Source organism: Sphingomonas sp. HF-S4 (assembly GCF_032911445.1).
In the GTDB taxonomy this organism is placed as follows: domain Bacteria; phylum Pseudomonadota; class Alphaproteobacteria; order Sphingomonadales; family Sphingomonadaceae; genus Sphingomonas; species Sphingomonas agrestis.
In genome coordinates this window covers 1,998,789-2,114,131 of sequence record NZ_JAWJEJ010000001.1, presented here as the reverse complement: position 1 = coordinate 2,114,131, position 115,343 = coordinate 1,998,789, and the positions used below count along the sequence as shown (strand labels likewise).

Here is a 115,343-nt window from a genome sequence, read left to right as displayed (position 1 = left end):
GCCCGGATAGGATGGGACCACCTGCGGGCCGAGCGCCACGCGATAGCGGCGGGGTTGAGGAGTCTCGTCCTGCGCGGCCGCACCGGTCGCGAGGAGGAGGGCGGGGAGGGCGGCAGTCGCCAGGAGCGCTTTGATCATGGGGCGCGAAACGCGCTTGTTTGACTTTTGTTGCGCTTGCGAAGCGATTTGTTTCTGCAGGTGCAAAAAAGTCGCAAATTCAGCGGGTGACCGGCACGCACGGCTTGATGCTGGCGCAGGCCGAAGCCGCCGCCGCGCGCGAAGCATAGGGGCCGACCAGCAGCTTGGTCAGCGCGCCTGCCTTGACGTAGGAAGGCTGGCGGCCGGGGAAGCGCCCGCTTACCTGGCTCCACAGCTTCCGCGCATTGCCGGGCTCGCCGAACGCGCCGAGCTGGACGCGCCAGCCGCCGTCGCGTGCGGGTGCTGCGGCGACGGGCGCGGGTGCCGGCGGGGTCGGGCGGGGTGTAGGCCGAGTGACCGCGGGGGGCGGCGGCGTCGGACGGCTGGTGGTCGGCGCCGGCGTGGCCCGCGTGTCCGCCGCGACTTCGACCGGCGGCAGCGGGCGGCCGCCGCGGCCGAATTCCTCGTCATATTTCCGCGAGAGCGCCAGCCCCTGCTGGCGGTCGTCCATCGGCATATATTGGTCCATCTGCGCGCGCGCCTTGACCGCGGCGTCGAGCCCCGAGCCTGACGAACGCACCATCAGCGCATAGGCGCGGACCCAGTCCTTCTTCACCCCGTCGCCGTTGAACAGCATGATGCCGAGGATGTACTGCGCCCGCGCATCGTCGCGGCTGACTGCGCGCTGGAGCCACGGCGCGGCCTCGGCCTTCTTGCCATTCTCGAACAGCGCCAGGCCGTAATAGCCCTCGGCCTGCTCATGGCCCTGGAGCGCGGCCTTGCGATACCATATTTCGGCCTGCTTCAAGTCGGCGGGGACGCCGCGGCCGAGCTTGTAGGCCTGGCCCATGTTGAACTGCGCGTCGGCATTGCCCTTGTCGGCCGGGCCGCGCCACTGCGCGACGGCGGTGCGATAGTCGCCGCGCTCATAGGCTTCGACGCCGGCTTTGACGGGATCGCCCTGCGCGCAGGCCGGCGCGGCGATCAGGAGGGCGCCTGCAAGGGCAATCGGAAACTTCATTAAACACGCTCCACCGCGCTGCGATCAAACCATAGGGCTCTTAAGCCTTGGACTACGAACATATCCTTACTGCCGCGGAAACCAAAATCGGTGCCCCCACGAAACGCGTTAACTCCTTCTTATCTACCCCCATGCCATCTGGAAGCCTGCACTTATCGAGCATCCGAGGGGGTTCATGCGCGTTCTGGCGATGGCATCGCAGAAAGGTGGGTCTGGCAAGACCACGCTGTCCGGTCACCTTGCGGTGCAGGCACAGCTGGCTGGCCACGGGCCCGTCGTTCTCATCGACATAGACCCTCAGGGTTCGCTCTCCGACTGGTGGAACGAGCGCGACACCGAATATCCGGCGTTCGCGCAGACCACGGTCGCGCGGCTCCAGGCGGATCTCGAGGTCCTTCGCCAGCAGGGCTTCCGCCTGGCGGTGATCGACACGCCGCCGGCCATCACCATGGCGATCCAGAGCGTGATCCAGGTCGCCGAGCTGATCGTCATCCCGACGCGCCCGTCGCCGCACGATCTGCGCGCCGTCGGCGCCACCGTGGATCTGTGCGAACGCGCCGGCAAGCCGCTGATCTTCGTGGTCAACGCCGCGACGCCCAAGGCGCGGATCACTTCGGAAGCCGCGGTCGCGCTGTCGCAGCACGGCACCGTCGCGCCGATCACGCTCCACCACCGCACCGATTTCGCCGCGTCGATGATCGACGGCCGCACCGTCATGGAAACCGATCCGCGCGGCAAGTCCGCCGGCGAGGTCGCCGGGCTCTGGGCCTATATCTACGACCGGCTCGAGAAGAATTTCCGCCGCACCGTGTTCGCGGCGCCGGCGCAGCCGAGCCAGTTCGGCCAGGCACCTCGCGCAGGTGGCTTCGGCCGCCGCGTGGTCGGCTGAGGGGGGGCGCAATGTTCGGCCACCCCAAGCCTACCGCTTCGCTCTCCTCAAGCTTGCTCGCCCGCAAGGGCCAGGCGCGTCCGGCGATGCGTCCGCAGGGCTTCCTGCAGATGAGCGCCGGTGCCCAGGAGGATCTCGGCTGGAACGACATGGGCGAGGATTTCCGTTCCGCGCCAGCGCCTTATGTGGCGCCGGTCGAGCATGCCTATGAGGCGCCCAAGCCCGAAGTGCTTCGCCAGATCGAAGCGCTCGACGAGCAACTGGCCGTGCCGCACCCCGAACCCGAACCCGAACTCGCGCCCGAGCCGGTGCTCCAGCCCCGGAAGATGAAGCGCGAGCCGGTGCTCAAGCATGCGCCGGTGGTCCCGGAAGCCATGCTCGCCCGCGTCGCCCGCGAAGTCACCACCCGCAAGGCCAAGGCCGCGTTCACGCTGCGCCTCGACCAGGAACGCCATCTCAAGCTTCGCCTCGCCTCGGCCATCACCGGCCGCTCGGCGCAGCACCTCGTCACCCAGGCGCTCGACCAGTTCCTCGAAACGATCGAGGGCGTCGAGGCGCTCGCCAGTCAGCTCGACCCCGCACAGGACCGTGCGTGAAGGACATGACCATGAACACCGCCAAGATGATCAAGTTCGGCCTCTCGGCACTCGTGCTGGGCGGCGTGGCCGTCACCGGCGTGGCGACCCAGGGGTTCACCAACTCGGCCTTCGCGACTTCGGGCGCCAGCGCTAAGAAGGCGGCCGCCGAAGCCAAGGATGCGCGCAAGGCGCTTGCCAAGCGCAACGGCGACGTCGCCGTGCGGCACGCCGAGGCCGCGGTTGCCAATGATCCCACCAACGCCGACTATCGCGCGCTGCTCGGCCAGGCCTATCTGCTTGCCGGCCGCTTCACCTCGGCTGGGCAGGCGCTCACCGACGCGCTGACGCTCAACCCGCAGGACGGCCGCGTCGCGCTCAACCTGACGCTCGCCAAGGTCGCCCAGGGCGATTGGGCCGGCGCGCGCGCGACGCTCCAGGCGAACGAAGCGATCATCCCGGCGAGCGATCGTGGGCTCGCCTTCGCGCTGGCCGGCGACCCGGTGACCGCGATCGAGATCCTCGGCCCCGCCTCGCGCGATGCCACCGCAACCGCCAAGACCCGCCAGAACCTCGCGCTGAGCCTCGCGCTCGCCGGGCGCTGGAAGGAAGCGGCCCAGGTCGCGGCGATGGACGTGTCGCCCGACAAGCTCGGCGCACGCATCACCGAATGGGCGCAGTTCGCGCGCCCGACCAATGCCTATGATCAGGTCGCATCGCTGCTCGGTGTGCAGGCAGTCGAGGATAGCGGCCAGCCGGTCGCGCTCGCGCTGTCGCAGCAGCCGAACGTCGCGGTCGCCGCGGCAGCCCCGGCCGATCCCGTCGATGCCTATATGCCCGGCGCAGCCCCGGTTGCCGCAGAGGCTGCCGTCGAAGTCGCCGCCGCGCCCCAGGCCGACGTTCAGCCCGAACCCGCGCCGGTCCTCCAGCAGGTTGCCGGCACTGGCCCGCAGGTCGTGTTCGGCCCGCGCGCCGAAGTCGTCCAGCAGATCCGCGTCTCTGCGCCGGCGCCTGCCCGTGTCGCCAAGGCGCCGGTCGCCGAAAAGCCCGTGAAGGCGCCCGTCGTCGTCGCGCCGATCGCCGTCGCGCAGGCCAAGCCGGGCAATTACTATGTCCAGCTCGGCGCCTATGAGAGCGCCGGCGTCGCGCGCGACGCCTGGGCGCGGCACACCCGCCGCGTTCCCGCGTTGCGCGACGAGATTCCGCAGGGCGCGCAGGTTTCGGCGCGGGGCGGGAATTTCTATCGCCTCTCGGTCGGCGGCTTCGCGCGCAACGACGCCGCGTCGCTCTGCCAGCAGGTCCGCGCGAGCGGCAGCCCGTGCTTCGTGCGCATCGGCGCCGGCGACAGCGTCGCCGCCTGGGTCAAGGGCGGCGGCCGTACCCAGCTCGCCGCACGCTAAACGCCAACACTTTCGTCACGGGAAAGGCCGGGGCTCACGCTCCGGCCTTTTTCGTCGGGCCTCAGGCGATCGCCGTGCCGCCCTTGTAGAGACCGAGCACCTTGCCCTGGACCGGCAGGCGGTCGAACGGCGTATTCCCCGCGCGCGCGACCATGCGCTCCGCTTCGATCTGCCACGGGGCGCCGGGGTCGAGCACGACCAGGTCGGCGGGCTTGCCCGGGGCGAGCGTGCCGGTGTCGAGCCCAAGGATCTTGGCCGGATTGGCGGCGAGCAGCGCAAACAAGCGCTCGATCGGGATCAGCCCGTCGCGAACCAGCCCCAGTGATAAGGCGAGCAGCGTCTCTGCGCCGGACATGCCGGGCTCGGCATCGCTGAACGGCAGGCGCTTGGCCTCGGGGCCACGCGGATCGTGGCCCGAGGCGATCACGTCGATCGTGCCGGCCTTGACCGCGGCGAGCGCAGCCTGGCGGTCGTCCTCGGCGCGGAGTGGCGGAGAGAGGCGCGCGAAGGTGCGGAAGTCGCTCATCGCGATATCCGAGAGCAGCAGGTGCGCCGGCGTAATGCCGCAGGTGACGCGCACGCCGCGGCGCTTGGCCGAACGGATCAGGTCGAACGCGGCGGCAGTGGTGACCTGACGGAAATGGATGCGCGCCTGGGTTTCCTCTGCAAGCATCAGATCGCGGGCGACGGCGAGCGCTTCGGCGATGGCGGGCGCGGCGGGGAGGCCATGGCGCGTCGCGGTTTCGCCCTCCGTAGCGACGGTGCCGTCTGCCAGCCCGCCATCTTCGGCATGCGTCACGACGACGAGGCCGCAATCGCGGGCATAAGCGAGCGTCTTGCGCATCGTGTTCGAGCAGGCGATCCAGCGCCGCCCGGTGGCGACCGCGCGCGCGCCGGCCGAGGCGTTAATCGCCATCTCGCCAAGGTCCTTGCCTTCCAGCCCGCGCGTCGCGGCAGCGAGCGGGTGGACCCAGAGCGCGGGCTTGCCCGACAGCGCGGCGCGGCGAATGATGCCGGGATCGTCGAGCACCGGCGACTGATCGGGCATCAGTCCGACGCGCGCGATCCCGCCGGCGCGGCATGCGGCCCTGTCGACCGCGAACACGCCGAGATCGATCAGCGCGGGCGCGATCGTCTTGCCGGCAAGGTCGATCACCTGCGCGTCGGACGGCGCTTCGAACGTGCCGGTTGCAACGATCGCCTCGCCTTCGACCAGCAGGTCGCCACTGGTGACACCGCCGGTAGGGCAGACCAGCTGCGCGTCGCGGAATAGCGTCTTCATGCCCAGCCCTCCACGCCGCGCTCGGCCCTGGTCAGCACGTCGAGGCACGCCATCCGCACTGCGACGCCCATCTCGACCTGCTCGGTGATCGCGCTGCGAGTCGGGTGATCGGCGACGCTCGATTCGATCTCGACGCCGCGGTTCATCGGTCCCGGGTGCATCACCAGCGCATCGGGCTTGGCGCGGGCGAGCCGCTCGGGGGTGAGGCCGTAGCGCATGTGGAACTCGCGCGTGGAGGGGATGTAGCCGCCGGCCATCCGCTCGTTCTGGACGCGGAGCATCATTACCACGTCGGCGCCGTCGAGCGCGGCGTCGAAATCGGTATAGGGCTGGACGTACATCCGCTCGATCGCGGCGGGCATCAGGGTCGAGGGCGCGACGACGCGGACCTCGGCAGCGAGCGCGGTCAGCGCGAGCATGTTCGAGCGCGCGACGCGGCTGTGGAGGATGTCGCCGCAGATCACCACGCGCTGCCCCGCGATCGCGCCGCGGCGGCGGCGGATGGTCAGCGCGTCGAGCAGCGCCTGGGTGGGGTGCTCGTGCCAGCCGTCGCCGGCGTTGAGCACCGGGCAGTCGACCTTCTGCGCGATCAGGTCGACTGCGCCCGAGCTCATATGGCGGATGACGATAACATCGGCGCGCATCGCGTTGAGCGTCACCGCAGTGTCGATCAGCGTCTCGCCCTTCTTCACCGAGCTCTGCGCGGCGTGCATGTTGACCACGTCGGCACCCAGACGCTTGCCGGCGATCTCGAACGACAGCAGCGTGCGCGTGGAGTTTTCGAAGAAGGCGTTGATCTGGGTGAGGCCTTCGAGCCGCTTGTCGCTCTTGGCGCGCGTGCGGTTCGCCTCGACCCATTGCTCTGCCTCGTCGAGCAGGAAGACGATCTCGTGCGGCTGGAGGCCGGCGATGCCGGTCAGGTGCCGGTGCGGAAAGGCGGCGCGGCCGGGAAGCTGCGCCGCGGGGCTGTGATCGGAGGCTTGCATTAAAGGGGCGGGTTAGACGGGCGGGGCAGGGGTGGCAAGCACCCTCAGGCGTTGACCAGCGCGTCGATCGCCGCCTGGAGGATGTGCGCCGCGGCCATGTTGTCGATCATCTCGGCGCGGCGGGCGCGGCTGAAATCCTGTTCGATCAGGGTGCGCTCGACCGCGACGGTAGACCAGCGCTCGTCCCAGAGCAGGATCGGCAGTCCCATGTCGTCGCAATTGCGGGCGAAGGCGCGGGTCGATTGGGTGCGAGGCGAATCGGTGCCGTCGAGGTTGAGCGGCAGGCCGACGACCAGGCCCTTCACCTGCTGCTTGGCGATCATCTCGGCGAGCGCAGCCTTGTCCTTGGTAAACTTGGATCGGCGGATGAGCTGGGCCGGGCTGGCGAAGCTCCAGCCCGCGTCGCACAGTGCCGTCCCGATCGTCTTGGTGCCCACATCGAGCCCGAGCAGGCGGCCGCCAACCGGGAGGGCCGCGCGGAAATCGGCGGTGGCGGTGGTGATCATGGCTTGTACGCCGCCAGCCGGCGCTCGGCGTCCTTCCGGACGTTCGCCCAGAACAGGCTGTAGTCGAACACGTGATAGTTGTTGCCCGGCAGGACGTACTGGCCGAAATCGGGCGGGCTGTCGCCTATCGTCAGGAAGCCGCGGCCTTCGCAGCGCGCGGGGACGCGGCCGGTGACGAGTTCGGCGGACTGGAAATTGGCATCGGGGATCAGCGTGCCGAGATTGGCCTCGGCGCCGGCCGCGCCGCCGGGAACGCCGGTGAGCGGATTGGTGCAGACCATAAGTGTGCCCCTGCGCGCCGCGCCGGTGAAGCCGGTGGTCGCGTCGAAGGTATCGACGATCAGCGATGGATCGGCGGGCTCGGAGAAGCTCTGCCACGAGAGGATGCAGCCGGTCTCGTCGGGCCCTGCGCAGGCGGGGAGGCCCATCCTCGGCAAATCGGCAGTGACCGAAACCGGCCAGCCAACGACATAGGCGGCGACGATGCGCTTCGCGATCGGCTTCCCCGCGACGCGATCGACCAGCAGGCGCGAAAGATGGAGCGCGCCCTGGCTGTGCCCGGCCAGGACGATCGGGCGGTCGCCGGCCTCGCCAACGAACTGGTCGAACGCCGCGAGGACGTCGCGATAGGCGAAGTCGAGCGCCTTGCCTGCGCTCGCCTTGCTGGTGAGGAATGCGCCGAAGGTCGCTTGGCGGTAGCGGGGGGCCCAGATCGCGCCGACCGAATTGAACGCGCTTGCCTGGCCGCGCAGGAACAAGGCGGCGCGGTTGTTGGCATCTTCGTTGTCGAGCGGTGCATTCCAGGTCTGGGTATCGAGGAACGAAGTGGGATGAATGAAGAACACCGCCGCCCGGGGGGTGGACGCGGGCTGGTAGCCGGCCGGAGTCCACAAAGCGGGGTTGCCGGGCTTGTCGGGCCGGGCGATCCACATGTCGGGGCGGGCATAGGCCGCACGGTCGGGCGGGGGCAGCGCCACCGCTTCGCCGCCCGGCACCATGAACTGGCGCATCAGCTGCACGCCGTAGAAACGATAGGCAAAGGCGGCGGCGAGCACGAGCACGATCAGGACGGCGACGACATAGAGGAACTTCCGGGCCAAGCGCACTCTCCATTGTGCGTTGCAGCATAAGCCGGCGGCGCTGCAACCGCGTTCCCGTGGCGCACGCTACTGAAGGATGCAACCGCGTTGACGCAACGCCGCGCCCCGGGGATGGTGCCGCGCCGAAACGAGGGAATGCCGATGGAAAATGCCGACGCCGCCCTGCGCGAAACGCCCGACTGGCCCGCGCGCCCGCTGATCCTTGGCGCGATCGGGCTGCTCGCCGGACTGCTGGTCCACCTGATCCTCGGCCGCGGCTATGGCGGTAATCTTTCGACGTTCGACGCCGCGGCGCTGACCGGCGTGACGCTGGCGGCGGGCCTGACCGGATACACGCTCGAGCGACGCCGGTGGCTGTGGTCGGTGGCCTTCGCGCTGGCGCTTGCCCTGGTCGGCGCGCTGGTGGTGGCATGGAACGGCGCGCCCAAGGACGCCGATGGCTGGCGCATGGTGAGCCTGTTGCTCGCCGTGGCGATCGCCGCGCCGCTGTTCCAGGCCGCGCGCGACCAAGGTGCGCGGCGCTTCCCGTACGACATTGTGCACGACCATGCCTGGACCAATGTCGTTTTGTGGTGCGCCTGCTGGGTGTTCGTGGGGATCGTGTTCGCGCTGGCCTGGCTGCTCGCGACCCTGTTCGACCTGATCAAGATCGACTTCCTCAAGGAACTGCTCGAGGAAAACTGGTTCTGGCGCGCGCTGATCGGGCTGGCCTTCGGTGCCGGGCTGGGGCTGCTGCGCGAGCATGACGGCGTGGTGCGGCTGCTCCAGCGGGTGGTGGCGACCGTGCTGGCGGTGCTGGCGCCGGTGCTCGCGGTCGGTCTGGTGCTGTTCGTGCTGGCGCTGCCGTTCACCGGGCTCGGTACGCTGTGGGAGGCGACCAAGTCGACCACGCCGATCCTGCTGAGCTGCGTGATCGGCGCGCTGATCCTGGCAAACGCCGTGATCGGCAACGCGCCGGAGCAGGAGCGGCGCTTCCCGGCGCTGCGCTTCGGCGCGATGGGGCTCGGGGTGGTGATCCTGCCGCTGGCGCTGCTCGCCGCGGTCGCGACCGGGTTGCGGATCGGGCAATATGGCTTCACGCCCGAGCGGCTCTGGGCTGTGGTGTTCGTCGCGCTCGCCTGTGGGTATGGCGGGGCCTATCTCTTCGCGCTGGTCGCCGGACGGCTCGACTGGAGCGCGCGAGTCCGCCCGCTCAACCTTGCGCTGGCGTTCGTGGTATGTGGTGTCGCGCTGGTGCTGGCGACGCCGCTGGTGAGTTTCAACGCGATCTCGACGCGCGACCAGGTCGCTCGACTCGACTCGGGCAAGGTGACGCCTGAGCAATTCGACTGGCGGGCGCTGCGCTTCGATTTCGGCGCGCCGGGCGCGGCGGCGCTCAAGCGGCTGCAAGCATCGGCAAACCCTGCGGTTCGGGCCAAGGCAGTCGAAGCCGCCAAGGCGGAAAGTCGCTGGGAGATCAAACAGGACGCTCGCGCCGATACGCACCGCCGCGAAGTCGCCGCGAACATGCGCGTGCTGCCGCGGGGCGCTGTCATGCCCGATGCGCTTCGCAATAAACTTGCCGAGAGCGGCCTATGTACCGGCAAAGCGGCATGCGCCCTGCTGATGACTGGCCCGAGCGAGGCGCTGCTGCTCCGGGAAACCTGTTTCCCCAAACCTAAGCCCGGAGAAGATTTGAGCCGCTTCTACGTTTGCGGCGACGCAGATCGGTACGTGCTCGAAGGGGCGGATTGGAAGCCCTACCATCAAGTGGGACGCAAACCCGTCGACACCGGCGCGCTCCATGCCGGCTATGCTTCGGGTACGGTCGAGGTACGCACGGTTCCGCGCCGCCAGTTGTTCGTCGGCGGGGTGCCGGTTGGCGAGTCGTTCGAATAGCGGCGCTTGAAGGGGCCGCGTTGCGCTGATAGTCGCGGCCCCATGTCCGTAGACACTGCAACCGTGAAGAAGGTGGCCAGCCTCGCCCGGATCGCGATCAGCGATGCCGATGCCGAGCGCCTCGCGCCAGAGCTCAACAATATCCTCGGCTGGATCGAACAGCTGGGTGAGGTCGACACTGCGAATGTCGATCCGATGACCGCGGTCATCCCCAACACGCTGCGCCTGCGCGAGGACGTCGTCACCGAGGGCGGCCAGCGCGACGCCGTCCTCCAGAACGCGCCGCAGGGCGAGCACGGCTTCTTCACCGTGCCGAAGGTGGTCGAATGACCGACGTTACCGATCTCGGCATCGCCGAACTCCGCGACGGTATCCGTCTGGGCAAGTTCTCGGCGCGCGAAGTTGCCGACGCGTTCATCGTCAAGGTGAGTCGCGCCAAGGCCTTGAACGCGTTCATCGTCGAGACCCCCGACCACGCGATCGCCGCCGCCAAGGACGCCGATGCCGCGCGCGCCGCGGGCGAGACGCTCAAGCCGCTCGCCGGCGTGCCGATCGGCATGAAGGACCTGTTCGCCACCAAGGGCGTCCAGACCACCGCAGCGAGCCAGATGCTCGAGGGCTTCAAGCCGGTATACGAATCGACCGTCTCGGGGCGTCTCTGGGATGCCGGCGCAGGGATGCTCGGCAAGCTCAACCTCGACCAGTTCGCGATGGGCTCTTCGAACGAGACGTCCTATTTCGGCAACGTGATCTCGCCCTGGCGGCGCGGCGGCGGCGACAATGCCGCGCTCGCCCCCGGCGGCTCGTCGGGCGGTAGCTCGTCGGCGATCGCGGCGCGTCTGGTGCCGGGTGCCACCGGCACCGACACCGGCGGCTCGATCCGCCAGCCTGCGGCGTTCACTGGCATCTCGGGCATCAAGCCGACCTATGGCCGCTGCTCGCGCTGGGGCGTAGTGGCGTTCGCCTCGTCGCTCGATCAGGCTGGGCCGATGGCGCGCTCGGTCCAGGATTGCGCGATCCTGCTCGAGAACATGGCAGGGTTCGATCCCAAGGATTCGACCTCGCTCCAGCTGCCGGTGCCGAAGTGGGAGGACAATCTCTCGGGCTCGCTCGCAGGCAAGAAGATCGGCATTCCCAAGGAATATCGTGTCGACGGCATGCCCGAGGAGATCGAGGCGCTGTGGCAGCAGGGCATCGACTGGCTCAAGGATGCCGGCGCCGAGATCGTCGAGGTATCGCTGCCGCACACCAAATACGCGCTGCCGGCCTATTACATCATCGCGCCCGCCGAGGCCTCGTCCAACCTCGCGCGCTATGACGGCGTGCGCTACGGGCTGCGCGAGCTGGCCGAGGGGCAGAACCTCCAGGAGATGTACGCCGCCACCCGCGCCGCCGGCTTCGGCGACGAGGTCAAGCGCCGCATCCTGATCGGCACCTATGTGCTCTCGGCGGGCTTCTACGACGCTTACTACACCCAGGCGCAGAAGGTGCGAACGCTGATCGCGCGCGATTTCGACAATGCCTGGGCGCAGTGTGACCTGCTGCTCACCCCGACGGCGCCGTCGGCGGCGTTTGCTCTTGGGGAAAAGTCGGCCGATCCTCTGGCGATGTATCTCAACGACGTATTCACCGTCCCCAGCTCGCTCGCCGGCCTCCCGGCGATGAGCGTGCCGGGTGGTCTCGACAAGGCGGGGCTGCCGCTGGGGCTGCAGATCATCGGCAAGCCGATGGACGAGCAGGGCGTGCTCAACGCGGGCCTCGCGATCGAGCAGCGCGCTGGATTCGTCGCGCGGCCGGAGAGTTGGTGGTAATATTGCCTGTGCTCCTGCGAAAGCAGGAGCCTAGGGTTTCTTGGCACTGGGCTCCTGCTTTCGCAGAGCACTGGGAAGAACGGAATTATGAGCGAATCAACCTACCGCATCCAGGGCGACACCGGCGAATGGGAGGTCGTGATCGGCCTCGAGGTCCATGCCCAGGTCACCTCCAACGCCAAGCTGTTCTCGGGCGCCTCGACCGAGTTCGGCGCCGAGCCCAACAGCCAGGTGTCGTTGATCGATGCCGCGATGCCCGGCATGCTGCCCACGCCCAACCGCGAGTGCATCCGCCAGGCGGTGCGCACCGGCATGGCGATCGGCGCAGTGATCAACAAATGGTCGCGGTTCGACCGGAAGAACTATTTCTACGCCGATCTGCCGCAGGGGTATCAGATCAGCCAGCTGTTCCACCCGCTGGTCGGCGAGGGGCAGATCGAGATTAGCCTCGACGACAAGAATCCCGATGCCGAGACCAAGTCGATCGGCGTCGAGCGTATCCATGTCGAGCAGGATGCCGGCAAGCTGATGCACGATCAGCATCCGACGCGGTCGTACGTCGATCTCAACCGTGCCGGCGTCGCGCTGATGGAGATCGTCTCCAAACCCGACATGCGCTCGCCGCAGGAGGCCGGGGCCTATCTGAGCAAGCTGCGCTCGATCCTGCGCTATGTCGGGTCGTGCGACGGCAATATGGACCAGGGCTCGATGCGCGCCGACGTCAACGTCTCGGTCCGGAAACCCGGCGACGCGTTCGGCACGCGTACCGAGACCAAGAACGTCAATTCGGTCCGCTTCGTGATGCAGACCGTCGAGATCGAGGCGCGCCGCCAGGTCGAAGTGCTCGAGGCCGGCGGCAAGATCGTCCAGGAGACCCGGCTGTTCGATCCCGATCGCGGCGAGACTCGCTCGATGCGCTCGAAGGAAGACGCGCACGATTATCGCTACTTCCCCGATCCCGATTTGCTGCCGCTCGAGCTCGACGATTCGTTTCTCGAGGCGTGCCGCGCGAGCCTGCCCGAACTGCCCGACGCCAAGCGCCGCCGCTACGAGGCTGATCTTGGGCTGAGCGCGTACAACGCCGCCGCGCTCACCGCCGATGCCGACACCGCGCGCTGGTTCGAGGCACTGCTGGCCGAGAGCGCGCGCGTCCAGAAGAAGGGCGAGCAGGAAGTCGCGCGCCCCGCGGCCAACTGGCTGCTCTCCGACCTGTTCGGCGCGCTCAACAAGCTCGGCAAGGATCTCGATACCAGCCCGGTCAGCCCCGAACAGGGCGCCGAGCTGCTCGCGCTCGCTGCCGACGGTACATTGTCGGGCCCGCTCGCCAAGCAAGTGTTCGAGATCATGCTCGAGACCGGCGATCCGGCGGGCAAGATCGTCGAGGAACGCGGGCTCAAGCAGACCAGCGACACCGGCGCTATCGAGGCGGTGATCGCCGAGATACTCGCCAAGAATCCGGGCCAGCTGGAGCAGTATCGCGGCGGCAAGGAGGCGTTGTTCGGCTTCTTCGTCGGCCAGACGATGAAGGCAATGGCGGGCAAGGCCAACCCGGCGGTGGTCAACGAACTGCTCAAGAAGGCGCTGGCGGGCTGATTTTGATTTGTGGCCGGCGCAATCTGCCCTTTGCCGCGTGGAGGAATGAAATGCGCTGGATCCTGGCCTTTCTGCTGACGCTGGTAGCGTTTCCGGCTGCTGCTCAAACCGCAGCAACCGCGCCGTCATCCGCCAACCCCCGCGTCGCCTTCGAGACCGCCGCCGGGCGCTTCGTCGTCGAGGTCTATGCCGACAAGGCACCCATCAGCGCGCGGAATTTCCTGCGCTATGTCGATGCCAAGCGGCTCGACGGGATCGTCTTCTATCGCACGGTGAAGGTCGCCGATCGCTTCGGATTCGTCCAGTTCGGCGTGCAGAATGCGCCGGCGAAGATGTACCCGCCGGTCAAGCACGAACCGACCAGCGCCACCGGGATCAAGCATCTCGACGGCACGCTATCGATGCCGCGGCTGGCGCCGGGTAGCGCGCGGGGCGAGTTCACGATCATGCTCGGCGACCAGCCCTCTTTCGATGCGGACCCCACCAAGCCGGGCGACAATCTCGGCTATGCCGCGTTCGCGCGGGTGGTCGAGGGGATGGACGTGGTCCTCAAGGTATTCGACGCGCCGGTCTCGCCGAGCAAGACGCTGCAGGGCAGCTTCAAGGGCGAGATCCCGGAGGCACCGGTCAAGGTACTGACCGTGCGGCGCGTGGCGCCCTAGCGCGGGCGCCGTTCGAGATAGAGATAGGCAGGGTCGAATTCGCCAGCGCGGCGCAGTTCGGCCAAATCGCCGATCACGACCTTGCCGCCCCGGAACTCGACCAGGCCGCGCTCGCGCAAATCCTTGAGCACGCGATTCACGTGGACGGAGGTCAGGCCGAGGCATTCGGCGAGGTCGGTCTGGGTGATCGGCAGCGCATATTCGCGATCGCTGGCGAGCCCGACGACGCTCAGCCGTACGTGCAGCTCGCAGAGAAGATGCGCGGTGCGCTCGAGCGCGCTGCGCCGGCCAAGCGAGACTTCCCATTCGCGGTGAATCGCTGCGTCGAGATTGGTCATGAACCACAGCATCCGCGTGAGGTGCGGATGCTGCTCGGTGATCGACTGGAGCCGCGCATGCGGGAACTGGACGACCGTGCACGGCGTCAGCGCCATGATGTTGTGGTCGAGATATTTGAGCGTGAAGCTGTGCAGGTCGGGAAAGTCGCCGGGAACGTGGAGGGCGGTGATCTGGCGCTGGCCGTCGCTCAGGTCCTTGTAGCGACAGATCAGCCCTTCGAGCAGCAGCGTGGAGTTGCCGAGCTCCTGCCCCGCCGTGACGAAGGTCTGGTCCGCGGCGTAGCGGACGACATCTCCGGCCGCCGCGGCCAGCGCCGCTTCCTCCTCGGCGCTGATCGCGTCGCGGATGCGCAGCTTCATCAGGTGCTTTTCGATCATTCGCCCTCCGCGCGCCCCTTCCGGCCCAATTTATAGACCAGGGCAGGACGGCAAAGCGATCATAATCGGTTGCGCGGCGCTATTGCCGGCGTCAGGCCACCGGTTGGCCGGGCGCGACGCCGGGATCGGTGCCGGGCTGGAGATCGGGCACGTCGACATCGGGACCGGGCGGCGCATATTCGGGCGGCGGGGTGGTCGGCTGGGCGGGCTGCGGGGTGCCCGGGGTCTCGACGGGGGCGGGCTCGGGGGCGCCGGGGATCGGGGGTTCGACGGGCATGGAAGTTTCTCCTTTTCCCCTGCTCAACGCCGGGCGCCGCCAGGCGTTGCTTCGCGACTTGCTCCCGGCCACACGACTGGTATAGAGCCCGCCGACCGGCGGTGCCCCTGCGGGCGTGGCGGAACTGGTAGACGCGCCAGATTTAGGTTCTGGTATCGAAAGGTGTGGGGGTTCGAGTCCCTTCGCCCGCACCAGGCACCGCCGCTCTCTGATCAGCGTTTCCGGCGCCGCGATCTCATTCTTTTTGGAAGTTCGAACTGATGCAGACTGTCGAGACGTTGAACGAGGGCCTCAAGCGGGCTTACACGCTCAAGATCACCGCCAAGGACATCGACAAGAAGGTCGATGCCGAAGTGAAGCGGGTCGCCCCGCAGGTCCGCATGCCCGGCTTCCGCCCCGGCAAGGTTCCCGCCAATCTCGTGCGCAAGATGCATGGCGAGGCGATCACCGCCGACGCGCTCAACACCACGATCCAGGAAGGCGTCCAGAGCCTGATTGCGGAGCACAAGCTGCGCCCGGCGATGCAGCCTTCGGTCAGCCTCGAGGGCGACTATGCCCCCGGCGGCGATGCCGAGATCAAGATCGAGCTCGAAGTGCTCCCCGACGTCCCGACTCCGTCGATCGATGGCCTCAAGCTCGAGCGCCTCACCGTCCCGGCCGACGACGCCGCGATCGACGAGCAGCTCAAGCAGCTCGCCAGCAACCAGAAGGGCTGGGACGATGCCGGCGCCAAGCACAAGGCCGCAACCGGTGACCAGGTGACGATGGACTTCGTCGGCAAGACCGCCGACGGCGTCGCCTTCGAGGGCGGCACCGGCACCGACATGGCCGTCGAGATCGGCTCGGGCCGCCTGATCCCGGGCTTCGAGGACCAGCTGGTCGGCGTGAAGACCGGCGACGAGAAGCAGATCTCGGTGACCTTCCCCGAGGACTATGGCTCGAAGGATCTTGCCGGCAAGCCCGCGACCTTCGATCTCAAGATCACCGCGGTGAAGACCGCCGGCGAGACCAAGATCGACGACGATTTCGCCAAGGCGCTCGGCCTGCAGGATCTCGCGCAGCTCCAGGGCCTGCTCAAGGGCCAGATCGAGCAGCAGCTCAACGGGCTGACCCGCACCTACATGAAGCGCAAGCTGCTCGACCAGCTCGCCGCGGGCCACGATTTCCCGGTGCCGCCGTCGATGGTCGATGCCGAGTTCCAGCAGATCTGGCACCAGCTCGTCCACGAAACCGAGCATGAGGAAGATCCCGCTGCCGCGCTCGCCGAGCTCGAGTCGGAGCGCGACGATTACTTCAAGATCGCCGAGCGCCGCGTGCGCCTGGGCCTGCTCCTCTCCGAGATCGGCACTGCTAACGGCGTCGAAGTCAATCAGCAGGAAATGAGCCGCCTCATCGCGCAGGCCGCGCAGCAATACGGTCCCGAGGATCGCCAGAAGTTCATTCAATATGTCCAGCAGGAGCCGATGGCGGCTGCCCAGCTGCGCGCGCCGCTGTTTGAGGACAAGGTCGTCGACTTCCTGTTCGACAAGGCCGAGATCACCGATCGCGAAGTGACTCGCGAGGAGCTCGAAGCCGCGATCGAGAGCGACGAGGGCTTCGACACCGGCACCCACCATCACGACCACGACAACCACAAGCCGAAGGCCAAGAAGGCTGCGTCCAAGAAGGCCGCTGCCGACGAGGGCGAGGCCAAGCCGGCAAAGAAGGCGAAGGCCGAGCCCAAGGCTGAGGAAGGCGCTGAGGCGCCCGCCAAGAAGGCCGCTGCCAAGCCCAAGAAGGTCGAAGCTGCCGATATCGAGCCCGCAGCCCCCGGCGACGATCTCGTCGAGGCCGAGCCGGTGAAGAAGGCGGCGACCAAGAAGGCGCCCGCCGCCAAGGCCGAAACCGCCGAGGAAGCGCCCGCCAAGAAGCCGGCTGCCAAGAAGGCTCCGGCGAAGAAGAAGGCCGACTGAGGCTTTCCACCTTCGAGCGAAGTTCGGGCCCGCTGCTCCTTCCTGGAGTGGCGGGCCTTTCCTTGTTCATGGATATATGGCTGCCGGCAGCAGCCACAAAATTATCGAACTTCTATCGTTTCGGCCCTAGAGCAACACCATGACCAGCCCGCGCATTGCCGTACTCCTGCCCTGCTACAACGAAGAAGCCGCGATCGCGCAGACCATCGCCGGGTTCCGCGCGGCGTTCCCGGACGCCGTCATCCACGTCTACGACAACAACAGCCGCGACCGCACGATCGAAGTCGCGCGCGCGGCCGGTGCAGTGGTCCGCAGCGAGCGGATGCAGGGCAAGGGCAATGTCGTCCGGCGGATGTTCGCCGATATCGAGGCCGACATCTACGTGATGGCCGATGGCGACGCGACCTATGATGCCAGCGTCGCGCCGCTGATGGTCGATCGGCTGGTGCAGGAAGGGCTCGACATGATCGTCGGCACGCGCGTCCATGAGGCGGCCGAGGCGTATCGCCGCGGCCACGTTCTCGGCAATCGCGCGATGACCGGGCTGCTTGCGTCGCTGTTCGGGCGGAGCTTCACCGACATCTTCTCGGGCTATCGCGTCTTCTCGCGGCGCTTCGTCAAGAGCTTCCCGGTGCTCTCGGCAGGGTTCGAGATCGAGACCGAGATCAGCGTCCATGCGCTCGAATTGAAAATGCCGGTGGGCGAAGTCGAGACGCGCTATTTCGCCCGGCCCGAAGGCTCGGCGTCGAAGCTCAACACCTATCGCGACGGCTTCCGCATCGCCAAGACGATCGCGGTGCTCTACCGGATCGAACGGCCGATGCTGTTCTTCGGGTTCATCGCGCTGGTGCTGGCGATGATGGCGCTGCTGCTCGCGGTGCCGCTGGTGGTGACGTACTTCCACACCGGGCTGGTGCCGCGCTTCCCGACTGCGATCCTGGCGACGGGGCTGGTGATCCTCGCCTCGCTCAACCTGTTCGCGGGGTTGATCCTCGACACGGTGGTGCGCGGGCGGCAGGAGACGCGGCGACTCGCCTATCTGGCGCAGCCAGGGCCGTTTCGCGACTGAGCCTTAGCTTCCCCATGGCGTCGGGGGAGGATTAGCGCCAGCCGCCGCCCAATGCCTTGTAAAGCGCCACGGCAGCCTGGCCCTTCGCCCCACGCGCCTGGTCTGCACGACGTTCGACGGCAAGCAGTGCCTCACGGGCGCGGAGCAGGGTAAGGCGGTCGTCCTCGCCACTGGCTGCGCGTTTCTCCGCCAGCGTATAAGCCGAACGTTCGCGTTCCAACGCCGCGCGTGCCTCGCTCTCGCTCGTGCGGGCGCCGAGGAACCGGTTGATTGCCGTCTCGCTGTCCGAAAGCGCGCCGAGCACGGCCTTTTCGTAGCGCGCCGCGGCGCCCTGCGCGCGGGCGTCGGCGGCGCGGATCTGCGCCCGGATCGTCCCGCCCGAGAAGATCGGCCAGGAGACGCTCGGGCCGATCTGCAACCGGGTGCTCTCGCCGGCGAACAGATCGCCGGGCGTGCGCGCCTGCTGGCCCAGGCTGCCGAACAGGCTGAAGCGCGGGAACAGATCTGCGGTCGCGACGCCGATATCGGCGGTGGCGGCGGCAAGCTCGCGCTCGGCGCGGCGGATATCGGGGCGGCGCTCGAGCAATTCGGAGCGAACGCCGACCAGGATCGCGTCGGGGCGGGCGGGAATCGGGGCTGGCTTGCGCAGTTCGGGCGCGACTTCCTCGGGCGCGGCGCCGACCAGCGCCGCGATGCGGTATGCGGCGGCGGCCGCCCGCGCTTCCGCGTCGGGCACCGCGGCGGCGCTGGTTCGCGCGGTCCCCTCGGCGCGCTCGACTTCCAGCCGCGAGGCTTCGCCTGCGGTGAACCGCAGCCCGGTCAGCCGCGCCAGCTCGGCATCGGCCTGGGCGAGCGCCTGCGCGCTGGCGGCTTCGGCCTGGGTGGCGCGTAGCTCGAAATAGCTTCGCGCCACTTCGCCGATCAGCGTCAGCATCACGTCGCGCTGGCCGAACAGCGCGGCTTCGGCGCGCGCGTTCGCAGCTTCGCTCTGGCGGGTGCGGCGGCCCCAGAAATCGAGTTCCCAGCTCGCGTCGAAGCCGAGGTCGAACAGGCGGAACTGGCGATCGACGCCGGGGATGTTGCCGATCGGCAGCTGGCCGTTCTCGCTCAGCCGGTTCTCGGTGACCGAGCCCTTGGCCTCCAGCGTCGGCAGCCGCCCGCCGGCGACGGCGTCGCGATTGGCGCGTGCTTCGGCGAGTCGCGCCTCGGCTTCCCTGAGATCGGGCGCGCTCGCCAGGGCGCGGGTTACCAGCGCCGAGAGCTGCGGATCATCGAACGCGTCCCACCAGGCGAGGTCGACCGCCCCCGGGGTGCCGGGTTCGAGCCACGGCGCCTGGCTGGCCGCGCTCGGCGCGGGGCGCTGATAGTCGGGGCCGACGGTGCAGCCGGCGAGGAGTACGGGCAGGAGCAGGTACAGGCGAGGCATCAGGTCACTCCATGCGCGCGCGGAACAGCCAGGCCGACGCCGCGAGCGTCGCGCAGGCGATCAATGCGAGCGGCCAGAGCTGGTGGAACACGGCGGCGGCGGGCATCGCCTTGAGAAACAATCCCTGGACGATGACGAGGAAATAGCGGGCGGGATCGAGATAGGTCACGATCTGGAGCCAGCCGGGCATGTTGTCGATCGGGCTGGCATAGCCCGAGAGAAGGATCAGCGGCGTGGTGACGAGGAAAACGCCGAGGAAGGCCTGTTGCTGGGTCTGCGCCATCGCCGAGACGAGCATCCCGAGCCCGATCAGCGCGAGCATGTACATGGCGAGGCTCACGAAGAAGAGCGTGAACGAGCCGGTGAAGGGCACGCCGAACACGAGCGGTGCGATGATCAGGTAGAGGCTGCCGTTGATCATCCCGATGATGAACGGCGGGACCATCTTGCCGATCAGGATTTCGTGGATGCGCAGCGGCGAGACCATCAATTGGTCGAAGGTCCCCAGCTCGCGCTCGCGCGCCACCGATTGTGAAGTGATCGCGAGACCGGCGACCGACGTGATGATCGCGACCAGCGAGGGGAGCGTGAACCAGATGTAGTCGAGTGCGGGATTATACCAGTTGGTAACGACGCTGCCCCGCGGCGGTTCGAACCCCGGTCGCGCGACGAGGTCGGCACCGACGCTGCCGACGATCTGGGTGAGGTAGCCGTTGACGATCTGCGCCGCGTTCGAGCGACGGCCGTCTAGCACTACGCCTATGGTCGCGGGCTTGCCGGTGGCCAGGCGGCGGTCGAAATCCTCGTCGATCACCAAGGCGGCGATCACCTTCTGGTTGTCGATCGCGTCGCGCAACTCGCGCGGGCTGCGCAGCGGGACGATCTCTCTGAAGTTCGGGCTGCCGGCGATCCGGCTGACGATCTCGGCCGAATGCGCGCCCGAGCTGCGGTCATAGATGGCGACGTCGACATTCTTGACGTCGAGTGTCGTCGCGAAGCTGAAGATGAACAGCTGCATCAAGGGGGGTACGAACAGCACGATCCGCGACTTGGGATCGCGCAGCACCGCCCACATCTCCTTGACGATCATTGCATAGAGGCGCCGCATCTAGTCGAGGCTCCGGCGCGTGACGCGGAACGAGAGCAGGAAGAAGCCGAGCCCGAAGCCGAGCATGATCCCGATATTGGGGAGCAGCAGCGCCCATTGGTCGCCGGCGAGGAACACCGATTCGAGCGCGGGGATCAGGTAGCGCGCCGGCACCAGATAGGTCAGTGCCTGGATCGGCCAGGGCATCGAGCTGATCTCATAGATGAAGCCAGAGAGCAGGAAGGTCGGCAGGAACGCCGAGAGCAAGGCGATCTGGCTGGCGACGAACTGGTTCTTGGTCGCCGAGGAGATGAACAGGCCGAGCCCGAGCGCGGGCATCAGGAACGCCGATCCGACAACGAACAGCGCGAACACCGATCCGCGGAACGGCACGCCGAACACGAACACCCCGATTACGGTGCACAAGGCCATCGAGGCGAGCGCGAGCAGATAATAGGGGATGACCTTGCTCGCGATGAACTCGGCCATCGAGATCGGCGTGGCCATCATCGCCTCCATCGTCCCGCGCTCCCATTCGCGCGCGACGACGAGCGCAGTGAGCAAGGTGCCGATCATCGTCATGACGTTCGCGATCGATCCGGGGACGAGGAAATAGCGGCTCTTGAGCTCGGGATTGTACCAGAAACGCGCCGACAGCTCGATCGGCGGGGCGGTGGCCCTGGGGTTGCGCTCGAGGCCGTCGGTAGCCGCCCATTGCGCGCGGACGCCCTCGCCATAAGCGGCGGCGAAATTGGCGGTGTTGGGCTGCGACCCGTCGGTGATGATCTGAATCGCCGGCATCCGGCCGCGCTTGACCCCGTCGCCGAAGTCGCTCGGGATGACGATGATCGCGCGCAGGTCGCCCGACACCATCTTCTCGCGCATCGGCTGGATCGTCCGCGCCATCGTCACGTCGAAATAGCGCGAGGTCTGGTATGCCTGGGCCAGCCGCAGGGCAGGGGCGCTCGAATCCTGCAATACTACCCCGATCCGCGTCCGGCTGGAATCGAGCGACACGGCATAGCCGAACAGGAACAGCAGGATCATCGGCAGCACGAAGGCGATGAGGAAGGTGGAAGGATCCCGCAGGATCTGCGCGCCCTCCTTCCGCACCAGCGCGGCGAGGCGGCGGGGGGAGAAGCGCGCGCCGCTCACGCTGCCTCCCTCGCTTCGCGCTTGCGGTCAAATTCCTCGATCAGCGCGATGAAGGCGTCTTCCATCGTCGGGTCGTCGATGTCGGCGAGCTTGCCGGCCTGTTCCTTGAGTTCGTCGGGCGTGCCGGTGGCGATCTGTTCGGCGCGGTAGATCAGGGTGACCCGATCGCAATATTCGGCCTCGTCCATGAAATGGGTGGTGACCAGTACGGTCACGCCCTTCTCGACCAGCCCGTTGATGTGCGTCCAGAATTCGCGCCGCGTCACCGGATCGACGCCCGAGGTCGGCTCGTCGAGGAACAGCACGGGCGGCTCGTGCATCACCGCGCAGGCAAGCGCGAGCCGCTGCTTGAAGCCAAGCGGAAGCGTGCCGGCGTTGACGTCGAGCTTCTCCTTGAGCTCGAAGATCTCGATCATCGCCTCGATCGCCTTTTCGGCCGCCTTGCGATCGAGACCATAGGCGCCGGCGAAGAAATCGAGGTTCTGGCGGACGCTGAGGTCGCCGTAGAGCGAGAATTTCTGCGCCATGTAGCCGAGCGACGCGCGCGCATCGGCGCGCGAGCGGCGCAGGTCGTGCCCCGCCACCGCGCCGCTGCCGCTGGTTGGCGTGAGCAGCCCGCACAGCATCTTGAACGTGGTCGACTTGCCCGCACCATTGGGGCCGAGCAGCCCGAAGATCTGCCCGCGCGGGATCGCGAAGTGCATGTCCTTGGCGGCGGTGAAGTCGCCAAAGCGCTTGGTCAGTCCCTTGGCTTCGATCGCGCAATCGCTGTTCTCGGGGATTTCGCGATAGCGCTCGGCGAGTGCGCTGGTGCCGCTCGGCCCGCCGCCGAGGCGCTCGATGAACCCGTCCTCGAAGCGCGGCGGGGCGGGCTCGACTTGGGCACCCTCGGCCTCCAGCGAAGCGGCTGTGGGAGCGGGGGCATCCTCCCCCATCAGCAGCCGCACCGATCGGCCCTGGATCGTCCCGTCGATCACCTCGTCGCGATCTAGCGCGCGGGTGAGGAAATGGCGACGGCGGTCCTTGAACCCGGTGACGCGGAACACGCGCTCCTCGACCTTGCCGGTCAGGTCGCCCGGCGACCCGTCGAACAGCAGCTTGCCCTCGTTGAGCAGATAGACGGTGTCGCACTTCTCGGCTTCGTCGAGATAGGCGGTCGACCACAGCACGCCGATCCCCTGGTCGGTCAGGTCGCCGACCATCGCCCAAAGCTCGCGCCGCGAGATCGGGTCGACGCCGACGCCGGGCTCGTCGAGCAGCAACACCCTGGGCGTCTTGACCAGCGCGCAGGCGAGCCCGAGCTTCTGCTTCATGCCGCCCGAGAGCTTGCCCGCCAGCCGATCCTGGAAGCGCGCGAGATCGGTGAAGTCGAGCAGCCGGTCGAAGCTCTCCTGGCGTTCGTTTTTGGGGAGGCCCCGCACCTCGGCGTAGAGGGTGAGGTTCTCGAGGACGGTGAGGTCTTCGTAGAGCCCGAAGCGCTGCGGCATGTAGCCCAGATCGTCGAGCTTCTCGCCAGGCGCGGCGCCAAGCAGTTCGACCGTGCCCGCGCTCGGGGCCATCAGTCCTGCGAGGATGCGAATGAGGGTGGTCTTGCCGGCGCCGTCGGGACCGACCAGCCCGGTGACCTTGCCCGGCGCGATCGCCATCGACACGCCGTCGAGCGCGGTGAGCGCGTCGAAGCGTTTGACCAGATCGGTGGTGGAGGCGACGCTTTCCATCAAGCACGCCCCTCCCTGCAAGGGAGGGAGCATCGGGCCGGCCACGCCCCGCGTGGCCTGAACAGCGCGGGGCGCTGTTCACCCGATGCTGGGTGGGTGCGAGCGGAGCGAGCGCCTGCGGCCAGCGATGGAGCGCGACCCTGCGGGCCGCGCACCCACCCCCGGCCCCTCCCTTGCAGGGAGGGGAGAAGATTCGCCTCAATCCGCATGTCGCGCCCGTGCGCCGATCACCGCGATCGTCACCGGCTGGCCCTGACGCAGCGCATCGTCGGGATCGTCGACGATCACGCGGACCTGATAGACGAGGTCGGTCCGCAGGTTCTCGGTCTCGACCGACTTGGGCGTGAACTCCGCGCGGGGGGCAATATAGCCGATCGTCCCGCGATAGGCCTTGGCATTGCCGTCGGCCTTCACCTGGACCTTCATCCCCGGGCCGATCCGGGCGAGATCGGTCTCCGCCACATAAGCGCGGATACGCATCGGCCGGTCGATCGACAGCGTCAGCACCGTCTCGCCGGGCTGGACGATCGCGCCTGGCTCGCGCGCGCGCGTCACCACGGTGCCCGCGGTCGCAGCGACCAGCCTGGTGTCCGACTGGTCGGTGCCGACGCTCGCGCGCGCCGCCTGCGCCGATTTGAGCTCGGCCGCCGCCGCCGCGACATCCTCGCGCCGCGTCCCTGCCTGGAGCAGTGACAGAGCCTGGCGCGCCTCGGCGAGCTGGGCAGCGGCGCGGTCGCGCTCGGTGCGCGTCTGCTCCCACAGGTCGCGGCTGATCGCGCCGGGCTCGACCAGCGCCTGGCGCCGGGCATAGTCGCGCTGGGCATTGTCGTAGACTGCCTGTGCCGCCGCGACGCGCGCGCGCGCCTGGCCCACGTCCTGCGCGCGGGCGCCGTTGCGCGCCTTGTCGTAATTGGCCTGGGCCTGCGCGACGCGCGCATCGGACTCGGCGATGCGGCTGTCGATGCTCGCGGTGTCGAGCGTCGCGAGCAACTGGCCGCGCGCTACCTTGGCACCCTCGTCGACGCCGATCGCGGAAATCCGCCCGCCGACACGGAACCCCATGTCGACTTCGCGGATATCGACGTTGCCGTAGAGGCTGAGCTCGGTCGCTGGCCGCGCCGGGAACAGCCCGAACCCCCGCGTAAACATCGCCGCGACAACGACCGCCACCAACGCGGCGAGGACGATCAGGCGGCGTCGGTTCATTGCGGCTTCTCCGAGAGGATGCAGAGCACATTGGCACGCAGGCGGTTGCGCAGCAGCGCGCCGGTTTCTTCGTCGATCTGGTCCACCCCGAGCGCGCGGCACACCGCGGCGCGACCGGCGCGGAGCACCATCGCCTGGCCGAACAGCAGGATCGCCATCGCGACGGCGTCGCGGCGCGCCAGATCGGCGCGGGCGCGGATGATCAGCACGATGAACGCGTCGAGGATCGGCTGCATCGCGCGGGTGAACAGCAATTCGAACGCCTCGGTCGGCGATTGCTGCTCGCGGATGATGAAGCGCGACCAGCTTTCGGTCTCGGGCCGCAGCATCATCTGCGCCAGCCCGTCGAGCACATTGGCGAGCGCCTCGATCGCGGCCTCGCGTGATTGCTGCCCGGCCGCGACCGCGCGCGCGACGGGTTCGCCCTGGAGAGCGCGGATCTGCGCGGCGATATGCTCGGCGGCAGCGAGATAGAGGCCCTGTTTGCCGCCGAAATGATAGGTGATCGACGACATCGCAGTGCCCGAAGCGCGGGCGATCTCGCGCGTGCTGGCGCCTTCGAAGCCCAGCCTGCCGAACTGGTCGATCGCGGTGTCGAGGAGCGTCGCGGAGACCATCGCATGCCTTGGTTCGTTCGAACGAACAGTGCGTAGGGTTGCATATTTTCCAATGCAAGCCTCTTTGTGTGGCCACGGTTGGGCCCCAATCGCGGGCTACGCGTTAATACTAGTGATTTTTCCACGCTTTGCGATTATATACCGATCATTATGAAACTTGCTCTCTGCACGCCCAAAGGTCGCCCGCGCGAATTCTGCGTCGACGAGGCGCTCGCCCAGGCGCTCCGCGTATTCTGGAGCAAAGGCTATGAAGGCGCGTCGCTCACCGACCTGACCGATGCGATGGGGATCACCCGCCCGAGCCTCTATGCCGCGTTTGGCAACAAGGAAGCGCTGTTCCGCAAGGCGCTCGATCTCTACGAGCGCGAGAAGCTGTGCTACATGTCGCAGGCGCTGGATGCGCCGACCGCGCGTGGCGTCGCCGAGACTCTACTGCGCGGCGCGCTCGAGATGCAGGCCAACGACGGCGAGCCGCGCGGTTGCCTGCGCGTGATCAGTTCGGTTGCCTGCGGCGTCGAGGCGGAGTCGATCCGCGAGGAAGTCATCGCTCGGCGCAAATCGTCGATGGAGGCGCTGATCGCGCGCTTCGACAAGGCCAAGGCCGAGGGCGAACTACCCGACCATATGGATGCCGAGGATCTCGCCGGCTATCTCGGTGCGCTGCTCCAGGGGCTGTCGCTCCAAGCTGGAGCGGGTGCGAGCCACGAAGAGCTCGAGCGGCTGGTCGAGACCAGCCTCGCGGTGTGGCCGACGAAATAGGGCCTTTGCGTCGCGCATTCTTGTCCTGAAACCGGGACCAGGTTCATCGACACGCCTGCCAAACTCGTCCTCTCCCGCCGAGCTGAGCTCGGTGAGGGGTTTGGAGCTATCGAGGGCGAAACCTCGCGCCCAGCTACGACTAGGCCTTCTGAAGCAGCAGATCCAAGTCTGCGTAACCCTTTCCCTAAGGGAGCGGAGCGAGTGCCTCCAACTCTCGGAAGCGCAGCCGTCCAAATCCCCCTCGACAATAAAAATACCGTCCAGTATAGAAAGCTCTTGACGCACCGCAGCGCGATTTCTATACCAGTCGGTATGGAAGTGATCCGTCACCTTCGCAACCGGGACCAGACGAAGGAGCTGCCTATGCGTCAGCCAATCAACGAAAGCTGTCGGGCCACGGCCTGAACCAGCGGCGCTGCCAGAGCGCCGAACCATTTGAGGCCTGATCTTCTCGCCGCGCGGGCGTGCTCCGCCCGGGAGGAGACCTGCGCCTTCGCGACAAACAATCGCCGGTGACCCCGTGGCGCACGCGCGGCGGGCAGGGGAGCGGTGTGTCCGCCGCCGGCAGGAAGGGAGAAATATCATGGCCTATCTGAACTTCAGCACGCTCGAAGGCAGCCCGATCGCTGCCCCCGCCGATCTGGTTGCCGCTCCGCGCACTGCGACCGGCTTCTCGGCGCTCGAGTGGCAAGTCATCGCGATCGCGCAGAACGATCGGCTCTCGTCGCTCGAAAAGCCGGGCAGACTTGCCACTGCGCTGACGATGGTCTTCGGCGGCCAGCGCCCCAATCCTTCGCTCGCCGACTCGCGGCTCGAGGCGCTCCGCCGTCTCGCGGTCCATGCCTGGCACAAGGGCTACACCGTGCCGCGCGCCGCGATCCGTGCCTTTCACGAGGCCGGCTTCACTCTCGAACAATATGAAACGCTGCTCGCCAGCATCAGCCGGGGCCGGGCAGCCCTGAACCAGGGAATTCGTGCATGAACATGATCACACGTATCGATCCGGTGACTCCGGATCAGGCCGATCCATCGCCCGCGCCCAAGCGTCCGCTCTGGCAGAAGGCGGCGGTAGTCGCGCTGCCGGTGGCGCTCGTCGCCGGCGGCATCGGTCTCGCCAATCGCCAGGCGCCCGCGCTCGCCGCGCCGCCGCCGCCCACCGTCACCGTCGCTCAGCCGCTGGTGCGCGAAGTCAACGAATGGGATGATTATGTCGGCCGCTTCGAAGCGAGCCGCAGCGTCGAGGTGCGCCCACGCGTCTCGGGGCAGGTGGTCGGCATCCACTTCACCGACGGGGCGATCGTCCAGAAGGGCCAGTTGCTCTTCACGCTCGATGCGCGTCCGCTCGCCGCGGCGCTGGCCGAGGCGCGTGCGGGGCTCGCCACCGCGCAGAGCGATCTCGCGCTGGCACGGTCCGATCTCGGCCGCGCCGAGCGCCTCGTCGCGGCCGAGGCCGTGTCGAAGAGCGATGTCGAGCGGCTCCAGGCCCGTGTCCGAGCAGCCAACGCTTCGGTCGCCGCGGCGCAGGCGCGGGTTCGCGCCCGGTCGCTCGATGTCGAGTTCACGCAGGTCCGCGCCCCGATCGCCGGCCGCATCTCGGACCGCAAGGTAGATGCCGGCAATCTGGTCGCGGCCGGGGAAGGGGCGGGCGGCTCGTTGCTCACCACGATCAATGCGCTCGATCCGATCTACTTCACCTTCGACGGCTCCGAGGCGCTGTTCCTCAAGGCCAAGCGTGCCGCGGCGGCGGGCGGGACCGAGTCTCCGGTGGAGATCCGCCTGCAGGACGAGCCCGACTATCGCTGGAAGGGCCGGCTCGACTTCACCGACAACGGGCTCGATCCCAAGTCGGGGACGATGCGCGCCCGCGCGGTGCTGACCAATCCGGAGATGTTCCTCACGCCGGGCATGTTCGGCAATATGCGGCTCTCGGCAGGCGGCACCAGCAGCGCGCTGATGGTCCCCGATGCTGCGGTCAGCACCGATCAGGCGCGAAAGATCGTGATGGTCGTCGGCAAGCAGGGCACGCTCGAGCCGCGCCAGGTCCAGGTCGGGCCGGTGGTCAACGGCCTGCGCGTGATTCGCACCGGCCTCACCCCGCAGGACCGCGTCGTCATCGCCGGGGCGCAGCTCGTCCACCAGCCCGGCGTCAAGGTCCAGATCCGTCAGGGCAAGGTCGAGCCGCTCAAGGCGGCGGAGACCCCGGTCATCTCGGCTCCGGTCACGGGCGAAGCAACCTTCGCCCGTTGATCGACCTGCCGCCGGGCGGTCCCCAATGGCCCGGCGGCAGGACCCAAATCACCCCGTTTCGCCCTGAGCTTGTCGAAGGGCGGCCCACGCGCGCGTTGCCCGTGGCCGTTCTTCGACAAGCCTAGCCCGAGCGGGAATTCGCATCCCTCCAGCGAGGAGTAGGCCCATGCGCCTCTCGCGTTTCTTCATCACGCGCCCGATCTTCGCGGCGGTCATCTCGGTGGTCATCACGATCATCGGCGCGATCGCCTATCTCGCACTCCCCATCTCGCAATATCCCGACATCGTCCCCCCGACGGTGACGGTCACCGCCTCCTATCCCGGCGCTTCGGCGGAAACCGTCGCCGAGACGGTCGCCGCGCCGATCGAGCAGGAGATCAACGGCGTCGACGACATGCTTTATCAGTCGTCGCAATCGACCGGCGACGGCAACGTCACGATCACCGTGACGTTCAAGTCGGGCACCGATCTCGATAACGCCCAGGTGCTGGTGCAGAACCGCGTCGCGGTCGCCACCCCGCGGCTGCCGCAGGAGGTCCAGCGCCTCGGCGTCGTCACGCGGAAGACCACACCGGACTTCCTGATGGTGGTGAACCTGATCTCACCCGACAATTCGGTCGATCGCAGCTTCATCTCCAACTACGCGCTCACCCAGGTCAAGGATCGCCTCGCGCGGATCGAGGGCGTCGGTGACGTCCGCATGTTCGGCGCGCGCGATTATGCGATGCGGATCTGGATCGATCCGGGCCGCGCCGCCGCGCTCAACCTGACTGCGGGCGACATCGTTTCCGCGCTGCGCGCGCAGAACATCCAGGTCGCCGCGGGCACGCTCGGCCAGCCGGGCTCGACTCCGAGCGGCAATGCCTATCAGGTCAATATCGAGACCCAGGGACGCCTCAAGGATCCAAGCCAGTTCGGCCAGGTGGTGATCCGTTCCGACGCCGATGGCCGCCAGGTGCGCGTCAGCGACGTCGCTCGCGTCGAACTCGGCGCGGCGGACTATTCGTCCAACACCTATCTCTCGAACCAGCCCACGGTGATCCTCGGCGTGTTCCAGCGCCCGGGCTCGAACGCGCTCGCTTCTGCGCAGGCGATCGAGAACGAGCTCGAGGCGATGTCGAAGACCTTCCCCAAGGGCCTCGAATATCGCGTCATCTACAACCCGACCGAGTTCATCTCGCAGTCGATCGACGCGGTCTACCAGACACTCGCCGAGGCGATCCTGCTCGTCGTGCTGGTGGTGATCGTGTTCCTCCAGAAGTGGCGCGCGGCGATCATCCCGGTGGTCGCGATCCCGGTCTCGCTGATCGGCACGATGGCGGTGCTGCTGCCGCTCGGCTACTCGCTCAACAACCTCTCGCTGTTCGGGCTTGTCCTCGCGATCGGCATCGTCGTCGACGATGCGATCGTCGTGGTCGAGAATGTCGAGCGCAACCTGGCGCAGGGCATGACTCCGCTCCAGGCGGCGCAAACCTCGATGGACGAAGTATCGGGCGCGCTCGTCGCGATCGTCCTCGTGCTGCTCGCCGTGTTCCTGCCGACCCTGTTCCTCAACGGGCTGTCGGGCGCGTTCTACCAGCAGTTCGCCGTGACGATCTCGGCGGCGACGGCGATCTCGCTGCTCGTCTCGCTCACACTCTCGCCTGCGCTCGCGGCGCTGCTGCTGCGCGGTCACGAGGGCGAGCCCAAGGGCCGCTTCGGGCGGATCACCCAGCGCGGCGCCGACTGGTTCAACCGCGGCTTCGAGCGGATGAGCGCCCGCTACGGCCGGCTCACCCGCGCGCTGGTGACGCGACCCAAGCGGATGATGGTCACCTATGTCGGCCTCATCGCCGCGACGGTGGGGATGTTCTGGGTGACGCCGGTGGGCTTCATCCCGGCGCAGGACCAGGGCTATTTCCTCACCGTGATCCAGTTGCCGCCGGGCTCGTCGCTCGAACGCACCGATGAAGTGATGCGCAAGGTCGTCGCGCGCATCCTGCCGATCCCCGGCGTCAAGGGCTCGGTGATGCTCGCCGGCTTCGACGGGCCTTCGCAGACGCTCGCGCCCAATTCGGCTGCGGCATATGTTCCGCTGCTGTCGTTCGAGGAGCGCAAGAAGCTCGGCGTCAGCTATGCCGAGATCATGAACGAGGCGCGGACGCGCACCGCCGACATCAACGAGGCGATGCTGCTCGTCGTGCCGCCGCCGCTCATCCAGGGCATCGGCTCGGCCGGTGGCTATCGGATGATGGTCCAGGATCGCGCCGAGCATGGCTATGAGGCGCTGGGCAAGACGGCGTACGGGCTGATCGGCCAGGCCAACCAGACCGAGGGCCTCCAGCAGATCTACACCTTCTTCAACACCGCCACGCCGCGCGTCTTCGCCAATATCGACCGGCGCAAGGCCGACATGCTCGGCATCCCGCCGGAACGCGTGTTCGAGGCGCTCAACGTCTATCTCGGCTCGGCCTTCGTCAACGACTTCAACATGCTCGGGCGCACCTATCGCGTCACCGCGCAGGCCGACACGCCGTTCCGGACGACCGAGGCGGACATCGCCAACCTCAAGACCCGGTCGAACTCGGGCCAGATGGTGCCGATCGGGTCGGTCTCGACCTTCGAGAACAAGACCGGGCCGTATCGCGTGACGCGCTACAACCTGTTCCCCGCGGTCGAAGTCGATGGCGATACCGCGCCGGGCTACAGCTCGGGCGCCTCGCTCGACGCGATGGAGAAGATCGCGAGCGAGCTGCCCGCGGGCTACGATGCCGAATGGACCGGCATCGCCTTCCAGCAGAAGATGGCGGGCAGCACCGCGGGTCTCGTGTTCGGACTGGCCGTGCTCTTCGTCTTCCTCGTGCTCGCGGCGCAATATGAGAGCCTGACGATGCCGCTCGCGATCATCCTGATCGTGCCGATGTGCCTGCTCGCGGCGATGGCCGGCGTGAACCTGCGGGGGATGGACAACAACGTCCTGACCCAGATCGGCCTGGTCGTGCTGATCGCGCTCGCCGCGAAGAACGCGATCCTGGTCGTCGAGTTCGCCAAGCAGGCCGAGGAACAGGACGGCCTGTCGCCGGTCGAAGCCGCGGTGCGTGCCGCGCAGGACCGCCTGCGGCCGATCCTGATGACCTCGTTCGCGTTCATCCTCGGCGCGGTGCCGCTGCTGATCGCGAGCGGGGCAGGGGCCGAGCTCCGCCAGGCGCTGGGCACTGCGGTGTTCTTCGGAATGATGGGCGTGACCGCGTTCGGCCTGCTCTTCACGCCGACCTTCTACGTCGTCTGCCGCGGGCTTGGACAGCGTCTCGCGCGCAGGCGGCGTGGATCGGGCGGACACGCCGAACCCGCGCTGCAGCCGGCTGAGTAACAACCGTTGTCCCGGCGAAAGCCGGGATCTCAGGCGGCCCATCCCGCCATCGCCCGCCATCCCGGCTTCCGCAGGGCTGGCGGGCAGGAGGAAATGAAATGACTATCTACCGCAATATCCTCGCCACCGCCTCGGCCCTGGCGCTCGCCGCCTGCGCCGCCGGCCCGAACTATACCGCCCCGGTCCACCCGCAGACCGCCGCCGGCGCCTTTATCGCGACGAGCGCGGCGGTCACTCCCGAGCCCGTCCAGGGTAACTGGTGGCGGCTCTACAACGACCCCGTTCTCGACCAGCTCGTCACCGACGCGCTCGCCGCCAACACCGACATCCGCGTCGCGGTAGCCCGCATCGCCCGCGCCCGCGCGGTGCTGCGCGGCGCCAAGGCCGATCGGCTCCCCCAGGCGAACGTCGGCGCCAGCGGCAACTATGTCCGCGTGCCCGAGATGCAGGCCCCGCCCGGCATCGACCGCGAGAACTGGCAAGTCGATGCCGGGCTCGATGTCTCGTACGAAGTCGACCTGTTCGGCCGCGTCTCGCGCGGCGTCGAAGCGGGTCGCGGCGACCTTGCTGCCGCGCAGGCCGATGCCGACGCCGTGCGCGTGATCGTCGCCGCCGAAACCGCGCGCGCTTATGCCGATGCCGCCTCCGCCGCCGAGCGGCTCGAGGTTGCCGAGCGGATCGTCCGGCTGCTCGACCAGTCGATCGACCTGACTGAGCGCCGTCGAGGCGTCGGGCTCGCCACTCGGCTGGACACCGCCCGGATCGGCGCGCTGCGCAACCAGCGCCAGGCCGAAGTACCTGCGTTCGCCGCCCAGCGCGATGCGGCGTTGTTCCGCCTCGCCACGCTTACCGGCCGCGCCCCCGCCGACCTGCCCGACACGGCGCGGGCACGCACGACGACGCTGCGCCTCAGCCAGCCGATCCCGGTCGGCGACGGCGCGGCGCTGCTCGCCCGCCGCCCCGACATCCGCGCCGCCGAGCGCCGCCTCGCCGCCAACACCGCGCGGATCGGCGTCGCCACCGCCGATCTCTATCCGCGCATCACGCTCGGCGGCTCGATCGGCTCGACCGGCAACGATATCGGCGACATCTTCACCGGCGGCCCGCTGCGCTTCCTGCTCGGCGGCCTGCTCAACTGGGCGATCAACCCTGAGCCGGCGCGCGCCAGGGTGCAGGCCGCGGAGGCAGATACCCAGGCCGCGCTCGCGACCTTCGACGGTGTCGTGCTCGGTGCGCTTCAGGAGACCGAGACCGCGCTTTCGGCCTATGCCCATGCGCTCGAACGCCGTGCCGCGCTCCAGGCGGCGCAGACCGAGGCGCAGGCGGCGGTCAACATTTCGCGCGCGCGCCAGCGCGAAGGCGATATCGACAGCCTCGCGCTGCTCGACGCCGAGCGTACCTTCGCCGATGCCGAGGCGGCGCTGGCAGCGGCGGACGCGCAGATCGCCACAACACAGGTCGACCTGTTCAAGGCGCTGGGCGGAGGCTGGCAGGCGAGTTGAGCCAAACCGTCACCCCGGCGCTGGTGTTGCAGTGTGTTTGTGAACGCAGACCCGGCGCAGCGCCGGGACGGGGCTGCCTATGCTGCGCGGTTTTTCCGGAGGATCGCGACGATGATCGTCAGGAACGCGGCGAGGCGGACCAGGTATATCCAACTGCGCAGTTCATCGGGCACGCCGCCCAGCGCTAGGATCGCCTGCGCCACGCCAAGCAGCAGGAAGGCGATGGCGAAGGCGAGGAACAACTCCTCGCGCGTGTCGCGCCAGAAGCGCAGGAAGAACAGCGCCGCGACCGAGAAGCCGAGCGTGACCGCGCCGGACAGGAACCCGATCAGGCTCACGCTTCCTCTTCCATGTCCCAGACGAACCCGAACAGCAGCACGGTCACCGCGGCGAGCGACAGCCCCACGCGCACCAGCTGGAAGTCGATATCGCGGATCAGCACCAGATCGATGATGACGAACAAATTGTTCGCCGCGAGCAGGCCGAAGCACAACGCGCTCCACAGCAGCAGCCGCATGCCGCTGCGTCGATAGCTGCGCCCGAGCAGCAGCGCGCAGGTCGCGCTGGTCGCGAAGCAGAGCAGATAGACGATGGTCGGAAACCAGGCGCTCATCTCAGTCGGGCCACAGCTTGAACGCGTCGGCAAAGCGCGTGAGGCCGGAGGGCGGCGCGGCGACGATCATCCGCCGCACCGCATCGGGCCGCGTCGCGTAGAGCGCCTCGGCGGCGGTCGCCAGCTTGTCCACCGCCTCGGATACCGGCTGGTAGCGCACCGTGCCATCGGCCTCGACCACCAGTCCGGCCGCGGTCAGCGACCCGACACTCTGGGATACCAGCAGTTCGCTGCCGCGCAGCGCGGCAACCAGATCGCCGTGCGACCAGGGTTGCCCACGATTCTTCCGCAGGAAGCACAGCATTTCGAGCGCCCAGACCGATCGGAAGGTCGAGCGAATGAAGCTGGAAACCTCTGGTTTGACCGCCATTAAGCGGGCCATCTGTCATTCGAGTGTTTCCCGCGCGTTTCGGGGGCTTCCTAGCGCCTCGACCCGTGGCTGCAATAGCCTTCAAATACGCGCACGCATTCGCTTTTCGTGCGCTGATGCTGTTGCTATGCAGGGCGCGGCCGGGGGGCCGATCAGCGTTCTCGGGGCGGGGGAACGATCTTCAGGAGTGCCAGGTGAACGCCGAACCGCATCGCGACACGCTCGATCGCCGTCAGCTCGTTGCCGCATTCCGCAGCTTCCGCCGGGGCGACTTCTCGGTCCGGCTGCCCGACGATCTGGCGGGCACCGACGGCGAGATCGCCTCGCTGTTCAACGAAGTCGTCGCGATGGAAGAGGAGATGACCGCCGAATATGAGCGGCTGTCGCGCGTCGTCGGCAAGGAAGGCAAGATCACCCAACGCGGCCATGTCCGCGGCGCCACCGGCGGCTGGGAAGCCAAGCTGCGTTCGGTCAACGAGCTGATCGAGGACATGGTCCAGCCGACCGCCGAAGTCGCGCGCGTCATCGGCGCGGTGGCGAAGGGCGACTTGTCGCAATCGATGACCGTGGAGATTGACGGCCGCCCGCTGCGTGGCGAATTCCTGCGCATCGGCAAGGTCGTCAACACGATGGTCGAGCAGCTCGCCTCGTTCGCGTCGGAAGTGACGCGCGTGGCGCGCGAAGTGGGTACCGAGGGTAAGCTTGGCGGGCAGGCCAAGGTGCGGGGTGTCGCCGGCACCTGGAAGGACCTGACCGACAACGTCAACGCGATGGCGACTAATTTGACGAGTCAGGTCCGCAACATCGCCGAGGTGACCACCGCCGTGGCGTCGGGCGACTTGTCGAAGAAGATCACCGTCGAAGTGAAGGGCGAGATCCTCGAGCTCAAGAACACCATCAACACGATGGTCGATCAGCTCAATTCGTTCGCCTCCGAAGTGACGCGCGTGGCGCGCGAGGTCGGCACCGAAGGCAAGCTCGGCGGGCAGGCGCGCGTCGAAGGCGTCGGCGGGACGTGGAAGGATCTGACCGACAACGTCAATTTGATGGCCGACAATCTCACCGGCCAGGTGCGCAACATCGCCGACGTGACCACCGCGGTGGCGTCGGGCGATCTTTCCAAGAAGATCACGGTCGACGTGAAGGGCGAGATTCTCGAGCTCAAGAACACGATCAACGTGATGGTCGACCAGCTCAACGGGTTTGCGAGCGAAGTGACCCGCGTGGCGCGCGAGGTCGGCACCGAGGGCAAGCTGGGCGGGCAGGCGCAGGTGCCCGGGGTCGCAGGCACGTGGAAGGATCTCACCGACAATGTGAACCTGATGGCCGACAACCTCACCGGCCAGGTGCGCAACATCGCCGAGGTGACCACCGCGGTGGCCTCTGGCGACTTGTCCAAGAAGATCACCGTCGACGTGAAGGGCGAGATCCTCGAGCTCAAGAACACGATCAACACGATGGTGGACCAGCTCAACGGCTTCGCATCGGAGGTGACGCGCGTGGCGCGCGAAGTCGGCACCGAAGGCAAGCTGGGCGGGCAGGCGCAGGTGCCGGGCGTCGGCGGGACGTGGAAGGATCTGACCGACAACGTCAATTTGATGGCGGCGAACCTCACTGGCCAGGTCCGTAACATCGCCGACGTGACCACCGCGGTGGCGAAGGGCGATCTTTCGCGGAAGATCACCGTCGAGGTGCGCGGCGAGATCCTCGAGCTCAAGAACACGATCAACGTGATGGTCGACCAGCTCAACGGCTTCGCCAGCGAAGTGACGCGCGTGGCGCGCGAAGTGGGCTCGGAAGGCAAGCTCGGAGGCCAGGCGCAGGTCGAGGGCGTCGGGGGCACGTGGAAGGATTTGACCGACAACGTCAACCTGATGGCGGGCAACCTCACCGGGCAGGTGCGCAACATCGCGGAAGTGACTACCGCAGTGGCGAAAGGCGACCTCTCCAAGAAGATCACCGTCGACGTGAAGGGCGAGATCCTCGAATTGAAGGACACCATCAACACGATGGTGGACCAGCTCAATTCGTTCGCCTCGGAAGTGACGCGCGTGGCACGCGAAGTGGGTTCGGAAGGCAAGCTCGGCGGCCAGGCCAAGGTCGAGGGCGTCGGCGGCACTTGGAAGGATCTTACCGACAACGTCAACGATCTCGCAGCGAACCTGACGGGGCAGGTGCGCAACATCGCCGAAGTCACCACCGCGGTGGCGCTGGGGGATCTTTCCAAGAAGATCACCGTCGACGTGAAGGGCGAGATTCTCGAGCTCAAGAACACGATCAACACGATGGTCGATCAGCTCAACGGCTTTGCCAGCGAAGTGACGCGCGTGGCGCGCGAAGTGGGCACCGAGGGCAAGCTGGGCGGGCAGGCGCAGGTGCGCGGGGTCGCGGGCACCTGGGCCGATCTGACCGACAATGTGAACCTGATGGCGGCGAACCTGACCGGCCAGGTGCGCAACATCGCCGACGTGACCACCGCGGTGGCGCGCGGTGACTTGTCGAAGAAGATCACCGTCGACGTGAAGGGCGAGATCCTCGAGCTCAAGGACACCATCAACACGATGGTGGACCAGCTCAACGGCTTCGCCTCCGAAGTGACCCGCGTCGCCCGCGAAGTCGGCACCGAGGGCAAGCTGGGCGGGCAGGCGCAGGTGCCGGGTGTCGGCGGGACGTGGAAGGACCTGACCGACAACGTCAATCTGATGGCGACCAACCTGACCAATCAGGTGCGCGGCATCGCCGACGTGGTCACCGCGGTGGCGCAGGGCAACCTCAAGCGCAAGCTGACGGTGGACGCGAAGGGTGAGATCGCCGCGCTCGCCGAGACGATCAACTTCATGATCGATACGCTCTCGACCTTCGGCGACCAGGTGACCAACATGGCGCGCGAAGTGGGCATCGAGGGCCGGCTGGGCGGGCAGGCGAGGGTGCCGGGTGCCGCCGGACTGTGGCGCGACCTTACCGACAACGTCAACCAGCTCGCGGCCAACCTCACCAATCAGGTGCGCTCGATCGCCGATGTGGCGACTGCGGTGACCAAGGGCGACTTGACCCGCTCGATCGCGGTGGAAGCGTCGGGCGAGATGGCGGCGCTCAAGGACAACATCAACGAGATGATCCGCAACCTCAAGGACCAGACCTTGAAGAATGCGGAGCAGGACTGGCTCAAGACCAACCTCGCGCGCTTCTCGCGGATGCTCCAGGGCGAGCGCGACCTGACCACCGTGTCGAATCTGATCATGTCCGAATTGGCGCCGCTGGTGAACGCGCAATACGGTGTGTTTTACGTGACGACGCGCGAGGGCGACGATACGGTGCTCGAACTCGCCGCGAGCTACGGCGCCGAGAGCAAGGACGCGCTCAAGGCGAAGTTCGAGCTGCGCGAGGGACTGGTCGGCCAGGCGGCGGCGGACAAGCGCGCGATCGTGCTCGAGAACGTGCCGGGCGACTTTCTGCGGATCGGATCGGGGCTCGGCCATTCGGCGCCGGCCAATGTCGCGATCCTTCCGGCCCTGTTCGAGGACGACGTGAAGGCGGTGATCGAGCTCGCTTCGTTTGGCGAGTTCAACGAGACCCACCAGAGCTTCCTCGACCAGTTGATGGAATCGGTCGGCATCGTGCTCAACACGATCGCGGCGACGATGCGTACCGAGGGGCTGCTCAAGCAGTCGCAGCTGCTCACCCAGGAGCTTCAGGCGCGCCAGACCGAGCTGACGACCAAGCAGGAAGAGCTCCACAACACCAACGAGGAGCTGCAGGAAAAGGCGCAGCTGCTCGAGAACGAGAAGAAGCAGGTCGAGGGCAAGAATCTCGAGATCGAGCTGGCGCGCCGCGCGCTCGAGGAGAAGGCCGAGCAGCTCGCGCTGACGTCGAAGTACAAGTCCGAATTCCTCGCCAACATGTCGCACGAGTTGCGCACGCCGCTCAATTCGCTACTGATCCTCTCGAAGCTGCTGTCGGACAATCCGCAGGGCAACCTCAACGACAAGCAGGTCGAGTTCGCGCGGACGATCAACAGCGCCGGCTCGGACCTGCTCAACCTGATCAACGACATCCTCGACCTGTCGAAGATCGAGTCCGGCACGGTCTCGATCGAGCTCGGCGAGATGCCGATGCAGACGTTGCGCCAGCATATGGACCGCACCTTCCGCCAGCTCGCCGCGGACAAGAATCTCGACTTCAACGTCGAGTTCGACGCGAGCCTGCCCGCGGCGATCCGCACCGACGAGAAGCGCCTCCAGCAGGTGGTGCTCAACCTGCTCTCGAATGCGTTCAAGTTCACCGCGCAGGGCAGCGTCACGCTTGCGGTTCGCACCGCGACCAGGGGGTGGAGCACCAACCATCCAGTGTTGCGCAGCATGGATGCCGCGATCGAGATCGCCGTCACCGATACCGGCATCGGCATCCCGCAGGACAAGCAGAAGCTGATTTTCGAGGCGTTCCAGCAGGCCGACGGCACCACCAGCCGCAAATATGGCGGCACCGGTCTCGGCTTGTCGATCAGCCGCGAGATCGCGCGGCTATTGGGCGGCGAACTCCAGGTCCGCTCGACGCCGGGCGACGGATCGACCTTCACCTTGTTCGTGCCGCTCCAGGCAACCGCGCCGGCGCAGATCGGCCAGGCGGGGACGCCGGCACGCTACGACAATAGCGGCGCGCTGGTGCCGAGCGCGCTGCCGGGTTCGCTCGATCTCAGCGACGATCGCGATAATCTGGGCGGCGATCCGTTCGTGCTGATCGTCGAGGACGATCCCACCTTCGCGTCGATCCTGCTCGATATCGCGCGCGGGGCGGGATTGAAGGGGGTCGTGTCCGGGGCCGGCGCGGGGACGCTGGCGATGGTGCGGAAGCTCCAGCCGCATGCGATCACGCTCGATCTCGGGCTGTCGGACATCGACGGCTTCGTGCTGCTCGATCTGCTCAAGCACGATCCGCAGACGCGGCATGTGCCGATCCACGTCATCTCGGGCGCCGACAAGGTGGCGCAGGCGCTCGACCTCGGCGCGTTCGGGGTGACCGAGAAGCCTGCCGACAAGGATGCGCTGTCGGCAGTGTTCCGGGACCTTGCCGAGCGGATCGAGAAACATCCCCAGGTGGTCGAGCTGGTGCCCGAGCAGACCGACGCGGTCGTCCAGGCGGCGCGCGCGGTACCCGAGCTCGCCAACGCCAAGATCCTCATCGTCGACGACGACATCCGCAACATCTATTCGCTGACCAGCGTGCTCGAAAGCTATGGGGTCGAGGTGCTCCATGCCGAGGGCGGGCGCGACGGCATCGTCATCCTCGAGCAGACACCGGGGATCGACATCGCGCTGATCGACATCATGATGCCCGAGATGGACGGCTACGAGACGATGCAGCAGATCCGCGCGCGTGTCGAGCTGGCAGAGCTGCCGCTGATCGCCGTCACCGCCAAGGCGATGAAGGGCGACCGTCAGAAATGCCTCGACGCCGGCGCGTCGGACTATATCGCCAAGCCTGTCGACATCGACCTGCTACTCGCGCTGCTGCGCGTGTGGATCGCCCGCTCGCGCGGCGCGGTCCAGGGCGGGCTGATCGTGGCCGAGCGGGCTTGAGGTTCGGATGCGCGCGAAGAACCTGCCGACTAGAACCGCGACGATAGCCGAGGCCCTGGTGATCGACCCCCACGCTGCCGAGGATCGCGCCAAGGTGCTCGTCGTCGACGATGACGAACGCAATCTGCTCGCGATCACCCACGTCCTCGAGGATGTTGCCGAAGTCGTCGTAGCGACCTCGGGCGAGGAGGCGCTCCGCCAGCTCCTCAAGACCGAGTTCGCGGTGATCCTGCTCGACGTCTACATGCCCGGCATCGACGGCTACGAGACCGCGCAGATCATCCGCTCGCGCGAGCAGACCAAGCGCGTGCCGATCGTGTTCCTCTCCGCGGTGAACAAGGAGAGCGAGCACCTGCTGCGCGGCTATTCGATGGGCGCGGTGGACTATGTGTTCAAGCCGGTCGAGCCGATGGTGATCCGATCGAAGGTCGCGGTGTTCGTCGATCTGTTCACGATGACCAAGGAGATTCAGCGCAAGGCGCGGCAGGAGCAGGCGCTGCTCGACGCCAACCTGCGCGCCAATGCCGAGCGGCTTCGCATCGAACAGGAACTCCGCCTCGCCGAGCAGCGCCAGGCCGCAATCATCGAATCGCTCCCGATCATCCTCTATCTGGAGGAGATCGATGCCGATCCGCGCATTCCCAAATTCGTCAGCGGCAATTTCCAGGCGCTGACCGGCTATGCCTTCGAGGAGATCCAGCAGACGCCCAGCCTGTGGGTCGAGCGGCTGCATCCCGAGGACCGGGCCCGCGCGGTCGAGGCGCTCACCGCGCGCCGGCTCGGCCAGTCGCTGTCGGTGGAGTATCGCTGGCTGTGCGCCGACGGGACGTACAAGCATTTCCTCGACCAGGCGGTGCTGCTGCGCGATTCCTACGGCAATCCGGTCGAGTTCGCAGGCACCTTGCTCGACGTCACCGAGCGCAAGGAACTGGAAAGCCAGCTTACCCAGGCGCGGAAAATGGACGCGATCGGCCAGCTTACCGGCGGCATCGCGCATGACTTCAACAACCTGCTCGCCGCCGTCCTCGGCGGGCTGGGGATGATCGAGCGCCGGCTGCCGCTGAGCGACGACCAGGCCAAGATCGTCGGGATGACGCGGCACGCGGCCGAGCAGGGTGCCGAACTGGTCAAGCATCTGCTCGCCTTTGCGCGCCGCCAGAAGCTCGAGCCCGCCTCGATCCAGATCCCGCGGCTCGCGCAATCGGTCACCAGCCTGCTCGCGCACACGCTCGGCGGGATGGTGGAACTCGACTGGAAGATCGCCGACACCGTCTCGCCGGTCTATGCCGACGCGGCGCAGCTCGAATTGGCAGTGATGAACCTGATCATCAACGCCCGCGACGCGATGCCCGAGGGAGGCGTAGTCACCGTCGCCGCCGAGGATCGCGAGATCACCGAACAGGTCGGCCGCACCGGCCTCGCACCGGGCCAGTATGTCGTGATCGGCGTCGGCGACACCGGCTGCGGGATCGCGCCCGAGCTGATCGAGCAAGTGCTCGAACCCTTCTTCACCACCAAGCCGGTGGGCAAGGGCACCGGGCTGGGCTTGAGCATGGTCTACGGCTTCGCACAGCAATCGGGCGGCGAGGTCCGTGTCGACAGCGAGCTCGGCAAGGGGACGTGCGTCGAGGTCTGGCTGCCGCGCGCGCCCGACAGCGCGGTCGAGATGGTGCTCGGCATCGCCGATGCCGCCGCCGAGGCGCCGGTCGCTGCGATCCGCATCCTGCTGGTCGACGATCATGATGGCGTCCGCGCGACCACCGCGGCGCTGCTCGAGGATCTCGGCCATACGGTGCGCCACGTCACCGAGGGCGCGCATGCGCTCGAACTGTTCCGGCGGGATCCGGGCGCGTTCGACCTGCTGATCACCGATTATGCGATGCCGCGCATGTCGGGGGCCGAACTGGTGCGGCAGGTGCGTGGCGAGGCGGCGGATTTTCCAGCGTTGATCATCACTGGGTATGCCCAGGCGGATTTGAACGCGTCGGAGAGTCCCGATGTGCGCTTTCTCGCCAAGCCATTCACGGCGGAGCAGCTCAAGACAGCGCTGCGCGAGCGGCGGTAGACATGCTGCTCCCCTCCCTGGAAGGGAGGGGTTGGGGGTGGGTTTAGCATCGGGCAGGGCTCGATGCCCTGTCCGGTGCTGCGGTACTTGGAGAGAGGGTCTTTTGAGCGCGCAGACGCGCGCACCCACCCCCGGCCCCTCCCTGCGAGCAGGGAGGGGAGTTATGCGCCCTCGTGCACCCCGCCGATCCAGCTGCCGGTCACCGCAAAGTCCGCATTCAGTGCCACCAGATCCGCTCGGAACCCCGGTGCGATCTCGCCCAGGCTGTCGTGCAGCCCCAGGAAGGCGGCCGGTGCATACGCCGCCATCCGCGCCGCCGCTGCGATCGGTGCGCCGAGCAGCTTGACCGTGTTCGCCACCGCCGCCGCCATGTCGAGATGCGAGCCCGCGATCGTGCCGTCGGCATCGCGGCAGATGCCGTCGCGCACGGTGATGTGTCGGTCCTGCAGCACGAAATGATCGGCGTCGCTGCCTACCGAGGGCATGGCATCGGTGACCAGCATCAACTGCTCGGGCGGCTTGCAACGCAGCGCGATCCCCAGCGTCGTCGGGCTGACATGGTGCCCATCGACGATGATCCCGCAAATCAGCTCCGGGCGCTCTAGCGCCGCACCGGTCAGCCCAGGCGCTCGCGACGTGAGCGGCGACATCGCGTTGAACAAATGGGTGATCCCGGTCGCGCCGGCCTCGACCGCGGCGATCGCCTGTTCGTAGGTTGCGTTGCTGTGCCCCGCGGCGACGATCACGCCGGCATCGACCAGCCGGCGGATCGTCGCGGGCGTGGTCCGCTCGGGCGCCAGCGTCACCAGCGTGCGGCCGCGCTGGAGCGAGGTCAGTACCGTGAGCCCCTCGTCGTCGAGCGTCCGTATCTTGTCGGCACGGTGGATGCCGCGGCGCTCAACGTTGAGGAAGGGCCCCTCGATATGGATGCCGAGCACGCCGGGCACGCCCGCCTCGATCGCCGCGTCGACCGCCGCGACCGCGTGGCGGATCACGTCGAGATCGTCGCTGATCAGCGTCGGCAGGAAGCCGGTGGTGCCATAGCGGCGATGCGCCGCGCCGATCGCGGCGATCCCTTCGACGCTCGGCGTATCGTTGAACAGCACGCCGCCGCCGCCATTGACCTGGGTGTCGATGAAGCCAGGCAGCAGCATCGCGCCGTCGAGGTCGTGTCGCACGGCATCGGCGGGGACATCGCCCGCGGGAACGATCGCGGCGATCCGCTCGCCGTCGAGCAGCACGGCTTCACCGTCGCGAAGGGCGCCCGCGCGGAGCACGCGGCCATTGACCAGAGCAGTGATCATCAGAGCGTTTCGGTAACCTTGGCGAGCAGGGGAGGGCGGTCGGGATCGAAGCCGCGCCGCAGCGAGAGCGCGTTGACTGCGCGGTAGAAGGCCTGGATCTGGAGCATCGGCTCGATCGCCGGATGCGCCGCCGGGTGCGGCAGCTGGATCGCGCCGGGTACGCTGCCGCCGCTGACCAGCACGTCGCCGCCGCGTGCGAGCACGTCGGCGACCAGTTCGTCGACGCCGTCGGCGGTCTCGTCGCCCTGGCGGAAGACGAGCAGCGGGAAATCGCGGCCGACCAGCGCCATCGGGCCGTGCCGCACCTCGGCCGCGCTGAATGCCTCGGCGTGGAGCCCGCAGGTCTCCTTGAACTTGAGCGCGGCCTCCTGCGCGATCCCGAAGCCGAGCCCGCGGCCGATGACGTACAGGCCCTGGGCATGTTCGAGCTGATCGACCATCGGCGTCCAGTCGGCGGCCCAGGCGGCTTCGAGCAGCGCAGGGGCGCCGTGGAGCGCTTCGAGCAATTCGCCGTCGCCGGCCCATTCGCCGACAAGGTGGAGCAGCCCGGCGAGGCTGGCGATATAGGATTTGGTCGCCGCTACGCTGATCTCGGCGCCGGCATGGAGCGGCAGGAAGGTGTCGACTTCCTCGGCCAGCGGCGACTCGGCGGTGTTGACCAGCGCCGCGGTCCGCGCGCCGCCCTGCCTGGCCGCGCGCATCGCCGCGAGGATGTCGGGGCTCTTGCCCGATTGCGAGATGCCGATCGCCAGCATGCCCGTCAGGTCCGCCGCGGCGCCATAGACCGACGCGATCGACGGCGCAGCGGAGGTGGTCAGCACGCCCAGCCGCGTTTCGATCAGATATTTGCCGAACAAGGCGGCATGGTCGGAGCTGCCGCGCGCGCAGGTCAGCACACCGCGCGGATGCGAAGCGCGCAGATCGGCGGCGAGCGCAGTCACCACGGCCTGGTTGGCGGTCAGCTGGCGGCGTACCACCTCGGCAGCCTCGGCCGCTTCGTGGAACATCCTTGTCGATTCTGCGCCGGTCACATCAGCCTCGCGTGTCGAGTTCGGCGACGAAGTCATAGGCGTCGCCGCGATACCAGCTCCGCGTCGCCTCGATTACCTGGCCGTCGGCAAGGAACCCGCGGCGCTCGATATAGAGCCCTGGCGCGCCCGCCTGGATGCCGAGCAACTTGGCCTGCCCGGCGTCGAACAGTACCGCGCGCAGTCGCTGGAGCGCGCGCACCGGGCGGTTGCCGCTCACTTCGAGCGCGGCATAGAGCGAGGCGCCGACCACGTCCTCGCTCTCCAGCCCGAAGCCCGGGATCGTCGAATATTCGATCGCCATCGGGGTGTCGTCGGCGAAGCGGATGCGGTTGAAGCGATAGACCGGCGTGCCCGGGCTCAGCCCCAGCGTCAGCGATTCGTCGGGGGTAACCGCGCCCGACGAGCGGCCGATCCACTCGCTGCGTACGGTGCGCCCGCGCGCGGCCATGTCCTCGGAGAAGGAGGAGAGCTTGGCGAACTGCTTCTCGACGCGCCCTGCGACGAAGGTCCCCGCGCCCTGGCGCCGCACCAGCAGCCCTTCTCCCACCAGTGTGTCGAGCGCCTTGCGCAGCGTGATCCGCGACACTGACAGGTCGGCGGCGAGATCGCGCTCGGCGGGGAGTGCCTCGTTGGGCTTGAGCACCTGATCGCGCAACGCATCGCGCAGCGCATCCTCCAGCCGCCGGTAGAGCGGCCCGCCACCGGGTCCATCAAGGGGTCGTATCTTTTCGGCCAGAAGCGGCATTTCGGTTCCCACCATTGGACTTGCGGGCGTTTGACGCAACACTAATACCAATATCATACCACACGCTAGTCAAAAAATGCGTCTTCTCGTCACATTTATGAAAGAATCCCTCTTGACGGTTTTAGTGGTCTGACGGATGGTCTGCTCAATGGTATGCAACTGGTTATAAAAACGCATGCCAAAATAATCATCTTAAGGGGATGAGACATGCGGATTCGTGCTCTTCTTGTTGGCACCGCCAGCGCCGTAGCGCTGCTTTCGGGTGCCGCCCACGCGCAGACGGCAGATGAAACCACAGCGGTGGAAGCGCAGGCCGGCGAGGACATCGTCGTCACCGGCTATCGCGCGTCGCTCCAGGCATCGATCGACGCCAAGCGGCAATCGGAGGTGATCGCGGACATCATCTCGGCCGAGGATATCGGCAAGTTCCCCGACAAGAACGTCGCCGAAGCGCTCCAGCGCGTGCCCGGCATCGTCATCAACCGCGAGTTCGGCGAGGGCGAGCGCGTTTCGCTGCGCGGCACGGCACCCAATTTGACCAAGACGCTGGTCAACGGCCACGGCATCGCCACCGCCGACTGGTTCATCCTCGATCAGCTCGCCGCGACTCGGTCGTTCAACTATCTGACGCTGCCGGCCGAGATCGTCGGGCAGCTCGATGTCTACAAGTCGCCCCAGGCGGACGTCGAAGAGGGTGGCATCGGCGGGACGATCAACGTCCATACCCGCCATCCGCTCGACTTGCCGAACTGGTCGCTCAACGCCTCGGTGCAGGCGGTCTATTCGGAACGATCGGACAAGTTCGATCCGCAGGCGTCCGGGCTGGTAAGCTGGAAGAACGAGGCCGAGACCTTCGGCGTCTTGCTGGGGGGTGTCTATCAGAAGCGGCGCATCCGTCGTGACGGCGTCGAAGTGCTCGGCTATCAGCCCGTCACCGTCGGCGGCCAGACCGCGCAGGTGCCCTCGCTGATCGGCTCGGCGCTGTTCCAGCAGGAGCGCGAGCGCTATGGCGGCAATATCGAGCTCCAGTTCAAGCCGAGCGACGATCTCGAGATCATCGCGACCGGGCTCTATTCGCGCTTCAATGCGTCGAACTTCAACCAGAACTATCTCGCCTGGACGGCCAATGCACTGGGCGGTGGCGGCACGCTGACCAATGCCACCGTGACCGACGCCACGGTGGTCAAGGGCACCGTCACCTCCACGCCGGGCGGCCGCGCGGTGGTTTACGATGCGATTTATCGCGACGCCTTCGCCGAAACCTATTCGGGCGACTTGGACCTGACCTGGCGCACGGGCGGCGACGGCAAGCTGCACTTGAAGGCTGGGTACACGCGCGCGCGCGGCAAGACCCAGGACCAGCCCTTCTACGAGGGCGGTGCCCCCGGCGCGTTCACCTTCGACATCACCGGGCGCGTGCCGCAGGTGAGCTTCACCGGCGTAGACCCGACCGTGCCGAACAACCTGGTCTTCGACTTCGCTTCGCTTCACCAGGTCGGCAATTCCGACAAGGAGAAATATGTCTACGCCGATTTCGAGCAGCCCGTCGGCGGCCCTATCTCGTCGATCAAGATCGGCGGCAAATATACCGATCACGATCGAAACGCCTATTTCTACGCCACCACCTATGGCAGCTTCTTCGTGCCGCTTGCGGGCACTGGTTGCGGCGGGCGCGCCTGTCTGTCGTCCGACTTTGCGGGCGGATCGCTGCCCGACGATTTCCTCGACAACATCGCGCTGCCGGGTACGCTGACCAACTATTTCAACGTCGATACGGGCAAGTTGGCGCAGATCCTCGGCTCGCAGCCCGCGGCCAATCGCGCGCGCGTGCTCAATCCGCCGGAGAACTATTCCATTAACGAGAAGACCTATGGCGGTTATGTCATGGTCAAGGTCGGCGAGCCGCAGGTCCAGGGTCTGCACGCCAATATCGGGTTGCGCGTGATCCGCACCGAGCAGACCTCGCGTGGCAATCAGTTGGGCGTTCCGGCCGGGACGCCGGGCGCCGTCGATAACCCGTTCGGCACCTTCGCGCCGATTGAGGTCCGTCGCAACTACACCGATTTTCTGCCTGCGGTGAACGTGTGGTTCGATCTCAGCCCGCAGATGATCCTGCGCTTCGGTGCCGGACGCTCGATTGCGCGTCCCGACTATACCGACATCGTCCCCCGCGTCAGCCTCAACCCGGGCACGCTGACCGGCGACGGCGGCGACCCGAGCGTCAACCGCTACGAGTCGGACGACTACAACCTCAGCCTCGAATGGTATCCCGATCGCGAGACGATCTTTGCCGGCGCGCTCTATTACAAGAATATCGCCAGCTATATCGTCAACCGGACGACGCAGGAGACCTTCCCCGTCCAGACCACGACCCCGAACCTGTCGCGCTGCAGCGTGGTCAATGCCGGTCAGCAGCTCTACAGCTGCCTGTTCGACATCAACCGCCGCTCGAATGGTGCGGGCGGCCGCAATTTCGGTGTCGAGCTCCAGGCGTCGCGGCGGCTGTTCGGGCCATTCGGGGCGATGGTCAACTACACCTACTCCGACGCCAAGTCGGATAGTGGCGATCCGATCCCGGGCAATTCCAAGCACGCGCTCAACCTGACCGGCTATTTCGAGAATGACTGGCTGTCGCTGCGGGCGTCGTACAATTATCGCTCGGAATTCTTCATCAATATCGATCGCGCCTCGCCGCTCAACCAGGGCAGCACCGAGTCGCTCGATGCCTCGCTCAACGTCAAGCTCACCGACTTCCTGTCGCTGACCGCCGATGCGGTGAACCTGACCAACAACAAGATCTATCAATATTCGGGCACCGAGACGCGTTTCCGCGCGCTCTATGACAACGGCCGAATCTTCTATGCGGGCGTCCGCCTGAAGTTCTGACGCGACGCGAACATCGGCGGCGGGGATTCGAGCCATCGTCTCTCCGCCGCCCTTTTCTTTGCCTGCCCCGAAAGGGCTACAGCCGATTGAGCCGGGCGCGAAACCGCCTAAGCTCGTCGGGTATCGTCGGGAGCCGCGTGTGATTTCCTTTGCTCGATCGCTGGCGGCGCTCGGCGCCGTGCTCGCCTCCACTTCGGCGCTGGCGCAGGTGCCCGCATTGCTGCCCGTGCCTGCCGAGGTGCGCGCAGGGCAGGGGGCGCTGGCGATCGGCGGCAAGACTGGGCTGCTGGTCCCCGAAGGCGACGCCGGCGCGCGCAACGCGGCGGAGCGCTTCGCCGCGCTGGTCGCCGAGACGCGCGGGCTCAAGCTCGCCATTGCCCCGCGCGCCGCGGCGCCGGCGATCCGCTTCGTCCGCGCCGCGACCGGCAAGCCGGAAAGCTATCGCCTCGACGTGACGCCGCGTGGCGCGACGATCACTGCGGGCGACGATGCCGGGCTGCTCTATGGTGCGGTCACGCTATGGCAGGCGATGACGCAGGTGCCGGGCAAGGGCGCGGTGCGCGTGCCGGCGTTCGGCGTGGTCGATGCGCCGCGCTTCGGCTGGCGCGGGCTGATGCTCGACAGCGCGCGCCACTTCCAGTCGCCGGCCTATGTGCGGAAGCTGATCGACTGGATGGCGGTCAACAAGCTCAACACCTTCCACTGGCATCTGGTCGACGATCAGGGCTGGCGGATCGAGATCAAGCGCTATCCGAAGCTTACCGAGGTTTCGGGCTGGCGGCATCCCGCCACGGCGGCGGGCGCCCCGCAGCTTCCCCAGGTCGGCGGCTTCTACACGCAGGACGAGATCCGGGCGATCGTCGCTTATGCCGCTGCGCGGGGCATCAGGATCGTCCCCGAGATCGAGATGCCCGGGCATGCCCTGGCGGCGATCCGTGCCTATCCCGAGCTCGGCACCGGCGTGGCGATCCCGCCGGGCACCGAGAGCGACTGGGGCGTCTTCCCCTGGCTCTACAATGTCGAAGATTCGACCTTCGAATTCCTCGAGAACGTGCTCGACGAAGTGATCGATCTCTTCCCCTCCAAATACATTCATGTCGGCGGCGACGAGGCGGTAAAGGACCAGTGGAAGGGCTCGCCGCGCATCCAGGAGCGGATGAAGGCGATCGGCATCCCCGACGAGACCGCGCTCCAGGCGCTGTTCATGCACCGGATCGGCGAGCATCTGACCAAGCGCGGCCGCAAACTGATCGGCTGGGACGAGATCCTCGAAGGTGGCGAAGTTCCCGCGGATGCGACGATCACGTCGTGGCGCGGGATCGAGGGCGCGATCACCGCAGCCAAGTCCGGGCACGACGCGGTGCTCAGCCCGGCGCCGACGCTGTACGTCAACCATCGCCAGGGCATGGGCGACAACGAACCGCCGGGCCGGCTCGAGGTGATCGACCTCAAGACCGTCTACGCCTTCGAGCCGATCCCCGCTGAGATCCCCGAGGCGCAGCGGCACCACGTCCTCGGCCTCCAGGCCAATCTGTGGACCGAGCACACCCGCACCGAGGAGCGCGCGTCGCTGCAGTTCTTCCCGCGTGCCGCCGCGGTCGCCGAGATCGGCTGGTCGGCCAAGGGCAAACGTGACTTTGGCGGGTTCGTCGAACGCGTGGTGCCCCAGATGGCAAGGATGCGCGATCTGGGGCTGGAAGCATCCACCGCCGCATTCGACGTCAAGCCGAGCTTCGACTTCGCGCCCTCCAGCAACCGGGTCACCGTGTCGCTCGCCAACCAGGTGGGGCTCAAGATGCGCTACACGACCGACGGCAGCAGCGTGACGGCAAAGTCGCCCGTCTATTCAAGGCCCTTCGTGGCGAAGCTGCCGTTCGAGCTCAAGGCCGAGCCGATCCTCGCCGGCCGCCCGGTGCCCGGCGGGATCGCGCAGTCGGTCACGCGGCAGAGCCTGTACCGGCGCAGCGACGAGGCGCTCAAGACGTGCACCAACAAGGTCGTCCTCGCGCTCGAGGACGATTATCCCGCGAGCGGCGAGCGCGCGGTGTTCGTCAGCGACATCTTCAATCCGTGCTGGCTGTGGGAGAAGGCGCCTGTGGGCGACGCGAAGCAGATCGCGGTCACCGTCGGGCAGATCCCGTTCAATTTCCAGGTCGGCAAGGATCGCGACGGGATCAAGTTCATGCCCCCCGAAAGCCCCGAGGGCGAGTTCGTCGTCTATGCGGACAAGTGCCAGGGGCCGCGCCTGGCGACGCTGCCGCTGGCGCCCGCGGCGGGCAATCCGGGGCTGACCCGGCTGGTCGGCAGCCTCGCGCCGCGCGCCGGCACTGCGACGCTCTGCATCACCTATACCGCCAAGGGCGTCGAGCCGCTGTGGGCGATCGACGCGGTCGAGTTGGTGCCGTGAGCGGGATGATCGCCGATACGATCACGCTGACTGCCCCCTTTGCCGGCTGGCTCGCGCCGCTCGATGCCGTGCCCGACGCGGTGTTTGCCGAGCGAATGATGGGCGAGGGCTTCGCGATCGATCCGACCGAGGGCGTGCTGCGCGCCCCGGCGGCGGGTGAAGTCCTGTCGGTCCCCGAGAGCGCCCACGCCGTGACGCTGCGGCTCGACAATGGGGCGGAGTTGCTGCTGCATATCGGCCTCGACACCGTCGCGCTCGGCGGCGAGGGCTTCGACGCCAAGGTGTTCGCAGGGCAGCGCGTTGCTGCGGGCGATGTGCTGATCGCGTTCGATCTCGATGCCGTCGCGGTTTCGGCCAAGGCGCTGATCACGCCGGTGGTCGTCGCCAATGACGGCTATGTGCTTCGTATAGAGCAACCCGGTCGGCTCGTGGATGCAGGTGCTCCAGTGGCGGTCGTTCATCGTACCCCGGCGAAGGCCGGGGCCCAGCCGCACCAAGTTCGAGAGAGTGGAGCGGCGGTCGAGAGTACCTCGGAACTGGGCCCCGGCCTCCGCGGGGGCACCGAAGAGCGTGCGGAGCGCACCGTTGCCGTTTCGGCGGTACACGGCATCCACGCGCGACCTGCGGCGCGGATCGCAGCGACGCTACGGCCCTTCGTCGCCGAAGTGACCCTCGCCACTGCCGAGGACAGCGCCAATGCGCGCAGCAGCGTCGCGTTGCTCGGGCTTGGCGTGGGCACCGGAAGCACGGTGCGGATCGTGGGTGTCGGCCCCGATGCGCGCGCCGCGGTCGACGCCGTGGCCGAACTGATCCTGTCGGGGCTCGGCGAAGCGGCGAGCGCGCCGGCGCTGCCCGTAGTCCGGACGCACGGCCCGGTCACGGCGTCGCCGGGGTTGGCGATCGGTCAGGCGCTGCAACTGCGCGCCGCGGATCAGGCGGTTCCAGACCAAGGTGGGGGCATCGCCGATGAGCGCGTGGCGCTCGACACCGCGCTTTCCGTAGTCGCCGGCGGACTTGCCGGCACGCGCGGCCCAGCTGCCGAGATCGCCGAGGCGCATCGGGCATTGCTCGACGACCCCGAACTGCGTCGCGTCGCAGGTGAGGGTATCGCAGCCGGGCACAGCGCCGCCTTCGCGTGGCGCAGCGCCACGGTGCGAGCTGCGGAGGCGATCCGCGCCACCGGTGACGCGCTGCTGATCGAGCGCATTGCCGACCTCAAGGACCTTGAACGCCAGGTGATCGCGGCGCTGCTCGGCACTTCGGGTCCGGACATTCCGGCGCTGCGCCCGCACACCATATTGATCGCCGAAGACCTGCTGCCTTCGCAGTTCCTGTCGCTCGATACCGCCAACCTTGCCGGCATCTGCACCGCCGCGGGCGGGCCGACGTCGCATGTCGCGATTCTCGCGGCGTCAGCAGGCATTCCGATGCTCGTCGCGGCCGGCGATGGGGTGCTGGCGATCGGCGACGGCACGCCGCTGATCCTCGACGCCGATGCCGCGATTTTGGCTGTCGAGCCCAGCCCCGAAGCGCTGGCCGAAGCGAGCGAGCGCCTGTCTGTCACGCGCGAGCGTCGTGCCCGCGAAGCCGCGGCCGCGCACGAGCCGTGCCGCATGGCCGACGGTACGCGGATCGAGATCTTCGCCAATCTCGGCTCGGTCGCCGATGCCGCCGCGGCGATCGCCGCCGGCGCCGAGGGATGCGGGCTGCTGCGCACCGAATTCCTGTTCCTCGACCGCGACACCGCGCCCGACGAGGAGGAGCAGCGCGAGACCTATTCGCGGATCGCCGCGACCCTGGGCGACCGCCCGCTGATCGTGCGCACGCTCGATATCGGCGGCGACAAACCGGTGCCCTATCTGCCGATGGCGGGCGAGGACAATCCGGCACTGGGCTTGCGCGGTGTGCGGCTGAGCCTCGCCCGGCCCGATCTGATGCGGCTCCAGTTGGGCGCGATTCTACGCGGGGTGCCTGCCGGCCAGTGCCGGATCATGCTGCCGATGGTGGCCGACTTGGGTGATTATCGCCCGGTTCGCGCGCTGCTCGACGAGGTTCGCGGCGAACTCGACATCGCCGATCGGGTGCAACTCGGGGTGATGATCGAGACCCCGGCCGCGGCGATGCTCGCCGGGCAGATCGCGCGTGAGGCGGACTTCCTCTCGATCGGCACCAACGACCTCACCCAATATACGCTCGCTGCCGATCGCGGGAATGCGGCGGTGTCCCAGCGGATCGACGCGATGCATCCCGCCGTGCTGCGGCTGGTCCGCGAGGTCGGCAAGGGTGCTAAGGACGCCGGACGCTGGGCCGGCATGTGCGGGGGGCTCGCCTCCGACCCGCTGGCCGCGCCGATCCTGATCGGGCTGGGCATCACCGAGCTTTCTGCGACCCCGGCGGCGATCCCCGGCCTCAAGGCGGTGGTCCGCACGCTCGACATGCAAACCTGCGCAGCACTGGCGGAGAAGGCGTGCGATGCCGCATCCGCCGCCGAAGTCCGCACCCTGGCCCGCGAGGCATTGGCATGAGCTTCCGACCCGCAACCTTGTTGGCCAAGGCGCAGCCGCTCGGCCGTGCGCTGATGCTGCCGATCGCGGTGCTCCCGATCGCTGCATTGCTGCTGCGGCTCGGCCAGGCCGACATGCTCGGCATCCCCTTCGTCGCCGCGGCTGGGGAGGCGATCTTCTCGAACCTGGGTCTCCTGTTCGCCGCGGGCGTCGCGGTCGGGCTCGCGCGCGAGAACCATGGCGCGGCATCGCTCGCCGGCGTGGTCGCCTATCTGGTCGCGGTCGAGGGGGCCAAGGTGCTGCTCAAGCTCCCGCCCGACATCGCCGCGGCGCCGGCGATCGAGCAGGCGGCGTGGCGCGCCAAGGAGATCTCCAAGCTTAGCGTCGCCGCGGGGATCACCGCCGGGATCGTCGCCGGCGTGCTCTACAATCGCTTCTCGAACATCAAGCTCCCCGATTACCTCGCCTTCTTCGCCGGACGCCGCTTCGTGCCGATCGTGGCCGGGCTTGCCGGGCTTGCCGGGGCGGTGATCTTCGGGTTCGGATTCCCCTGGTTCGAGGCGGGGGTGGACACGCTCAGTCGCTGGGTGCTGGGGGCGGGACCGGTGGGCCTGTTCCTCTACGGGCTGCTCAACCGGCTGCTGCTGATCACCGGGCTCCACCATATCCTCAACAACATCCCCTGGTTCCTGCTCGGCGAGTTCAACGGCGCGACCGGCGACATCAAGCGCTTCTTCGCCGGCGATCCGAGCGCGGGGGCATTCATGTCCGGCTTCTTCCCGGTGATGATGTTCGGTCTGCCCGCGGCGTGCCTGGCGATGTACCGCAACGCGCTGCCGGCACGCCGGAAAGCCGTGGGCGGGCTGCTGCTCAGCCTTGCGCTCACGTCGTTCCTCACCGGCGTCACCGAGCCGATCGAGTTCACCTTCATCTTCCTCGCCCCCGTGCTCTACGCGATCCACGCCGTGCTCACCGGGATCGCGATGGTGGTGATGGACGCGTTGGGAGTGAAGCTCGGCTTCGGCTTCTCGGCCGGGCTGATCGACTATGTGCTCAATTTCGGGCTGGCGACCAGGCCGCTGCTGCTGCTGCCGGTCGGTGCGGCCTATTTCTGGATCTACTACGCCGCGTTCAGTTGGAGCATTCGCCGCTGGAACCTCAAGACCCCCGGTCGCGAGGACGAGGTGCCTGGTGCAGCAATGCAGGCCCCGGCGGGCGAGCGCGGCCCGGCGATCCTTGCCGCGCTCGGCGGCAGTGCGAATGTCCGCAGCGTCGATGCCTGCACCACGCGGCTGCGGCTGGTGGTGGCCGACCAGGCGGCAGTGAATGAGGCGGGCCTCAAGGCGCTGGGCGCACGCGGCGTGCTCAAGCTCGACAATGGCGGTCTGCAGGTGGTGTTCGGTCCGGTGGCCGACCAGATCGCCGGCGAGGTCCGCGCGGCGATCGCCGAAGGCCCGGCGCCCTCATTCGATCCCGCAGCGATCGCGCGTGCGCTGGGCGAGGGGAATGTCCGCGCGGTGCAGGCACGCGGCACGCGGCTGCTGGTCGATCTTGGAGATGTGTCGAAGATCGATGCGGCAGGCCTGACGCGCGCCGGTATCCTCGCCACGGTGATCCCGGATCAGCCCGGCCGGCCGATCCACCTTATCACCGGCGACGCCACCGCGGCACTCGCGGCGGCGCTCCAGCCGGTCAGGTAGCGCGCCGGATCAGCCCGGCGCGGTCGGCCTCGAGCAGGTCGGCATAGGAGACGCGGCCGGTCGCGCTCTCGATCCAGCACTCGGCGTCGCCATAGCCGCCCTGGCGGACCAGCACGAAGGCGCAGTCCCCGAACGGGCCGAACAATGCGGTCACCGGGCCGCCGCGCGCGGAGGGCCGGTTCACATAGACTTCGGCAAAGGCGTTCATTGGCGGCAAAGCGACGGCAGCGCCGGTCATCGTGTGCATAAGCCCCTCCCAGCTGGTTCGGTCCGACCGCGCCGGCTTCTATGGCCGAGTCCTGAATCGGTTGGACAGGTTTGAAGTATGCCGCGCCAAATCGCCGCGTCAATGGACAAATCGGGTCGAAATCGGCATAACCTGTCTGACAAATTATACGATAAACGCTGTAGTGCAGGGGAAGGGGAGCGCGATTGGCACAGGGGAGTGCGCCGGCGGGCGAAGGGCGGCTCGCGGACCGCGCCTATACGGAGATCGTCGCGATCATCAACGGCGGCGACCTGGGTATCGGCGACCGGCTGCCGTCCGAGCCGCGGCTCGCCGAGATGTTCGGCATGTCGCGGACGGTGGTGCGCGAGGCGCTGGTTCGCCTCGCCGCCGACGGGATCACCGAGGCGCGGCGCGGCGCGGGGTCGTACATCATGCGGCGCCCGTCGGAGCGGCTCGGCGCGCATATGCCGATGGCCGAACTCTCGGCGACGCTCGGCACCTATGAAGTGCGCTTCGTGCTCGAGGCCGAGGCGTGCCGGCTCGCGGCGATGCGGCGCTCGCCCGAGCAGATGGAGACGATCCAGCAGGCGATGGATGCGCTGCGCGGCGCGCTCGAGTCGAACGGCCCCGCGCATGAGGAGGATTGGGTGCTCCACCGCTCGATCTTCGAGGCGACCGCGAATCCCGCCTTCGTCGCGGCGTTCGATCACCTTGAGGAGGGCATCTACCGCATCTTGCGCGCCGGCGTGGATATTTCGCGGGCGCGCTCGGAGGAGGCCATCGGCGCGATGATCACCGAGCACGAGATGGTGGTCGAGGCGATCCGCGCGCAGGACGCCGACGGCGCGGCGCTGGCGATGCGCTGGCACCTGTCGCAGGGGCGCAAGCGGCTGATGCCTTAGCCTTTTCCTCCCCAGGGGAGAGGGAAGCGGCGCTCTCAAACCAACCCTAGCGCAATCAGGCTCTCGGCGCTCGCCACGATCGCCTCCTCGTTCGAGCGCGGCGTCCAGCCCAGCACGCGCCGCGCCTTGGCGTTGCTCGCGCTCGCCTTGATCCCCAGCCGCGGCACCGCCTCGCGCGCCAGGGGGTTGAACAGCGCAAGCAGCCGGATCAGCCAGTCGGGAAGCTCACGCCTCGGCACCTTGGCCGCCGCCGGACCCAGCCGTTCGCGCAGCACCGTTGCCATCTGATGGAACGACACCGCCTCGCCCGCCACCGCAAGGAAGCGTTCGCCCGCCGCCGCCGGATCGGTCATCGCGCGCAAATGGAGATCGGCGACGTCGCGGACGTCGACCACGCCGAGATAAAGCCGCGGCGTGCCGGGCATCTTCCCCTCCAGCATCGAGCGGACGAGGAACACCGACGTCGAGAGGTCGCCGTTCAGCGCCGGCCCGAAGATGCCGACCGGGTTGACCACCGCCAGCTCCATGCCGTTGCCTTCGCGCGCGACGAAATCCCACGCGGCGCGCTCCGCCAGCGTCTTCGATTGCATATAGGGCTGCACCGAGGGGCCATCGGGATTCGTCCAGTCTGCTTCGGTATAAAGCGTGTCGCGCTGGCCATGGCCATAGCCGATCGCCGCGAAGGACGAGGTCACCACCACCCGCTTCACCCCGGCGTCGCGCGCGGCGCGCAGTACCCGCAGCGTGCCTTCGCGCGCCGGGCGGATGAGTTCCTGCTCGTCCTTTGGTTGCGCAGGCGGGAAGGGGGAAGCAACGTGATGGACATAGTCGCAGTCCGCCACTGCTTCGGCCCAGCCTTCGTCCTTTTCGAGATCGGCGGCGAAGAAGCTGAGCCCTTCAGCGTCCGCGCCCGCCGCGGCGAGTGTCGCGCGCACCTCGGGCTCGCGCGCCAGGTTGCGCACCGTGGTACGAACGTCGTGCCCCGCCGCCAGCAACTGGAGGATGACATGGCTGCCGACAAAGCCTGAGCCGCCGGTGACGAGAACTTTGCTCATGCGAAACGATGTGGGTGCGGGTTGAGCGCCTTGCAATGTAGGATTTGGCGTGCTGCCGTTCCCGGCAAGCGGCGTCCGCCGGGCGCGTGCCCAGACTGAAGCGCAACGGGCGGCGCGTGGGTGGCACGTGGTGCGGGGACGCGGGAGGAGAGGGTGTGTCAATTACGCCCGAAAAACCGCGTTCCGAGTCAACTTCGTCAACTTCGAGTCAAGCTGGTCAACCAGACCCACCACGGCCGGTTTACCGCGATCCCCCCTTGCGCCGCGCTGCCCAAGCGCCGATGTTGGGCGCCTGGGCAACCATCCAAAGAGAAAAACCCCGCATGCATCCGCTTTCCGGTCAGATGACCATTGATCCCGTTACCGGCGGTCTCGTTCCGATCGTCATCGAACAGTCGAGCCGCGGCGAGCGCAGCTTCGACATCTATTCGCGCCTGCTTCGCGAGCGGATCGTGTTCGTCACCGGCGGCGTCGAAGACCATATGGCCTCGCTGATCACCGCGCAGCTGCTCTTCCTCGAGTCCGAGAACCCGAAGAAGGACATCTGGATGTACATCAATTCGCCCGGTGGCGTGGTGACCGCCGGCATGGCGATCCATGACACGATGCAATATATCCGTCCGCGCGTCGGCACGGTGTGCATCGGCCAGGCCGCGTCGATGGGCAGCTTCCTGCTCGCGTCGGGCGAGCCGGGCCTGCGCGTCGCGCTGACCAATGCCCGCATCATGCTCCACCAGCCCTCGGGCGGCGCGCAGGGAATGGCGTCGGACATCGAGATCCAGGCTAAGGAGATTCTCCGTATTCGCGCGCGGATGAATGCGCTGTATGCCAAATATACTGGCCAGCCGATCGAGCGGATCGAGCAGGTGATGGATCGCGACAGCTTCTTCGAGGCCGATGAGGCCAAGGCGTTCGGCGTCGTGGACGAAGTGTACGAAAAGCGGCCGCAGCCGAGCGACGACGCGGCAACTGCTTGAAGCTGATGGTGAACAAGCTTTCGACGCTGTGCCGGCTCGCCGGCGCAGCGGCGTTTGCTTTTACGGTGACCGTAGGCAGTTCGGGTTCAGCGCAGGAGGCGCCGCCACCTGTTGCCGCAGCGTCTTTCCGCGATGCGCTGAACCGTGCGACGGGCGATCTCTCGGCCGGGAAGTTGCCGGAGGCGCGCGCCGGGTTCGAAGCGCTGCTCAAGCGTCCGCTCGGGACCTCGGAACGTGGCATCGCGCTGGCCATGCGCGCGGTCACGCTGGTCGGGCTGGGCGAGTTGGACGCGGCGGCACGGGGGTTCAGCGAGGCGAGGCTCGCCGCGCCGCATATTCCGGACGTTCAGTTGGCGGAGGTTCGCGCGGGATTGGCCTTTGGTCGTCCTGGTTTCGTCCTTCAGCCGCTGACGCGGATCGCCGAGGCTCATGGCGAATGGCTGACGCTCGAACATCGCGAGTTGGTCACGTCGGCGCTGGCGATGGGCGTTCAGGGCAAGCTGCGCAAGGAGTATGAGGCGCTTGTGCTGGCGCTCGGGCGGCGCAACCCGCCGTACGGGTAGCGTTCGAAAGGGTTGGCCGCGAACTTCCGCCAAGCCTATGGCCGGCGCCGATTTCGTTGCGCAGCCGATAGCGGATTTCAACGGCTTGTTTCCATTCGCCGTGATAGACATATTGGCGCGTGTCGGGAGAATCCTGCGGTTCGTGGCGTTTGGCGCCTAGTAGTTTGTAACGAGCCCGTGCGGGGGCATTGCCTCGCAGACGGGACAAGAGGTAAGCGACTTTTATGACCAAGCTCAGCGGCGGCGACTCCAAGAGCACGCTTTACTGCTCGTTCTGCGGCAAGTCGCAGCACGAGGTGCGGAAGCTCATCGCCGGGCCGACCGTGTTCATCTGCGACGAGTGCGTCGAGCTCTGCAACGACATCATCCGCGAAGAGACCAAGTCGGCGCTCGTCAGCAAGAAGGACGGCGGCGTCCCCACGCCGCAGGAAATCTGCGACGTGCTCGACGATTACGTGATCGGCCAGAAGCAGGCCAAGCGCGTGCTCTCGGTCGCGGTGCACAACCATTACAAGCGGCTCAACCATGGCGCCAAGGGTGCCGATGTCGAGCTCGCCAAGTCGAACATCCTGCTCGTCGGCCCCACCGGCTGCGGCAAGACCCTGCTGGCGCAGACGCTGGCGCGCATCCTCGACGTGCCGTTCACGATGGCCGATGCGACGACGCTCACCGAAGCCGGCTATGTCGGCGAGGATGTCGAGAACATCATCCTCAAGCTGCTCCAGGCCTCCGACTACAACGTCGAGCGGGCGCAGCGCGGGATCGTCTATATCGACGAGATCGACAAGATCAGCCGCAAGGCCGAGAATCCCTCGATCACCCGCGACGTCTCGGGCGAGGGCGTCCAGCAGGCGCTGCTCAAGCTGATGGAAGGCACCACCGCGTCGGTGCCCCCGCAGGGCGGCCGCAAGCATCCGCAGCAGGAGTTCCTCCAGGTCGACACGACCAACATCCTGTTCATCTGCGGCGGCGCGTTCTCGGGGCTCGAGAAGATCATCGGCGATCGCCTCCAGGGCAAGTCGATCGGTTTCGGCGCCTATGTGGCGGCTCCCGAGGAGCGCCGCACCGGTGAAGTGCTGCGCCAGACCGAGCCCGAGGATCTGCTCAAGTTCGGCCTGATCCCCGAATTCGTCGGTCGCCTGCCGGTGATCGCGACGCTCGAGGATCTCGACGTCGATGCGCTGATCAAGATCCTGACCGAGCCGAAGAACGCCCTGGTCAAGCAGTATCAGAAGCTGTTCGACATGGAGACGGTCAAGCTTGGCTTCAACGAGGACGCGCTTACCGCGATCTCGAAGAAGGCGATCGAGCGCAAGACCGGCGCGCGCGGGCTTCGCTCGATCCTCGAGGCGATCCTGCTCGACACGATGTTCGACCTGCCCAGCATGGACGGCGTCGACGAAGTGATGATCGACAAGGATGTGGTCGAGGGCCGCAAGGACCCGGTCCGCATCTACGCCAAGAAGGAAAAGGCCGGCAGCGCCGCCTGACCTTCCTGTTGCCAAAACACTGCACAAGCGGCCGGAAACATTGTTTTCCGGCCGTTTTCGTTTGGGCCGACTCGGACCCAAGGCGCACAATCCCCGTCAGTAAAGAGTTGATGGAGAGGTGACGTATGTCCGATATAGCCATCCTCGACGACGACGAGCGTGACTATCATTCGCCGTTCGACCTGGCGCTCAACCCTGCCGCGTTGGAAACCTTCAAATGGCTGGTACTTGGCCACGTCTTGTACGTGGTTGGGCTGGCGATGGTGCTCTACCTGCAAATCGAAGGCGGCGCGGTGTGGATCACGCCGTTGTTCGGCCTGCCCTTCGTCTGGCACGAGCGCCGGCATCGCGGCGGCGTGAAGGCACTGGTGTTCCTCGGCGGGTTCACGCTGATGCACTATGTCGCGCTGATGACCGTCAACGGGATGAGCGGCGACGGCGTCGGCTTCCTGCGCGGGTTCGTCGGCGGTGCAGTGGGCGGCGGCGGGTGCCTGTTGCTGTGCGCGATCTTCGGGCTGGTGCGGAAGGGCTCGAGCCTGACCTTCGAGGCGTTCGGCACGGTGCTGCTCGGCGCGGTGGGCAGCTTCTGTTTGTACCTCTATCTCACCACCGGCGCGAGCAGCGAATCGTTCGCCAGCGACCTGGCGCAACCGCTCAAGATCTACACTCCGTGGCAGATCGCCTTCGCCTATGTGCTCGCCCGGATATTGCGCCCGCTGAGCTGAGGGAACGGCGCCGCCATCCCTGCGAAGGCGGGATGGCGGCGAGTGCCGGTCGCCGCGTGCGAGTGGGTCTTGGCCTGCCAATCCTCCCCCGCTTCGCGAGGGAGGATTTTCTCAGTTGCTCACCCCTCGATGAACGCCAGCAAATCGGCGTTGATCACATCGGCATGGGTAGTGGCCATGCCGTGGGGGAGGCCGGGATAGGTCTTGATCGAGCCGTGCTTGAGCAGCTTGATCCCGATCAGCGCGGCGTCGGCGATAGGAACGATCTGGTCGTCCTCGCCGTGGAGCAGCAGGACGGGGACGTCGATCGCCTTGAGATCCTCGGTAAAGTCGGTCTCGGAAAAGGCTTTGACGCAATCGTAGTGCGCCTTGATCCCGCCCATCATCCCCTGGCGCCACCAATTGTCGATATTGCCCTGCTTCACGTCGGCGCCTTCGCGATTGTAGCCGTAGAACGGGCCGGTCGGCAGATCGATGTAGAATTGCGCGCGGTTGTTGGCGACGCCGGCGCGGATGCCGTCGAACACCTCGATCGGCAGCCCGCCGGGGTTCGATTCGGACTTGAGCATCACCGGCGGCACCGCGCCGATCAGCACGGCCTTGGACACGCGGCCCGCTTCGGCGCGCGCGACGTAATGCGCGACTTCGCCGCCGCCGGTCGAATGGCCGACATGGACCGCGCCCTTGAGGTCGAGCGCCGCGGCGAGCGCGATCACGTCGGCGGCATAGGTGTCCATCTCGTTGCCGGTATCGGTCTGGGTCGAGCGGCCGTGCCCGCGACGATCGTGCGCGATGACGCGGTAGCCGCGCTCGAGGAAGAAGAACATCTGCGCGTCCCAATCGTCGGCCGTAAGCGGCCAGCCGTGGTGGAACACGATCGCCTGGGCGTCCTTGGCGCCCCAATCCTTGTAGAAAATCTCGGTGCCGTCGCTCGTGGTGATGAAGGGCATGGCAGGATCCTTTGGCAGGTGCAGCCCGGAGGAAGGGCGCGCATCGTCCTTACGTTCCGGTGACGAAACCATCATGACAGCGGTTACTTTGCGCAAGCGCAAAGCGCGCAACCCATCGTATACCCAAAGCAGCCCGGCGTAGATTCCCCGCGCGAACCCGGCTATTGGCTGCCCAGCACCGTGATCCATGCCCTCGCCAACCCCACGCGCTTCCTAAAGCTCGCGCGCCCGCTGACTCCGGTCCTGTTCTGGGCGGGCGTGGCGCTGGCGCTGTTCGGCGCCTGGGGCGGATTGACCCAGACCCCGGCGGATTATCTCCAGAAGGAGAGCGTGCGCATCCTCTACATTCATGTCCCCGCCGCGTGGCTGGGGATGGCGGGGTGGAGCGGGGTTGCGTTCGCGAGTCTCGGCTATCTGATCTGGCGGCATCCGCTGGCACACTTGGCGGCGCGCGCGACGGCGCCGGTGGGGGCGGTGTTTGCCGCGCTCTGCCTGATCACCGGTTCGATCTGGGGGCGGCCGACCTGGGGCACCTGGTGGGAATGGGACGGGCGGCTGACGAGCATGCTGCTGCTGTTCTTCGTCTACATCGCGTACATCGCGCTCGCGCGGGCGGATGCCGATCGTGGCGGCGACGGGCGCGTGCCGGCGCTGTTCGGGGTGGCCGGATCGGTGCTGCTGCCTATCGTGCGCTATTCGGTGGTATGGTGGAATACGCTTCACCAGGGGCAGAGCATCGGGCTGACCAGCTCATCGATCGATTCGTCGATGCTGTGGCCCTTGTTCTTCACGATCGGCGGATTCAGCCTGTTCTTCGGCGGCGTGGTGCTGATGCGGATGCGCGCGATGCTCGCCACCCAGAAGGTCGAGGCGCGGATGAAGCGGATGGCGGCGCAATGAATCACTGGGCATTCGTCACCGCGGCCTATGCCGTGACTTTCGCGGGGACCGCCGGGCTGGCGGGCTGGGCGTGGCTGTCGATGCGGCGGGCGGAGGCGGCGGCGGACTCGCTGCGGCGCGAGCGATGAAGGCCAAGCATCAACGGCTGGTCCTTGGCCTGCTCGCGCTCGGCGCGGTGGCGGGTGCGGCGGGGCTCGCGCTATCGGCGCTGCAGGACCAGGCGGCGTTCTTCTATGCGCCGGGCGATGTGGCGGGGAAGCCGGTGCCGACCGACAAGGCGGTGCGGCTCGGCGGGATGGTCGCGGCCAATTCGATCGTGCGCCAGCCCGACGGCGTCTCGATCGCGTTCACGGTGACCGACGGCAAGGCGACCGTGCCGGTGGCGTTCCGCGGAGTCGCGCCCGATCTGTTCAAGGAAGGCTCGGGCGTGGTTGCCGAAGGCAAGTTCAACCCCGACGGCAGCTTCACCGCCGACAACCTGCTCGCCAAGCATGACGAGCGCTACATGCCGCCGCAGGTGGCGGGCGAGATGCACAAGACCGAGACGCTCGACAAATGACTGGCGCCAAATGATCGCCGAGGCAGGGCTTGCCGCGCTGTGGCTGGCGGCGGCGTTCGCGCTCGTCCAGCTGATGGTTGCGTGGGGCGCGGCCAAGCATGGCGCCAATCCGCGGGTGGGCACGCTGATGACCGCGCTGCGGCGGATCGCGTTGGTGCAGGGGCTGCTCGCCTTGCTCTCGTTCGCGCTGCTCATCGCGTTGTTCGTGCGCAGCGATATGTCGGTCGAGCTCGTCGCCGCCAACAGCCATTCCTTGAAGCCGATGATCTACAAGGTCGCCGGCGCGTGGGGGAACCATGAGGGCTCGATGCTGCTTTGGGTCACCGTGCTCGCGGTGGCGGGCGGCGGCGTCGCGATGTTCGAGCGGCGGCTGGCGGCCGGGACGCTCGCGGCGACGCTCGGCGCGCAGGCGGCGATCGGGATCGGCTTCTACGCCTTCCTCGCCTTCGCCTCGAACCCGTTCGCGCGATTGAACCCGGCAGTGCCGGACGGGCAGGGGCTCAACCCGCTGCTCCAGGACCCTGGCCTCGCCTTCCATCCGCCGACGCTCTATCTCGGCTATGTCGGGCTGTCGGTGGCGTTCAGCTTCGCGGTGGGCGCGCTGCTGATGCGCGACGTCGGCCCGGCCTTTGCGCGGGCGATGCGGCCCTGGGTGCTCGGCGCCTGGATCTTCCTGACGATCGGGATCACCGCGGGATCCTACTGGGCCTATTACGAGCTCGGCTGGGGCGGCTGGTGGTTCTGGGACCCGGTCGAGAACGCGTCGCTGATGCCATGGCTCGCGGCGACGGCGCTGCTCCATTCGGTGACCGTGCTGGCGACGCGCGACGGCCTGCGCGCCTGGACGCTGATGCTGGCACTCGTGGCGTTCGCGATGTCGATGCTCGGCACCTTCCTGGTGCGATCGGGTATTCTCGTCAGCGTCCACGCCTTCGCGGTCGATCCGACGCGCGGGACGTTCATCCTCGCGCTGCTCGGCATCTATATCGGCGGGGCACTCGCGCTGTTCGGCGCGCGCGTCGGCACCGTCACCCAGGGATCGACCTTCCAGCTGGTCAGCCGCGAAGGCGCGCTGGTGCTCAATAATTTGCTGCTCTCGGTGATCCTCGGCGTGGTGTTCATCGGCACGCTCTATCCGCTCGCGGCGCAGGCGGCGGGGGTGCAGCTGTCGATCGGCGCGCCGTTCTTCAACAAGGCGCTGGTGCCCGTGGCACTCGCGCTGGTCGTCGCGACCGCGGCGGGGCCGCTGCTGCGCTGGCGGCGCGACAATTGGAACGCGCTCGCCAAGCGCGCGCTGGTGCCGACCGCGGCGGCGGGAGTCTCGTTCGCCTTGCTCTTCGCGCTGGCGCGGGGCGCGCATTTCGCGTCGGTGGTGGCGATCGCGCTGTCGGTCGGGCTCGCGGTGGCGAGCGTGGCGCCGGTGGCGCGGCGCAACCTGCGGCGTACGCCATTGCACGTCTGGGGGATGGTGATCGCGCATCTGGGCGTCGCGGTGAGCATTGCCGGCATGGCGTCGGACAGCGCGTTCAAGGTCGAGCGGCTCGCGGCAATCCAGGTCGGGCAGAACACCACGGTGGGGCCGTTCCGGGTGACGCTCGCCGAGATCCGCCCGCAGATCGGACCCAACTGGTCGGCGCTCGAGGCCAAGCTCCAGGTGCGCCGCGGCGAGGGCAAGGCGTTCGAGCTGTATCCGCAGAACCGCTTCTTCAGCACCCCGCCGACCAACACCAACGAGGCGGCGATCACCACCTTGCTCGACGGGCAGCTCTACACCGTGCTCGGCCAGGGCGACGAGCAGGGGCGCTGGCAGGTCCGGCTGTGGTGGAAGCCGTTCGTCACGCTGATCTGGCTCGGCGGCGGGCTGATTGCGCTGGGCGGGCTGCTGGCGCTGGTCGGTCGGGTGCGGCGCGAACGGCGCGACTCCGAGGCGGAGGCATACGCATGAAGCGGTTGCTGCTCTGGGCGCCGTTGGGGCTTTTCATCGTCGTGTTCGGGCTGGTGGCGAGCGGGCTGGTCAAGCCGGGTGATCGCGCGGTGCGATCGGCGATGGTCGGCAAGCCGCTGCCCGCGCTGGCGCTGCCCGCGCTGCTGGCGGACAAGCCCGGCGTGGTCACCGCCGAATTGAAGGGCAAGCCGCGGCTGCTCAATGTGTTCGCGAGCTGGTGCATTCCGTGCATCGCCGAGGCGCCGCAACTGCTCAAGCTCAAGGCGGCGGGAGTCGAGATCGACGCGATCGCGATTCGCGATACGCGCGAGGCGGTGCAGCAATTCCTGGCGCAGCACGGTGATCCTTACACGAAGATCGGCGACGACAAGGCGAGTGCGGCGCAACTGGCGCTGGGTTCGTCGGGAGTGCCCGAGACCTTCGTGATCGATCGCGCGGGGCGGATCGCGTACCAGCATATCGGCGATATCCGCGAGGACGACGTGGCGATGCTGCTGCGCGAGCTGGAGAAGGCGAAGTGAGGCTGACCTCGCTCCTTCGTCATCCGGTTGGGATCGTAGCGGCGCTGGCATTTTGTGCGCCGGCGCTCGCCGACTCCAAGCTCCCCCCCGCGGACCTTGCTTACACTCAGCTCGCCGATCCGGCGCAGGAGGCGGAGGCCAAGGCGCTGATGGATACGCTGCGCTGCCTCGTCTGCCAGGGCCAGTCGATCGCCGACAGTGATGCCGAGATGGCGGGGGACATGCGCGCGCTGGTGCGCCAGAAGGTCGCCGCGGGCGAAAGCGCGGGGGATATCCGGAAATGGCTGGTCCAGCGCTATGGCGACTATGTCACCTATGATCCGCCTTTGAGCTGGGTCACCGCGCCGCTCTGGATCGCGCCGCTGGCGCTGCTGCTGGTCGGCATGCTGGTCGCGCGGCGCGTGTTCCGGAGGCGCGCATGATGGGCTGGGCGATGTTCGGCCTGCTGGCGGTCGGCGCGGGGCTGCTGCTGTGGCTGACCGGCTTTCCCCGGAAGCTGTGGACGCTGGCGGCCACGGCGCTGATGCTTGGCGCCGCCGGTTATGCTTGGCAGGGCCATCCCGGCGTGGCGGGGCATCCGGTGATCGCTGCCAAGAAGGGCGGCGAGATCGATCCCGAGGTCGTCGAGATCCGCAATGCGATGTTCGGGCGGTTCAACTACACTTGGGCGTCGTTCACCCGCGCCGACGCGATGACGCGAGCGGGCGCGCCCGACACCGCGGCGCGCGCGATGATCCTGACGGTGCGCGAGGCCAATGGCGATGCCGGTGCGTGGGCGTGGCTGGGGATCAAGCTTGCCGAGAATGACGGCAACCAGGTCTCGCCCGCGGCCAAATACGCATTCGATCGCGCGATCCAGCTGGCGCCGCAGCATCCCGGCCCGCCGTTCTTCTACGGGTTGGCGCTGATCCGCGAGGGCAGGTACGCCGAGGCGCGGCCCTATTGGGCGAAGGCGGTTGAGCTGACCCCGGCCAAGGCAAGCTATCGCGACAAGCTGCTGGTACGGCTGTTCCTGCTCGATCGGTTGCTTGAGGCCAAGGCGGCGCAGGAAAAGGCGTCGAGGGTCAAGTAGCGCTCCCGAACAGGTCCGATCCGGGTAGGTATTCGCATTGTATGTCCGCGAATAGCAGCGTAAATCTCCGATCGGACTCAGCAAAAACCACGAAGGTCGTCAGGTCCGTCGATCCACTTGATCCATGGGAGAGGACGATGAGTGCATGCGGGATGCAATCCTTCAGCAATGTGACGGCTGACGTCTGGAATTGCTGCAAGGCGACTGCCGCCACGTACGGCGTGCAGATCAATAGCGATTCGGGTTCGGCGAGCTCGCACGGCTTCACGGTGAACTGGAACTATGATTCCGGGAGCCAGGTGCTCCAGCTCCAGGTGACCGACAAGCCGTTCTGGGCGCCGTGCTCGATCGTCAATTCGAAGGTCCATGACGCGGTGGACGAGTGCTACGCCAATCACGGTGCGAGCGGGTCTTCGATGCTCGGTTGAAGGGTCTCGACGAAGGAAGGCCGGGCCCAGAGCCCAACCTTCTTCGCTCGCCCTACTGCCCGCGCCCGGTCTCTTCCTGAAGCGCGTCGATGCGCTTGGAGGCTTCGGCCTTGGTCAGGTCGTCGTCGAATTCGGCGTGCGCTTCCTCAGACAAAGTCTTGAGATAGCTCGCCTGCGCGCCGGTCATCGGCTCATCGCCGGTGGTCCAGTCGTCGGGGTTCTTTTCGGCGTTGCCGACGGGTTCAGTCTTCGGGTTGGCGTGGTCGGCCATGGCAGATGCTCCTTGAGAACTTGCCACGGCCAACGCACGATGTTCTTATTGTGTTCCGGTCAGGCGGCCCAAGCCTCGAACGGCAAGTCGAGATCGTCGGCGACGGCCTTGAACGCGATCTTGCCCTTGTAGACGTTGAGCCCGTTGGCGAGGTGCTTGTCGGCCTTCATCGCGCCCTCCGCGCCGAGATTGGCGAGCTTGAGCACGAACGGCAGCGTCGCGTTGTTGAGCGCGAAGGCCGAGGTGCGCGCGACGGCGCCGGGCATGTTGGCGACGCAGTAGTGAATCACGCCGTCGACTTCGAAGACGGGGTCGTCATGCGTGGTGGCGCGCGAGGTCTCGAAGCAGCCGCCCTGGTCGATCGCGATGTCGACGAGCACCGAGCCGCGCATCATCGTCTTGAGCATGTCGCGGGTGACCAGCTTGGGCGCCGCGGCGCCGGGGACGAGGACCGCGCCGATCACTACCTGCGAGGTCCGCACCGCCTCGGCGATCGCCGCCTTGCTCGCATAAGCGGTCTTGATCTGGCTGCCGAAATGCATGTCCAGCTCGGCGAGGCGTTCGTTGCTGATGTCGTAGATCGTCACGTCGGCGCGCTGGCCGGTGGCCATCTGCGCGGCGTTGATCCCCGAGACGCCGCCGCCGAGGATCGCGACCTTGCACGGCGCGACCCCGGGGACGCCGCCGAGCAGTTCGCCGCGGCCGCCCTGCTCCTTCTCGAGATAGTGCGACGCGACCTGGACCGACATGCGGCCGGCGACTTCGCTCATGGGCTTGAGCAGGGGGAGGGCGCCCGAGTTCGACGTGACAGTCTCATAGGCAATGCAAGTGGCGCCTGACTTCATCAGGCCCTCGGCCTGGGGCTTGTCGGCGGCGAGGTGGAGATAGGTGAAGAGCAAATGGCGCGGCTCGAGCAGCGCGATCTCCTGCGGCTGGGGCTCCTTGACCTTCACGATCATGTCCGAGCCGGCGAACACCGAAGCGGCGTCGGCGGCGATCTTCGCGCCGACCTTGGTATAGGCCTCGTCGGCGAAATCGATCCCCATGCCGGCTTGGGTTTCGACCAGCACCTCATGGCCGGCGGCGACCAGCTCGGCGACCGAGGCGGGCGTCAGGCCGACGCGATATTCGTGATTCTTGATTTCCTTGGGAACACCGATGCGCATGGCAGCTCTCCAGAATGCGTGTGCCCGAGACAGTATCTTGGGAGACGTCCGCGAATCTCTGCAAAGTTGGGCGCTTGGCAGTAGATGACTGCATGGAAATGCGGTATTGGCGTCATTCGCAGGAGAATCATGCGCCATGGACCGAATCGACAGCGCCATCCTCAAGCTGCTCGCCGCAGACGCGCGCGCGGCGGTGAGCCAGGTCGCGGCGCAGGTCGGGCTCTCGCAGTCTGCGTGTACACGGCGGATCCAGGGGCTCGAGGCTTCGGGGCACATTACCGGCTATGGTGCGCGCTTGGGGCATCGCCGGCTGGGGTTCCGCATCACGGCGCTGGTCGACATCACGCTCGGCACCCAGGTCGAGGAGGATCTCGCCAAGTTCGAGCGCGCGGTGGCCGAGATCGACGGCGTGGTCGAATGCGCATTGGTGTCGGGCGGGCAGGATTATCGGCTGAAAGTCCTCGCGCAGGATCTCGACGATTACGAGCGGCTCCACCGCGAGCATCTCGGGCGGCTTCCGGGGGTGGTGACGATCAATTCGAGCTTCGTGCTGCGCGCGGTGCCGACTCGCAGCGAAGCCGACGCGCTGTTCGCGAGGGCGGGGTAGGCATGCCCCTCCCTGCAAGGCAGGGGTTAGGGGTGGGTTAGAAAAGGTCGGGCTCGATGCCCGGCCTTTTCTTTTTTGCCGAGTATGTCGTTAGGCTCGCTTGGCTCGCCACCCACCCCCAGCCCCTCCCTTGCAGGGGGGAGCCTATTTGGGAACCGCTCACCCCCTTGCGTCTTCCCCAGCCCACACCCATGTGCGTCGATTGGGCGCCGTTGCTAGGCAATGCTGCACGTGCTAACGGCCCGCCCACTTTTCTTGGCGAGAACACAGGTCGCATGACCAGGTCCGTTTCCTCCATCGCGCGGTTGCCGCGACAGTGAACATCAACGCAAGCGGGCAGGCTGAACACCTCCCGCAGTCCGACGAGGCGCACGGCGAGCATGGGCACCAGCCCAAGGGCCCGCTGCCGGCGCTCGCGCTCGGCGCGGTCGGCGTCGTCTATGGCGATATCGGCACGTCGCCGCTCTATGCGATGAAGGAGACCTTTGTCGGGCACCATCCGCTCGCGGTCGATCTCGTCCATGTGTTCGGGGTGGTCAGCCTGATCTTCTGGTCGCTGCTGATCATCGTCACCGGCAAGTACATCTTCCTGACGATGCGCGCCGACAACAAGGGCGAAGGCGGCAGTCTGGCGCTGCTCGCGCTGATCCAGCGCAAGACCGGGGCGGGGCCGGGGCGGTGGAGCCGCGGGCTGGTGATGCTCGGGGTGCTCGCGACGGCCTTGTTCTTCGGCGACTGCATGATCACGCCGGCGATCTCGGTGCTCTCGGCGGTCGAGGGGCTCGTCGTGGTGCAGGCGGGGTTCGCGCCCTTCGTGCTGCCGATCGCTGTGGCGATCCTGATCGGGCTGTTCGTGATCCAGGCGCATGGCACGAATATCATCGGCAAGTTCTTCGGACCCGTGATGCTCACCTATTTCGTCACGCTCGCCGTGCTCGGGGTGCTCAGCATCGTCCAGCGGCCCGAGGTGCTGCAGGCATTCAATCCGATCTGGGCGGTCCGCTTCTTCGAGGCAGACCCACGGCTCGCCTTCCTCGCGCTCGGCTCGGTGGTGCTCGCGCTGACCGGCGCCGAGGCGCTGTACGCGGACATGGGCCATTTCGGACGGCGGCCGATCCAGGTCGCCTGGGTGTGGCTGATCTTCCCGGCGCTTATGCTCAATTATCTGGGGCAGGGCGCGCTGCTGCTGCGCGATCCTTCGGCCGCGGAGAACCCGTTCTTCATGCTTGCCAGCGAGAGCTGGCGGCTGCCGCTGGTGATCCTCGCCACGCTCGCCACGGTGATCGCCAGCCAGGCGGTGATCACCGGCGCGTTCTCGGTATGCCAGCAGGCGGTCCAGCTCGGGCTGATGCCGCGGCTGCGGATCAACCATACGTCGGCGTCGGCGCACGGGCAGATCTATCTGCCCGCGGTCAACTGGGCGCTGATGGTGATGGTAATCGTGCTGATCCTGATGTTCGGCGAATCGTCGAACCTCGCCGCGGCGTACGGCATCGCAGTGACGGGGACGATGTTCATCACCACCTGCATGCTTGCCGTGCTGGTCCGGCGGGTGTGGAACTGGCCGCTGCCGATCGCGATCGGGCTGGTGACGCTGTTCCTGCTGTTCGACGGCGCCTATTTCCTGTCGAACGTCACCAAGATTCCCGATGGCGGCTGGTTCCCGCTGCTCGTCGGACTCGTCGCGTTCACGCTGCTGACGACTTGGGCCAAGGGCCGCCAGCTGATGATTGCCCGGCTGCGCGAGAGCGCGATGCCGGTGAAGATCTTCATCGAATCGGCGGCGATCGCCGCGACGCGTGTTCCCGGCACCGCGGTGTTCATGACCTCGACCCCCGATGGCGTGCCCCATGCGCTGCTGCACAATCTCAAGCACAACAAGGTGCTCCACGAGCGCGTGATCCTGCTCACCGTGAAGATCGCCGACGAGCCCTATATCGACGACGATCGCCGGATGTACATCGACGATCTCGGCAAGGGCTTCCACCGGATGGTCATCAAATACGGCTTCATGCAGGACGCCGACGTGCCCGCCGCGCTCAAGCAAGTCAGCGCGTGCGGCGCCGAGTTCAAGATGATGGACACCAGCTTCTTCCTCGCGCGGCAGACGCTGTTGCCCTCGGCCAAGCCGGGGATGATGGTGTGGCGCGAGAAGCTGTTCGCCTGGATGCTGCGCAACGCCGAAAGCGCGATGGAGTTCTTCCGCCTGCCGACCAACCGCGTCGTCGAGCTGGGAAGCCAGGTGGAAATCTGAACGCGCCGCTGATCGTCACGGCGCTGTTCGGGCGGCAGGACCAGGCGTGGTTCGACGTGCTGCGCCGCGAGCATTATCCGCCCGAGCGCAATGTCCTGCCGGCGCATCTGACGCTGTTCCACCATCTGCCGCCGAGCGTGGCCGAGGAGCTCAAGCAGCGCCTCGCTGCCGACACGCGCGGTATTCGCGCGCCGCGGGCGAAGGTCACCGGCCTGATGTCGCTAGGCGGCGGCGTCGCCTACCGGATCGAGGCACCCGCGCTCACCGCGATTCGCGAGGGGCTGTGCGATGCGTTTGCGGGGATGTTGACCCCCCAGGACGCCGGCCCCTGGCGCCCGCACGTCACCGTGCAGAACAAGGTGACGCCCTCACTCGCCAAGGTGGTGCTGGGGGCATTGTCGCGCGATTTCGTGCCGCGCGAGGTCGAGATCGCGGGTCTGGCGAGCTGGTGGTATCGCGGCGGGCCCTGGGAAGCGCATTCGCGACACATGTTCGCTTGACCGGACGAAACGGCGGACCTATGTCGCGCCCTCGCCTCAAGGGGCGGCCCTGGTAGGGCGGAGTAGCTCAGTTGGTTAGAGCACGGGAATCATAATCCTGGGGTCGGGGGTTCAAGTCCCTCCTCCGCTACCACCATAGGCACCGGGCCACCTTCTTGCTTGTGGAGCCATTCGCGATAGCGATGGCTGATTGGATCGAGCTTATGACGACGCATTGTCGAGCGTCCGAAGATCCTCCAAATCTCTCAAAGCTCCAGCCGGCCGGGCAATCGGCCGCCGTTCCGCGGGTCACGGTTGACCGCCAGCGTCAGGCAACCCGCAAAACGGCTCCGCCGAGTGCGGTCACTTCTTCAGCAGCGGGTGCGGCGCGCACGCATAGGACGACGCCTTTTCCGTCGGTCCGCGCCCGTCATAGCGTGCCGAGGCAGGGAAAGGGCACAGCGCGCGCGTGAAGCGGACGGTCGTGCCTTCGAGCCGTGTCGCCTCGATCCGTTCGGGTGCGCGGCCACGCTCGACCCAGCGAATCAGCGACCACAGGATGTCGCGCTCGGGATCGCCGGGCGCAGTCGGGTGGCCCGAACCGCCGAAGCTCGCGGCGCCGGGGCCGCCGGAACAATGATACATGCCCGGCACCATGAACAGGCGCACCGATCGGTCGAGCTTGGCATAGCCACCATTGGCGCGGGCGAGGGCAGCATAATAATCGATCGTCGGGCCCGCATTGGTCGAGGGATCGGCCCAGCCTTGATAGAGGATCGCCTTGCCGCCGCGGCGAAGGAAGCCGCCGATTGCGGTCTTGTCGGCGCGCAGTTCGGGCATCGCGCGGTTCGCCGCCGCCAGATCGCCGCTGCGGCTGAAGCTTTCCTCGTTCCAGTCGGCATCGTCATGGACGCCGTCCGCCCACATCGCGCGCAGCAGCGGTGAGGGTGGGCCCGGGCGCGTGCGGACGCCGGGGAACAGCCCATTGTCCATCGGCGTGCCGGCTTCGTCGGGCATCGGCGCGACGATGCGCTCGAGCATCGCCACGCGGGCGGGCGTGAGGCAGTCCTGGGTATGCCCCGGCGCGCAGGCAAGCGTCGCCGGCTTGAAGCTGCAGCGCATCGGGTTCTCGATCACGCCATCGATGACGCCGTCCAGCGAGTCGCACTGTGCAGTGACGCGGCGTTCGTAGAGCGCCCAATCCTCGTCGCGCAGCGCGCCGGCCGGATCGCGCTTCTGCTGAAGCGAGAACCACATCATCCGCACCGACTGGAGCGGCATGTACGGCCCCGGCGCGCCGGCGACGACGCCGTCATAGTCGCCCGGATAGTTCTGCATTTCCTTGAGCGCCTGGCGCCCGCCGCCCGAACAGCCGAGATAGTAGCTGTGATCGGCCGGCTTGCCATAAAAGGCTACGGCGAGTTGCTTGGCGGCGACCGCGGTCAGGTGCACCGCCCGATGCTCGTAATCCACCCGCGCCTTGGGATCCGCCATCCAGCGCGCTTGGCCCTGCTTGTGGCCGCTGTCGGTGGTGACGGTGGCAAAGCCCTCGCCAACGCGCCGGCTCATGTCCGCATAGTTGAACACCCCGGCATCGCCGCCCACGCCGGCGCCGAGCAGGCGCCCGTTCCAATCGGTCGGAAGCCAGAGCTCGAAGCCGATATTGCCCTCGATCGTGCCTTCGACGCGGCAGAGCGGCACGCGCACCGGCTGCGGACGGTAGAAGCTGATCGTCTCCGGCGCCCATTCGGGATCCGGAGCGATCGTCGTCGCCGCCGAAACCTTGACGTTGCCGGGGTGCATGCCGACCAGCGCCATGCACAGCGTCGTCAAGGGCTCGAGCATCAGAACTTCACCGCCGCCGTGACCGAGAACAGCCGTGGGACCGGGTTCGCCGCCTGCGGATCATAACCGCCCGCGATGTCGACATAGGGCGGATCCTCGTCGAACATGTTGCGGACGTCGACCGAGAGCGTCAGCCGCTCGTCGACCTCGTAGCCGAGATAGAAATCCAGCGTGTCGTAATTGGAGATGCGCTGGCGCGGGGTTACGCCCGTATTGTAATAGCCGGCCAGGTGGTTCCAGGTGACTCGACCGCGCAGCCCGCCTGCGGACAATCCGATATCCGCCTGATGGCGATAGCGCTGGGCGATGCCGATCGAATCACGCACGTCGACGAGCCCCGAACCCGGGACGGCCTCGAACTTGTAGTCGAGCAGATAGGTGCCCTGGATTCCGGCGTCGAGGCGGACGTCGCCGATCGCCCGGTCGTAGCGCAGCGAGAAATCGAGCCCGCGCATCAGAGAGGTACCCAGGTTCTGGCGGCGGCCGTCGGCGATGAAGGTGACCAGCGAATTGTTGATCGCCGCGTTGATCGGCAGGCCCGAATTGACCAGCGCATCGACCTGCGTCGGCGTCGGATTGAACTGGACGAACGACGCGTAGATCGGATTGGTGAGCAGCCCCGGCGTGCCGCGCAATGCCTGAATCTGATCGGTATAGTCGATGCGGAAATAGGTCAGACTAGCGCTCAGCCCGTCGATCGGCGCGATTTCGGCGCCGAACGACCAGGTCGTGGCGGTTTCCGGCGTCAAATCGGGATTGCCGCCCGCGATGCCGATCCCGGTCAGGTTGCCGGTCGGCCCGGGCAGCGTATCGAAATAGAGGCCGGCGCCGCCAGCGACGGTGGACACCTCGGCAAAGGTCGGCGCGCGGAACGACGTGCCATAGCTGCCGCGCAATGTGACGCCCTGCACCGGCTTGTAGGTCAGGCCGATCTTGGGGTTGGTCGTGCTGCCGAAGTCGCTGTAATTCTCGTGGCGCAGCGCCAGGCTGAGCGACAATTGCTCCAGTCCTGGAACGGCGTTGCCTGCGCCGAAGATCGGCACGAACAGTTCGCCGAACACCGCATCGACATTGCGCGTGCCCGCGTCGTTGAGGCTGCGCGGGGTCGCCGCCTGGCCGGTGATCAGGTCGGTATAGGTGTGTTCGATGCGGTGCTCGCCGCCCACCGCGATGCGCACCGCGCCGCCCGGCAATTGGAACAGCGAGCCGTCGGCCTGAAGGTTGAACACGTCGAGCTTGGTGCGCCCAGTGATGATGAACAGATTGTCGGTGATCCGCGCGAGGGTGGCGGGATTGTTGCGGCCGCCGAACACATTGAGCGCAGTCGCCGGGTTGGTATCGGCGAGCGCTGCGGTCAGCGCGGCGGCATTGATCCCCGAGCGGCGTCGGTCGGCGACGTCTTCGGACTGGCCGTGCGCGTAATAGAAGGTCGCTTCGAAGTCGCCGAACAGCTTGGCCTCGACCCCGGCAGACGCATTCCAGAACGTGCCGTAATAGTCGTTGGCGAGCAGCCCGGTGTCGGGGAACAGCGAATAGGTGACGGTGACCGGGCCGGTGCCGCCGGTCGGATTGACGTAGAAGGGATTCGCGTTGGTCACCGTCGCGTTGACGTTGGGTGCGATCGTCAACACGCCTTCGCGCCGCGAATAGAAGCCGTCGGCGAACACGCGCAATCCGGGCGCCAAGTCCTGGCTGAAGCTGCCGACGACGCTGATCCGGTCCTGCTCGGAGATGATCGGCTCGGCACCGCCATAGAAGCACAGGTTGCGCGTGCCGCGGACCAGCGTGCCGGCCGTCGCCGGCGTGACGCCGCTGGCGGGGATGGCATACGTGCCGCCGCCCGCAGTGATCGTGCCCGGTGCGCAATTGGCGTTCCGCAGGTCGCGGCCGCCATTGGGCCGGTTATCGTTCTGGTAGAAATCGAGCGCGGCGCCGTAAAGCGGGTCGTTCTGGGTGTATTCGCCGGCAATCGTGAGGTGGCCGCCGCTCCACGTCTTGCCCGCGATCGCAGCGAACTGCTTCTCGTTATAGCCGGCGTCGGTGAAGCCGTAGCGCGCCCGCGTCTCGATGCCATTGATGTCCTTGCGCAGGATGAAATTGACCACGCCGGCTACCGCATCGGAGCCGTAGATCGCCGAGGCGCCATCGGCGACGACTTCGACCCGGCCGAGCGCGATCGAGGGAATGACCGACGGATCGGTGAATTGCCCCTGGGTGCCCTGCGGTGGGAAGCGCTTGCCGTCGTAGAGCAGCAACGTCGCCTGGGTGCTGAGGCCGCGCAGATTGATGCCGGCGCCGCGCGTGGCATTCGCCGCGCCGTTCTGGGCGCTGCCGCCCGCACGATTGGCGCCCAGCGAGACGACCTGCGGCACGCGGCGCAGCAGATCGTTGGTGGAAGTCACCGGCTCTGCGAGGATGCGATCCTGATCGATTGCGATGACGTTCGAGCCTACCGGCTCGATCCCGCGGATGCGGCTGCCGGTGACGACGATCGCGTCGTTCTGCGCGGTGTCCTCGGCCGGCGCGACCGGGACTTCTTGCGCCAAGGCGGGCATCGCCACGCCGATCGCCAGCGCCACCGTCGCAGCACGGCCCAGATAGGCGAGACGCGTCTTTGCAACCCTGTTCTTCATGATCTCTCTCCCAATCCCGGCCTCCCGCGTTTCCCGCGGTTCGGCCCCCGTATGATGTCAGGTCGTTTCGGCCCGTGCGGCGGCGACCGGCCGCGACAGGCGCGGCGCCAGCGAAAGCAGCGTGATCGCGCCGATCAGGATTCCCGCGCCGACCAGTTCGGCCGGCCGGGGCTGCGGCAGGCCCCAGACCCAGGCGAGGATCAGCGCGCCGCCGACTCCGGCGATCAGGCTCGCCGCGCGTTCCAGCGGCACACAATAGGCGTTCTCGCGCGGATCGAGCAGGATGATGATCGCGTATACCGACACGATGGTCAGCGTCACACCGATGCCGAACAGCGGGAGGATCACCGGATCGGCCCAGACGTGTACGAAGCCCCAGCTGAGCGCGCCGGCCTGGCTGCCGACACCCGCTGCCGAAATCGCCGCGAGCATCGCCACCGACATCGGCAGGGCGAAGATCTTCTCCTCGACGAAATAGCGGCGCACCGAGGCCGGATCGCCGTTCTTGGAGATCTTGGTCATCACGGCGAGCCGGATGAAGTAGCCGATCGTGTAGAGAATGACGGTCAGGATCGCGAGCGGCGGCAAGTGAAAGCCGCCGCGGTCGCTGAGCGTGATCGCCAGCGCGATCATCACCATAACCAGCGCCATCCAGCTCCACCAGCGCACCTTGCGACCGAAGGCGATGTCGACGAGCGGCGCAATCAGCAGGATGTCGCCGCGCATCAGCAACTGGATGAACGGGATGCTGACGCCTTCGAAGGTGAAGGATAGCGGCACGGTGAACAGCACCAGCGCCGTGCCCACGCCGGAGAGGAGCGTATATTTCGTCGGCACCGGAAAGCGGCGCCCCAGGATCATCACGCCGTGCGCGTCCCGATGCCAGCCCGACCACCAGATGAACAGATAGGTCAGTACCGTGCTGATGATCAGCGAGGCCGGCAGCGTCTCCAGCCCGGTCAGCGGCCGGCCGAGCCCGGGATGCGGCGTGCTCGTCACCAGCTTGGTGATGATGACGTTGGGAAGGTACGCCAGCAGATAGAGCAGGACATAGCCTTCGAGCGGGAAGCTACGCGCGCGGGTCATGCGGCATGCTCCAGTTCGACCATCGTATCGGTGACGCGATAGCGAGCGTTGAGGCCGGCTTCGGCGGTGACGGCGGTCATATAGTCGACGACTTCGCGGTACCGCTCGCTGCCCGGCTCGACGAAGCGCGGCACGGCGTCGCGATCGATGTAGAGCGGCAGATAGCCCGATCGAACGATGCGGCCCTCGGCGATCTCGAGCCGCGCGACCATCGACAGCCGCGACGCTTTGGGGAAATTGTAGAGGCTCTCGAAGTCGGGCTCCCATTCCTCGGCGAGCACGCGGATCTCGTTGAAGCTCTTCGATGCGGCGTGCACCGGGTCCATCCGCAGATCGGTCGCGAAATTGCAGAGCGAATAGAAAACCGGCCTGCCGTCGATCATCTCGCAGCCCTTGAGGATATGTGCGTGACCGCCCAGGATCGCATCGGCACCTGCGGCGATCGCGGCGCGCGCGACATCGCGCTGATAATCGGCGATCGTCGCGCGGACGAAGTGGATGCCCCAATGGTGCGAGACGACCACCACGTCGGCTTGCGCCTTGGCGGCGCGGATGTCCGCTTCCATCGCCGCCAAATCCTCGCGATGCGGGAAGGTGTGGACGCGTGCCGGCGTGCCGGGCTGGTCGTGCTCGATCTGCTCGTAGAGCGTGTGCGCGCGCATCGGCGCGCAGCCCGGGCGGCGTTCCTCGGCCCAATACGCCTGGGGCAGGATGCTGCAATAGGCCAGGATCGCGACGGTGGTGCCGTCGCCCAGCGTGAAGCGCACCGGCGCACGTGCCTCGACGATGTTGGCGCCCGCGCCGACCACCTTGAGGCCGGCGGCTTCGAGATTTGCCTTGGTCTCGTGGAATGCCTCGTTCCCCCAGTCGAGCACGTGGTTGCCCGCCATCGAGATCACATCGAAGCCGGCCTCGGCGAGCGCATTCGCACCATCGGGCCGGGCGAGCACGGCGTGGCGGGCCTGGGGCAGGCGCACGCCCTTGCTGGCGAAGCTCGTCTCGATCTGGCCGAAGGTGATGTCGGCGGCGGCGAGCACGTCGCGCGTCGCCGCGAAGCTTTCGGCATAATCCTCGCGGTCCATCGCGAGGTCGCCGACGGCGAGCAACACCTGCGTCATGCCGCGGCCTCGAATGCGATCGGCGCGCTCAGTGCGCCGATTTCGGGGAAGCGCGTCTGCCGCGGTTCTCCGGCGGCGTGGAACGGCCCCGCGGCGAGCAATTCCTCCAGCGCGATCTGCAGCTCGAGCCGGGCCAGCGCGGCGCCGACGCAGACGTGCGGTCCGCGGCCGAATGCCAGCGACTCCTTCATGTTGGGCCGGTCGATACGGAAATCATTGGGGCATTCGAAGACGTCGGCATCGCGGTTCGCCGAGGCATAGACCAGTGCGATCGGCTCCCCTTCGGGGATGGTCTGCCCGCCGATGGTGACATCCTGCAGCGGCGTGCGCGCAAACCCGCGATAGGGCGTGTAGAGCCGCAGGAACTCCTCGATCGCGGCGGGGATCAGCGCAGGCTCGGCGCGCAACTTGGCCTGCAGCGCCTGGTCGCGGCACAGATGGACCGCGATCGATCCGATCATCACGCTCGGCGCGATGATCCCGACCACCAGCACCTGGCGGATCGTGCCGATGATCAGTTCCTCGGGCAGCGGTTCTCCATCGACGCGTGCGGCGAGCAACGCGCTGGTTGCGTCCTCGTCCTCGGGCAGCGGGATCGCCCGGCGGTCGGCGACGATCGCGCGCGCCATGTCATAGAGCAGCAGGCTCGATTCCTTGGTCGTGTCCATGTCGTTCGATTGGACCGCGATATTGTAGCGCTGCCCGACGGCAGTGAGCTCGGCGACCGCCGCGGGGGGCAGGTTCATCCAGTGCGCAAAGGTGGCGATCGGCATGTGCGCGGAAAAGTCGGCGACGACATCGCCGCCGCCGCGCGCGACCATCGCCGCGAGCAGATCGCGCGATACGCTGCGGATCACCGGCTGGAGCCGCGCGACGCGGCGTTCGGTGAGCAACGGCGCCAGCGCGCGGCGATAGGGCGTGTGCTCGGGCGGATCGAGGTGGAGCGGCGGCCGGCGGCCGGTGAACGCGACCTTGGGGATCACGTTCTGCTTCGCCGTGGTGAAATTCCGCCAATCGGCAGCCGCGGCGGCAACATCGGCATGCTTCATCAGCGCCCAGAAGCCTCCCCAGGCATCGCTATGTGCGACCGGACATTGTTCGCGCAGCCGCGCATATTCGGCGTGCGGACTATCGAAAGTTTCCGGAACGATTGGATTGAAGTCATGGGACATAACAATTTTGGTACTGCGCAATGCAAGCGCTTGCAAGGGCTGTTTTGCATCCCCGGCCCACGTGCGGCATAGAGGGGCATGTCCGCCCCCCGCGCACCCCGCCTCGACGACGTAGCCCTCCAGGCGGGGGTATCTGCCGCCACGGTCTCGCGGTTCGTCAACAACCCGGACGTGGTCGCGCCGGCGACGGCCGAGCGTATCCGAAGCGCGATCGCCGCGACCGGCTATGTGCCTAACATGGCAGCGGGCGCGCTGGCGGGGAGCCGCTCGCGGCTGATTGCCGCATTGGTGCCGGATATTGCCCAGTCGCTGTTCAACGACACCGTCGAAGCGATGATCGAGAAGCTCGCCGAGGAGGGGAATAGCGTCGTGCTGGCGCTCACCGGCTCGGACAACAACCGGCTCGACGCGGAGATTAATATGGCGTTGGCCCGCCGGGTCGATGCGATCATTCTGACCGGCATCGTCTCGGATCCCGAGACGCGTGAGCGCCTGCGCGCGCATCCAGTCACCGTGATCGAAACCTGGGGCCTGCCCGATGATCCCATCGATGTGGCGATCGGCTTCTCGCACCGTGCCGCGGGCGAGGAAATGGCGCGCTTCCTGCGTGGCCGCGGCTATCGCCGGCCCCATCTGGTGGTGCCGCGCTCGACGCGGTCGGAGCGCCGCGCGACCGGGTTCGTCGAGCGCTGGCTGCGCGACGGCGGGCCCGAGCCGACCCGGCTCGAAGTCAACGTGCCCAGCCATTTCGGTCAAGGGCGCCTGAGCTTCCGCGCATTGAGCGACCTGGAAGAAATGCCCGATGTCGTCGTGTGCGGGTCGGACTGGATCGCCCAGGGGCTCATCGTCGAGGCGCAGGCCGTCGGCATGCGCGTCCCCGACCAGCTCGCCGTTACCGGCTTCGGCAACCTGCGCCTTGCGGGCGACATGCGGCCGACGATCACAAGCGTCGACGTCGATGGTTCGCATATCGCCCGCGAAGTGATCCGAGTGCTGCGCGCCCGCGCGGCGGGCGAGGCGGTCGAGCCACGCATCGACGTGGGATTCCGGGTGATCGCCCGCGAAAGCGCATGAAAGGGCTTGCATCGCCGCTCCGGCGCTGATTAGTTTTGATACATAGCAATAATAGAGTGGATGCGATGCGCCTGACCCTGGCCCTTGTCGCGCTGATATCGATGCCCGCGCTCGCGCAGCAGGCGCCTCCCGCGAGCGTGCCGCCACCACCCGACATGTCGCCCGAATCGCGCGGCGACGGACCATTTGCCGCGATCAAGGAAGTCGATCCCGGCCTGCCGCGGCACGTCGTCTATCGCCCTGCCGCGCTCGATGCGCTCGCGGGGCGCAAGCTCGGCGTGGTGGTGTGGGGCAATGGCGGATGCGCCGCTGACGGCGCCAGCGCGCGGCATCACCTCGCCCAGCTGGCCTCCTATGGCTATGTCGTCATCGCCCCGGGAGACATCCGCAGTGGCCCCGGCAGCACTGCCGCGCCGCGTCCGCCCAGGGCGCTGGCCGACGGCAAGCTGCCCCAGATCCAGACGAATGCGGAAGATGTCCGCGCCGGGATCGACTGGGCGCTGGCGGAGAATGGCCGGGCCGGCAGCCGCTACCAGGGCAGGATCGATCCGGCGATGGTCGCGGTGGGCGGGCATAGCTGTGGCGGCCTCCAGGCACTCCAGCTCGCGGCCGACCCGCGCATCCGCACGGTGATGGTCCACAATAGCGGCGTCTTCACCGACGGCTCCAACCCGATCACCGGCCTGACCGTCGACAAGAGCCTGCTCGACACGCTGCACACGCCGGTTCTGTACGTGCTCGGCGGCCCGAGCGACATCGCCTATCCCAACGGCACCGACGATGTGCGCCGGATCGACCGGGTGCCGGTGTTCCTCGCCAATTCGAATGTCGGCCATGGCGGCACGTTCCGGGCGCCCAATGGCGGCCCGGTGGGGAAGCTCGCGGCGGCATGGCTCGAATGGCAACTGCGCGGCGATGCGCAGGCAGCCAAGACGTTCACGGGCGCCGATTGCGCGCTGTGCGCCGATCCCCAATGGAAGATCGAGCGCAAGCGGATCGACTGACCGCTATTTGCACCGGCCGCCGCGAATGCAGGGGCGCAGCATCGGCGGCGGCGTATAGGGCGTGAACTGCACCGGCGCCTTGTCCCACCGGCCGGTCTGCAGGCGCCGGTCGAGATGGCGGATCGCGGCCAGCGTGACCTCTGGCGTGAAGGTGCAATGGCCCGCGGCGCGGACATAGAGGCTGCGGACGTCGCCGCGCGCCGCATCGGCATAGCCGCGCTGGAGCGATGGCGGGGTCAATCCGTCGCCGATCGTCTGGACCGCGAGCAGCGGCACCTGCGGCCGGGCGTTCGGGGTATAGTTGCGCATCATGTAACCGGTCGCCTGCGGCTTCGCCCTTACACGCGGCCCGGCATCGAGCCGCCTCAGGTCGGCGTCGAGATCGAGCCCAGCCTTGCGGTACAGCGCCTCGACGAAGGCGCGGCGCCCGGAGCGCGCCAGCTGCGCGCGATACTCCACCCCGGTGTTCCATGAAAACACCCCCCCGGCGCGCTTCTCCTGGTCGACCCGCGGCAGGAACGCGCCCATCGCGAAGCTGCGCGCGATCTCCTCGATCTGCGCTTCATGATCGCCGGGTGCGGGCTCGGGTCCGTCGCTGCGCGTCCAGCCCGGAATGCCCGCGAGCACGCCGGCAAGCGCGATCCGGGCGCGGCCGGCGGGAGTCTGCATCGCCCCCGCCAAAGCCTCGCCGACGCGTTTGGCGTTGGCGCGATCGTCGTCGATCTCGACCAGCCGGATGCCGGCGTCGGGCGCGACCAGCGTGCGAAAGGCATAGGCGCCGTCGAGCGCCATGTTCATCATCCCCACCGCACCGCCGATCGACGCGCACATCGCCAGCGCGCCGTCCACGGCAGCCGGGCGCTGCTCGGCCAGCGCGGTGCTCACCAGCCCGCCCATCGAATGGCCCCAGACGATGACGCGCTTCGGCTTGCCATAGCGGGCGGCGAAGGCGGCGACGGTGTCCCGCTGGGCCGGAACCGCCTGTTCGAGCGCCCAGCCGGATGCGCCATAATCCGAAGCTGCCAGCGCATAGCCCTCGGCAAGCAGTGCGTCGCGGACTTGCCGCGGTGCGGGTTCGGGCGCGCCCAGGGCAGGCGAATAGCCGCGGCTGAACAGCAGCAACGTGCCGTTCCAGCGCGCCGGCATCTCGCCCGCCCAGCGCGCGCCGGAGGGGAGGGGGGCCGTCTCGCCCGGCGCCGCCTGGCCGCCGCGCGATGGCGCGACTGGAAGGGTCGCGAATACCAAAGCGGAAAGAATGAGGTGCCGGACGGCCATCGGATACTCCCGTTCGATTTTTGGGCTTGCTCTCGCGGCAGGGGTTGATGAAAGCGTTTGCATAATGTTTTCCGATAAAACAATCCTCGGCGTGTCCCGCCAGCTTGCGGATCATGTTTCGCGCCTCCGCGCCGATGCGCTGCCGCCCGAAACGGTTGCAGCCACGCGCCGGTCGCTCCTCGACACGATTGGCGTGATGCTCGGCGCGAGCGGGCTGGCCGATGAGGCATCGCCCTATCGCCGCCACGCGCTGGACGGCGGCGTAGGTCCGTCGCGACTGCTCGGGTTCGACGCGCGGGTCGCTCCCGCCGCAGCCGCACTGGCGAACGGCGCACTCGCGCACGCGCTGGATTTCGGCGACACGTTCGACGAAGGGCCTGCGCATCCCAGCGCCGCAGTCGTGCCGGCGCTGCTCGCGCTTGCCGACGCCGATCCCCGGATCGATATGGCGACCTTCCTAGCGGCGATGACCGCAGGGACCGATCTCGCCTGCCGGCTCTCGGTCGCCGCACCGCGGGCCTATGAGGAGGGCGGCTGGTATCCACCGCCGCTCGTTGGGATGATCGCGGCGGCGGCGGCGAGCGCGCGGCTGCTCGGCCTTGATGCGGAGGGCGTGATCGATGCGATGGGGCTGGCGATGCTGCAGGGCAGCTTTCCCGGCGAGATCAAATATGATGTGGACTCCCCGGTCCGGGCGGTGCGCGAGAGCTACGCTGCACGGGCCGGAGTCGAGGCCGCCCTGCTGGCCCGCGGCGGGGCGCGCGCCTTCGCCGCGCCGCTCGAAGGCAAAGCGGGTTTCTTCGCGGTCTATGGCGGGGGCGCCCCCACGGCGCGGCTGACTCAAGGCTTGGGCACGCGCTTCCTCGGCGACGAGGTCAGCCTGAAGCCTTGGCCGAGCTGCCGGGGAACGCATGGCTATATCGAGGCCGCGCTCCTCCTGCGTCCCAGGATTGCCGGGCGCCCGATCGCGCGGATCGAAGCCGAGACCGGGCTGATCCAGGAGATGCTGATCCGGCCGCAGGCAGCCAAGGCGGCGCCGCAAAGCGCGATCCAGGCGAAGTTCAGCATCCCGTTCACCGTGGCGCACGCCCTGGTGCATGGCGAAATCACGCTCGACTCGTTCGACGCCGCGGGGCGCGCCGAGCCCGGCGTGCTGGCGGTGGCGGCCAAGGTGTTCGAGAAGCGCAATCCCGGCTGGGGCCGCGCACACGCGGCATGCGGCGCGCTATCGATCCTGCTGGAGGATGGCGAGCGGCTGGAGCATTCGGTGCTGGTCCCGCGGGGCAGCCCGGCGCGCCCGCTTACCCAGCCGGCGATGGTCGAGAAGTTCGTTCGCTGCGCAGCCAAGGCGGCCCAGCCCGTCGATCCCGCGCGCGCCGAAGCGCTCGCGCACCGCATCCTGGAGGGCAGTCCCGATATGTCAGCAGGCAGCCTGCTCGACTAAGCCGGACGTCTCAGTGCGCGCCTGCTTCGGCGATCCAGCGGACCGTGTTGCCGAGCCCGCCGAACGGATAGAAATGCAACCCGACTTCGCCGCTCGGGAACGCTGCCAGCCCCGCCGCGATGTCGCGGACATAGGCGTCCGGTCCCGCGGACTGCATCAGTCGCGTGACCGACATCCCGTATTTGCGCAGTGCCGAGCCGGACGCCCGCACGCCGCAGCGCGTGGCAAACCGCAGCAGCGCCGCCGCGCTCGCGGGCCCGGGAATCCCGATGCGGATCGGCGCGTCGATCCCCGTCTCGCGGACACGCTTCACCCACAGGGTCGCGAGCTCGGCCTCGAAGCCGAATTGCGTCACGATCGACACGTCCAGGCCCTGGTCGCTCGCCGCTACGGTCTTGTCGCGCAAGGCCGCCCACAATCGGTCGCGACCGATCCTGGGATGCCCCTCGGGATAGCCGCCGATACCGATATGCTCCGCACCATAGCGGGCAAGAAGCCCGCTGCGGATCACCGCCAGCGCGTCGTCGAAGGGGCCTTCCGCCTTGTCCACGTCCCCGGCGATGACGAACAGGTCCTGCACGGCACCGATATCGGCAAACGCTTCGAGCAGGGTTTCCAGCGCCTGAGCCGAAGGCAGGCGCCGCGCCGCGATATGCGGCACCGGGCGGAATCCGTGGCGCAGCACGGCCTGGGTGGTGGCAAGGCGCTGCGCCAGGCTTTCACCCGGCAGCGACGTGATCGCGATGCGTGTACCGGGCGCCAGCGCGTCCGCGGCGCTGGCAAGGCTGGCGACATCCTTGGATGTGATCTCGATCGAATAACCGCGCAGCAAGGCGCTCGCCGGACCTGTGTCCGGCGAGGGGCGTGTAGCAAGGGCGTTCATGGTGCTTCTCCCGAAGGCCGGTTCAGGCGCGCTCGGTGCGCCAGCCCTGGTGGTAGGTTTCGCGGGCGACCTTCGAATAGGGCGCCGGGCTCACCACGGCGCGAACCTCGATCTGGCGGTGCGGCTCAACGGTCGTCTTGCGGGTGCCGCCATCGGGCTCGCCCCACACCACGCGAAGCTCGGTGCCCACCGGGATCTCATGATCGATGGTCGCCAGGCTGAGCGCGGCCTTCTCGTTGAAGCTGTAGCCGCTGAACATCGAAAGGCCGACGGTGCGCCCGCCGGCATCGACGACGCGGTCGTAGCTCGACGACGCATAATTGGCGAGCGGCAGGTCGAAGAACTTGTACGGGGTCTCGCTGCCGTCGAACAGCGAGGCCTGGATCTTGGCCAAGTCCTCGCCATTCCAGGCCAGCGTCACCTTGCGCCGCTGCTCGGTCGGGTTGAGTGCTTCCAGCGCCTCGCGGCCGTGGAAGTCATGGTCGAACTTGACGAACGATCCATAACCGAGCTCCCACGGATTGAGGTAATAGTCCTCGATGTCGTCGGAAACGAAGCTGCCGCCGATCGCGCCGGTCGCCTCATAGCTGTCCGCGCCCAGCCACGCGCGATACGGCTTGAGCTTGTCGCCGGTGTAGATCGCCGGAAGCGGGGAGGGGATCCAGCCCGATTCGAGCGTGTTCGACGGGTAGGCGCGGCTGCCGCACGGCACGATGCCGAACTCCTTGCCGGCCTCCAGGATCGCGTGGCGGATCTCGTCCTGCTCCGCATAGGGGCCCCAGATTTCGAGGCCCGGCGCACCCGACATGCCGTGCCGCAGCGTGCGGATCTTGCGACCGGCGATCCTCATCTCGCTCATGTTGAAGAATTTGAGCTGCTCGAGCGGGCCGCCATGGAGCTTCTCGATGATTGCCCAGGCGTTCGGCCCTTGGATCTGGAAGCGCCAGTGCGTACGCTCCACCGGCTTGCCCATCGGGCGCGACGGCGAACGATCGTCCTTGACGATCGTGACATCGTATCCGCCGGTCTCGGCATGGAACATCAGCCAGTTCGCCGCCGGCGCGCGGCCGACATACAGCAGGTCCCCTTCGGCCAGGTAGAACAGGATGCCGTCGCCGATCACATGGCCATAGGGCGTGGTCGGTACATATTGCTTTGCCTTGTTGGGCGCGAAGCCCTGCATCGAGTTGATCGCAGTGTCCGAAATCAGCTTCAGCGCGTCCCTCCCGCGGATCGACAATTCGACCATATGATGCGACTGGTCGAACAGCACCGCGCTGTGCTGCCACGCCCATTGCTCGGAGCGCCAATTGTGGAATTCGGGGGCAACGACGGGATAGACATAGGCGCCGATCAGCGAATTGCGCAGCATCTCGACGTGGTTGCCCGCACCTTGCAGGACCTGCTCGAGGCTAAGAGCCATCTTCTCTCTCCTTTGGCCGCCCATCCGCTTGGTTGCCGAATCCGGGCGTGCAATATTTGTATGCGATGCATACGAATATTTGTATGTAGAGCAAACAAAATAGTGTGCTGGCCTTGCGGCATGGCGCGGTTCGAGGAGACGGCATTCGATGGGCGAGAACCATATTCTGACGCTGCGTTGCGCGGATCGGCCGGGGCTGGTGGCGGCGGTCGCCGCGTTCCTGGCAGCTAATCAGTGCAACATTCGCAGCTCGCACCAGTTCGAGGATAGCGACACCGGCCTGTTCTTCATGCGGGTTCAGTACGAGCTGCAGGGCGGCGGCGATCTCGAATCGCTCATGCGGGGCTTTGCACCGATCGCGCAGGTGCACGCGATGGAGTGGACCATGCGCGATACGCGGCACCGCACGCGCGTGCTGCTGATGGTCTCGAAGTTCGATCATTGCCTCGGCGACCTGCTCTACCGCTATCGGATCGGCGAGCTGCCGATGGACGTGGTCGGGATCGTGTCGAACCATCCCAGGGACGCGCTCAACCTGACGCTGCTGGGCGACATTCCCTATCACCACCTGCCCGTCGCCAAGGGGGCGAAGGCGGAGCAGGAGGCGCAGGTCAAGGCGATCGTCGTCGAGACCGGCGCGGAACTCGTCGTGCTCGCGCGCTACATGCAGATCCTGTCAGACGATCTGGCCGCGTTCCTGGCAGGCCGGTGCATCAATATCCATCACAGCTTCCTGCCCGGCTTCAAGGGCGCCAAGCCCTATCATCAGGCGCACCAGCGCGGCGTGAAGATGATCGGCGCCACCGCGCATTACGTTACCGCCGACCTCGACGAGGGACCCATCATCCACCAGGATGTCGAGCCGATCACCCATGCCGACCCGCCCGAGGAACTCGTCCGCAAGGGCCGTGACATCGAGCGCCGCGTGCTATCGACCGCAGTGCAATATCATCTCGCTGGCCGCGTGTTCGTCAACGGCGCGAGGACCGTCGTCTTCCAGGGCTGAGGCCTGCGCTCAGACGCGATATTCGCGTTCGATCGCCGAGAGCGTCTGGAAACCGGCATGGACGTGCGCCCGCATCGCCGCTTCGGCGCCGGCGGCGTCGTGGGCAAGGATCGCGGCGAGGATCCGGCGATGGTCCTCGTTCGCGGTGCGCAGCCGATCGGCGTCGTAGAAGCTTTCGAACAACAGGCGGTGGATTGGCACGCTCAGCCGCTGGAGCAGTTCGCCGATGATCGTGTTGCCCGAACCCTCGACCAGCAATTCGTGCCACTCGGCATTGAGACGGCCGAAGCGCTCGGGTGAACGCTCGGTGACGCAGCGCTCGAGCTCGTCCTGGATCTCCTGAAGGCGGGTGCGTTGGGCATCGCTGGCCGAGGTCGCGAAATCGCCTGCGGTGATGCCTTCCAGCGCCGCGCGGGCGCGGTAGATATGTCGAAGCTCCTCGAGACTGGCACTGCGCACCGACGCGCCGCGGAAGGGCTCGATGGTGACGAGGCCTTCCGCCGCGAGCCGCTGCAACGCCTCGCGAACGCGCACGCGGCTGCCCCCGGTGGCTCGGATGATGTCGACTTCGATCAGGCGTTGCTCGGGCACGAATTGCCCACGCCGGATGCGCTCGCGAACCCAGGCTGCGATCTCGTGACTGGAAGGAGCGGGGCCGATCGGCCCTCCGGCGAACTGGATCATCCTGCTAAGCTATTGCGCTATCGTCGATTAAATTGTCAACAATTTCGTCAGTGATTATTCCTTTGCGTCCGCCGCGGCACTTTCAGAAACGTAACCCAAGAAAAAAAACGGAGTGAGAGGATGCTGGACCGGGTCGTCGGCCTTGGCACTGCCGCGCTGCTTCTCGTCGGCGGCAGCCATGCCGTCGCGCAGGAAGAAGCGACGCCGGATCATGTCCGGCAGTCGCGCTACGTGCAGGTCCGCGATGGCACGCGCCTCGCGGTCAACATCTATCGCCCGGCATCCGGGGGCAAGGCAGTCGCGGAGCGTCGCCCGACTATCTTCGTCTTCACGCCGTACCGGGCGCGCTTCCGCGACGACAAGGGCAAGCTGGTCGAGGCGGCATTGAGCGACGGCCTCGCGCTGCGTTCGCTTCTACGTGCCGGCTATGTCGTCGCAGTCGCCGACATTCGCGGCAAGGGCGCATCCTTCGGGCATCGCCGCGGCTTCCAGGATCGTACCGAGGCGCGCGACGGCTACGATCTGATCCAGTGGCTCGCGCGCCAGCCCTATTCGACCGGGAAGGTCGGGATGATCGGCTGCTCGTATTTGGGGGGGGCGACCTTTCACACCGCGAGCACGGCACCGCCTGCATTGAAGGCGGTGTTCATCGGCGCCTCCGACATCGACAAATACGCCTTCGTCCGCAATGGCGGGATCACCGCCCAGTTCAACACCCGGCCCGACGAGCCCGCCTCGGTCGACCTTGCCAGCATACCCGTCGATGCCGATCGGACCGGTGCCGAATTGCGCCGCGCGGTTGCCGAGCATGGACGGAACACGCCGATGGGGCCGCTCTGGTACGGCATGCCCTATCGCGACAGCGTCTCGTCGTTCACGGGCAATGCCTTTTGGGACGAGGCCGGGGTCTACAAATACCTTCCTGCGATCCGCAATGCGGGCATCGCGACCTATTTCTGGGGCAATTGGCATGACGAGCCGACCGCCCAGACGCTGTTCGGTGCGGCCAGCCTGGACGGCAAGTTCCTAGCCGGCCCGGGCGACCATTGCGTGCCGCCTCCGGGCTTCGACTTCACCGGCGAAGTCACCCGCTATTTCGATCACTATCTTAAGGGCGTCGACAACGGCATCGAGAAGGCGCCGCGCGCGACCTATTGGGTCGAGGGCCTCGATGGCGCGGGTCGCTATGTCCGATCCGATCAACTGCCCGGCATCGCCGCGCGACCCTTGCCCTGGTTCCTGGGCGACGCGCGGGGCGGCGTCGTGCGCGCGGGCAAGGACGGCAGTTTCGGCGCCGCGCCGGGAGCCGAAGGACGCGACGCCTTCACGGTCGACTACGATCTTCCGCCTGCAGACTATTTCGCGTTCTGGCCCAAGCCAATGGGCGAGCATGGGCTGAGCTATACCAGCAACGCTTTGAGCGCGCCGATGACGCTCATCGGTTTTCCGGTGGCGCGGCTCACGGTCACTGCGAGCGATCCCGACGCGGATTTATTCGTCTATCTCGATCAGGTGCAGTCGGACGGCAAGGCCGAGGTGATCGCCTTCGGACGGCTCAAGCTGGCCCAGCGCAAACCCGCCCAGGCGCCCTATGCGAATTTCGGCCTGCCCTGGCAGTCGGGATTGTCGAAGGACGCAATGGGGCTCGCGCCTGACGAAGCGGCGCCGGTTTCGATCGCGCTGACGCCGGTGTCGCGCGTCGTCCCGGCGGGGGCACGGCTGCGCTTCACCGTCGCCGGCGCCGATCCGCGGCAGCGCAACCTCAAGGATATTCGGCGCGATCCGGCGCCCAGGATCACGGTGCTTCGCGGCGGCAGCGATCCATCGCGCATCGAGCTGCCGCTGGTCCGCTGAGAATAGGAAAGCCGGCCGAAACGAGCCGGATGCTGGGAGAGGCAACTATGACACAGGCAAAGAAGTTCGAGAGATTATTGTTGGGCGTTTCGCTGGCGGCCTTGGCCTGCCCGGTGGCAGTGCGTGCGCAGGACGTCCCGGAGGACGAGACGGCGCAGGAAGCGCCAGCCGGCACGCGCGGCTCGGACATCGTGGTCACCGGAAGCCGGGTGCGCGGCGCAACGCCGGTCGGGTCGACCGTCACTGCGCTCGGCCGCGACCAGATCGAGGCGTCGGGGGCGGTCACGGTCGACCGCCTGATCAAGGAAATCCCGCAGAATTTCGAACTCGGCGTGTCGGAGAATTCGCGCGCGCAATCGGGCGGCTCGGGCAACATCACCTATGGCAATTCGGTCAATCTGCGCGGCATCGGACCCTATGCGACGCTGGTGCTGATCGATGGCCACCGCGTGGTCAACAACAGCCGCTCCACCGATCCGTCGGTGCTGCCGACGCTGGGCGTCGAGCGGGTCGAAGTCGTCGCGGACGGCGCCTCGGCGATCTACGGTTCGGATGCGGTTGCCGGCGTGGTCAACCTGGTGCCCCGGCGCAACCTCAACGGCGTAGAGGCCTTCGCCCGCGCCGGTATCGATCAGGGTGGGAGCTTCCACGAATATTCGCTCGGTGCCGCGGTCGGCAAGACGTTCTCCCGCGGGCAGGTCATGCTTGCGTACGAGCATGTCGAGCGCTCGAACCTAAGCGGCGACGATCGCGATTTCTTCACCGGCGACCAGCGGCCCTATGGCGGCAATGACTATCGCACGACGCGATGCGCGCCCGGTACGATCCGCGCGGGCGGAATCTCCTATGCGATCCCCACCGGTGGCGTCACGCAGGGAACGGCGGCAAGCCTGGTGGCGGGCACCGCCAATCGTTGCGACGAACTGGACGGGCAGGATCTGTTCCCGGAGCAAAAGTATGACTCGGTCAACGGAACCGCGACCTTCGAGCTGACCGACTGGCTGTCGGTGTTCGCCGATGGCTTCTACTCGAAGCGCGATTTCTATCGCCGCGGTGCGTTCCCGGCGACGTCGTTGACCGTGCCGTCGACCAACGCCTTCTTCGTGCGTCCCGCGGGCTTCGCGGGCACCAGCTACACGCTCGACTACAGCTTCCGCAACGACGTGCCGCCCAGTGACACCTATGGCCAGGCCGAGAGCTGGCAGATCACGCCCGGCGTGCGCGTCAAGCTGCCTTATGGCTGGGAGCTCGAGGGACTGGTCGGCTTCGGCAAGACCCACGATTATTCGGCGGGATATAACGGCATCAACAACGCCGCGCTGAATGCCGCACTGGCGAGCAGCAATCCCGCGACGGCGTTCGATCCCTATGGCTTGGGCCGGACGAGCCGCGCGGTGCTGAACAGCATCGCCGATCAGATCTTCCTGGCGCCGACCAACGGCAAGCTCACCGCATATGAAGCGCGCGCCAATGGCGGGCTGTTCATGCTGCCGGGCGGCGAGGCGAAGCTGGCGCTGGGCTATGAGCGCCAGGAGTTCGACGTGGCGCTGGGTGTCGCGCGCGGCGGGCCGACGACACCGATCACGTTCCGGAATTTCGGTCGTAGCGTCGACTCTGCCTATGCCGAGCTGTTCCTGCCAGTCTTCGGCGCGGCGAACGCGATCCCCGGGCTCGAGCGGCTGGAGCTCAACCTGGCGGTCCGCCAGGATCGCTACAGCGATGTCGGCAAGACGACCAATCCCAAGTTCGGCGTGAACTGGTCGCCGGTCCGCGGCATCAAGCTGCGCGGCAGCTATGGCACCAGCTTCCGCGCGCCGACGATCCCCGAGATCTACGGCAACTCGAACAATCTCTACGTCCAGAACTATCAGAATCCGGCCGGCGGGGCGACGATCCAGGGCCTGGCGCTCTCGGGTCAGAACCTCGACCTCAAGCCCGAGACCGCCGAGACCTGGTCGGTCGGCGCGGATTTCGAACTGCTCGATCGGCTGCGGTTCGGCGTGACCTATTGGGACGTGAAGTACGAGAACCAGGTTCTCGCCAACCTCTCGAACCTCGCGATCCTCAACCAGGAAGCGCAATATGCCGGCACGGGCATCATCCTGCGCGGAACGGCAGCGGCAACGCGGGTGCAGGAGGCGATCGCTGCCGGAGTCGTCGTCCTTGGCGCGCCGGCGCAGCCGATCCAGCTTTTCGTAGACGGCCGCAGCCAGAATTTGGGCGTTTCGATCACGCGCGGCATCGACTTTACCACCGACTACGACCTGCCGATCGGCGAGGACATGCTGCGCTTCAATGCCAGCGGCACGTACCTGACCGATTATCGCGTCGCGGTCACGCCGACGGCGCCGCTTGTCGATCAGCGAAACCTGATCTTCCGCCCGCTCAAGTTCAAGCTGCGCGGCAGCGTCAACTGGGATCACGGGCCGTTCTCGGCGCGGGCGCAGGTCATCCATGTCGGCGGCTATACCAATGATGCCATCCGCCCGGTCCAACAGGTCGGCAGCTACACGCCTGTCGATCTCGCGCTCAATTGGCGGATCGATCGCGCCAATCCACTGGGTGGCGAGTTGTCCTTCGGCCTCGAAGTGCGCAATCTGCTCAACGAGCGGCCGCCTTATGTGAACCTCGCTCCGAGCGGCAACGGCAGTGGCGGCTACGACGCCACCGCGGCAAGCCCGGTCGGGCGCCTGTTCGCCGCCAGCGTGCGTACCAGGTTCTAAGGGTCGGAGCGGGATGGCGAGTAAACGCGTTTTGGAAGTCGTGGTGGGCGGGGATCTGGTTCTGGACGAGCCCGATCCCGGCTATTGGATCGCGGGCATCGTCCCCGCGATCCGCCCCGCCGATCTCGCCGTCGCGCATCTGGAAGTGCCCCATACCAGCCGGGGCACCGAAATGAAGGGAGACGTCCCCGCACCGGGCGCGCCGCCCGAGAACCTCGCGGCGATCCGCGAGGCGGGGTTCGGCATGCTCAGCCTGGCCGGCAATCACATCGCCGATTGCGGACCCGAGGGTATCGAAGACACGATCGCCGGTCTCGACGCGCTGGGGATCGCTCATGCCGGAGCAGGGGCGACGCTCGCGGCGTCCCGCCGGCCAGCGATCCGCGAAGTGGCGGGCCGGCGCGTCGCCTTGCTCAGCTATAATTGCGTCGGGCCGGAGATCGGCTGGGCAGGCGATGCCAAGGCAGGCGCCGCCTATCTCCGCGTCGAGACCGCCGACGGATTGCCGATCGCGCCGGCTGCATCGCTCGAAACTGCGAGCCCCGAAGCCTTCGCCATGCTTGCCGAGGATATCGCGGCGGCGCGGGACCGGGCGGATATCGTCCTCGTCGCGCTTCACAAGGGCATCGTGCACGTCCCCGCACGGCTCGCGCCATATGAGCGCCCGCTCGCGCATGCGGCGATCGAAGCGGGCGCGGATGCGGTGCTGGGGCATCATGCGCATATCGTGCGCGGCATCGAGTTCCATCGCGGACGGCCGATCTTCCACGGGCTCGGCAATGCCTGTGTGGTCACGTCCGCGCTCAGTCCGGCGCAGGACCACCCGGCGCGCCGCGAATGGGCCGAGCGGCGCAAGCAGATGTTCGGGTTCGAGCCCGATCCGGCCTATCCTCTGGCGCCCTTTCATCCTGAAGCCGTCCATGCCTTTCTCGGCCGGCTATGCTTTGACGGGGAGGGCGGGGTGTCCGCTGCGATCGTTCCGGTCCATGTGGAGGCGCCGGGCCGCCCGGTGCTGGCCGACGAAGCGCGCGGCGCGGCGATCCGCAGCTATGTCGAGCGCATCACCCGCGATGCCGGCTTGCCGGCGATCCGCATCGCGTCCGACGGCACCGTGACGGAGGCCCTGTGAACCCTGTTCGTAGCGCAATGATCTGGATCGGCGGCGTAGCGCTGATCGCAGCGACTGCGGCCGATACCTTCGCGGTCATCGGCCGCCAGATCGGCTGGCCGCTGCGCGGATCGATCGAACTCGTCCAGGCGGCGGTCCTGGTGGCCGGCAGCATCGCGCTGATCGCCGCCACGCTCGCCGATCGCCACGCCAAGGTGCAGTTGATTGTCGATCGGCTGCGGCCCGAGATGCGGCGGCGCGTCGAGCAACTCTGCGACGTGCTGATGGCGCTGTTCCTGCTGTGCGTGCTCGCCGGTTCGGTGTGGCTCTCGATCGATCTCTGGGCGAGCCATGAGGTGAGCGAGATCATCGGCGTGCCGTGGCGCTGGATGCGGCTGTTCGCCAATATCAGCCTTGCGGTCGCGCTGGTGCTGGTGCTGCGCCGTGCGTTCGCGCGGAGGACCGCATGATGGCGACTCCTGCGATCGGGCTGCTCGGCGTCCTCCTGTTGCTCGCCCTGCTGCTGTTCGGGCTGCGGATCGGCGCGGCGCTCGGGCTGGTCGGGCTGGGGGGGCTCGTGATCGTGCTCGGGCTCGAACCGGCGCTGATCAAGTCGGGCGTGGTGGTGATCGAAGTGCTCACCAAATACGAGCTCGGCACGCTGCCGCTGTTCCTGCTGATGGCGCAATTGTTCTTCGCCGCCAATGCCAGCCGCGATCTGTTCGACGCCGCGGCGAAGTTCGTCGGGCATCGCCGCGGCGGACTGGCTTATGCTGCGATCGGCGGCTGCGCAGGCTTCGGCTCGATCAACGGCTCCAGCCTGGCGACGGCGGCGACGGTCGGGATGGTGGCGCTCCCCGAGATGCGCAAGCGCGGCTATGACGATGCGCTGGCGACCGGATCGGTCGCGGCAGGCGGGACGCTTGGCCAGATGATCCCGCCCTCTGGCGCGCTGATCGTCTTCGGGATCATCGCCGAGCAATCGATCGGCACGCTGTTCACGGCGGCGATCATTCCCGGCATCACCCAGATGCTGCTCTACATGCTGGTGATCTGGATCGTGGTGCGGCTGCGCCCCGAATTGGGGCCGACCAGCGAGCGTGCAAGCTGGGCCGAGCGCGGCAGGGCGCTCGCCCGGATCTGGGACATGCTGTTGATGATCGCGCTGGTGATCGGCGGCATCGCGATCGGCTGGGTCAGCCCGTCGGAGGCCGCGGCGATCGGTGCCACCGGCGCATTCGCCATCGCCGCAATCCGCGGCCGGCTGAACCGCGCGATGCTCAAGGACGCGTTCGCCAGCACGCTGGAAACCAGCGGACTGATCCTGCTCGTCATCATCGGCGCGCTGATCTTCTCGGTGTTCGTCAGCGTCACCGGATTGCCCGACGCGCTGGGCGCGGCGGTGCGGGCGCTCGATCTGGGATCGCTGGGCACCTTGCTGCTGATCGCGGTGTTCCTGCTGTTGCTCGGCTCGGTGCTGGACGGGCTGGCGCTGATGCTGCTGACCACCCCGATCCTGCTGCCGATCGTCGCCGAGGCGGGAATGACGCCGATCTGGTTCGGCATCTTCCTGACCCGGGCGATGGAGATCGGCTTCGTCCATCCGCCGCTCGGCATGAACCTCTACGTCATCCAGGGCGTCGCCAAGGACGTGCCGATCAACCGCATCTTCAAGGGCGTGCTGCCGTTCCTCGCGAGCGACTTCGTGCACCTCCTGTTGATCATCCTTTTCCCGGCGATGGCGCTGTGGCTGCCAGGCTGGATCGGAAATTGACCATGATCGCGAGTATCGGGCCCGGGCTGCCCCAAGACCTTTTCGCCGCTACCGGACGTTATCGCGGGCCGGTCGCGCTCGACGCCGATCGCGCGACGCCCGCGGCGGATCGCTGGCTCGAAAGCAAATTCTCGGCCTGGGCGCGGGCAGTGCTCGAACACTGGTCCGAGGGCGCGTTCGACGACCTCGATCTCATGGTGTTCAGCCGCACCGACGATACCGCCCAGCGCCTGTATTACTATATCTGCGAGCTGCAGCGGGCGGGGACGCTGAAAGGGCCCGAGCCGTTCCTGCTCGACATCGCCAAGGTCCAGCGCCCGAGCAGCGTGGACCACACGATCGCGGCGACGCGCAGGCTGGCCGATCGCCTCGACGTGAATGCCTATGCGCTCGAAGGCGCGATCCTCGCCACCAATGTGCAGCGCCGCGCCGCGATCTACGAAGCGGGCGCGCGCGTCTGCCTGTTGAGCGGCTCGCCGCCGCCCGACCGGCGCCTGCACGATGCGATCGAGGCTGCCGGGTTCTCGGCGGTCGGGCCGACCTTGTCCGAGCTTTGGCACGATGCCGGCCCGCTGGTGGACGAGGCCACCGAAGACCCCGTGGCGGCGATTGGCCGTCAGCTCCATGCCTGGCCCGACGACCAACGCGGTTTCGGCGACAAGGCGGCGACGGTGATCGAGCGCGTAGAAGCCACGGCGGCAAAAGCGGTGGTGCTCTGGTACACCGAGGAAGACGAGGCCCGCGTGTGGCACGTGCCGGCGATCCGCGCGGCGCTGCAGGCCGCGGAGGTGCCGGCGCGCATCCTCACGCGGCGCGATTGGGCGGCGCGGGATGGCGCGCCTCAGGAAATCCGGAAATTTATCGAGGAGTTGTCTGCGTGAAGCCGCTTGAGGGACATCGCGTCGCAACGCTCGGCGGCATGGCGGAGCGGCCATTGGCGCGGATGCTCGCCTCGCTCGGCGCCGAGCTGGGCGGGAGCGTCGAGGGCGCGAGCTTCGTCATCGACGATCTGGGGCTGAATGGGCTGGGCGATATCGTCGTCCCCGAAACGGCGGTCCATGTGTCGGTCACGGCGTTCGGATCCGATGGCCCGCGCAGCGACTGGCGCGGCGGCGAGTTCGTCGCGTCGGCGATGGGCGGGGCACTGCGGGTGACCGGCGAGCGTGGCCGTCCGCCGGTCAAGGAAGCCGGCGATGCCTGCACCTTCCACGCCGACATGGTCGCAGCCGCCGGCGCAATGGCGGCGCATCATGCGCGGGGCGTGCATGGCAAGGGTCAGCACGTCGATGTGTCGATCCAGCAAGTCGCGTTCAGCCGCAACGTCAACGGTATCCTCGTCTGGCAGTTCGACCGGCGCAAGCTCGAGCGGGTGGGCGGAGCGCTGGCCTATGGCAAGGCAACGGTGCGTGCGATCTGGAAGCTTGCCGATGGCTGGTGCTTCCATTCGCTGATGACGGGGCGGCTCGGCGCGCCGGCCAACCAGGGCCTTTCGGACTGGATGGACGAGGTCGGGATCGACAACCCGCTCCACGGCACCGATTGGCTGGCCTATAACCGTTCGACCCTGCCGGCGCAGACGCGTGCGCTGTGGGAAACCGCGATCGGCGCCTTCTTCGCAACGCGAACCAAGGCCGAGATCGCGACCGAGGGGCGGCGGCGCGGGATCAACGCCTGCGTCGTCAACGAGCCGGCCGATGTGCTCGCCGACCCGCACCTCGCCGCGCGCGGTTTCTTCGATACGGCGTCGGGGCTGCCCGAACGTTTCGCGATCCTGCGCGAAGGGACGGGAGTCGCCGCGCCTGCGGTGCACACCGGCAAACGTCCGGGGCCGCTTGCCGGCGTGCGCGTGCTCGACTTCGCCTGGGCGCTGGTCGGCTCGATCACGACCAAGACTCTCGGCGATCTCGGCGCCGAGATCGTCAAGGTCGAGAGCCGCACCCGGCCCGATCTCTCGCGCCTCGACGTCCAGGTTTCCGCATCGCGCGCGGGCGAGCTGGACGACAAGCCGTGGTTTGCCCATCTCAACAGCTCGAAGCGAAGCTTGTCGCTCAACATGAAGGCGCCGGGCGCACGCGAGATCCTCGATCCGCTGATCGACTGGGCCGATGTCGTGGTCGAGAATTTCTCGCCGGGCACGATGGCCAAGCTCGGTCTCGACTATGACAGCCTCGCCGCCAGGAACCCCGGCATCGTGATGGTATCGGGCAGCGTCTACGGCCAGACCGGGCCGCTGGCGAAGGAATGGGGAGTCGACGGCACCGGCGGCGCATTGTCCGGCCGAACCTACCTCACCGGCTATGCCGATGGCGATCCGGTGATCCCGGGCGCGGTGCCCTATGGTGACGTGATCGTGCCCTATGTGATGGCCGCCACTGTCGCGGCGGCGCTCCAGCATCGCCGCGAGACCGGGCGGGGCGGGCATATCGACGCGGCGATGTACGAGATCTGCGCGCAGCAGATGCGCGACTACCTTGCCGGGGCCAAGGCTGGCGAGCGGCCGCAGCGTGCCGGCAATGCCGATCGCAACGTGCCGCTCCAGGACGTGTTTGCCACTGCGGGCGAGGATCGTTGGGCGGCGATCAGCCTATTCGACGAAGCCGATCGGGCCGCGCTCGACGCGATCACCGGCGGCGACGTCGCGGGCTGGTGCGCCGTGCGCGAGGATCATGCGATTGCCGAGACCCTGCAGCGCGCGGGCATCGCCGCAGGCGTGGTCCAGGATGCGCAGGACATGATCGAGCGCGATCCGCAGCTCGCATATCGTGCCGCGCTGGCGACGCTCGACCACCCGCTGCTCGGCAGCTTCGGCCATGTCGCCACGCCGATCCGCCTGTCGCGCGATCGGTTCACGCCGTTCCGCGCGCCGCGGATGGGCGAGCACAGCGAAATCGTGGCGCGCGAGATTTGCGGGCTTTCGCCGGCGCGCATCCAGTCGCTCAGGGAAGCGGGAGTATTCGAGTGAATCAGCCCACCGGACAGCGCAGCCGCAAGACGCTGGCCTGCACCGTCGAGGCGACGGCGTACCAGAAGGCGTTCGGCGCCGACCTGCGCCGCCAGGTCGTCGACGAGGGCCAGCCCTTCGCGATCGTCCAGGCGGATACCCCGCACGAGATCTTCCATGTGATGGATATCCCGATCGTCACCAACCAATGGTGGTCGGCCTATATCGCGGCCAAGCAGCTCTCCTCGCGCTACTTCCAGGTGCTCGCCGATCACGGCTATCCCGAGAACAGCTGCAAATACTGCTCGCTCGGCTTCGCGTGCACGCTCGCCAACGATCCCGCGACGGCGCCCTGGGGCGGGCTGCCCAAGCCGACGGTGCTCGTCGCGCGGCTGACCTGCGACTGCATCCAGCACGTGTTCGGGCAATGGGCCGACGCGCTCGGCACCGAATTCTTCCCGCTCGAGGCGCCGGGTTGGCCGCACAAGGATCCCGAGTGGTTCCGGCATTCGAACAGCGACTGGCGCACCGTCTATGATCCGGATCGCATCGCCTTGCTGGTGCGCGAGATGCGGGACCTGATCACGGTGCTGGAAAACCGCACCGGGCGGCGTTTCGAGGAGGCCAAGCTGCACCACCTGATGGAGCGGATCAACGAGCAGGAGAGCTATCTGTGGGAAGCCGCGCAGGCGATCGGCGCCGCGCGGCCTTGCCCGGTCTCGATCGCCGAGCAGATGCCCAACACGATGATCCCGCAATGGCATCGCGGGTCAGACTGGGCGGTGGCGCACGCCAAGCGTTTCCGCGACGAAGTCAACGAGCAGATCGCGCAGGGCCTCGGCGCGGCGACCGACGAGCGGGTGCGGCTGATGTGGATCGGTGCCGGGGTCTGGCACGATCCGGGCTTCTATCAGGCGCTGGAGGAGCGGCTCGGCGCGGTGTTCGTCTGGTCGATGTATCTGCCCTTCACCGGCCCGCAATATGTCCGCGAGATCCAGGGCGCGCCGATGGACGCGCTGGCCAGCCGGATCTGCTCGATGAACGAAGTGCTGCATCTCCCGCCCTGGATGAATGGCTGGATGGTCAGCGAGGCGGAGCGGTGCGGGATCGATGCGGCGATGGTGTTGCTGCCGCCGGACAATCGCCTGTCGCAATCGGGAACCAAGATGACCGCCGCGTCGCTCGAAGCGGCGGGCGTGCCGGTGCTGACGCTGGATGCCGACATGGTCGACGCGAAGAACTGGAACCACGACGCGATGGTCGCGCGCGTCGCCGACTTCCTGACCGCCCAGGGGCTTGCATGAGGCTGTTGGCGCTCCTCTTCGCGCTGTTCCTCGCCGGTTGCGGGCAGGGCGTCCCGCCGGGGGTGACCGAGCTCGTCTATGCCAGCCCCTATTCGCCCGGCCATCCGTTCAGCCGCGCCGACCGGCAATGGATGGCGTTCGTCGAGAAGAGTTCGGGCGGGCGGCTGCGGATCCGGCCGATCTGGTCGGGCGGGTTGCTGTCGTCCGAGATGTCGATGGAGGAGTTGCGCCACGGTGTCGCCGATATCGGGCTGATCACGCCGATCTATGTGCGCGGCGGCACGCACCTGATCCGCACCCAGTCGGGCTTCTATAGCGGGGTCCACAGCATCCCCGCCCAGGTCGCGCTCTATCGCTGCATCGCGGCGGCGGACCCCGAAGTCGGCCACGAATTGCGCGGATTGAAAGTGCTGGCGGTGCAGGGCGGCTCGCTGCCCGGCATCGTCACGCGCGATCGGCCGGTACGGAGCCTCGCCGATCTGCGCGGCCTGCGGTTGCGCGCACCCAGCGAATTGCTCGCGGTGCTCGACCGGCTCGGCGTCGATCCGGTCAACATGCCGATGGGCGAAGTCTATTCCGCGCTCGCCAAGGGCGTGATCGACGGCGTCGTAGCCCCGGCCGATACTTTCGCGGCGCTGCATTTCGCCGAAGTCGCACAGCACTTCAATACGCTCGCCGTGCCCCGCGGCGCCTATCCTGCCCGCGCGATGGGGCTGGCCCGGTGGCAGCGCCTGAACGAGGGTGAGCGCAGGATCCTCGAGGAATCGAGCGCCGTCTGGGAAGCCGCCCTGGCAACCGAAGTCGAGGCTGCGGCGGCACGCGGCATTGCGGCGGCTCAGGCAAAGGGCGTCGACATCGCGCCAATGCCGGCGGCCGAGCAATTGCGCTTCGACAGGCTTTATCTGGAGGACGCCGAGAGCAACGCCCGCGGCCTGGGCCGTTTCGGCATCGACGGGATGCGCAGCTTCACCGCGGCACGCACGAGCATCGCCGGCCCCGACCAGATCCGCTGCGGGAGCGCGCGATGACCGTCCTCATTCTCGAACTCGCGCGCAGGTCCGGCCAGACCTCCCAGCTTTCGGAGCATTCATGAGCAAACCCCTCGACGGCATTCTGGTCGCCGATTTCAGCCATGTCATGGCAGGGCCCTATGCCTCGCATCTGCTCGGGCTGATGGGGGCGGAGGTCATCAAGATCGAGTCGGTCGAAGGCGATGCCTTCCGCAGCTATGGCGCCGACGAAAGGCTGGGCGGCATGAGCCCCGCCTTCATCGCCGCCAATGCCGGCAAGAAGTCGATCGCGCTCGACCTCAAGGATCCGAGCGACCGCGACATCGCGCGCAGGATCGTCGATCGCGCCGATGTGCTGCTCGAGAATTTCCGGCCCGGCGTGATCGAGCGCCTTGGCTTCGCTTATGCGCAGGTGTGCCAGTCCAATCCCGACATCGTCTTCTGCTCGGTCTCTGGATATGGCCAGGACGGGCCCTATCGCGACTGGCCCGCGATCGACAACATCGTCCAGGCAACCAGCGGGATGATGATGCTGAGCGGCGGCGATGGCGATCCGCCGATGCGCGTGGGCTTCCCGATCGTCGATACGCTGACCGGCCAGACCGCGGCCATCGCGATCTTGTCCGCGTTGTTCCGCCGGGCGAACGGCGGCGGCGGAAGCTTCATCGACGTGTCGATGCTCGATGCCAGCCTGGCCTTCATGACATCCGCGCTGACGCCTTTCCTGGCCACCGGCACCCCGATGCCGCGCAGCGGCAACACCGGCTATAGCGGCCTGCCGACTGCCGCGATGTTCACGGCGCGTGATGGCCGCGAGATCTCGCTTGGGGTCGTCCAGCCCAAGCAGTTCGCCGCGCTCGCGCGCCACCTCGGTCGTGAGGACTGGCTCGACGATCCCCGCTTCGCGACGGGCGCAGCGCAGCGCGAGAATTTCGACGCGTTCCACGACGAAGTCGCGCGCGAGATCCTCCGGCGCGATGCCGTCGAATGGGAACGTGGGATGAGTGCCGAGGGCATCCCGTGCGGGATGGTCCGCCGGGTCGACGAGGCGATCGATCTGGCGCGCCCGGGCGCGATGATCCCGGTGGCGCTTTCCCCGGACGGGCACGCCAATCGCGTCGACATTCCGGGGCCCGGTTTCCGACTGTCCCCGGATATCGGATCCGCCGGCGGGCCGCCACCGCGGCTGGACCAGCATCGCCAGGAGATCCTGGATTGGCTGGACACGCCGGCGTGAGCGCGGCCGCTCGCCGGCAGGCCTGCAACGACACGATCGGCGTGGACAAGGGTCAGCTGGATCGATTGCTGGGCTATGCGATCGCCCGCGCCAATTTTGTCGGCGACGCCACCTTCCACGCAGCGGTGCGCGACCGTTCGGTCACGCCGCTGCGCTACGCGATGCTGGAAGTCGTCGGGTCCAATCCCGGCTTGCTCCAGGTGCAACTCGGCGAGACACTCGCGCTCTCGCGGCCCACGGTGACGATGCTCCTGGACTATTGGCAATCCCAAGACTGTATCGAGCGGCGCTCGACGCCGATCGACAGGCGTTCCTTCGGGATCTTTCTCACGGCGATCGGTTCGGCGCGTCTCGCCGAGCTGCGTGCGTGCGCACGCGTCCACGATCGCGAACTGGGTCTCGGGCTGACCGCCAGCGAGCGCGCCGAACTCAAGCGCCTGCTCGACAAGCTCGCGGGCACCGCAAATTAGGTACACGACATAACAGTTATTGACATGAACTAATTCTGGTGGGAACTTCCCCGGCATCGGGACGGACGATCCCGGCAAAGGGGATGGATGCATGGCTGGATTTGGCGGGCGGGCGCGGGTGCGCCTGGCATATGGCGTTGCGGCATTGGCTGTCTCGGTCGCTGGGCTTCCAACGGCTGTCTGGGCGCAAACCGCCGACGTCGCGGAAACGGACACGGCCAGCGAGGACGCGCAAGCCAGCCGCAGCGGCGACGACATCGTCGTCACGGCGCGGCGGCGCGAGGAAAGCCTGCAGGATACGCCGGTCGCGATCACGGCGCTGAGCGCGGAGATGCTCGAGGAGCGGCAAATCCTCCAGACCCAGGATCTCGAGCGCATCACGCCGAGCCTGCAATTCAAGCCCGCCGGGCAGCTGTCGGGCAACAGCGCGTCCTCGGTGGTGTTCATTCGCGGCGTCGGTCAGGTCGATCCGACCGCCGCGGTCGATCCCGGGGTCGGCATCTATCTCGACGAAGTCTATCTCGGACGCGCCGTGGGCGGGGCGATCGATTTCGGCGACATCGCCGGCGTCGAAGTGTTGCGCGGTCCGCAGGGTACGCTGTTCGGCCGCAATACGATCGGCGGCGCGATCCTGGTGCGCACGCGCCAGCCCGAGCTTGGCGCCTGGAACGGCCGCGCGCGCATTCGCGTCGGCAGCGACGATCTGGTCGAGGGGTTCGCAGCGCTCAACATTCCGATCGGCGACACTGCGGCTGCGCGCGTCTCGGGTGGTTTCCGCAAGCGCGACGGCTATGTCATCCGCGAATTCGACGGCCTCGATCTGGGCAACGACAACAGCTATTCGCTCAATGGCGCGATCAAATGGGAGCCGATGGCGGACTTCGACCTGTTCGTCCGCGGCGATTACAGCAAGCGTGACGAGAATGGCGCGCCGTTCGTGTTCGCCGGGATCAACGAGCAGGCGCCCGTCGCAGCGATCGCCAGCGTAGGGGCGGGGTGCCCGGGCGCGACAATCCCGTTCGCGCCGCTCACGCCCGGCAATCCGCGCTTCGGTGCGCCGAACGTGCCGATGATCAACGATCCGCGCTGCGCCAATGACCTCCAGATCCGCGGGCCCTTCGTTAACGGTGGGACGGCCGCGGTGTTGAGTACCTCGGAGATCTGGGGCGTCGCGGCGACGGCCAATATCCGGCTGACAGACGTCGCGGCGGTCAAGCTCATCTCCGCCTATCGCAACACCAGTTCGCGCGGCGTGCGCGATGCCGACAATACCCCGCTGACGCTGATCACCACCGATGTCGGCTCGCAGTCCGAGCAGTTCAGCCAGGAGGTCCAGCTCCAGCTCGATTGGGGAAGTGTCAGCGCGATCTTCGGGGGCTATTATTTCAACGAAGTCACCGACGAGCGTGCGACCGTGCCGCTGGCGTTCCCCCCGTCGCCGCCGGTCATCGCGTCGATCCTCGCCGGTGGGCCCGGCTCGCGCGATCTCCAGATCTCGCAGCTCAAGACCGATTCCGTCGCCGGCTTCGGCGAGATCAGCTTCAAGCCCGCGCAGGGCCTCGAGGTCAGCGGCGGGCTGCGCTACACGACCGACCGCAAGACCTTCCGCGGCACCGTGCTCAACCTGTTCCCGGCGACCCTGCCCGATCCCAACCCGCTGCCGACGCTGGCGGTGCCGCAGGGCGGGCCGCTGTTCATCTACAATCGCCCCTTCGCCAAGAGCTTCTCGGCGCTCACCGGTTCGGCCAGCATCCAGTATCGCTGGAACGACGCGATCAGCACCTATGCCTCCTATGCCCGCAGCTTCAAATCCGGTGGGTTCAACACCCGCTACAATGCGGCGCCGGCGGGCAATGTCCCGGTGCCGTTCGATGAGGAGAGCGTCACCAGCTACGAGATCGGCGCCAAGACCAATATCGGCGGATTGCGGCTCAATCTGGCGGCATTCCAGGCCAATTACGACGATATCCAGCTGATCTTCCGCCAGGGCGTCGTGCCGCTGCTGTTCAACGCCGGCAAGGCACGTATCCGCGGGTTCGAGGCCGAGGCGAATTACCGCGCGCCCTGGGGGCTGCTGCTCAACGCCAGCGTCAGCAAGCTGGACGACGAAATCCAGAGCATCACGCCGGTGCCCGGCGCGACGGCGACGGTCGCGCCGGGCGACGATCTGCCGCTCACGCCAGACTATCAGGCCAATTTCGGGATCGGGATCGATTTCGATCTGGGCGGCGCGACGCTGACGCCCCGCTTCGACGGCAGCTATCAGTCCAAGGTCGCCTTCATCACCGGCAGCATCCCGCTGATCGAGGAAGACGGCTATTTCGTCGGCAACGCCTCGGTCGCGCTCAAATTCGCCGGACGCTACGAACTGACCGGCGGCGTCACCAATCTGTTCGACGAGCGCTATCTGATCCAGGGCAACGCCTCGCTGGCGACGCTTGGCTATGCCGAGCGCATCTATGCGCGGCCCCGGACCTGGTACGTCCAGCTCTCGGGCAGCTTCTGAGCGAACTGTCCGCGACGCCCGGTGCGTCGCGGACTCGCCTGGTCAGGCCTGGTCGCCCCAGACCGATCGTGCGACGTCGATCACCAACTGCATCTTCGCGGCCTGCTGCCCGACTTCGATGTCGTTGCCGTGCACGGTCGAGGAGAAGCCGCATTGCGGCGACAGCGCGATCTGGTCGAGCGGCATGAACTGCGCCGCCTCGTCGATCCGGCGGCGGACATCGTCGGCGGATTCGAGCTCGGCGAGCTTGGTGGTGACCAGCCCGAGCACGACGGTCTTGCTCTTCGGCACATGGCGCAGCGGGGCGAAGTCGCCCGAGCGCGGATCGTCATATTCCAGGAAATAGCCGTCGACATCCAGTGCGTTGAACAGCACTTCGGCGACCGGCTCGTAGCCGCCTTCCGCCGCCCAGGAGGAGCGGAAGTTGCCGCGGCACAGATGGACGCAGACCGTCATGTCGTCGGGGCGGTCGCGGATCGACTGGTTGATGATGTCGGCATAGAGGCGGGGCAGGGCGTCGGGGTCCATGTCGCGTGCGCGGGCGTTGGCGCGCTGGGTATCGTCGCACAGATAGGCCAGGTTGGTGTCGTCGAGCTGGAGGTAGCGGCAGCCGGCATCGGCCAGGCTGGCGATCTCGGCGCGATAGGCGGCCGCCAGGTCGGTGTAGAAATCCTCCAGGTCGGGATAGGCCGTGGCGTCGATCGCCTCGCGGCCGCCGCGGAAATGGAGCATCGTCGGCGACGGGATCGTCACCTTGGGCGTGCGCGTGGTGCAGCTCGCCAGGAATTCATAGTCGCGGCGCTGGATGTCGCGGGCATGCGCAATCTTCCCGGCGATCTTCATCACCGGCGGCGCATATTCCAGCTCCTTGCCGCCATGCTGGTGGAACTTGACCTGGCTGCCGCCGGCTTCTTCGACGCCGTCTAGCTGGAGCAGGAAATCGGTGTGGAAATACGTGCGGCGGAACTCGCCGTCGGTGATGCCCTGGAGCCCCAGATCCTCCTGGAACTTGACCACGTCGCGGATCGCCGCGTCCTCCGCCAGGCGCAGCGCGTCGGCGTCGATCTGTCCCGCGCGATGCGCCTCGCGCGCATCGATCAGCGCCTTCGGGCGCAGGAAACTGCCGACATGATCGGCACGGAACGGCGGCTTCGACATGCATTCTCTCCCAGGATTTTGTAGGAACTGCTTACAAAACTGCTATGGCGCATGACAAGTGCTATGCGGCGGGTTGGCCGATGGCGGGCAGGCGGCCTATAGCGAATCCGATGGGGAACAATCGCGTATCGAAGACCAAGAATATTGGTGTCGAGCCACCATCGTCGACAGCCGAGATCGGCGAGCTGGACACGATCCTGGGCCTGCATATCCGCCGCGTGCACGGCGCGGTGCAGCGGCACTTCGGCGAGCATTTCGGCGAACTGGGGCTGACCCAGAAGCAGATTTCGGTGCTATGGCTGGTCGGCAATCATCCGGGGATCGCGCAGACCGACATCGCGCAGAAGCTCGACATGGATCGTGCCACGGCGATGACCCTGGTCCACGCCCTGGAGAAGCGCGGGCTGATGTGCCGCACGCCGTCCGAGAGCGATCGGCGTCGGATCGCATTCGAATTGACCCTGCAAGGCGAAGCTCTGCTGGCACAAGCCAAGGCCGCGATCACAGAGCATGAGGCGTGGCTGACGGGCCGCTTCACCGCCCACGAACTCAAGCAATTAAGAACCCTGCTCGCGCGCATCTACCGCTAGGATATTGTTGCCTTCCATAACAAATCGCCGCACAATCGCGGCAACGATGGAGGGGTAGATGGCAAGCGATCCGCGGACAGTGATCCAGCGCGAGCCGATGTCACGGTTCCAATGGGGAATCGTCGCGACGATGGTCGGGCTCAACGCGCTCGACGGGTTCGACGTGCTGTCGATCAGCTTTGCTTCGCCTGGCATCGCCGCCGAATGGCGGATCGATCGCGCGGCGCTTGGCGTGGTGCTGTCGATGGAATTGATCGGGATGGCCGCGGGGTCGCTGCTGCTCGGCGGCATCGCCGATCGCGTCGGCCGGCGCGCCACGATCCTGTCCTGCCTGGTGATGATGACGATCGGGATGCTCGGCGCTGCCAGCGCCGACTCGATTGCGGTGCTCTCGACATGGCGCGTGCTGACGGGGCTAGGCATCGGCGGCATGCTCGCCGCCACCAATGCGGCGGTCGCCGAAGCGGCGAACGACAGGCGCCGCGCGCTGGCCGTGGTGTTGATGGCAGCGGGCTATCCGCTCGGCACGATCATCGGTGGACTGATTTCCGCCGTGCTGCTGGCGCATTTCGATTGGCGCGCGGTGTTCCTGTTCGGCGCATTCGCCAGCACCTTGTTCATTCCGATCGTCCTGTGGTGCGCGCCGGAGTCGATTGCCTTCCTGGTGCATCGCCGCCCATCGGGTGCGCTTGCGCGGACCAATCGCATCCTCGGGCGGATGGGGCATGCGCCCGTGGATGCACTCCCGGTGGAGGACGCGGCACCTGCCAAGGTGCCCTTGGTCGCGCTGTTCTCGCCTGCGCTGCGGCGGCCTACGATCCTGCTGACGCTCGCGTATCTCGCGCACATCATGACCTTCTATTTCATCCTGAAGTGGATCCCGAAGATCGTGACCGACATGGGCTTTGCGCCATCGGCGGCCGCGGGTGTGCTCGTCTGGGCCAGCATCGGCGGCGCCAGCGGATCGCTGTTGCTCGGCCTCCTTACCGCGCGTCTGCCGCTGCTGCGCCTCACCATCATCGCGATGCTCGCCTCGACGGCGCTCGTCGCTATCTTCGGGGCCGGGCAAAGCAGCCTCGCCGGCTTGTCGGCCGTCGCCGCGCTGGCCGGCTTCGCGACCAATGCCGGGGTGGTCGGCCTCTATGCATTGATCGCCCAGAGCTTCCCGACCGCGGTCCGGGCGACCGCCACGGGCGTCGTGATCGGCGTGGGGCGCGGCGGATCGGCGCTCGCGCCGGCGCTGGCAGGCCTTTTGTTCGCGCAGGGCTACCCATTGCAGACCGTCGCATTGCTGATGGGCCTGGGATCCGTCGTCGGTGCCCTAGCGCTGTTCGGCCTAAGCAAGGTGCGCCGAGCCCCGCTTGCGTCGGCAGGATGACAGCGCTTGCATTCGTCAAAATAAGCTATAGTATATAACAAATAGGAGAGGTGCTCAATGGCAACGATCGCACCGCCGCAGGCCGGCGCTAGGACTTTTACGCGACTCAACCCGGTCACCGGCGAAGCCGCGACCACGTCGAAGGCGTTCAGCACTGCCGACGCCGATGCTGCGGTTGAGTCCGCCGCGGCGGCATTCGCCGTCTGGTCCGCCCTCGGCCCGAACGCGCGCCGCGCCGGGCTGACCAAGGCTGCCACTGCGCTCGAAGCGCGTGCCGATCAGTTCGTCGAAGCGATGATGCACGAAATCGGCGCGACCGAAGGCTGGGCGCGCTTCAACCTGATGCTCGCGGCGGGCATGGTCCGCGAGGCAGCGGCGCTCACTACCCAGATCGGCGGCGAAGTGATTCCGTCGGACAAGCCCGGCTGCATCGCGATGGCGCTGCGCGAGCCGGTGGGCGTGATGCTCGGCATCGCGCCGTGGAATGCGCCGATCATCCTCGGCGTGCGCGCGGTCGCCGTGCCGCTTGCCTGCGGCAATACGGTGGTGCTCAAGGCAAGCGAGCAATGCCCGCGCACGCACAGCCTGATTGCCGAGGCGTTCGCCGAAGCGGGCCTGCCCGAAGGCGCGGTCAGCATCGTCACCAACGCACCCGAAGACGCCGGCGAGATCGTCGGCGCGCTGATCGACAATCCCCATATCCGCCGGATCAATTTCACCGGTTCGACCGCGGTGGGCCGGATCATTGCCAAGCGTGCGGCGGAGCATCTCAAGCCGGTGCTGCTCGAGCTGGGCGGAAAGGCGCCGCTGATCGTGCTCGACGATGCCGATCTGGACGAGGCAGTGAAGGCCGCGGCGTTCGGCGCGTTCATGAACCAGGGCCAGATCTGCATGTCGACCGAGCGGATCATCGTGGTGGACAGCGTCGCCGATGCCTTTGCCGAGAAGTTCACGGCGAAGGTGAGCGCGATGCCGGTCGGCGATCCGCGCGAGGGTAAGACGCCGCTCGGCGCGGTGGTCGATCAGAAGACGGTCGATCACGTCCAGTCGCTGATCGACGACGCAGTGGCGAACGGCGCCGACAAGCTCGTCGGCGGTGCGTCGAACGGCGTGCTGATGCCTGCGCACATCGTCGATAAGGTCACGCCCGAGATGAAGCTGTTCCGCGACGAGAGCTTCGGCCCCGTGGTCGGCATCATCCGCGCGCGCGACGAAGCCCATGCCATCGCGCTTGCCAACGACACCGAATACGGCCTGTCCGCGGCCGTCTTCACCCGCGACACGGCGCGCGGCCTCAGAGTGGCGCGCCAGATCAAGTCGGGCATCTGCCACGTCAACGGACCCACCGTGCACGATGAAGCGCAGATGCCGTTCGGCGGCACCAAATCCTCCGGCTACGGACGGTTCGGCGGCAAGGCGGGGATCGACGCGTTCACCGAACTGCGCTGGATCACGATCGAGACCCAGCCCGGCCATTATCCGATCTGATCGCGACGATGCCGGACCTTCCTTCCGCAGCTCGCCGGTGTTCGACCCCCCACCGGGCAAGCATGGCCGGCTGCGCGAAAGGACCTTTGTCGGGCGGGGCATCCGCATGCCCGATCATGTGCTGATCGAATTCTACAGTGTCGAGTGAGCCGAGCGCTCACCGGAAAAGGACGAGCAAATGACCGAACTGAGCAGCAACGGCGTCGTAGCGTATGATGTCGAGGGGGGCATCGCCTGGGTGCGCTTCAACCGTCCCGACAAGCGCAACGCGATGAGCCCGACGCTCAACCGCGACATGATGGAAGTGCTAGACCTGCTCGAGTTCCGCGACGACGTCGGCGTGCTGGTGCTGAGCGGCGAAGGCGCGGCGTTCACGGCGGGCATGGATTTGAAGGAATATTTTCGCGAGACCGAAGCGGATGGCCTCAAGGGAACGCGCAAGGCCCAGCGCGAGAGTTATGGCTGGTGGCGGCGCCTGCGCTGGTATCAGAAGCCGACCATCGCGATGGTCAATGGCTGGTGCTTCGGTGGCGGCTACGGTCCGTTGTTCGCCTGCGACCTTGCCTTTGCGGCGGAGGAAGCGAAGTTCGGCCTTTCCGAGATCAATTGGGGCATCCTGCCCGGCGGCGGCGCCACCAAGGTCGCGACCGAGCTGCTGCCGTTCCGCAAGGCGATGTACCACGCGATGATGGGCGAGAATATCGACGGCAAGACTGCCGCCGAGTGGGGCCTGGTCAACGAAGCGCTGCCGTTGGCGACGCTGAAGGACCGCGTCACCGAGGTGGCGAAGGTACTGCTCGCCAAGAACCCGGTGGCGCTCAAGGCGACCAAGGATGCGGTCCGCCGCGTCGGCGTGCTGAGCTATGACGATGCCGAAGACTATCTGATCCGCGCGCAGGAAGCGGCGAATTCGTACGATAACGAGGGCCGCAAGGAAGGCATCCGCCAGTTCATCGACGAGAAGAGCTACAAGCCCGGGCTCGGCGCCTACGACAAGGATCGCGCGGGGAAGGTGGGCGGCTGACGGCCGCGATCGTTCGGAAAGTCTTACAATGGCTGATCTCACTCGCCTGCTCGCGCCCCGGTCGGTGGCGATCGTCGGCGCTTCCCCGACGCCCGGCGCACTCGGCAACAGCGTGATGCGCAATCTCGAACGGCACGGCTATGCCGGCGCTGTCCACCTGATCAACCCCAAGCGGGACGCGATCGACGGACGTCCGTGCCTGAAGTCGATCGCCGACCTGCCCGAAGGCGTCGATGCCGCAGTGCTCGCCATTCCTGGGCCAGCGGTGCTCGATGCGGTGCGCGCTCTAGCGCAACGCAAAGTCGGCGCAGCGATCATCTTCTCCGCGGGTTTTGCCGAAGGGGGAGAGGAGGGGCTTGCCGCGCAGGCGGAAGTCGCGCGCATCGCCGCCGAGAGCGGAATGGTGATCGAAGGACCAAACTGCCTCGGCATGGTCAATTATGCAACGGGCGTGCCGCTGACCTTCGTCGAGGCGCCGGTGCTCGATCTTGCCGGTCGGCCGGCAGTGGGCATCGTCAGCCAGTCCGGGGCGATGGCGGTGGTACTGGGCGCGACGCTGATGGCTAAGGATCTTGGCATCACGCTGTCGGTTTCGACGGGCAACGAGGCTGCTAGCGGCGTCGAAGACTATGTCGCGCATCTGATCGCCGATCCGGCCACCCCGGTGATCGGCATGATCGTCGAGCAGTTTCGCGATCCCGCGCGGTTCCTGACCCTGGCCGGGCAGGCGCAGGCGGCGGGCAAGACGATCGTCCTGTTGCATCCGGGCACGTCGAGCGCCGCGCGTGAATCCGCCGCGACGCATACCGGCGCGATGGCGGGCGACTGGGAGTTGATGCGCGCCAAGGTCGAGCGCGCCGGCGTCGTGCTGGTCGACGGCCTCGAAGCGCTAGGCGACGTGCTTGAGGTCGTCACGCGCGCCGGCAGCCTGGCCAAAGGCGGTGCGGCGGTGCTGACCGAGTCCGGAGCGTTCAAGGCGCTCACTCTCGATCTGGCGGAGCGGATCGGGCTGGCCCTGCCGCCGGTCGAAGGCGCCACGGCGGAGGCGATGCGCGCGGCCGTGCCGGCATTCATCCCGGTATCCAATCCGATGGACCTGACCGCGCAGGCGCTGGTCGATCCCGATCTCTATCGCCGCTCGCTCGAACCGTTGCTTGCCGACGATGCCTATGCCGCGGTGGTGCTGGCGATCATCCAGACCGACGAGGCGACCAGCGCGCGCAAGTTCCCGCCGATCACCGATGCCGTGCGCGCGCTGAAGCCTGGCAAGCCGGTGATCTTTGCCGGGCTGGACGATGGGGCCGCGGTTCCGGCAGACTATATCGCAGCGCTGCGCGCGCTGGGGGTGCCCTATTTCCCGTCGGCGGACCGCGCTTTTCGCGCATTGCGTCACCTCATGCGGCACGCCGAACGCGATACCGCGCAGGCAGCGGATGCGCCGTTCCCGCTCGATCTTCCGCGCGGCGTCATCCCGGAATATCGGGCGAAGCAGCTGCTCGCGCCTGCCGGCATTCCTTTCCCGCGCGGTGCATTCGCCGCGACGCTGGACGCGGCGATGGCCGCCGCCGCCAGCATCGGATATCCGGTCGTACTCAAGGCCCAGGCAGCCGCGCTGAGCCACAAGAGCGACGCGGGGGGCGTGATCCTGGGCATCGCCGACGCCGCGGCGCTGGAAGCGGCCTGGCATCGCCTGCACGAGAACGTCAGGGCCTATGATTCCGCGATCGTTCTCGACGGTGCGCTGATCGAGGCGATGGGCGCACGGGGGACCGAACTGATCGTCGGCGCGCGCAACGATCCGGCCTGGGGGCCGATCCTGCTCGTCGGCTTTGGCGGCGTGACGGCCGAGTTGCTCCACGACGTCCGCTTGCTGCCCCATGACCTGTCACCTGCGGCGATCGCAGCGGCCCTGCGCGGGCTGAAACAGGGACAGTTGCTTGATGGGTATCGGGGATCGCCGCCCCTCGATGTGGAAGCGGCGGCAGAGGTGATTGCAGCCTTGGGGCGTGTCCTCGCCGGGACGCCTTCGATCCGCGAGGTCGATCTCAATCCGCTCGTCGTGTATCCGCAAGGGGCGGGGGTCGTGGCGCTCGATGCGCTGATCTTGAGCGACTAATCCGGCCTTAGGCCGCCTCCTCGATCTCCGGCGCCCGACGCTCGATACGTCCGAGCAGGTCGAGAAGCGTCGCTTGCTCCTGCGGACTCAGGTCTGCGAGCATGCGTTGCTCGTGCGCCGCGATCCGCGCCACGGCGTCCTCCAGTGTCGCCGTGCCGCCATCGGTTGGCTTGAGCGAGAAGGCGCGGCGATCGTTGGGATCGACTGCGCGATCGACCAGCCCCTTGTCGACCAGCTCGTTGATCAGCGAGACCATGTTGGCGCGCTTGATCCCGAGCACCCGGCCTACCGCGCCCTGGTTGATCCCCGGATTTGCCGCGACGACCGACAGGACGGCGAACGGTACCTGGCGGAGGCCAGTGCCTTCCATCGCGGCGGAGAAATCGCTCGAGAACGCACTCCACGCGCGGCGCAAATGGTAGCCCGCCAACGGCGCCAGCGCGCCCACGCTTTCTTGCTCTCTTGCCATGGAGCTGGAGCAAGCAAGATTTATCGACCGCGTCAATGCGTTAGCGGCCGCTATGGTCTCGGATCATGAAGCTCGTGTTCTGCATACCGTCGCCGCTACTGCCGATACCAGGCAGATCGCCGGTAGACATCGTACAGCGAAGATGCTCCGGGGTCTTGAGTATCCGCGATCGCCTCGTTTCCGGCCCCCGCCAAGGTAGCGACCCGTAGCTCAGCCGGATCTCCGCACGCGCAGCGCAACGCCAATGAGACGCACTGGCCGTCCTGGCTGGAGCGTGACCGTGACGCTGCGCTCGCCCAGGTGGACACGATAGACGCCGCCGATGGCGCTAACCAGATCGGCATGACGCAGCAGGCCCGCGCGCCAGTGCAGATCGACGGTGCAAGCTCCCTTGGCGCGCAGTCCGCGAACCGACCCCGTTGGCCAAGCTTTTGGAAGTGCGGGGAGCAGCAGCAGTTCGTCGCCGCGGCTTTGCAGCAGCATCTCGGCGATTGCTGCCGCGCCGCCGAAATTGCCGTCGATCTGGAACGGCGGATGCGCATCGAACATGTTGGGGTAGGTGCGTCCCGGCCCCAGCAGGAACTTGAGAATGCGATGCGCATGGTCGCCATCGCCGAGTCGCGCCCAAAGGTTGATGCGCCACGCGGTCGCCCACCCGGTGGACTGGTCTCCGCGCAATTCCAGCGAGCGCCGCGCGGCGGCCGCGAGGGCTGGCGTGTCCCGAAGGTTGATCTGATGCGAAGGATATAACCCGTAGAGATGCGAGACGTGTCTGTGGTCGCGTTCGGGGGCGGCGGCGTCCCAATCCTCCTGCCATTCCTGCAATTGGCCGAGCGCGCCGACCTTGTCGGGCGCAAGTTGCTCCCGCAGTGTCCGGATCTGCGCGGCGAAAGGCGCGTCGATAGCGAGGATATCGGCAGCCGCAGCGGTCTGCTCGAACAGGTCGCGCAGAATCTGCATGTCCATCGCCGGTCCGGCGCACACCGACGCACCCTGAGGGTGCCGGTTCTCGGGCGATATCGATGGATTGGTGACGAGGAAGCCCGTCGACGGATCGCGCTGGAGCACGTCGACGAAGAACTCGGCCGCGCCGCGCATCAACGGATAGACCGTCGCTAGCCATTTTACGTCGCGCCCATATTCGTAGCGGGTCCACAAATGCGTGCACAGCCAAGCGCCGCCGGTAGGCCAAAGGCCCCATTGCGCGCCGTCGATCGGCGCCGTCGCGCGCCACAGATCGGTATTGTGATGCGCCACCCAGCCGCGCGCGCCGTACATTTCGCGTGCCGTCCGCGCGCCGCTCTCGGCGAGCTCGCGGATCATCTCGATCAGCGGTGCCGTGCATTCGGCAAGGCCGGTCACTTCGGCAGGCCAATAGTTCATCTCGGTGTTGATGTTGATCGTGTATTTGGAGCCCCAGGGTGGATCGAGGCTGTCGTTCCAGATCCCCTGCAGATTGGCGGGCTGGCTCTTCGGCCGGGAAGCACAGATCAGCAGATAACGGGCATAATTGAAGTAGAGCGTGGCGAGGGCCGGATCGTTCGCCTGTTCGCTCGCTTGGATGCGAAGATCGGTCGGCTGATTGGCTGCGTCCGTCCGTCCCAGGTCGAGCTGGACGCCACGGTAGAGCCGACGGTGCTCGGCGGCGGCCTGGGCGGCTATCGTCATAAAGTCGTGCGCCCGCGCCGCGTCGAGCCGCGTGCGCGTGATCGCGGCAGGATCGCCACTCACATCATCGAAGCGCCGGAAGCTCGTCGCCATTGCAATCAGCAGCGTCACCTCGTCGGCACCTTGGACACCAATCTTTCCATCTCGCGCGGTCGAGGCGCCACCGCGCGCGATGACACGAGCGCGCACCTCGAAACGAAGCGCGCTGGCAACGCCTTCCTTGTCGCCGTTTCGGCCCGACAGCACGATCGTATCGCCATCGACGGTGAGCGCGCGTTGCAATGGCGAGGTCAGGCTCACCTCGCAGCTGATCGCGCCAGACCGATCCGCCGAGAGCCTGACCGCAATGACCTGGCGGATGGCGCAGGCGACGACGTCGCGCCGGAAGTGCGTGCCGTTCGCCACGAAGCGCGTGCTGGCGCATGCCGCATCTAGATCGAGTTCGCGCTCATAGTCGCGGATATCGGTCTCGACGAACTGCGGCATATCGATAAACAGATCGCCAGCGGTCTGATATGCCATCTGCTTGAGCGGCTTGGCCATAAGGGTCGCGTCGGCCAGCGCTTGCGCTTCGGCATACCGCCCAGCGAAGATCAGGCGGCGCACCTCGGGCAGCGCGGCGCGCGCCGCGGGATTGACGGGATGATAGCGCCCCCCGGACCA

Annotated in this window: 95 protein-coding genes and 2 tRNA genes (2 of these 97 cut by a window edge); 60 read left to right on the top strand and 37 right to left on the bottom strand. The window is 67.2% G+C overall.

Annotated features, from left to right (window positions below):
* On the bottom strand, positions 1-138 hold the start of the coding sequence (locus RZN05_RS09280; protein ID WP_317226330.1) for a MipA/OmpV family protein. 648 nt of this gene lie to the left of the window's left edge; 138 of the gene's 786 nt are visible here — the first part of the coding sequence; its start codon is at positions 136-138; the stop codon falls past the left edge of the window.
* A gap of 79 nt (positions 139-217) precedes the next feature.
* Positions 218-1,159, bottom strand: a complete 942-nt coding sequence (locus RZN05_RS09275) for an SPOR domain-containing protein (protein ID WP_317226329.1) — start codon at positions 1,157-1,159, stop codon at positions 218-220.
* A 175-nt stretch (positions 1,160-1,334) separates the two neighbouring features.
* On the opposite strand from RZN05_RS09275, the gene RZN05_RS09270 reads away from it, so the two are divergent.
* From RZN05_RS09270 to RZN05_RS09260, 3 genes are read left to right on the top strand one after another with little or no spacing between them, the layout of a single operon-like run.
* On the top strand, positions 1,335-2,048 hold the full coding sequence (locus RZN05_RS09270; RefSeq protein WP_025494771.1) for a ParA family protein: 714 nt from the start codon (positions 1,335-1,337) through the stop codon (positions 2,046-2,048).
* Positions 2,049-2,059: 11 nt separating this feature from the next.
* Positions 2,060-2,644, top strand: coding sequence for a hypothetical protein (locus RZN05_RS09265; protein ID WP_317226328.1), 585 nt, complete (start codon positions 2,060-2,062; stop codon positions 2,642-2,644).
* An 11-nt stretch (positions 2,645-2,655) separates the two neighbouring features.
* Positions 2,656-4,023 carry an SPOR domain-containing protein gene (locus RZN05_RS09260; protein ID WP_317226327.1) on the top strand — a complete coding sequence of 456 codons (1,368 nt, stop codon included), beginning with the start codon at positions 2,656-2,658 and terminating at the stop codon, positions 4,021-4,023.
* A gap of 61 nt (positions 4,024-4,084) precedes the next feature.
* Here RZN05_RS09260 and RZN05_RS09255 read toward each other — a convergent pair whose 3' ends face one another.
* The 4 genes from RZN05_RS09255 to RZN05_RS09240 are packed head-to-tail and all read right to left on the bottom strand — an operon-like array spanning position 4,085 to position 7,897.
* Positions 4,085-5,305 carry a dihydroorotase gene (locus RZN05_RS09255; protein ID WP_317226326.1) on the bottom strand — a complete coding sequence of 407 codons (1,221 nt, stop codon included), beginning with the start codon at positions 5,303-5,305 and terminating at the stop codon, positions 4,085-4,087.
* Positions 5,302-6,291 carry an aspartate carbamoyltransferase catalytic subunit gene (locus RZN05_RS09250; protein WP_317226325.1) on the bottom strand — a complete coding sequence of 330 codons (990 nt, stop codon included), beginning with the start codon at positions 6,289-6,291 and terminating at the stop codon, positions 5,302-5,304. The genes RZN05_RS09255 and RZN05_RS09250 overlap by 4 nt, the downstream gene beginning before the upstream one ends.
* Before the next feature lie 44 nt (positions 6,292-6,335).
* Positions 6,336-6,797: a Holliday junction resolvase RuvX gene (gene ruvX, locus RZN05_RS09245; RefSeq protein WP_317226324.1), complete on the bottom strand. Its 462-nt coding sequence runs from the start codon at positions 6,795-6,797 to the stop codon at positions 6,336-6,338.
* Complete coding sequence (locus tag RZN05_RS09240; RefSeq protein ID WP_317226323.1) at positions 6,794-7,897, bottom strand: DUF3089 domain-containing protein; 1,104 nt, start codon at positions 7,895-7,897, stop codon at positions 6,794-6,796. Before RZN05_RS09240 ends, ruvX begins: the two co-directional genes overlap by 4 nt.
* A 141-nt stretch (positions 7,898-8,038) precedes the next feature.
* Between RZN05_RS09240 and RZN05_RS09235 the strand changes: the two genes are divergently transcribed.
* The 5 genes from RZN05_RS09235 (at position 8,039) to RZN05_RS09215 (ending at position 13,841) form a co-directional block, all read left to right on the top strand.
* Entirely contained in the window at positions 8,039-9,775 is a 1,737-nt protein-coding gene (locus RZN05_RS09235) for a DUF4153 domain-containing protein (RefSeq protein ID WP_317226322.1), read from the top strand.
* Positions 9,776-9,817: 42 nt separating this feature from the next.
* Complete coding sequence (gene gatC / locus RZN05_RS09230; RefSeq protein WP_077507986.1) at positions 9,818-10,105, top strand: Asp-tRNA(Asn)/Glu-tRNA(Gln) amidotransferase subunit GatC; 288 nt, start codon at positions 9,818-9,820, stop codon at positions 10,103-10,105.
* Complete coding sequence (gene gatA, locus RZN05_RS09225) at positions 10,102-11,586, top strand: Asp-tRNA(Asn)/Glu-tRNA(Gln) amidotransferase subunit GatA (RefSeq protein ID WP_317226321.1); 1,485 nt, start codon at positions 10,102-10,104, stop codon at positions 11,584-11,586. The genes gatC and gatA overlap by 4 nt, the downstream gene beginning before the upstream one ends.
* Positions 11,587-11,673: 87 nt before the next feature.
* Positions 11,674-13,179, top strand: coding sequence for an Asp-tRNA(Asn)/Glu-tRNA(Gln) amidotransferase subunit GatB (gene gatB / locus RZN05_RS09220; RefSeq protein ID WP_317226320.1), 1,506 nt, complete (start codon positions 11,674-11,676; stop codon positions 13,177-13,179).
* A 50-nt stretch (positions 13,180-13,229) separates the two neighbouring features.
* Complete coding sequence (locus tag RZN05_RS09215) at positions 13,230-13,841, top strand: peptidylprolyl isomerase (RefSeq protein ID WP_317226319.1); 612 nt, start codon at positions 13,230-13,232, stop codon at positions 13,839-13,841.
* Here the strand turns inward: RZN05_RS09215 and RZN05_RS09210 are convergent.
* Together RZN05_RS09210 and RZN05_RS09205 are read right to left on the bottom strand one after the other, a co-directional pair.
* Entirely contained in the window at positions 13,838-14,557 is a 720-nt protein-coding gene (locus RZN05_RS09210) for a Crp/Fnr family transcriptional regulator (protein WP_317226318.1), read from the bottom strand. The genes RZN05_RS09215 and RZN05_RS09210 overlap by 4 nt on opposite strands.
* A gap of 91 nt (positions 14,558-14,648) precedes the next feature.
* Complete coding sequence (locus RZN05_RS09205) at positions 14,649-14,834, bottom strand: hypothetical protein (protein ID WP_317226317.1); 186 nt, start codon at positions 14,832-14,834, stop codon at positions 14,649-14,651.
* A gap of 109 nt (positions 14,835-14,943) precedes the next feature.
* On the opposite strand from RZN05_RS09205, the gene RZN05_RS09200 reads away from it, so the two are divergent.
* The 3 genes from RZN05_RS09200 (at position 14,944) to RZN05_RS09190 (ending at position 17,855) form a co-directional block, all read left to right on the top strand.
* Positions 14,944-15,028 (top strand) — tRNA-Leu (locus RZN05_RS09200).
* A 66-nt stretch (positions 15,029-15,094) separates the two neighbouring features.
* Positions 15,095-16,786 carry a trigger factor gene (gene tig, locus RZN05_RS09195; RefSeq protein WP_317226316.1) on the top strand — a complete coding sequence of 564 codons (1,692 nt, stop codon included), beginning with the start codon at positions 15,095-15,097 and terminating at the stop codon, positions 16,784-16,786.
* Positions 16,787-16,925: 139 nt separating this feature from the next.
* Positions 16,926-17,855, top strand: a complete 930-nt coding sequence (locus RZN05_RS09190; protein ID WP_317226315.1) for a glycosyltransferase family 2 protein — start codon at positions 16,926-16,928, stop codon at positions 17,853-17,855.
* 31 nt (positions 17,856-17,886) lie between these two features.
* Here RZN05_RS09190 and RZN05_RS09185 read toward each other — a convergent pair whose 3' ends face one another.
* The 6 genes from RZN05_RS09185 to RZN05_RS09160 all read right to left on the bottom strand — a co-directional run bounded on the left by RZN05_RS09185 (position 17,887) and on the right by RZN05_RS09160 (position 25,064).
* Positions 17,887-19,281: an efflux transporter outer membrane subunit gene (locus RZN05_RS09185; protein ID WP_317226314.1), complete on the bottom strand. Its 1,395-nt coding sequence runs from the start codon at positions 19,279-19,281 to the stop codon at positions 17,887-17,889.
* 4 nt (positions 19,282-19,285) lie between these two features.
* Complete coding sequence (locus tag RZN05_RS09180) at positions 19,286-20,389, bottom strand: ABC transporter permease (RefSeq protein ID WP_317226313.1); 1,104 nt, start codon at positions 20,387-20,389, stop codon at positions 19,286-19,288.
* Positions 20,390-21,523, bottom strand: a complete 1,134-nt coding sequence (locus RZN05_RS09175) for an ABC transporter permease (RefSeq protein ID WP_317226312.1) — start codon at positions 21,521-21,523, stop codon at positions 20,390-20,392.
* Positions 21,520-23,241, bottom strand: a complete 1,722-nt coding sequence (locus RZN05_RS09170) for an ATP-binding cassette domain-containing protein (protein WP_317226311.1) — start codon at positions 23,239-23,241, stop codon at positions 21,520-21,522. The genes RZN05_RS09175 and RZN05_RS09170 overlap by 4 nt, the downstream gene beginning before the upstream one ends.
* 198 nt (positions 23,242-23,439) lie before the next feature.
* Complete coding sequence (locus tag RZN05_RS09165) at positions 23,440-24,447, bottom strand: HlyD family efflux transporter periplasmic adaptor subunit (RefSeq protein WP_317226310.1); 1,008 nt, start codon at positions 24,445-24,447, stop codon at positions 23,440-23,442.
* Entirely contained in the window at positions 24,444-25,064 is a 621-nt protein-coding gene (locus RZN05_RS09160) for a CerR family C-terminal domain-containing protein (RefSeq protein ID WP_317226309.1), read from the bottom strand. Before RZN05_RS09160 ends, RZN05_RS09165 begins: the two co-directional genes overlap by 4 nt.
* A 150-nt stretch (positions 25,065-25,214) precedes the next feature.
* On the opposite strand from RZN05_RS09160, the gene RZN05_RS09155 reads away from it, so the two are divergent.
* The 5 genes from RZN05_RS09155 to RZN05_RS09135 all read left to right on the top strand — a co-directional run bounded on the left by RZN05_RS09155 (position 25,215) and on the right by RZN05_RS09135 (position 32,921).
* Positions 25,215-25,823: a TetR/AcrR family transcriptional regulator gene (locus RZN05_RS09155; RefSeq protein ID WP_317226308.1), complete on the top strand. Its 609-nt coding sequence runs from the start codon at positions 25,215-25,217 to the stop codon at positions 25,821-25,823.
* A gap of 583 nt (positions 25,824-26,406) precedes the next feature.
* A complete protein-coding gene (locus RZN05_RS09150) occupies positions 26,407-26,805 on the top strand; it encodes a hypothetical protein (RefSeq protein ID WP_317226307.1) in 399 nt (132 codons plus the stop codon).
* Complete coding sequence (locus RZN05_RS09145; protein ID WP_317226306.1) at positions 26,802-28,070, top strand: efflux RND transporter periplasmic adaptor subunit; 1,269 nt, start codon at positions 26,802-26,804, stop codon at positions 28,068-28,070. Before RZN05_RS09150 ends, RZN05_RS09145 begins: the two co-directional genes overlap by 4 nt.
* 166 nt (positions 28,071-28,236) lie before the next feature.
* Positions 28,237-31,419, top strand: a complete 3,183-nt coding sequence (locus RZN05_RS09140; RefSeq protein WP_317226305.1) for an efflux RND transporter permease subunit — start codon at positions 28,237-28,239, stop codon at positions 31,417-31,419.
* A gap of 98 nt (positions 31,420-31,517) precedes the next feature.
* The gene (locus tag RZN05_RS09135; protein WP_317226304.1) at positions 31,518-32,921 is read left to right on the top strand and encodes a TolC family protein; all 1,404 of its coding nucleotides are present in this window, start codon (positions 31,518-31,520) and stop codon (positions 32,919-32,921) included.
* A gap of 77 nt (positions 32,922-32,998) precedes the next feature.
* On the opposite strand, the gene RZN05_RS09130 is transcribed toward RZN05_RS09135, so the two are convergent.
* From RZN05_RS09130 to RZN05_RS09120, 3 genes are read right to left on the bottom strand one after another with little or no spacing between them, the layout of a single operon-like run.
* Entirely contained in the window at positions 32,999-33,259 is a 261-nt protein-coding gene (locus RZN05_RS09130) for a DUF5985 family protein (protein WP_317226303.1), read from the bottom strand.
* Positions 33,256-33,534 carry a DUF5985 family protein gene (locus tag RZN05_RS09125; RefSeq protein ID WP_317226302.1) on the bottom strand — a complete coding sequence of 93 codons (279 nt, stop codon included), beginning with the start codon at positions 33,532-33,534 and terminating at the stop codon, positions 33,256-33,258. The genes RZN05_RS09130 and RZN05_RS09125 overlap by 4 nt, the downstream gene beginning before the upstream one ends.
* A 1-nt stretch (position 33,535) precedes the next feature.
* Entirely contained in the window at positions 33,536-33,904 is a 369-nt protein-coding gene (locus RZN05_RS09120; protein WP_317226301.1) for a hypothetical protein, read from the bottom strand.
* A 194-nt stretch (positions 33,905-34,098) separates the two neighbouring features.
* Between RZN05_RS09120 and RZN05_RS09115 the strand changes: the two genes are divergently transcribed.
* Both RZN05_RS09115 and RZN05_RS09110 read left to right on the top strand, forming a co-directional pair.
* Positions 34,099-39,480: a HAMP domain-containing protein gene (locus tag RZN05_RS09115; RefSeq protein ID WP_317226300.1), complete on the top strand. Its 5,382-nt coding sequence runs from the start codon at positions 34,099-34,101 to the stop codon at positions 39,478-39,480.
* Between the two features lie 7 nt (positions 39,481-39,487).
* Positions 39,488-41,545 (top strand): response regulator, encoded by a 2,058-nt coding sequence (locus RZN05_RS09110; protein ID WP_317226299.1) that lies wholly within the window; start codon positions 39,488-39,490, stop codon positions 41,543-41,545.
* 161 nt (positions 41,546-41,706) lie between these two features.
* Here the strand turns inward: RZN05_RS09110 and nagA are convergent, their stop codons facing one another.
* Genes nagA through RZN05_RS09095 form a run of 3 tightly spaced genes read right to left on the bottom strand, consistent with a single transcriptional unit; the run spans position 41,707 to position 44,625 of the window.
* A complete protein-coding gene (nagA, locus tag RZN05_RS09105) occupies positions 41,707-42,849 on the bottom strand; it encodes an N-acetylglucosamine-6-phosphate deacetylase (RefSeq protein ID WP_317226298.1) in 1,143 nt (380 codons plus the stop codon).
* Complete coding sequence (locus RZN05_RS09100) at positions 42,849-43,856, bottom strand: SIS domain-containing protein (protein WP_317226297.1); 1,008 nt, start codon at positions 43,854-43,856, stop codon at positions 42,849-42,851. The genes nagA and RZN05_RS09100 overlap by 1 nt, the downstream gene beginning before the upstream one ends.
* A 25-nt stretch (positions 43,857-43,881) precedes the next feature.
* Positions 43,882-44,625 (bottom strand): GntR family transcriptional regulator, encoded by a 744-nt coding sequence (locus RZN05_RS09095; RefSeq protein WP_317226296.1) that lies wholly within the window; start codon positions 44,623-44,625, stop codon positions 43,882-43,884.
* Positions 44,626-44,832: 207 nt separating this feature from the next.
* On the opposite strand from RZN05_RS09095, the gene RZN05_RS09090 reads away from it, so the two are divergent.
* The 4 genes from RZN05_RS09090 to nagE all read left to right on the top strand — a co-directional run bounded on the left by RZN05_RS09090 (position 44,833) and on the right by nagE (position 54,122).
* Positions 44,833-47,511, top strand: a complete 2,679-nt coding sequence (locus RZN05_RS09090) for a TonB-dependent receptor (protein WP_317226295.1) — start codon at positions 44,833-44,835, stop codon at positions 47,509-47,511.
* A gap of 139 nt (positions 47,512-47,650) precedes the next feature.
* On the top strand, positions 47,651-49,918 hold the full coding sequence (locus RZN05_RS09085; protein WP_317226294.1) for a beta-N-acetylhexosaminidase: 2,268 nt from the start codon (positions 47,651-47,653) through the stop codon (positions 49,916-49,918).
* The gene (ptsP, locus tag RZN05_RS09080; protein ID WP_317226293.1) at positions 49,915-52,443 is read left to right on the top strand and encodes a phosphoenolpyruvate--protein phosphotransferase; all 2,529 of its coding nucleotides are present in this window, start codon (positions 49,915-49,917) and stop codon (positions 52,441-52,443) included. The genes RZN05_RS09085 and ptsP overlap by 4 nt, the downstream gene beginning before the upstream one ends.
* Positions 52,440-54,122 carry an N-acetylglucosamine-specific PTS transporter subunit IIBC gene (gene nagE / locus RZN05_RS09075; RefSeq protein ID WP_317226292.1) on the top strand — a complete coding sequence of 561 codons (1,683 nt, stop codon included), beginning with the start codon at positions 52,440-52,442 and terminating at the stop codon, positions 54,120-54,122. Before ptsP ends, nagE begins: the two co-directional genes overlap by 4 nt.
* Here nagE and RZN05_RS09070 read toward each other — a convergent pair.
* Positions 54,115-54,369, bottom strand: coding sequence for a hypothetical protein (locus RZN05_RS09070; protein ID WP_317226291.1), 255 nt, complete (start codon positions 54,367-54,369; stop codon positions 54,115-54,117). The two genes, nagE and RZN05_RS09070, sit on opposite strands and share 8 nt — an antisense overlap.
* Positions 54,370-54,554: 185 nt before the next feature.
* Here RZN05_RS09070 and RZN05_RS09065 point away from each other — a divergent pair, with 185 nt between their 5' ends.
* Positions 54,555-55,253 (top strand): FadR/GntR family transcriptional regulator, encoded by a 699-nt coding sequence (locus RZN05_RS09065; protein ID WP_317226290.1) that lies wholly within the window; start codon positions 54,555-54,557, stop codon positions 55,251-55,253.
* Positions 55,254-55,288: 35 nt separating this feature from the next.
* Here RZN05_RS09065 and RZN05_RS09060 read toward each other — a convergent pair whose 3' ends face one another.
* On the bottom strand, positions 55,289-56,308 hold the full coding sequence (locus RZN05_RS09060; protein ID WP_317226289.1) for an SDR family oxidoreductase: 1,020 nt from the start codon (positions 56,306-56,308) through the stop codon (positions 55,289-55,291).
* Positions 56,309-56,652: 344 nt separating this feature from the next.
* On the opposite strand from RZN05_RS09060, the gene RZN05_RS09055 reads away from it, so the two are divergent.
* From RZN05_RS09055 to RZN05_RS09040, 4 genes are all read left to right on the top strand, one after another.
* On the top strand, positions 56,653-57,285 hold the full coding sequence (locus RZN05_RS09055) for an ATP-dependent Clp protease proteolytic subunit (RefSeq protein WP_317226288.1): 633 nt from the start codon (positions 56,653-56,655) through the stop codon (positions 57,283-57,285).
* Positions 57,282-57,848 (top strand): hypothetical protein, encoded by a 567-nt coding sequence (locus RZN05_RS09050; protein ID WP_317226287.1) that lies wholly within the window; start codon positions 57,282-57,284, stop codon positions 57,846-57,848. Before RZN05_RS09055 ends, RZN05_RS09050 begins: the two co-directional genes overlap by 4 nt.
* Positions 57,849-58,072: 224 nt before the next feature.
* Positions 58,073-59,338, top strand: a complete 1,266-nt coding sequence (clpX, locus tag RZN05_RS09045) for an ATP-dependent Clp protease ATP-binding subunit ClpX (RefSeq protein ID WP_317226286.1) — start codon at positions 58,073-58,075, stop codon at positions 59,336-59,338.
* Between the two features lie 125 nt (positions 59,339-59,463).
* A complete protein-coding gene (locus RZN05_RS09040) occupies positions 59,464-60,063 on the top strand; it encodes a hypothetical protein (protein WP_317226285.1) in 600 nt (199 codons plus the stop codon).
* A 119-nt stretch (positions 60,064-60,182) separates the two neighbouring features.
* On the opposite strand, the gene RZN05_RS09035 is transcribed toward RZN05_RS09040, so the two are convergent.
* Positions 60,183-61,013: an alpha/beta fold hydrolase gene (locus RZN05_RS09035; protein WP_317226284.1), complete on the bottom strand. Its 831-nt coding sequence runs from the start codon at positions 61,011-61,013 to the stop codon at positions 60,183-60,185.
* A gap of 180 nt (positions 61,014-61,193) precedes the next feature.
* Here RZN05_RS09035 and ccmC point away from each other — a divergent pair, with 180 nt between their 5' ends.
* From ccmC to RZN05_RS08995, 8 genes are all read left to right on the top strand, one after another.
* On the top strand, positions 61,194-61,913 hold the full coding sequence (gene ccmC, locus RZN05_RS09030; protein WP_317226283.1) for a heme ABC transporter permease CcmC: 720 nt from the start codon (positions 61,194-61,196) through the stop codon (positions 61,911-61,913).
* Entirely contained in the window at positions 61,910-62,041 is a 132-nt protein-coding gene (locus tag RZN05_RS09025; RefSeq protein WP_317226282.1) for a heme exporter protein CcmD, read from the top strand. The genes ccmC and RZN05_RS09025 overlap by 4 nt, the downstream gene beginning before the upstream one ends.
* Positions 62,038-62,472: a cytochrome c maturation protein CcmE gene (ccmE, locus tag RZN05_RS09020; protein ID WP_317226281.1), complete on the top strand. Its 435-nt coding sequence runs from the start codon at positions 62,038-62,040 to the stop codon at positions 62,470-62,472. The genes RZN05_RS09025 and ccmE overlap by 4 nt, the downstream gene beginning before the upstream one ends.
* 10 nt (positions 62,473-62,482) lie before the next feature.
* Positions 62,483-64,417: a heme lyase CcmF/NrfE family subunit gene (locus tag RZN05_RS09015; RefSeq protein ID WP_317226280.1), complete on the top strand. Its 1,935-nt coding sequence runs from the start codon at positions 62,483-62,485 to the stop codon at positions 64,415-64,417.
* Positions 64,414-64,938: a redoxin family protein gene (locus tag RZN05_RS09010; protein ID WP_317226279.1), complete on the top strand. Its 525-nt coding sequence runs from the start codon at positions 64,414-64,416 to the stop codon at positions 64,936-64,938. Before RZN05_RS09015 ends, RZN05_RS09010 begins: the two co-directional genes overlap by 4 nt.
* Before the next feature lie 2 nt (positions 64,939-64,940).
* On the top strand, positions 64,941-65,360 hold the full coding sequence (locus RZN05_RS09005) for a cytochrome c-type biogenesis protein (RefSeq protein WP_317227596.1): 420 nt from the start codon (positions 64,941-64,943) through the stop codon (positions 65,358-65,360).
* Positions 65,357-66,010, top strand: coding sequence for a tetratricopeptide repeat protein (locus RZN05_RS09000; protein ID WP_317226278.1), 654 nt, complete (start codon positions 65,357-65,359; stop codon positions 66,008-66,010). Before RZN05_RS09005 ends, RZN05_RS09000 begins: the two co-directional genes overlap by 4 nt.
* 152 nt (positions 66,011-66,162) lie before the next feature.
* Entirely contained in the window at positions 66,163-66,438 is a 276-nt protein-coding gene (locus RZN05_RS08995) for a hypothetical protein (protein ID WP_317226277.1), read from the top strand.
* Between the two features lie 52 nt (positions 66,439-66,490).
* On the opposite strand, the gene RZN05_RS08990 is transcribed toward RZN05_RS08995, so the two are convergent.
* Both RZN05_RS08990 and ald read right to left on the bottom strand, forming a co-directional pair.
* Entirely contained in the window at positions 66,491-66,709 is a 219-nt protein-coding gene (locus RZN05_RS08990) for a DUF3072 domain-containing protein (protein ID WP_317226276.1), read from the bottom strand.
* Positions 66,710-66,768: 59 nt separating this feature from the next.
* Entirely contained in the window at positions 66,769-67,875 is a 1,107-nt protein-coding gene (gene ald / locus RZN05_RS08985) for an alanine dehydrogenase (protein WP_317226275.1), read from the bottom strand.
* Between the two features lie 136 nt (positions 67,876-68,011).
* Between ald and RZN05_RS08980 the strand changes: the two genes are divergently transcribed.
* The 4 genes from RZN05_RS08980 to RZN05_RS08965 all read left to right on the top strand — a co-directional run bounded on the left by RZN05_RS08980 (position 68,012) and on the right by RZN05_RS08965 (position 71,369).
* Positions 68,012-68,482 (top strand): Lrp/AsnC family transcriptional regulator, encoded by a 471-nt coding sequence (locus RZN05_RS08980; protein ID WP_317226274.1) that lies wholly within the window; start codon positions 68,012-68,014, stop codon positions 68,480-68,482.
* 322 nt (positions 68,483-68,804) lie between these two features.
* On the top strand, positions 68,805-70,736 hold the full coding sequence (locus RZN05_RS08975) for a potassium transporter Kup (protein ID WP_394804821.1): 1,932 nt from the start codon (positions 68,805-68,807) through the stop codon (positions 70,734-70,736).
* The gene (locus RZN05_RS08970; protein WP_317227594.1) at positions 70,733-71,236 is read left to right on the top strand and encodes a 2'-5' RNA ligase family protein; all 504 of its coding nucleotides are present in this window, start codon (positions 70,733-70,735) and stop codon (positions 71,234-71,236) included. Before RZN05_RS08975 ends, RZN05_RS08970 begins: the two co-directional genes overlap by 4 nt.
* 56 nt (positions 71,237-71,292) lie before the next feature.
* Positions 71,293-71,369 (top strand) — tRNA-Met (locus tag RZN05_RS08965).
* 209 nt (positions 71,370-71,578) lie between these two features.
* Here RZN05_RS08965 and RZN05_RS08960 read toward each other — a convergent pair.
* From RZN05_RS08960 to RZN05_RS08940, 5 genes are read right to left on the bottom strand one after another with little or no spacing between them, the layout of a single operon-like run.
* The gene (locus RZN05_RS08960) at positions 71,579-73,060 is read right to left on the bottom strand and encodes a tannase/feruloyl esterase family alpha/beta hydrolase (RefSeq protein ID WP_317226273.1); all 1,482 of its coding nucleotides are present in this window, start codon (positions 73,058-73,060) and stop codon (positions 71,579-71,581) included.
* Positions 73,060-75,693 (bottom strand): TonB-dependent receptor, encoded by a 2,634-nt coding sequence (locus tag RZN05_RS08955; protein WP_317226272.1) that lies wholly within the window; start codon positions 75,691-75,693, stop codon positions 73,060-73,062. Before RZN05_RS08955 ends, RZN05_RS08960 begins: the two co-directional genes overlap by 1 nt.
* Before the next feature lie 57 nt (positions 75,694-75,750).
* A complete protein-coding gene (locus RZN05_RS08950; protein ID WP_317226271.1) occupies positions 75,751-76,779 on the bottom strand; it encodes a hypothetical protein in 1,029 nt (342 codons plus the stop codon).
* On the bottom strand, positions 76,776-77,897 hold the full coding sequence (locus tag RZN05_RS08945) for a CapA family protein (RefSeq protein ID WP_317226270.1): 1,122 nt from the start codon (positions 77,895-77,897) through the stop codon (positions 76,776-76,778). The genes RZN05_RS08950 and RZN05_RS08945 overlap by 4 nt, the downstream gene beginning before the upstream one ends.
* Positions 77,894-79,069, bottom strand: coding sequence for a cytochrome P450 (locus RZN05_RS08940; RefSeq protein WP_317226269.1), 1,176 nt, complete (start codon positions 79,067-79,069; stop codon positions 77,894-77,896). The genes RZN05_RS08945 and RZN05_RS08940 overlap by 4 nt, the downstream gene beginning before the upstream one ends.
* Before the next feature lie 78 nt (positions 79,070-79,147).
* Here RZN05_RS08940 and RZN05_RS08935 point away from each other — a divergent pair, with 78 nt between their 5' ends.
* Positions 79,148-80,143: a LacI family DNA-binding transcriptional regulator gene (locus RZN05_RS08935; RefSeq protein ID WP_317226268.1), complete on the top strand. Its 996-nt coding sequence runs from the start codon at positions 79,148-79,150 to the stop codon at positions 80,141-80,143.
* 65 nt (positions 80,144-80,208) lie between these two features.
* Positions 80,209-81,147: an alpha/beta hydrolase gene (locus RZN05_RS08930; RefSeq protein ID WP_317226267.1), complete on the top strand. Its 939-nt coding sequence runs from the start codon at positions 80,209-80,211 to the stop codon at positions 81,145-81,147.
* A gap of 3 nt (positions 81,148-81,150) precedes the next feature.
* On the opposite strand, the gene RZN05_RS08925 is transcribed toward RZN05_RS08930, so the two are convergent.
* Positions 81,151-82,422: an alpha/beta fold hydrolase gene (locus tag RZN05_RS08925; RefSeq protein WP_317226266.1), complete on the bottom strand. Its 1,272-nt coding sequence runs from the start codon at positions 82,420-82,422 to the stop codon at positions 81,151-81,153.
* Positions 82,423-82,486: 64 nt separating this feature from the next.
* Between RZN05_RS08925 and RZN05_RS08920 the strand changes: the two genes are divergently transcribed.
* Positions 82,487-83,866 (top strand): MmgE/PrpD family protein, encoded by a 1,380-nt coding sequence (locus RZN05_RS08920; RefSeq protein WP_317226265.1) that lies wholly within the window; start codon positions 82,487-82,489, stop codon positions 83,864-83,866.
* 10 nt (positions 83,867-83,876) lie between these two features.
* Here the strand turns inward: RZN05_RS08920 and RZN05_RS08915 are convergent, their stop codons facing one another.
* Together RZN05_RS08915 and ligM are read right to left on the bottom strand one after the other, a co-directional pair.
* Entirely contained in the window at positions 83,877-84,749 is an 873-nt protein-coding gene (locus RZN05_RS08915) for a methylenetetrahydrofolate reductase (protein ID WP_317226264.1), read from the bottom strand.
* 22 nt (positions 84,750-84,771) lie between these two features.
* Positions 84,772-86,172, bottom strand: coding sequence for a vanillate/3-O-methylgallate O-demethylase (gene ligM / locus RZN05_RS08910; RefSeq protein WP_317226263.1), 1,401 nt, complete (start codon positions 86,170-86,172; stop codon positions 84,772-84,774).
* A 148-nt stretch (positions 86,173-86,320) separates the two neighbouring features.
* Here ligM and purU point away from each other — a divergent pair, with 148 nt between their 5' ends.
* Positions 86,321-87,178 (top strand): formyltetrahydrofolate deformylase, encoded by an 858-nt coding sequence (gene purU, locus RZN05_RS08905; RefSeq protein WP_317226262.1) that lies wholly within the window; start codon positions 86,321-86,323, stop codon positions 87,176-87,178.
* A gap of 9 nt (positions 87,179-87,187) precedes the next feature.
* On the opposite strand, the gene RZN05_RS08900 is transcribed toward purU, so the two are convergent.
* Complete coding sequence (locus RZN05_RS08900; RefSeq protein ID WP_317226261.1) at positions 87,188-87,862, bottom strand: GntR family transcriptional regulator; 675 nt, start codon at positions 87,860-87,862, stop codon at positions 87,188-87,190.
* A 120-nt stretch (positions 87,863-87,982) separates the two neighbouring features.
* Between RZN05_RS08900 and RZN05_RS08895 the strand changes: the two genes are divergently transcribed.
* From RZN05_RS08895 to RZN05_RS08840, 12 genes are all read left to right on the top strand, one after another.
* Positions 87,983-89,716: a CocE/NonD family hydrolase gene (locus RZN05_RS08895; protein WP_317226260.1), complete on the top strand. Its 1,734-nt coding sequence runs from the start codon at positions 87,983-87,985 to the stop codon at positions 89,714-89,716.
* 47 nt (positions 89,717-89,763) lie between these two features.
* The gene (locus RZN05_RS08890) at positions 89,764-92,439 is read left to right on the top strand and encodes a TonB-dependent receptor domain-containing protein (RefSeq protein WP_317226259.1); all 2,676 of its coding nucleotides are present in this window, start codon (positions 89,764-89,766) and stop codon (positions 92,437-92,439) included.
* A gap of 13 nt (positions 92,440-92,452) precedes the next feature.
* Entirely contained in the window at positions 92,453-93,568 is a 1,116-nt protein-coding gene (locus tag RZN05_RS08885) for a CapA family protein (RefSeq protein WP_317226258.1), read from the top strand.
* Positions 93,569-93,585: 17 nt separating this feature from the next.
* The gene (locus RZN05_RS08880) at positions 93,586-94,017 is read left to right on the top strand and encodes a TRAP transporter small permease (protein WP_317226257.1); all 432 of its coding nucleotides are present in this window, start codon (positions 93,586-93,588) and stop codon (positions 94,015-94,017) included.
* Positions 94,014-95,321 (top strand): TRAP transporter large permease, encoded by a 1,308-nt coding sequence (locus RZN05_RS08875; protein WP_317226256.1) that lies wholly within the window; start codon positions 94,014-94,016, stop codon positions 95,319-95,321. Before RZN05_RS08880 ends, RZN05_RS08875 begins: the two co-directional genes overlap by 4 nt.
* Before the next feature lie 2 nt (positions 95,322-95,323).
* Positions 95,324-96,202 carry a 2-hydroxyacyl-CoA dehydratase family protein gene (locus RZN05_RS08870; protein ID WP_317226255.1) on the top strand — a complete coding sequence of 293 codons (879 nt, stop codon included), beginning with the start codon at positions 95,324-95,326 and terminating at the stop codon, positions 96,200-96,202.
* The gene (locus RZN05_RS08865) at positions 96,199-98,283 is read left to right on the top strand and encodes a CaiB/BaiF CoA-transferase family protein (RefSeq protein ID WP_317226254.1); all 2,085 of its coding nucleotides are present in this window, start codon (positions 96,199-96,201) and stop codon (positions 98,281-98,283) included. The genes RZN05_RS08870 and RZN05_RS08865 overlap by 4 nt, the downstream gene beginning before the upstream one ends.
* On the top strand, positions 98,280-99,566 hold the full coding sequence (locus tag RZN05_RS08860) for a 2-hydroxyacyl-CoA dehydratase subunit D (protein ID WP_317226253.1): 1,287 nt from the start codon (positions 98,280-98,282) through the stop codon (positions 99,564-99,566). The genes RZN05_RS08865 and RZN05_RS08860 overlap by 4 nt, the downstream gene beginning before the upstream one ends.
* Positions 99,563-100,594: a TRAP transporter substrate-binding protein DctP gene (dctP, locus tag RZN05_RS08855; protein ID WP_317226252.1), complete on the top strand. Its 1,032-nt coding sequence runs from the start codon at positions 99,563-99,565 to the stop codon at positions 100,592-100,594. The genes RZN05_RS08860 and dctP overlap by 4 nt, the downstream gene beginning before the upstream one ends.
* Positions 100,595-100,655: 61 nt before the next feature.
* The gene (locus tag RZN05_RS08850; protein ID WP_317226251.1) at positions 100,656-101,813 is read left to right on the top strand and encodes a CaiB/BaiF CoA transferase family protein; all 1,158 of its coding nucleotides are present in this window, start codon (positions 100,656-100,658) and stop codon (positions 101,811-101,813) included.
* Positions 101,810-102,283, top strand: coding sequence for a MarR family winged helix-turn-helix transcriptional regulator (locus RZN05_RS08845; protein WP_317226250.1), 474 nt, complete (start codon positions 101,810-101,812; stop codon positions 102,281-102,283). Before RZN05_RS08850 ends, RZN05_RS08845 begins: the two co-directional genes overlap by 4 nt.
* Positions 102,284-102,374: 91 nt before the next feature.
* Positions 102,375-104,789 carry a TonB-dependent receptor gene (locus tag RZN05_RS08840; RefSeq protein WP_317226249.1) on the top strand — a complete coding sequence of 805 codons (2,415 nt, stop codon included), beginning with the start codon at positions 102,375-102,377 and terminating at the stop codon, positions 104,787-104,789.
* 42 nt (positions 104,790-104,831) lie between these two features.
* On the opposite strand, the gene RZN05_RS08835 is transcribed toward RZN05_RS08840, so the two are convergent.
* Entirely contained in the window at positions 104,832-105,947 is a 1,116-nt protein-coding gene (locus RZN05_RS08835; protein WP_317226248.1) for a 5-methyltetrahydropteroyltriglutamate--homocysteine S-methyltransferase, read from the bottom strand.
* A 110-nt stretch (positions 105,948-106,057) separates the two neighbouring features.
* Between RZN05_RS08835 and RZN05_RS08830 the strand changes: the two genes are divergently transcribed.
* The 5 genes from RZN05_RS08830 to RZN05_RS08810 all read left to right on the top strand — a co-directional run bounded on the left by RZN05_RS08830 (position 106,058) and on the right by RZN05_RS08810 (position 112,543).
* The gene (locus tag RZN05_RS08830; protein ID WP_317226247.1) at positions 106,058-106,537 is read left to right on the top strand and encodes a MarR family winged helix-turn-helix transcriptional regulator; all 480 of its coding nucleotides are present in this window, start codon (positions 106,058-106,060) and stop codon (positions 106,535-106,537) included.
* A gap of 58 nt (positions 106,538-106,595) precedes the next feature.
* Positions 106,596-107,915 carry an MFS transporter gene (locus RZN05_RS08825; protein ID WP_317226246.1) on the top strand — a complete coding sequence of 440 codons (1,320 nt, stop codon included), beginning with the start codon at positions 106,596-106,598 and terminating at the stop codon, positions 107,913-107,915.
* 57 nt (positions 107,916-107,972) lie between these two features.
* Complete coding sequence (locus RZN05_RS08820; protein WP_317226245.1) at positions 107,973-109,403, top strand: aldehyde dehydrogenase; 1,431 nt, start codon at positions 107,973-107,975, stop codon at positions 109,401-109,403.
* A 178-nt stretch (positions 109,404-109,581) separates the two neighbouring features.
* Positions 109,582-110,427 (top strand): p-hydroxycinnamoyl CoA hydratase/lyase, encoded by an 846-nt coding sequence (locus tag RZN05_RS08815; protein WP_317226244.1) that lies wholly within the window; start codon positions 109,582-109,584, stop codon positions 110,425-110,427.
* A 28-nt stretch (positions 110,428-110,455) separates the two neighbouring features.
* Positions 110,456-112,543, top strand: coding sequence for an acetate--CoA ligase family protein (locus RZN05_RS08810; protein ID WP_317226243.1), 2,088 nt, complete (start codon positions 110,456-110,458; stop codon positions 112,541-112,543).
* A 7-nt stretch (positions 112,544-112,550) separates the two neighbouring features.
* On the opposite strand, the gene RZN05_RS08805 is transcribed toward RZN05_RS08810, so the two are convergent.
* Positions 112,551-113,012 carry a MarR family winged helix-turn-helix transcriptional regulator gene (locus tag RZN05_RS08805; protein WP_317226242.1) on the bottom strand — a complete coding sequence of 154 codons (462 nt, stop codon included), beginning with the start codon at positions 113,010-113,012 and terminating at the stop codon, positions 112,551-112,553.
* 210 nt (positions 113,013-113,222) lie between these two features.
* Positions 113,223-115,343, bottom strand: the 3' portion of a protein-coding gene (locus RZN05_RS08800; RefSeq protein WP_317226241.1) for a glycoside hydrolase family 95 protein. The gene runs 192 nt beyond the window's last position; only the last 2,121 of its 2,313 coding nucleotides appear in the window; its start codon lies beyond the right edge, outside the window — the gene reads right to left on this strand; it ends in the stop codon at positions 113,223-113,225.

Coding starts and splice junctions, on each gene's coding strand:
- RZN05_RS08960 (WP_317226273.1), bottom strand. CDS start 73,060: ATGCTCGAGCCCTTGACGACGCTGTGCATGGCGCTGGTCGGCATGCAC.
- RZN05_RS09265 (WP_317226328.1), top strand. CDS start 2,060: ATGTTCGGCCACCCCAAGCCTACCGCTTCGCTCTCCTCAAGCTTGCTC.
- RZN05_RS08820 (WP_317226245.1), top strand. CDS start 107,973: ATGGCAACGATCGCACCGCCGCAGGCCGGCGCTAGGACTTTTACGCGA.
- RZN05_RS09090 (WP_317226295.1), top strand. CDS start 44,833: ATGCGGATTCGTGCTCTTCTTGTTGGCACCGCCAGCGCCGTAGCGCTG.
- RZN05_RS08925 (WP_317226266.1), bottom strand. CDS start 82,422: ATGGCCGTCCGGCACCTCATTCTTTCCGCTTTGGTATTCGCGACCCTT.
- RZN05_RS09015 (WP_317226280.1), top strand. CDS start 62,483: ATGATCGCCGAGGCAGGGCTTGCCGCGCTGTGGCTGGCGGCGGCGTTC.
- RZN05_RS09180 (WP_317226313.1), bottom strand. CDS start 20,389: ATGCGGCGCCTCTATGCAATGATCGTCAAGGAGATGTGGGCGGTGCTG.
- RZN05_RS09275 (WP_317226329.1), bottom strand. CDS start 1,159: ATGAAGTTTCCGATTGCCCTTGCAGGCGCCCTCCTGATCGCCGCGCCG.
- RZN05_RS08840 (WP_317226249.1), top strand. CDS start 102,375: ATGGCTGGATTTGGCGGGCGGGCGCGGGTGCGCCTGGCATATGGCGTT.
- RZN05_RS09170 (WP_317226311.1), bottom strand. CDS start 23,241: ATGGAAAGCGTCGCCTCCACCACCGATCTGGTCAAACGCTTCGACGCG.
- RZN05_RS09185 (WP_317226314.1), bottom strand. CDS start 19,281: ATGCCTCGCCTGTACCTGCTCCTGCCCGTACTCCTCGCCGGCTGCACC.
- RZN05_RS09150 (WP_317226307.1), top strand. CDS start 26,407: ATGGCCTATCTGAACTTCAGCACGCTCGAAGGCAGCCCGATCGCTGCC.
- RZN05_RS08935 (WP_317226268.1), top strand. CDS start 79,148: ATGTCCGCCCCCCGCGCACCCCGCCTCGACGACGTAGCCCTCCAGGCG.
- clpX (WP_317226286.1), top strand. CDS start 58,073: ATGACCAAGCTCAGCGGCGGCGACTCCAAGAGCACGCTTTACTGCTCG.
- RZN05_RS09210 (WP_317226318.1), bottom strand. CDS start 14,557: ATGATCGAAAAGCACCTGATGAAGCTGCGCATCCGCGACGCGATCAGC.
- tig (WP_317226316.1), top strand. CDS start 15,095: ATGCAGACTGTCGAGACGTTGAACGAGGGCCTCAAGCGGGCTTACACG.
- RZN05_RS08815 (WP_317226244.1), top strand. CDS start 109,582: ATGACCGAACTGAGCAGCAACGGCGTCGTAGCGTATGATGTCGAGGGG.
- RZN05_RS08835 (WP_317226248.1), bottom strand. CDS start 105,947: ATGTCGAAGCCGCCGTTCCGTGCCGATCATGTCGGCAGTTTCCTGCGC.
- RZN05_RS09235 (WP_317226322.1), top strand. CDS start 8,039: ATGGAAAATGCCGACGCCGCCCTGCGCGAAACGCCCGACTGGCCCGCG.
- RZN05_RS08990 (WP_317226276.1), bottom strand. CDS start 66,709: ATGGCCGACCACGCCAACCCGAAGACTGAACCCGTCGGCAACGCCGAA.
- RZN05_RS09255 (WP_317226326.1), bottom strand. CDS start 5,305: ATGAAGACGCTATTCCGCGACGCGCAGCTGGTCTGCCCTACCGGCGGT.
- RZN05_RS08830 (WP_317226247.1), top strand. CDS start 106,058: ATGGGGAACAATCGCGTATCGAAGACCAAGAATATTGGTGTCGAGCCA.
- RZN05_RS08950 (WP_317226271.1), bottom strand. CDS start 76,779: ATGACCCGCGCGCGTAGCTTCCCGCTCGAAGGCTATGTCCTGCTCTAT.
- RZN05_RS09190 (WP_317226315.1), top strand. CDS start 16,926: ATGACCAGCCCGCGCATTGCCGTACTCCTGCCCTGCTACAACGAAGAA.
- RZN05_RS09060 (WP_317226289.1), bottom strand. CDS start 56,308: ATGAGCAAAGTTCTCGTCACCGGCGGCTCAGGCTTTGTCGGCAGCCAT.
- ald (WP_317226275.1), bottom strand. CDS start 67,875: ATGCGCATCGGTGTTCCCAAGGAAATCAAGAATCACGAATATCGCGTC.
- RZN05_RS08810 (WP_317226243.1), top strand. CDS start 110,456: ATGGCTGATCTCACTCGCCTGCTCGCGCCCCGGTCGGTGGCGATCGTC.
- nagA (WP_317226298.1), bottom strand. CDS start 42,849: ATGATCACTGCTCTGGTCAATGGCCGCGTGCTCCGCGCGGGCGCCCTT.
- RZN05_RS09100 (WP_317226297.1), bottom strand. CDS start 43,856: ATGTTCCACGAAGCGGCCGAGGCTGCCGAGGTGGTACGCCGCCAGCTG.
- RZN05_RS09155 (WP_317226308.1), top strand. CDS start 25,215: ATGAAACTTGCTCTCTGCACGCCCAAAGGTCGCCCGCGCGAATTCTGC.
- RZN05_RS08955 (WP_317226272.1), bottom strand. CDS start 75,693: ATGAAGAACAGGGTTGCAAAGACGCGTCTCGCCTATCTGGGCCGTGCT.
- RZN05_RS08880 (WP_317226257.1), top strand. CDS start 93,586: ATGATCTGGATCGGCGGCGTAGCGCTGATCGCAGCGACTGCGGCCGAT.
- RZN05_RS09125 (WP_317226302.1), bottom strand. CDS start 33,534: ATGAGCGCCTGGTTTCCGACCATCGTCTATCTGCTCTGCTTCGCGACC.
- RZN05_RS09025 (WP_317226282.1), top strand. CDS start 61,910: ATGAATCACTGGGCATTCGTCACCGCGGCCTATGCCGTGACTTTCGCG.
- dctP (WP_317226252.1), top strand. CDS start 99,563: ATGAGGCTGTTGGCGCTCCTCTTCGCGCTGTTCCTCGCCGGTTGCGGG.
- gatC (WP_077507986.1), top strand. CDS start 9,818: ATGTCCGTAGACACTGCAACCGTGAAGAAGGTGGCCAGCCTCGCCCGG.
- RZN05_RS09215 (WP_317226319.1), top strand. CDS start 13,230: ATGCGCTGGATCCTGGCCTTTCTGCTGACGCTGGTAGCGTTTCCGGCT.
- RZN05_RS08930 (WP_317226267.1), top strand. CDS start 80,209: ATGCGCCTGACCCTGGCCCTTGTCGCGCTGATATCGATGCCCGCGCTC.
- ligM (WP_317226263.1), bottom strand. CDS start 86,172: ATGGCTCTTAGCCTCGAGCAGGTCCTGCAAGGTGCGGGCAACCACGTC.
- RZN05_RS09120 (WP_317226301.1), bottom strand. CDS start 33,904: ATGGCGGTCAAACCAGAGGTTTCCAGCTTCATTCGCTCGACCTTCCGA.
- ruvX (WP_317226324.1), bottom strand. CDS start 6,797: ATGATCACCACCGCCACCGCCGATTTCCGCGCGGCCCTCCCGGTTGGC.
- RZN05_RS09095 (WP_317226296.1), bottom strand. CDS start 44,625: ATGCCGCTTCTGGCCGAAAAGATACGACCCCTTGATGGACCCGGTGGC.
- RZN05_RS08850 (WP_317226251.1), top strand. CDS start 100,656: ATGAGCAAACCCCTCGACGGCATTCTGGTCGCCGATTTCAGCCATGTC.
- ccmE (WP_317226281.1), top strand. CDS start 62,038: ATGAAGGCCAAGCATCAACGGCTGGTCCTTGGCCTGCTCGCGCTCGGC.
- RZN05_RS08885 (WP_317226258.1), top strand. CDS start 92,453: ATGGCGAGTAAACGCGTTTTGGAAGTCGTGGTGGGCGGGGATCTGGTT.
- RZN05_RS08895 (WP_317226260.1), top strand. CDS start 87,983: ATGCTGGACCGGGTCGTCGGCCTTGGCACTGCCGCGCTGCTTCTCGTC.
- RZN05_RS08900 (WP_317226261.1), bottom strand. CDS start 87,862: ATGATCCAGTTCGCCGGAGGGCCGATCGGCCCCGCTCCTTCCAGTCAC.
- RZN05_RS09260 (WP_317226327.1), top strand. CDS start 2,656: ATGAACACCGCCAAGATGATCAAGTTCGGCCTCTCGGCACTCGTGCTG.
- RZN05_RS09035 (WP_317226284.1), bottom strand. CDS start 61,013: ATGCCCTTCATCACCACGAGCGACGGCACCGAGATTTTCTACAAGGAT.
- gatA (WP_317226321.1), top strand. CDS start 10,102: ATGACCGACGTTACCGATCTCGGCATCGCCGAACTCCGCGACGGTATC.
- purU (WP_317226262.1), top strand. CDS start 86,321: ATGGGCGAGAACCATATTCTGACGCTGCGTTGCGCGGATCGGCCGGGG.
- RZN05_RS08915 (WP_317226264.1), bottom strand. CDS start 84,749: ATGAACGCCCTTGCTACACGCCCCTCGCCGGACACAGGTCCGGCGAGC.
- RZN05_RS09140 (WP_317226305.1), top strand. CDS start 28,237: ATGCGCCTCTCGCGTTTCTTCATCACGCGCCCGATCTTCGCGGCGGTC.
- RZN05_RS09110 (WP_317226299.1), top strand. CDS start 39,488: ATGCGCGCGAAGAACCTGCCGACTAGAACCGCGACGATAGCCGAGGCC.
- nagE (WP_317226292.1), top strand. CDS start 52,440: ATGAGCTTCCGACCCGCAACCTTGTTGGCCAAGGCGCAGCCGCTCGGC.
- RZN05_RS08805 (WP_317226242.1), bottom strand. CDS start 113,012: ATGGCAAGAGAGCAAGAAAGCGTGGGCGCGCTGGCGCCGTTGGCGGGC.
- RZN05_RS09010 (WP_317226279.1), top strand. CDS start 64,414: ATGAAGCGGTTGCTGCTCTGGGCGCCGTTGGGGCTTTTCATCGTCGTG.
- RZN05_RS09270 (WP_025494771.1), top strand. CDS start 1,335: ATGCGCGTTCTGGCGATGGCATCGCAGAAAGGTGGGTCTGGCAAGACC.
- RZN05_RS08920 (WP_317226265.1), top strand. CDS start 82,487: ATGTTTTCCGATAAAACAATCCTCGGCGTGTCCCGCCAGCTTGCGGAT.
- gatB (WP_317226320.1), top strand. CDS start 11,674: ATGAGCGAATCAACCTACCGCATCCAGGGCGACACCGGCGAATGGGAG.
- RZN05_RS09040 (WP_317226285.1), top strand. CDS start 59,464: ATGTCCGATATAGCCATCCTCGACGACGACGAGCGTGACTATCATTCG.
- RZN05_RS09135 (WP_317226304.1), top strand. CDS start 31,518: ATGACTATCTACCGCAATATCCTCGCCACCGCCTCGGCCCTGGCGCTC.
- RZN05_RS08945 (WP_317226270.1), bottom strand. CDS start 77,897: ATGACGCAGGTGTTGCTCGCCGTCGGCGACCTCGCGATGGACCGCGAG.
- RZN05_RS08980 (WP_317226274.1), top strand. CDS start 68,012: ATGGACCGAATCGACAGCGCCATCCTCAAGCTGCTCGCCGCAGACGCG.
- RZN05_RS08995 (WP_317226277.1), top strand. CDS start 66,163: ATGCAATCCTTCAGCAATGTGACGGCTGACGTCTGGAATTGCTGCAAG.
- RZN05_RS09250 (WP_317226325.1), bottom strand. CDS start 6,291: ATGCAAGCCTCCGATCACAGCCCCGCGGCGCAGCTTCCCGGCCGCGCC.
- RZN05_RS08875 (WP_317226256.1), top strand. CDS start 94,014: ATGATGGCGACTCCTGCGATCGGGCTGCTCGGCGTCCTCCTGTTGCTC.
- RZN05_RS09070 (WP_317226291.1), bottom strand. CDS start 54,369: ATGCACACGATGACCGGCGCTGCCGTCGCTTTGCCGCCAATGAACGCC.
- RZN05_RS09055 (WP_317226288.1), top strand. CDS start 56,653: ATGACCATTGATCCCGTTACCGGCGGTCTCGTTCCGATCGTCATCGAA.
- RZN05_RS09000 (WP_317226278.1), top strand. CDS start 65,357: ATGATGGGCTGGGCGATGTTCGGCCTGCTGGCGGTCGGCGCGGGGCTG.
- RZN05_RS09145 (WP_317226306.1), top strand. CDS start 26,802: ATGAACATGATCACACGTATCGATCCGGTGACTCCGGATCAGGCCGAT.
- RZN05_RS08940 (WP_317226269.1), bottom strand. CDS start 79,069: ATGTCCCATGACTTCAATCCAATCGTTCCGGAAACTTTCGATAGTCCG.
- RZN05_RS08870 (WP_317226255.1), top strand. CDS start 95,324: ATGATCGCGAGTATCGGGCCCGGGCTGCCCCAAGACCTTTTCGCCGCT.
- RZN05_RS08890 (WP_317226259.1), top strand. CDS start 89,764: ATGACACAGGCAAAGAAGTTCGAGAGATTATTGTTGGGCGTTTCGCTG.
- RZN05_RS09165 (WP_317226310.1), bottom strand. CDS start 24,447: ATGAACCGACGCCGCCTGATCGTCCTCGCCGCGTTGGTGGCGGTCGTT.
- RZN05_RS09205 (WP_317226317.1), bottom strand. CDS start 14,834: ATGCCCGTCGAACCCCCGATCCCCGGCGCCCCCGAGCCCGCCCCCGTC.
- RZN05_RS09160 (WP_317226309.1), bottom strand. CDS start 25,064: ATGGTCTCCGCGACGCTCCTCGACACCGCGATCGACCAGTTCGGCAGG.
- RZN05_RS08825 (WP_317226246.1), top strand. CDS start 106,596: ATGGCAAGCGATCCGCGGACAGTGATCCAGCGCGAGCCGATGTCACGG.